Here is a 115,343-nt window from a genome sequence, read left to right as displayed (position 1 = left end):
CAGCACCACGGCGTGAGGATGTTTAATAACCGCATCCGTCAGCAAACCGCCCTGATCAAACCCGACATATCCCGGAGGCGCACCGATCAGCCGGCTGACCGTGTGACGCTCCATATATTCCGACATATCAAAGCGCAGCAATTCGATATCCAGCGCTTTAGCCAGCTGAACCGTGACCTCTGTTTTACCGACACCCGTAGGCCCGGCGAACAGGAATGAACCGACAGGCTTGTGATCCTGACCCAAACCGGCGCGGCTCATTTTGATCGCTTCAGTCAGTGCTTCGATAGCAGGATCCTGCCCGAAGACCAGCATTTTCAGACGATCACCCAGGTTTTTCAGTACATCGCGGTCAGTTGCCGAGACGGTTTTTTCCGGTATACGGGCAATACGCGCAACCACGCTTTCAATGTCGCTGACGTTAACGGTTTTCTTGCGTTTGCTGACCGGCATTAACCGGCTGCGGGCGCCCGCTTCGTCAATGACGTCGATAGCTTTGTCCGGCAGATGACGGTCATTGATGTACTTAACCGACAATTCAACCGCTGCACGCACCGCTTTCGCGGTATAACGCACGTCGTGATGCGCTTCGTATTTGGTTTTCAGGCCATTAATAATCTGAACGGTCTCTTCAACGCTTGGCTCAGTAATATCAATTTTCTGGAAGCGACGCGCCAGAGCACGGTCTTTCTCAAAGATATTGCTGAATTCCTGATACGTCGTTGAGCCGATCACTCTGATTTTACCGCTCGACAGCAACGGTTTAATCAGGTTAGCCGCATCCACCTGACCACCCGACGCCGCACCGGCACCGATGATTGTGTGGATTTCATCAATAAACAGAATGCTGTTCTTATCCTGCTCGAGCTGTTTCAGCAGGGATTTGAAACGTTTTTCGAAATCACCGCGGTATTTAGTGCCCGCCAGCAATGAACCGATATCCAGCGAATAGAGCGTGCAGTCGGCCATGACTTCAGGCACATCGCCCTGCTCGATTCTCCATGCCAGACCTTCGGCAATGGCGGTTTTACCGACACCGGACTCGCCCACCAGCAGCGGGTTGTTTTTACGGCGACGGCAGAGCACCTGAATCGCGCGCTCAAGTTCTTTATCACGGCCAATCAGCGGATCGATGCCACCTACGCGCGCCAACTGGTTAAGATTAGTGGTGAAGTTCTCCATACGATCTTCCCCCGCCGACTGCTCTTCGTTAACTGGGTTTTCCGCATTGTTTTGCGCCTGGCCGCCCGTTTCATCTTTACGGGTACCGTGCGAAATAAAGTTCACCACATCAAGGCGGCTGACATCATGTTTGCGCAGAAGGTAGGCGGCCTGTGATTCCTGCTCGCTGAAAATCGCGACCAGAACATTGGCGCCAGACACTTCGCTGCGACCAGAAGATTGAACGTGGAATACCGCACGTTGCAGAACGCGCTGGAAACTCAGCGTTGGCTGGGTATCACGTTCTTCTTCACTGGCAGGTAAGGTGGGTGTGGTTTGCTCGATGAAGGCTTCCAGTTCCTGGCGCAAGGCCACGAGATCTACTGTACAAGCTTCAAGCGCTTCACGGGCAGCAGGGTTGCTGAGCAACGCCAGCAACAGGTGCTCCACGGTCATAAACTCATGCCGGTGCTCACGGGCTCTTGCGAAAGCCATGTTGAGACTGAGTTCAAGTTCTTGATTGAGCATAGGCACCTCCCAAATAGATTGCCTTAATCAGGCTTTTTCCAGCGTACACAGCAACGGATGCTCATTCTCCTTGGCGTACTCATTCACATGTGCGACTTTGGTTTCCGCGACTTCGGCGGTATAAACACCGCAGACCGCTTTGCCTCTATAGTGCACCTGGAGCATCAGTTGCGTTGCACGTTCAATATCATAAGAAAAGAACTTTTGCAGAACGTCAATCACAAATTCCATTGGAGTGTAATCGTCGTTGTTTAATATAACTTTATACATAGATGGCGGTTTTACCTCATCCTTTTGTTTATTCGCCGTCAAATGTTCAAAGTTTAGCCAGTCTTGATTATTGCCCATTGCCTGTTCATCACCTGTGAAGATCGTATTGGAAGCCAAATACACCGACATAAAGACTTTCTGCGGAGTCTCATGTTGTAATTCCGGTATTTTACCATTTCTGGCTTCACCTTGCCGCTGCACAAAATGTCTTCCCTGCACCCGACTCCGCTACCGAAATTTTAACAAAATATGTCAATAGCGTTACCTGCTTCAAAGTTTGGTTATCTGCTACCTTGGGACAAATGCCGTTTCCTTGACGTCCAACTCTATTCCACTAGAGTGTAAATTCGTGAGCTGAACGGATAGTAAACAGGCCTGAACAGGTGTTTATCTGCTGCGTTCTGGCCTTCGTGCTCACTCAACTGGCTTTATCTATTTACTACCAGACTAGTCATGAGAGGGATGTAGCAGCATGCAGACGGGTACTGTTAAATGGTTCAATAATGCTAAAGGCTTTGGCTTCATTTGCCCGCAAAATGGCGGTGAAGACATCTTCGCTCACTACTCCACAATCCAGATGGAGGGTTACCGGACACTCAAGGCCGGACAGCAGGTCAATTTTGACGTTCATGAAGGCCCAAAGGGGAATCATGCCAGCCTCATTGTTCCGGTGGAAAGCGAAGCGGTCGCCTGACTCCTTCAGCACACAGACTCGAATTACGCTCAGCGTGTGTTCAATAACAAATCAAATGCCGGTCACTCACTGACTGGCATTTTTATTTATGGGGGAGAATGCTTCTGGCTTCAAGCCCTGCACGCAAAAAAAAGGTCATTTTTTAGACACCGATTGCTAAGACAGGACATAAAACAAATTAAGTCTAAACACAATCTCAACAAATCGCGTTCAATTTCTCCATAATTTGCCCCGTTGCACACCTGTTTATTCTCGCCCTGTTGAAATAACCGTTACCGATATCCGGTTCACTTTGACAGGTAATCCCATGACCACTTTCAGCTACCCTTCCGCAGAAAAGGCTCCGCTTTCCGGCCTTCAGTTGATGACGGCGTTACTCTCCTGCCGCACGGTGCCGGGTCCGTCATGGAAATTACCGCGTTACCGGTTCAAATTCCTGTACCGTGCGCTGCTGCATCCGCGCCGGACCTTCGCAATGCTCGATTATCTCGCGCATCATCCGCAGCGCGATGAAATTCTGTCGGCGATGCCGAGCCTGCCGTGCAAATTGCACCGTATTTATCAGACCGCCAATATCACGCCGGAACAGGCGATGAAGCGCATTACCGATCACTACGACATGATCGGCCACTGCCTGCCGGATGCGATTAATCACGGTTATCTCAGCAAAAAAGAGATGGCGATCGCCACGCTGACCGGTAAAGAAGAGCAGCGTTATGCCATCACCTTCAACGCTATCGCCCGCCTGGATAAAGAAGGCGAAGCCACGCTGACATTCCATAATGCCGAAGGCGTTTCCATTGCCATCGTGACGTTCTCGTTTATCGAATATCAGGGGAAACCGACGCTGTTTATTGGCGCGTTGCAGGGGCCGAAGGCGAATGTGGATCATCAGGAAATACAGCGTGCGACCAAAGCCTGCCACGGGTTATTTCCAAAACGTCTGGTGATTGAAGCGCTGACGACGCTCGCGGATGTCACCGGCATGACGCAGATTGTGGCGGTCGGCAACCACACCCACATTTATGAAAATCCGCGCTATAAAAAACGCAAAGGTATGGTGTTTGCCGATTACGACAGCTTCTGGGAAACGATGGAGGCAAAACCGGGCGAAGACGGATATTTCCATCTGCCACGCCAGATTGCCCACCGGCCGCTGGAGGAAATCGCCAGCAAACGACGTTCCGAATACCGCCGTCGCTATCAGTTGCTCGATGACCTGGAAAGCCAGATCCGCCAGACCTTCACCCGCGGACACGGCAATCCGGTCACGACACAGGAAACACGGGCGGCTTAATCCGCCCTGCCGCGCGCCAGCCAGGCCACGCGGGAAAACATTTGCCGCAGCAGCGGAGGAATCGATGCGGTTCCCCGCAAAGACGCCGCCAGCGCCACATCAATGGCCAGATCCGGCTTCGAGCTGCGGTGAATCGCTTTATCGATAATTCGTCGCGGCGCCATCGGCACATTCGCCGCTATCGCCGAATTCTTGCGATACACGTCCTCAAACCCTTCACGATACAGGAAATACTCAATGTCCTGCGCCGGTAACGCCGTCAGTCGGTAACGCAGCGTATCGTCATGATTTTCCACGTTGGCAATGACCGTCGCCGCGTATTTGCGCCCGGCTTCGTCACCGTCGACCAGCGCATGCCACTCGATGCCCATCTGCCGGGCGAAACGCAGCAACGGCTTCAGTCCGCACTGCGCAAACTCAATCACCTTAATGCCTTCAGATTCGAAATGATAACCGCACTGTCGCGCCAGCTGATTGAGCAACCATACTTCCGTTTCGCCTTCCACCAGCAGCCAGCAGCGCGCAAACAAAGACGAAGGCCGGTTAAAGCGAATATGGAAAGCAATCCGGCGGCTGTCTTCCATGCTCAACCCTTCCGGCCCGATACCGTAAGCCGCGACGCGCCCTGACTCACGCACCAGCCTGCAAATCTGCTCAACCGGCACCAGCGAAAGCAAATCGCCGGAATTGGTCGTCGTGATCCGTTGCAACGGCAGCTGATCCAGTAATCCCCACGCCACCGACAGCATGATCGGATGCAGACGGGTTTCGGGGTCTTCAATCAGCAATAAAGGCCGTGCGTCCGGATGCAGCACCACTGAACCCTTCGCCTGCAATAAAGTGGAAAACATGCCCAGCAGCATCACCCGCATGCTGCGGCTGTTCGGCTCTGCAATCATGCGGTTGATGTTATCCAGCGAGCGCCACGCCCGGCGGCTCTCGGCGCGGCCATGCCGTTTTTGCTGCCAGGGCATGCTGTTTGATGTGCCCTGCTCGGCAAAATAATGCTCCAGTAACTGCTGCATCGCCGACAGCCCGCTGCGCAGTTCGCTGTTGGTCAGCGTTTGCGGGTTATGCACCAGCCCGCGTGTCAGTTCGTCGAGCTGTTTCGCCAGTTCTTCATTATTGACCGCTAACCGAGGCGCCAGCGTTTCGCTGCGCAGACGCCGGATAAACCGCGCATCGCGTAAACGCAGTACCGGATTGAGACGGATCAGCGCCTGCGCCAGCGGGTCGATCGTCGTCAGATTTAGCGGCTGACCGTTGGACGACAGAAAACTGCGCAAGGTCATCACGCTGCCGTCATCGTCCAGCTCGCCTTCCAGCCGGTAATAAATCCGGTTCAGCTTGTCGGCACATTTCACCCATAAAGGGGATAACGGATTAAATCGCGGTGACGTATGGTGCCCTGCCTGGTTTTCACAAAACGTAAACACGACGTGCAGATACTGTGATTTGGATTCCTGTTCCCCGGCGGGAAAGTAGAAATCCTCCTCTTTGAAGCAGTAAAGTTTGGGTTCAGGTGAAAGCAGCAGTGTGAGGGCGTCGAGCAGGCTGGATTTACCCCAGGCGTTTTCACCAATCAGAACCGTATTGGTCAGGAAGGATTCTGCCTGTCCCTGACTGGCAGAACCGGTAATTGAAGCGCCCCGTTGCGCGGGCTGAGTCAGTGTCAAAGACAGCCGGTTGATACCCCGAAAACCGACAATATCAATATGTTCCAGATACATCAGACGCCTCCTGTGCGCTCAGTGCTTCCCTGAGCATGGCGTTAAAAAAGGGTTCAGGTCAAGCCCGCAGAACGCGCTCTGCGTGCCGAAGCCGCTTTACAGTCTGATTACTTTTCGTTAGCGTGTCGGGCGGCATTTTCTGTGTCGCGCTCCGTTCATGGAACCTCACTTTTCAGGGATTTTTGCATTATGTATTCCGGGCTGTTAATTATTCTTTTGCCACTGATTGTCGGTTATCTCATTCCGCTCAAAAACCGGTCCCTGCTGCATCTGGTTAACCAACTGCTGAGCTGGATGGTGTACGTCATTCTTTTCATTATGGGCATCAGTCTGGCTTTCCTCGACAATCTCAGCGCGAATTTATTGCTGATTTTCAAATATGCCGCCGTCTGCTTCCTGTGCATTTTCGTGATGAACTACGCCGCGCTATGGTTGCTCGAACGCCGCCGTCCGTGGAAAACCCAGCACAAGCAGGAAAAGCTGCCTTCACGCGTCCACATGGCGCTGGAATCCCTGAAACTTTGCGGCGTCGTCATCCTCGGTTTTGCACTCGGCCTGACGCAATGGCACTGGCTGACCTTCGCCTCACAGGCCAGTGAAATCGCCCTGTTATTCCTGCTGGCGCTGGTGGGGTTGCAACTGCGCAACAGCAGCATGACGCTGCGCCAGATTATCCTCAATCGCCGCGGCATGATGGTCGCGATCGTGGTGGCAGTCAGTGCGTTAATCGGCGGTGCGATAGCCGCCCTGCTGCTCGGTTTGCCGCTGAAAACCGGTCTGGCGCTGGCTTCAGGTTACGGCTGGTATTCCCTTTCCGGTATCGTTCTGACGGATTCGTTCGGGCCGGTGATTGGCAGCGCCGCGTTCTTCAACGATCTGGCGCGTGAGCTTTGCGCCATCATGCTGATCCCGACGCTGGTTCGCAGCAGCCGTTCAACCGCACTGGGCCTGTGCGGCGCAACGTCGATGGACTTCACCCTGCCGGTATTACAACGCAGCGGCGGGCTGGATATGGTGCCGCCCGCGGTGGTTCACGGTTTTGTATTAAGCCTTATCGCCCCGGTGCTGATGGCCTTTTTCTCCGCCTGATGTCTGCCCTTCCCGCTGTTTTCTGACAGCGGGAAATACCCCTGCAAAAATTGCTTTAAATCAACTTCCCCCCACTTTGTCTTAAAAACCCCTTCATTTCTTTTCCCGGCAGTCTTAGGCTTGCATCAAAACAAGCATTTCAAATGCAACTTTATAAAAGGATCGAATGATGTTTTGTGTGCAATGTGAACAAACAGTCCGTACCCCGGCGGGCAATGGCTGCGCTTATGCGCAGGGTATGTGTGGTAAAACCGCTGAAACTTCCGATTTGCAGGACTTGCTGGTCGCCGTTTTACAGGGCTTATCGGCCTGGGCGCTGGCGGCGCGCGGTTACGGGATTGTCGATGAAGACATTGACAGCTTCGCGCCACGGGCCTTTTTCTCCACGCTGACCAACGTCAACTTCGATTCCGACCGTATCGTCGGCTACGCGCGTGAAGCGATTATTCACCGTGAAGCGCTGGCGGTTCGCTGCCGTCTGATGGATCCGGAAATCACCGTTGATCACCCGCTGGCGGCGCTGGAACTGGTCAGCGATAACCTGAATGACCTGCAACAACAGGCTCAGCAATTTGCGCTTAACGGCGACAAAGCGCAGATCGGCGATGACATTCACGGGCTGCGCATGTTGTGCCTGTACGGCCTGAAAGGCGCGGCGGCCTATATGGAACACGCGCACGTTCTCGGCCAGTCGGACACTGCGATTTATGCGGAGTATCACCGCCTGATGGCGTGGCTCGGTACGCAACCTTCCGACATGGGTGTGCTGCTCGAAAACGCGATGGCGATCGGCAAAATGAACTTCGGCGTGATGGCGATTCTGGACAAAGGCGAAACGGACGCTTACGGCCATCCGCGCCCGACGTCCGTCAATGTGCGCCCGCTGGCGGGTAAAGCGATTCTGATTTCAGGCCATGACCTGAAAGATTTGCAGATGCTGCTCGAACAGACCGCCGGCACTGGCATCAATATTTATACCCACGGCGAAATGCTGCCTGCGCACGGTTATCCTGAACTGAAAAAATTCCCGCACCTGGCCGGTAACTACGGCAGCGGCTGGCAGAATCAGCAGGTTGAATTTGCCAAATTCCCCGGCCCGGTGGTGATGACCTCCAACTGTATTATTGACCCTAACGTCGGTAACTACGGCGACCGTATCTGGACCCGCAGCATTGTCGGCTGGCCGGGCGTACAGCATCTGGAAGGCGAAAATTTCGCGCCGGTGATCAGCCAGGCGTTGCAACTGGCCGGTTTCCCTTACAGTGAGATCGAGCAGGAAATTACCGTCGGCTTTGGTCGCCAGACGCTGCTCAGCGCGGCCGATACCGTGATTGATTTAGTCGCCGCCAAAAAATTGCGTCATATCTTCCTGATTGGCGGTTGTGACGGCAGCCGCGGCGAACGCAGTTACTTTACCGATCTGGCGCGCAGCGTGCCGCAGGATTGCGCGATCATGACGCTGGCCTGCGGGAAATACCGCTTCAACAAACTGGACTTCGGCACCATCGAAGGTCTGCCGCGCCTGCTGGACGTCGGTCAGTGTAACGACGCTTACTCCGCAATTATTCTGGCGGTCAATCTGGCCGAAAAACTCGGTTGTGGCGTGAATGATTTGCCACTGAGTCTGGTGCTTTCATGGTTCGAGCAGAAAGCGATTGTGATCCTGCTGACGCTGTTGTCGCTGGGCGTGAAAAACATCGCCACCGGCCCGACGGCTCCGGCTTTCCTGACCGACAATCTGCTGGCGGTACTTAACGAACAGTTCGGCCTGCGTTCGATTACGTCGGTTGAGCAGGATCTGAAAACCATGCTTGCGGAGTAAATCTGAGATGAACTTTCCTTTATTTCCTGACCAGCCGACAGCGCTGTGTCAGAACCGCATGCAGGTGTATTCCGTTACGCAGGAAACGCCCGATGTCTGGACGCTGTCGCTGATCAATCACGACGTTTATCCGTATCAGCCGGGCCAGTTTGCGCTGGTGAATATCGGCCAGAGCGGTGACGTACAGCGCGCGTATACGCTCTCTTCCACACCGGGTTTGAGCCGGTTTATCCAGCTGACGGTGCGCCGGATTGATGGCGGTGAAGGCTCCGGCTGGCTGACGCAACAGGTTAAACCGGGCGATTACCTGTGGCTTTCGGACGCTCAGGGCGAATTCACCTGTGAAACACCGCAACCTTTATTACTGCTGGCCGCCGGTTGTGGCGTAACGCCGGTGATGTCCATCGCACGCCGCGTTCTGGCGCATTCTCCGGCGCAAAGCGTGCAGGTGTTCTACAGCGTCCGCAGCCCGCAGGACGTCATTTTTGCGCAAGAATGGCAGCGTATGGCGGCGCAATACCCGCAACTTCGTCTGACCATTCTGGCTGAAAATGATGCGGCACCGGGCCAGATTGCAGGGCGTCTCAGTCAGGACTTACTGCAAAGCCAGGTGGCGGATATCGCTGCGCGCCGGGTGATGATTTGCGGGCCCGCGCCATATATGGAACTGGCCGGAAAATGGGCGGCCGAACTGGGTGTTCCGCCACAAAACATCGTTAAGGAACAGTTTCAGGCCACAGAAATGGTTGTTTCAGCAGACCAGCAACTGACGCTGACCCGCCTGACGCCGCTTGCAAACTTCCGCGTGCCGGTCGGTTCAACGCTGCTGGCCGCCATGGAACAGAACAAACTGCCGGTCACGGCAGCCTGCCGCGCGGGCGTTTGCGGCAGTTGCAAAACCCGCGTGCTTTCCGGTGAATACACAACCACCAGCCGCATGACGCTCACCGACGAAGAAGTCGCGCAGGGCTACGTTCTGGCGTGCAGCTGTCAGCTTCAGGGCGACGTCACGCTCGCCTGATCCCCGCGCCTCCCGCTGCCCGCTCATGACTTTTTACAGTCTGCGCGGGCAGATTTACAAAACTTCACCTTCCCTCCCCGCGTAATTTTGTATGGTTTAAGGCTGTGCATTCATGGATGTAATCAGTGGACTATGCTTAATCCACTTATTTAAAACCCGCCCGAAGGCTTCATACATAGCGAAAGATTACGGGCACACCGGAGGGAATCAGTTGATGAAAGAAAGCGTAGCGTCATATCTGGCGAAAACTCTTGAAGCAGCAGGCGTAAAAAGAATCTGGGGCGTAACTGGCGATTCGCTTAACGGGCTGAGCGACAGCCTGAACCGCATGGGCACCATCGAATGGCTCGGCACGCGTCATGAAGAGGTTGCCGCCTTTGCCGCCGGTGCCGAAGCACAAATCACCGGTGAACTGGCGGTCTGCGCCGGTTCCTGCGGCCCCGGTAACTTACATCTGATCAACGGCCTGTTCGACTGCCATCGCAACCACGTCCCGGTGCTCGCCATCGCGGCGCATATTCCCTCCAGCGAAATCGGCAGCGGCTATTTTCAGGAAACCCATCCGACCGAATTATTCCGCGAATGCAGCCACTATTGTGAATTAGTCACCAACCCGGAACAGCTCCCGCAGGTGCTGGCGATCGCCATGCGCAAGGCGATCCTGAACCGCGGCGTTTCCGTAATTGTTTTGCCCGGCGATGTTGCGCTGAAACCGGCACCGGAAGACGCCAAAGTCAGCTGGTATCCGCCGCAGTTGCCGAAGGTACAGCCTCAGGAGACCGAACTGGATAAGCTGGCCGAACTGCTCAATGGCGCGACCAACATTACCCTGATGTGCGGCAGCGGTTGTGCCGGTGCTCACGACGAAGTGATCAGGCTGGCGGAAACCCTGAAAGCGCCGGTAGTACATGCCCTGCGCGGAAAAGAACATATTGAATGGGATAACCCGTACAGCGTCGGCATGACCGGGCTGATCGGTTTTTCCTCCGGTTTCCACGCCATGATGAATGCCGATACGCTGATCCTGCTCGGCACGCAATTCCCGTACCGCGCGTTTTATCCGACAGACGCAAAAATCATTCAGATAGATATCAATCCGGGCAGTATCGGTGCGCACTGCCACGTTGATATGGCGCTGGTCGGCGATATCAAATCCACCCTGACCGCCGTTCTGCCGCAATTGCAGGTGAAAACTGAGCGTAAGTTCCTCGACAAAGCCCTGAAGCATTATGAAGAAGCGCGCAAAGATCTCGATGCGCTGGCGACGCCGAACGACAAACAGGCGATCCATCCGCAATATCTGGCACAGCAAATCAGCCGCTTCGCCGATGCCAACGCCATCTTTACCTGTGACGTCGGCACGCCTACCGTCTGGGCGTGCCGTTACCTGCAAATGAACGGTCAGCGCCGTCTGCTCGGTTCGTTTAACCACGGCTCGATGGCCAACGCCATGCCGCAGGCCATCGGCGCACAGGCGATTGACCGCACGCGTCAGGTGGTGGCGCTGTGCGGCGACGGCGGTTTTGCCATGCTGATGGGCGATTTCCTGACGCTGGCACAGCAAAAATTGCCGGTGAAAATTGTCATATTCAACAACAGCGTGTTGGGTTTTGTGGCGATGGAAATGAAAGCCGGTGGTTATCTGACCGACGGCACCGAGCTTAAAAACCCGGATTTCGCGGCGATTGCCGAAGCGGCAGGAATCAAAGGGATACGCGTGGAAAAAGCTTCCGACGTGGACGCGGCATTGCAGGACGCGTTTGCTTATCAGGGGCCGGTGCTGGTGGATGTCATCACCGCCACCGAAGAACTGGCGATGCCGCCGCAGATTAAATTTGAGCAGGCAAAAGGCTTCAGCCTCTACATGCTGCGGGCGGTGATCAGCGGCCGGGGTGACGAAGTCATCGAACTGGCAAAAACCAACTGGCTGCGGTAACCCCGACAGGGATATAGTGGAGAGTCAGGCGGGCACAGGTTGCCCGCTTTTTTCCTCCCCTTAACATTCACCTGGTAGAAGGATTATGACGTTGATCGATTTACGCAGTGATACCGTAACCCGCCCCAGCGAAGCTATGCGTCAGGCGATGGCCAGCGCTGAAGTCGGCGATGATGTCTACGGCGATGACCCAACGGTAAATGCTTTGCAGGACCTGGCCGCGAAACTGTGTGGCAAAGAAGCCGCGCTGTTTTTACCGACCGGCACACAGGCTAATCTGGTTGCCCTGCTGACGCACTGTCAGCGCGGAGAAGAATATATTGTCGGCCAGAAAGCCCACAACTATATGTATGAAGCCGGCGGTGCCGCCGTTCTCGGCAGCATTCAGCCGCAGCCGCTCGATATGGCCGCCGACGGTTCTATCCCGCTGGATAAAGTCGCCGCTGCCATCAAACCTGATGATATTCACTTTGCCCGCACCCGTCTTCTGAGCCTGGAAAATACGCACAGCGGCAAAGTGCTTCCGCTCGATTATCTGCAAAAAGCTTACGCGTTTACCCGCGAAAAAGGGCTGGCGCTGCACATTGATGGCGCGCGCATCATGAATGCCGCGGTAGCGCTAAACGTCGAGCTGAGCGAAATCACCCAATATTGCGACACCCTGACCATATGCCTGTCGAAAGGTCTGGGCGCGCCGATTGGTTCCCTGCTGGTCGGCAGCAAAGAGTACATCCATCGTGCGAACCGCTGGCGCAAGATGACCGGCGGCGGCATGCGCCAGTCCGGCATTCTGGCCGCGGCGGCCATTTATGCGCTGGAAAACAACGTGGCGCGTCTGAAAGATGACCATGACAACGCACAATGGCTGGCTGAACAGCTGAGCAATATCGGCGTGCAAATCGCTGAACCCGGCCCGCAGACCAACGTTCTGTACATTAAACAGAGCGCTGAACTGGCCGAAAAAATGGGCCCGTGGATGCGTGAGCGCGGCGTCATCATCAGTGCCGGACCGCTGACCCGCGTGCTGACTCACATCAATATCAGCCGTGAAGACCTGCAAAAAGTCGTCGCCCTGTGGCAGGAATTCCTGCACCAGCACGCCTGACAGTCAACCTGCCAGCGGTGGCAAGCCTTCCGGCTGCCGCCGTATTTTCATGATTTCCCCTACACTCAGAGCAAACGGATTATGCCAAGAATTGTCGTCCTCGGCGCCAGCGGATATATCGGACAACATCTGACTGCCCACCTGAGCCAGCACGGTTTCCAGGTCACTGCGGCCGCGCGGCGCATCGAATGGCTGCAACAACAAAAATGGCCTCACGTCCGTTGCTGTTTTGCGGATGTCTACCAGAGTAAAACGCTGGCCAGCGCCTTCGAAGGTGCCGATGTGCTGGTGTATCTGGTGCACGCGATGTCAGAAGATGACGACCTGCTGGAAAAAGAGCGCCAGGCCGCGCAGCACACCCTGCTGGCGCTGCGCGACTCCTCAATTAAACACATTGTTTATCTCGGCTCCATGCAGCCGGAAGGCAACCATTCCCCCCATTTACAGGCACGCAAACTGACCGGCGACTTACTGCGGATGAGCAATATTCCGGTGACAGAACTGCGTACCGGCATTGTGATCGGCGCCGGTTCAGCGGCGTTCGAAGTCATGCGCGACATGGTGTACAACCTGCCCGTTCTCACGCCGCCGCAATGGGTTCGCTCGAAATCCTCGCCGGTTGCGCTGGAAAATCTGCTGAATTATTTGCAGGGTCTGGTGACCTTACCCGCCAGCGGAAACCGTATTTTCGACGCCGCCGGGCCGGAGTACATCAGCTATCAGACGTTGTTCGAACGCTTTATTGCCCTGAGCGGAAAACGCCGCTGGCTGATCCCCGTTCCGCTGCCGACCTCTTTTGTTTCGGTGTATTTCCTCAGCCTTATTACCTCAGTGCCCACCTCACTCGCCAAAGCACTGATCCAGGGGCTGAATCACGATCTGCCCGCCGACAGTGCAGAACTTCAGGCGCTGATCCCGCAGGAGCTGATTTCGATTGATGAGGCAATCCGCCGCACGCTGGAAAAGGAACAACAGCAGGTCATGGATTCGCCCGACTGGGGCTATGATCCGGACGCCCGTTCGCGCTGGCGGCCCGGCTACGGTTACTACCCGAAACAGGCAGGCTTTACGCTGGAAACGTCGGCATCAAAAGCATCCCTGTGGAAAGTGGTGCAGAAACTCGGTGGCGCGGAAGGCTATTTTTACGCCAACGGATTATGGAAGACGCGGGCACGTATCGACGATCTGCTCGGGGGTGGCGTGCTGTATGGACGCCCTGACCGGGACACCCTGAAAATCGGCGATAAAATTGACGGATGGAAAGTGATCAGCCTGAAACCCCAGCGCGAACTGGCGCTGTTATTCGGGATGAAAGCGCCGGGGCTCGGGCGGCTGACGTTCACGATCACCGACCACGGCGAAAGCCGCAGTCTGGACGTTCGCGCGTGGTGGCATCCGGCCGGGTTCAGCGGTTTGCTCTACTGGTTCAGTATGATGCCCGCTCATCAGTTTATTTTTCGAGGCATGGCGAAACGCATCGCCAGTCTGGCCCGTCAGAAAGACCGCTGCGGAAGCTGAAAGGGTTTATTTAAAGCGCAATCGCACAGTTTCAGACATTGCTGCACCCCTTTCCCATTGCAACCCGCACAATTTCACGAAAGAATGGCGCGCTTATTGCTGAGAGGCGCCCCAGCCTTAGTAATTTCACTCATTGGGATGTACTCAAAATCATTCGGGTTGCAGCAAGGCAGCAAACGAATGAATCCCGATGAGCTGACTGGAGTCAGTGATTCGGGTGAATGAGAGCAGCGAACACCGCTGCAACGTGAAGGATGAAGAGTAGTTATGAGAGTTTTGGTTACCGGCGCCAGCAGCGGTTTAGGGCGCAATGCGGTCGAGTTTTTGCGAAATAAAGGGATTAAAGTCCGGGCGACGGGTCGCAATGCCGCCATGGGTTCACTTTTGCAAAAAATGGGCGCGGAATTCATTCATGCCGATCTCACCACGCTGGTGTCGGCGCAGGCCAAAGCCTTGCTCGCCGATGTCGATACCGTCTGGCACTGTTCCGGGCTGATGTCGCCGTGGGGCAGCGAACAGGAATTCGAACTGGCGAACGTCCGCGCGACGCGTCGTCTGGGCGAATGGTCTACGGCGTACGGCGTGGAAAATTTCGTGCATATTTCGTCACCGGCGATTTATTTCGATTTCCATCATCACCGCGACATTCCGGAAGACTTCCGCCCTCACCGTTTCGCCAACTCGTTCGCCCGCAGCAAAGCCGCCGGTGAACAGGTGATCCACACGCTGGCGATGTCCAATCCGCAAACGCATTTCACCATTTTACGCCCGCAGGGTTTGTTCGGGCCGCACGATAACGTGTTGCTGCCCCGTCTGCTGCAAATGCTGAAATACGGTGGCACACTGATGCTGCCGCGCGGTGGCGAAGCGCTGGTGGATATGACCTACGTGGAAAACGCGGTTCACGCCATGTGGCTGGCGACGCAGTCCGAATCCACAGAATCCGGGCGTGCGTTTAACATTACCAATCAGCAACCGCGTCCGCTGCGCACCATGGTGAAACAGCTGATGGAAAGTCTGGACATCAAATACCGCATTCGCTCCGTGCCTTATCCCCTGCTGGATATGATGGCGCGCGGCATGGAACGCATCAGCAAAAGCTCACACAAAGAACCGGTACTGACACATTACAGCGTCGCGAAACTGAATTTCGATCTCACGCTCGACACGCAGCGCGCACAGAAAGAGCTGGGATATGTGCCAGTGATTTCGCTGGATCAGGGAATTATCCGCACCGCCGCCTGGCTGCGCGACCACGGTAAACTTCAGGGCCTGCACGGCATCGGCCCGAAACGCGACTGACCGCCGGGTCAGCCACTTCCTCAGTTATTCGAATCCGGGAATTGCTGCAACAGCGCCAGAACAATCGCTTCTGACTGCGCATCAGCATTCCCGCGATAATCACTCTGCCTGAAATGCATCTGGAACGCCGAAATTAAACGGCGCGCCTGCTCCGGCGTCATGTTTTCCGTCACGGTATATCCGTACTGTTTCAGCAAGGTCAGCAGATGCGCCTGATCCACTGGCTGCTGCGGATTTCTGCCCGCCAGAAAATGGCTGACCCGCGCCGCATCCGGCCAGGCACCAATCCCCCGCTCCGCCATCTGTTGCCACGGGAATAATGGCCCCGGATCATCTTTACGCTGCGGTGCAATATCGCTGTGAGCGACCACGTTACGCGGCTCAATCTGATAGCGCGCGACAATGCCTTTACTCAGGTCTGCCAGCAAATCGATTTGCGCAGGCGGGAACGGGTAGAATTTTTTTCCCAGCAGCGTCGTGCTGTAGCCTTTGTTTTCCAGCTCAATACCGACGGACGTATCGTTCAGATTGGTACGTCCGCGCCAGCCGCTGGCTCCCGCATGCCAGGCACGCATGTTTTCCGGCACCAGTTGCCACGCGACCGGTTTGCCGTTTTCAAGCGGAGGTTGCGCAGGGATCAGGTAATGCGCACTGACGTGTTCATCGGTAAGCGTATTTAATGCGTTGTGGAAATCTTCAGCCGTGTAGTGGATGACCAGAAAGCGCACCCGCTGATCCATGCCCTGCGCCTGCCGCGTGGTTTCCAGCCGGTAAGGTAAATTTTTCGCCTGATCACTGCTCTGACAGCCCGTCAGGGCCAGCAGAAGCGCAGCAATCACGCCGCTTCTGATGCCCAAACGCCTCATTTCCGATGCACGATAACAGCGGTGCCGGAAACGCTGACCATCAGCATGCTGCTGTCTTTGCCCACGGTTTCATAATCGATATCAATACCGACCACGGCGTTAGCACCGCGTTCTTTCGCCTGTTCTTCCAGCTCGCGAAAGGCTATTTCACGCGCTTTACGCAGTTCTTTTTCATACGCCCCGGAACGGCCACCGACGATATCGCGTACGCCTGCGAAGAAATCACGAAAAATGTTCGCACCTAAAATCGCTTCGCCCGTGACCACACCGCAATATTCCGCGATGGTAAAACCTTCCAGGGTCGGAGTGGTTGAAATTTGCATGAGTATTCCTTATCAGTTGTCGTCCACATGTCGGAGAAAATCACCCGGATAGCATAAACGATGTATCCCGACTGAACGTATCATTTCTCTGCGCCATGCATTAAGCCAAATCGGTTTTATACTGTAGGATTAAGAAAGTCATGGTGAAAACGTTCAATCTTTCAGTAAGGAATACGATGAAAAAGAAAATTCTTGTCGCCGCCATCCCTCTGGTATTGATGTTAAATGCCTGTACCACGGTTGACCCTGCCTATAAGGATATTGGTAGCCGCAGCGCGCCATGTATCGACGGTGGCCCCGACAGCGTCGCCCAACAATTCTATGATTTTCGTATCAAACAGGGCGGCAGCGGGATCCCGAACTCCGGCCAACTCGCCGCTTACCGGCCTTATCTGAGCACCGCACTTTACGCGGCGCTGCAGAAAGCGCAGTCGCAGCCAAAAGTCGATATCGCGGCCTCGCCTAATGAGAAAGCCGGTGCAGGTTCAGGCGATGGCGACATATTTTCCAGCCTGTTTGATGGTCCGACGTCCGCCTCCGTGGACAGCGCATCCACCATTCCAAACACCGACGCCCGCAATATTCCGCTACGCGTCACGTTCACCCGCGAGAAAGATAAAGGCGCGACCACGCACTGGAAAGATGAAGTCCTGATGGTACGTGAAGGTAAATGCTGGACCGTGGATGATGTGCGTTACATGGCAAATCTGGACTTCGTCTCTAACGGAACGCTGCGCCAGGTATTGGAAAACCAGTAACCGCACTTTCTTAAAAGGCTGCCTAAGCTGACGTCTTAATGTGTCTGCATAACAGGGATTAATACTGAATATCGTCATTAACCAACATTTGCATCACAGTGATGCAACAATATCTTGTGCTACACTTTGCCACTTGGGCGGCAACACATAATTTTTAAGCCGTGATCGTTGCATAACTATGCTGTGGAAGTTACCATCTGCGGCATCAATGGCTATTCACTATTTGCGCATGAGTATTCAACTTAATAGCATCAACTGCTTCTATGGCGTGCATCAGGCGCTTTTTGACATTCAGCTCGACTGCCCTGCCGGTGAAACCCTCGTTTTACTGGGTCCAAGTGGTGCAGGTAAAAGCTCTCTGTTACGTGTTCTGAACCTGCTGGAAATGCCCCGTTCAGGCACCCTGCAAATCGCCGGTAACACCTTCGATTTCACCCGCAAACCGGATGAAAAAGCGGTCCGCGAACTGCGTCAGAACGTCGGCATGGTTTTCCAGCAATACAATCTGTGGCCGCACCGCACCGTGCTCGACAACTTACTGGAAGCCCCGATGCGTGTTCTGGGTCTGACAAAAGATGTCGCGATGCAACGTGCCCAGAAATTGCTGACCCGTCTGCGCCTGACCGATTACGCCGATCGTTTTCCGCTGCACCTTTCTGGTGGCCAGCAGCAGCGTGTGGCGATTGCCCGTGCGCTGATGATGGAGCCTCAGGTTCTGTTGTTTGACGAACCGACCGCCGCGCTAGACCCGGAAATTACCGCCCAGATCGTCAGTATTATTCGCGAACTGGCAGGCACCGGGATTACTCAGGTGATTGTGACCCACGAAGTGGAAGTGGCACGTAAAACCGCCAGCCGCGTGGTGTACATGGAAAATGGCCGCATCGTGGAACAAGGTGACGCGTCGATTTTCGCTCAGCCGAAAACCAAAGAGTTTGCGAGCTACCTTTCCCACTAAAACTGTTTCCTATCAACATATTGATTGATGTTTTCTACGGAGTAAGCGATGAAAAAATTAGTAATTGCCGCGGTTCTGGCGACCGTCAGTTTGTCTGCCAGCGCTGCTGATACCATCCGTTTCGCGATGGAAGCGTCTTATCCTCCGTTTGAGTTTGTAGACTCCAGCAATCAGATTCAGGGCTTCGACGTCGATCTGGCCAACGCCATGTGTAAAGAGATGCAGGCTACCTGCACATTCACAAACCAGGCCTTCGACAGTCTGATCCCAAGCCTGAAATTCCGTCGTTTTGATGCGGTCATTTCCGGTATGGACATCACGCCTGAGCGTGAAAAACAAGTTTCCTTCACCAACGCTTACTACGATAACTCCGCTATTTTCATCGCTCACGCCGGCCAGTTCGCTGACGTTGCGGCGCTGAAAGGCAAACGCGTCGGTATGCAAAACGGCACCACTCACCAGAAATTCCTGATGGATAAACATCCGGAAATCACTGCCGTGCCTTATGACAGCTATCAGAATGCCGTGCTGGATCTGAAGAATGGTCGTCTGGACGCTGTGTTCGGTGACACCGCCGTAGTCAACGAATGGCTGAAGCAGAACAAAAATCTGGCCGCTGTAGGTGACAAGATCACCGATCCAACTTACTTCGGTACCGGTCTGGGTGTTGCCGTTCGTCAGAACAACACCGAACTGCTGACTAAACTGAACGATGCTCTGGCAAAAGTGAAAGCAGACGGCACCTACAAGACGCTGTATTCCAAATGGTTCCAGCAATAAGTTTGCCTATCAATGACTGAATTCCAACCTTTAGCAAGCGCCGCCGGGATGACCGTCGGCCTTGCCGTTTGTGCGCTGGTCCTCGGCCTGATTCTGGCGATGATCTTCGCAGTCTGGGAATCTGCGCCGTGGAAGCCACTTAGCTGGCTCGGTACGGCGTGGGTCACTGTGCTGCGCGGTCTGCCAGAAATTCTGGTCGTGCTTTTCATCTACTTCGGGTCATCACAATTGCTGATGGTGCTGGCGGATGGCTTTAGCCTCAATCTCGGTCTGTTCTCAGTGCCGGTAAAGCTGCCCATCGAAAACTTAGAAGTCAGCCCGTTTGTCTGTGGTGTCATCGCCCTTTCGCTGCTGTATTCCGCTTATGCTTCGCAGACACTGCGCGGCGCGCTGAAAGCCGTTCCGCAAGGCCAGTGGGAGTCCGGTCAGGTGCTGGGCATGAAAAAATCGGCGATCTTCTTCCGCCTGATCATGCCACAAATGTGGCGTCACGCGCTGCCGGGCCTGAGCAATCAGTGGCTGGTTCTGCTCAAAGACACCGCGCTGGTGTCACTGATCAGCGTGAATGATTTGATGCTGCAAACTAAAAGTATCGCCACGCGGACACAGGAACCTTTTACCTGGTACGTGATTGCGGCCTGCATTTATCTGATTGTCACCCTGTTCAGCCAGTTCGTGATTAAACGCATCGAACTGCGTACCACCCGCTTTGAACGGAGTGCTTCCTGATGTGGGAATATTTACCTGAAGTCCTGAAAGGATTGCACACCAGCCTGACACTGACCGTGGCGGCGCTGATTGTTGCGCTGCTGCTGGCGATGATTTTCACCGTGATACTTACGCTGAAAGTGCCTGTTGCCAGCCAAATCGTCAAAGGCTATATCACGCTGTTTACCGGTACGCCGCTGCTGGTTCAAATCTTCCTGATTTACTACGGACCGGGCCAGTTTCCGTCTATTCGTGAAATCCCCTGGTTGTGGGAAGTGCTGTCGCAGCCCTGGCTGTGTGCGATGTTTGCGCTGGCGCTGAACAGTGCCGCTTACACCACGCAACTGTTTACCGGTGCGGTACGCGCGATCCCGTCCGGCCAGTGGCAGTCCTGCGAAGCGCTGGGCATGTCGAAACCGCAGACCCTGCGAATTCTGCTGCCGTATGCGTTTAAGCGCGCGCTTTCGTCCTATTCCAACGAAGTGGTGCTGGTCTTCAAAAGTACCTCTCTGGCGTACACCATTACGCTGATGGACGTTATGGGGCACAGCCAACTGATGTATGGCCGCACCTACGACGTGATGGTATTTGGCGCCGCCGGTCTGGTTTATCTGTGTGTGAACGGGTTACTGACCCTGATGATGCGCCTGATAGAGCGCCGTGCGCTGGCGTTTGAACGCCGAAATTAATGAACACCGGACGCCTGAAGGGACGAGAAATCGTCCCTTTTTTTATGCCTGTAAAATAGCCCGCCAATCAACACTTTAATTTTTTAATCAAATTTATTGCATACAAATTCATTTAATGGCAATTTAAACGCAGGTTTCACTTCCTGCCAGTTACCCGATTACATTAATAAAATCAGTAAACTGAACCATGAAGGGAATGTCATTTTTTGAACAGGAATGTATTGCATGAAAAAGCTGATCCTCGCTGCCGTTTTATCTGCCACCGCTTTCGCCGCTACCGCTGCTGAGACCATTCGTTTCGGGACTTCCGCGACCTATCCGCCGTTCGAATCCATGGACGCTAACAATCAGATCGTCGGGTTTGATATGGATCTGGCGAAGGCCGTTTGTCAGCAAATGCAGGAAATTTGCACGTTCACCAACCAGCCATTTGACGGGCTGATCCCGGCGCTGAAATTCCGTCGTTTTGACGTCATCATTTCCGGTATGGACATCACCGAAGAGCGCAGCAAGCAGGTCACTTTTACCCAGCCTTACTACGCCAATACCGCCATGATTATCGGGCCGAAGGGTAAATTCTCTTCTATAGCCGATCTGAAAGGTAAACGTGTCGGCCTGGAAAACGGCACCACGCACCAGAAATACCTGATGGAAAAACACCCTGAAATCATCACCGTCGGTTATGACAGCTATCAGAATGCGATTCTGGATCTGAAAAGTGGTCGTCTGGACGGGCTGCTTGGCGATACCGCCGTGCTGAATGGCTGGCTGAAATCCAACCCTAATCTGGGTGAAGTGGGCGAACTGATTAAAGATCCGCAATACTTTGGTACTGGCGTGGGAATGGCCGTGCGTCCGGAGAATAAAGAATTGCTGGCGAAACTGAATGCGGCGCTCGACGGCATTAAAGCCAACGGCGAATTTAAAAAGATTAACGATAAGTGGTTCCCGGCACACTGATTCCCCTTCATCATTCAGGCTAACTCTGCGTTGGCCGCCCTCACGCCCCCGGTCACATACTAATGTATGCTCCCGTGGGGCACTCAGTTGCCGCCTTGATTCAGCCCGAATGATTTTGGGGACGCTGTGAAAGGCATTTTTTTGCGTAACATCTCTCAAAACTGCAACTACAACTAATCTGTTTCATCAAAAAAGTGACCCCTATCACACTTAATTCACGTAATGACTTTTACACTGTTTAACCGTAATCACAGTCGAGATCGAATGTTTATGCACGCACGTTTTCACACCGCCTTTGCGGCACTCCCTGAAAATTTATCCTCCGCGCTTGAGCCGTTTCTGCGACATGATGACTTCCCGGCAATGTTCACGGCCGATGAGGTTGCGCAGGTAAAACAGGCAACCGGTCTGGACGACGACGCGCTGGCATTCGCCCTGTTACCGCTGGCAGCAGCCTGTTCTGTGACGCCGATTTCTCATTTCAACGTGGGCGCAATTGCCCGCGGAACCTCCGGTAATCTGTATTTCGGTGCCAACATGGAATTTGCCGGTGCACCGATGCAGCAAACCGTTCACGCCGAACAATCTGCGGTCACGCACGCCTGGCTACGTGGCGAAACGCGTCTTGCCTCCATCACCGTCAATTACACGCCTTGCGGCCATTGTCGTCAGTTTATGAATGAACTGACCAGCGGTACGGGGCTGGATATCCATCTGCCGGATCGCGATGTCGCCACGCTCGGCGATTATCTGCCGCACTCCTTCGGGCCGAAGGATCTGGATATCACCACGCTGCTGATGGAAAAAGTCGATCACGGCTATACGCTGAAAACCTCTGACACACTGGCAGCACATGCGCTGGATGCCTGCAACCAAAGCCATGCGCCGTACAGCAAATCACACAGCGGTGTGGCACTGGAAACGCAAAACGGTAAGCAGTTTGCCGGGCGCTACGCGGAAAACGCCGCCTTCAACCCGAGCCTGCCTCCGTTACAGGCGGCATTAATCCTGCTGAACATGTCAGGTGAAGACTGCCTGAAAGTGCGCCGCGCCGTGCTGGTCGAACAGGAAGGCGCGCTGATCACCCAAAATGACGCCACCCGCGCCACGCTGAAAGCCATCGGCTGCGAAGACGTCACCACGCTGAACTGCTGAAACCGCCGGGTTTCGTGATCTGCCTAACACTAATGACTACGTTCCTGTAGTCATTAGTTACATAACATTGTCTGATTTGAATTCCCCGTTTCCTCTCTGTTACCCTTTCGTCTCTAAACTATAAAAATTAACATTCTGAGCACCGGAAGAGTAAAACGATGGAACTTGAATACGAAAGCAAACGTCCCCTGTACATCCCTCACGCTGGCCCAATCCTGTTAGAATTTCCGTTACTGAATAAAGGCAGCGCTTTTACTGAAGAAGAGCGCAGCAATTTCAACCTTCACGGCCTGCTGCCAGAAGCCGTTGAAACGATTGAAGAACAGGCCGATCGCGCCTACCGCCAGTTCCAGAATTTCAAAACTGACATCGATAAACACATCTATCTGCGTAACATTCAGGACACTAACGAGACGCTGTTTTACCGCCTTCTCGACAGCCATCTCAGCGAAATGATGCCGGTAATTTATACCCCGACCGTCGGCGAAGCCTGCGAGCATTTTTCTGATATCTACCGCCGCGCCCGTGGCCTGTTTATCTCCTACCCTAACCGCGCGCACATCGACGACATGCTGCAAAACGCCACCAAACAACATGTCAAAGTGGTCGTGGTGACTGACGGCGAGCGCATTCTGGGCCTGGGCGATCAGGGCATCGGCGGCATGGGCATTCCTATCGGCAAATTGTCTTTGTATACCGCGTGCGGCGGCATCAGCCCGGCATATACCCTGCCGGTCGTGCTCGATGCAGGCACCAACAACCCGCAACTGCTCAACGACCCGCTGTACATGGGCTGGCGTCATCCGCGTATCACCGGCGAAGAGTACGAAGCGTTTGTCGACCAGTTCATTCAGGCGGTAAAAATCCGCTGGCCGAACGTACTGCTGCAGTTCGAAGATTTCGCGCAGAAGAACGCCATGCCGATCCTCGAACGTTACCGCGATGAACTGTGCTGCTTTAACGATGATATTCAGGGCACCGCGTCCGTGGCACTGGGCAGCCTGATTGCTGCCAGCAAAGCCGCCGGCGGCAAGCTGAGTGACCAGACCGTCGCCTTCCTCGGCGCAGGTTCTGCGGGTTGTGGCATTGCAGAGCAAATCGTTGCGCAGATGAAATCCGAAGGTCTGAGCGAAGAAGAAGCCCGCGCGAAAGTCTTCATGGTTGACCGCTTCGGCCTGCTGACCGACAAACTGCCGAACCTGCTCGATTTCCAGAGCCGCCTGGTGCAGAAAAGCAGCGCGCTGACCGGCTGGGGCATGAGCAGCGACAGCATTTCCCTGCTTGATGTCGTGCGCAACGCCAAACCCACGGTGCTGATCGGCGTCTCCGGCCAGCCGGGCCTGTTCACGGAAGAAATCATCCGTGAAATGCATAAACATTGTGCCCGCCCGGTCGTCATGCCCCTGAGTAACCCGACATCACGCGTGGAAGCGACACCGGCCGATATCCTGAACTGGACGGACGGCGCGGCGCTCGTCGCCACCGGCAGCCCGTTTGCGCCGGTAAGCCATAAAGGCACGCTGTACCCTATTGCGCAGTGCAACAACTCCTTTATCTTCCCGGGTATCGGGCTGGGTGTGATTGCCTCCGGGGCAACCCGCGTTACGGACGGCATGCTGATGGCCGCCAGCCGGACACTGGCAGAATGTTCACCGCTGGCCACTGAAGGCAAAGGTTCGCTGCTGCCGGATGTGAATGACATTCAGGGCGTCTCGAAATGCATCGCGATGGAAGTGGGTAAAGCAGCGCAGTTGCAGGGCGTGGCGATGGTGACGTCTGAAGATTCGCTGTCCAAAGCCATTGAGCACAACTTCTGGGCACCGCAGTACCGTTCCTACAAACGCACATCATTCTGATCCCGCATTATCCGGAAGAATCAGACTGACCATGATCCAGACCAATGCCCGCGCATTGGTCTTTTTTTTTCACTTAAATTGCAGCCCTTCGCGCAAATCAGACAGTAATTCACTGAAAAGTGCTGAAAAAACCCGCGATGCCGGTGGATACAGAGTCCAACGTATTGCGTCCCCTAAACAGGTAAAGTAGCCTTGGATCCGATTTCAATTCGATCATAAACAGGGATACCTATGATTAAGCGACTTATAGCTGGCGTTACCGGCATCGTTATTATGATGCTGGCGGTCGCTATCGGGCTTGATCAGTGGATCAGTCTGCGCACTCAGCCATACATTTATGACGAAGTGCAGACCCTGCCTCACCGTCAGGTTGGCGTCGTGCTGGGCACTTCCAAGTATTACCGCACCGGCGTGATCAACCAGTATTACCTGTACCGGATCCAGGGCGCGATTAACGCTTACAACAGCGGCAAAGTGAAATACCTGCTGCTGAGCGGCGACAATGCGCAGCAAAGCTACAACGAACCGAGCACCATGCGCCGCGACCTTATCGCCGCCGGTATTCCGGCCAGCGACATCGTGCTCGATTACGCCGGTTTCCGTACGCTGGATTCCATCGTGCGGACCCGCAAAGTCTTTGATACCAATGATTTCATCATCATTACCCAGCGTTTCCATTGTGAACGTGCGTTGTTTATCGCGCTGCATATGGGCATTCAGGCACAGTGTTTCGCGGTGCCGTCACCGAAAAATATGCTCAGCGTGCGCGGCCGTGAGATCTTCGCCCGCCTCGGCGCGCTGACTGATTTATATCTGCTCAAACGCGAGCCGCGCTTCCTTGGCCCGCTGATCCCAATCCCGGCCATTCATAATATTCCGGATGATGCGCAGGGCTATCCGGCCGTCACGCCTGAACAGCTTTTGGCATTACAACAGCAGCTGGAAGCCGAGAAAAAAGCCGCCATCGCCAAAGCGGCCGCCGATAAAGCCGCAGCGGATAAAGCAGCCGCCGACGAAGCCGCCAGAGTCAAAGCCGCGCAGGAAGCCAACGAAGCTGCGCAGGCCGAAGCCGCAGAACCGGAACCGGCTCCCGAACCCGTGAAACCGGCAGGCAGGAATCCGTTCCAGCAGTAAGGGGATGAAGATTTCATTTATTCCGCTGGTTTTTCATCGTGTAGATCAGTGGTTCCATACCTAAATTCTACAGCCCTCTGCTGCAGCTAATAGTTAACCCCTGCTAAATCCTTAATTCTTTGTGATCCTCCTCTCAGCATCTTCTCTTATTAATCCCTACCTTCTCATTTCAATTTATCACTTTGATTTAGTTGTATTTATTTGATGAATAAAACAATAAATACCCCATCTTCAAATCAATCATTTCTCGGACGCTTTACCCAAAAGGATTTACTCCATGACCGGATTTCCCGCTGCACGTCAGCATGATATGACCGCCATTGGCGGCCCGGTTGTTCAGGGCTCGCTGGGCGTGATGATTGGTGCGCCCACCGGCGTGGCATGTTCCGTCTGTCCCGGCGGCGTGGTGGAAGGCAGCCCCGTGAACCCGTCGCTCGGTGCCAAAGTTCTGCCCGGCGAGACCGATATCGCACTGCCCGCGCTGCTGCCCTTTGTGCTTTCGCGCAGCTACAGCAGTTACAAAACCGGCACGCCCGCGCCGGTCGGCATGTTCGGCCCCGGCTGGTCGGCGGCGGCGGATATCCGCCTGCAAATCCGTGCTGACGAACTTATCCTTAACGACAATTCCAGGCGCAGCATTCATTTTCACCTGCTTCCGCCCGGCCAGATTGCCTTCAGCCACAGCGAAAAACTCTGGCTGGCGCGCGGCGGCACCGGTAAGCAGCCCGATAATCATCCGCTCAGTCCGCTCTGGCAGGCCCTGCCGGAAGCACTGCGCAACAGCCCGCACTCTTATTTCGTGGCCAATGACGCCACCGGCCCCTGGTGGATTTTGGGCTGCGTGCAGCTACCCGCGACCGCTGAAGACGTGCTGCCGCGTCCGCTGCCATCGTCGCGTGTGCTTTTGGGTTTGTCCGACCGTTTCGGCAATCAGCTTAATTATCACCGCGATGAAGAAGGCGAATTTGCCGGACAGATTACCGGCGTCACCGACAGCGGCGGGCGGCGTTTTCGCCTTGAATTAGTCACGCTGCGGGATTTCAAACCCGTCCTGAATACAGCCTGGGGTCCTGATTGTGGCGTGCGGCTTTCCGCCGTCTGGCTGACGAAGGATGCGGCGTTTCCGGATTTGCCGCCAAAACCGCTGGCCCGCTACGACTACACCCCGCGCGGCGAGCTGAAAACCGTTTATGACCGCGCCGGTGAAACTGTCCGCCAGTTTGACTGGCATCCGGAACCTGCCGGCACCGGGCTGATGGTCGCTCACCGCTACGCCGGACGTCCGGCCACGCGCTACGTGTACGACGCGTCCGGCAGGGTTGTTTCGCAGGTCAACCCGGGCGGCCTGGGCTATCAGTTTGAATACAGTACGCACCAGACACGCGTCACCGACAGCCTCGGGCGGCTGCGCGTGTATCATTTTGAGGGCGAGCGGGGATTGCGGCGCGTGGTCAGGCTCGACAACGCCGACGGCAGTTGTGTACAAAGCATCTTCGACAGCCGCGGCGGCCTGACCTCGCAGACTGATACCGCCGGGCGTACCACCGAATTTCATCTCAATCCGGCCAGCGGCGACCTGACCGAAATCGTCCACCCCGGCGGCGAAAAGCGCAGCCGGTTCAGCTATAACCGCGCCGGGCAGCTGATTTCGGCCACCGCGCCCGACGGACGTCAGATACGTAAAGACTACGATTCTTCAGGCCGCCTGACGGCTGAGACCGACGCCCTGAACCAGACCCGCCGCTATCATTATGCAGATGATAAAAGTGCACAGCCCTGCGCCACCGAAGACGCGGCAGGCGGACGGCAGACGCTGGAGTGGAACGCATCGGGGCTGCTGGAAAGTTTTACCGACTGTTCCGGTTTCAAAACAGTTTACCGCTACAACCGCGACGGTCAGCCGGTTGAAATCCTGCACGAAGAAGGGATGAAAACCCGTTTTGCGTACGACGCGCGCGGCAGGCGCATTACCCGTGAGGACAGCGCCGGAGCCAGAACGCGCCGGGAGTACAACGCCGCGGGCGACGTCATCACCGTCACCCGACCGGACGGCACGCAGTCCAGGCAGACTTACGATGAGCGCGGTAACCCGACCTCGCAGACCGAAGGCGGGCTCACGCGGCAAACCGGATTTGACAGCGCGGGCAGGCTGGTGCGGCTGACGAATGAAAACGGCGCGGAGACGCATTTCAGCTACGACGTCATGGACCGCCTGACTCAGGAAACCGGCTTCGACGGGCGCGTGCAAAATTATCAGTACGACTTATCAGGACAGCTTATCCGCAGCGACGACGCCGGGCTTGTTATGCACTGGCACTACGACGAGGACGGCCAGCTTATCCGCCAGCAGCGGCCGGACACGGACGACGGTCCGGACGAGGTGCTGTGGCAGTACGACGCCGCCGGACGCGTCAACGAAACCGCCCACCGCAGCGAAACCCATCTGGTCACCGTGCGCTTTCAGTACGACGACAACGATAGCCTGACCGGCGAGCGGCAGATTATCCGCAACGCGCACGGCGATTTGCTGTGGCAGCACACCGTCCGCCACCAGTTCGACCCGCGCGGGTTCGAAACCGCTGTCCGCTACGACGGCCTGCCGGAAATCCACTGGCAGACCTACGGCCCGGGCCACCTGCTGGGCGTGAAGCTCGGGCACGACGTGGTGCTGGAACTCAGCCGCGACAGGCTGCACCGCGAAACCACCCGCCGGTTCAGCCAGAACTGGCAGAGCGAAAACGCCTATTCGCTGACCGGACAACTCGCCGGCCAGAAGACGCCTGACGTCGGCCACCCGAACCTGATGCGCGATTATCATTACAATACCGCCGGGCAGATGACGAAGATGACCACCGGCCTTGGCGACCATCACTATGCCTACACACCAGCCGGACGGCTTCAAAGCGTCAGCTCCCCCGACGGCTTTCTCGCCACCCTGACCGACCCCGCCGGCAACCGCAGCGTCACGCACCACGACCTGAACGTTCCGCCGGAAGACGCGCGGCCGGTCTGGTACCACAACCGCGTGCAGCGCGATGAACGCTACCTTTATAAATACGACCGGTATGGCAACCTGACGGAAAAATGCCCGTTCCACGCGGGCCGGATGCACACCCCGCACGGCGGCGGAGCGGTTACCCGCATGGCTTACGACCAGGCGCACCGCCTGACGCGCCTGACAACGGAAGAGGACGGCCAGACGCTGATGCGGGCACGTTATATCTACGACCCTTTGGGGCGACGGGTGGGCAAACACGTCAGCCAGATAAACCCGCAATCCGGCGAAACGCAAACGCAGAACACCTGGTTCGGCTGGGACGGCGACCGCCTGGTGCTGACCGAGAACCGCGACACCCAGCTGCACACCATTTATCACCCGGGCAGCTTCGTCCCGCTGCTGCGCGCGGAGCACGCACGGATGGAAGACAGCCACCGCACGCTGGCGGAAAAGCTCGAAGAAGACGCCGGCAGCCCGTTCCCCGGCGACATCCATCTGCGCTTTAATGATATCGAAAAGGAAATCCGCCGTAACGACGTCAGCGAAGCTCATCTTCAGTGGCTGGACTCTGTGGGCCTGAAAACCGAAAGCCTCGCGCCATGGATTGAACCCCTGCCGGAAGCCGGTAAACTCAAACTGCACCTGTACCACTGCGACCACCTCGGCACGCCGGTGGCGCTGATTAATCACAAAACCGGCAAGGTGGAATGGGACGCAATTTCAGACGTCTGGGGCAACGCAGTAGATATTTTCAACCCGTACAAACTGCGCCAGCCCATAAGAATGCAGGGGCAGCATGTCGACGAAGAATCGGGGCTGCATTATAACCGCCACCGTTATTATGACCCGGCGCTGGGGCGGTATATTACGCAGGATCCAATTGGGTTGAGAGGGGGAATAAATGGATATATCTATGCTGAAAATAAACCTATTAGTGAATTTGATAGTATAGGACTAAGCCCTCAATCATCAGATAATCCCAAATGTAAAAAAGCTATAATGCAGCCAGAAATAACAAACATCTTCAAGAAAATGGGCAAAAATTTGAATGTAAATCCTCTTTTCATAATGTCTTCTGCGCTACAAGAAAGCGGATGGGACATGAATCATGTTTATGGGACAAATAGCTCAAGTAATGGCAAACCACTAAATAATATTTTCGGCATGACAAAAGCGGGTGGGAATAACATTGCATACCCAAGTTTAGATGCATCAGCCTCAGCCTGGGAGAAAAACTGGGGTCCTTATTTGGATAAAAGACCAGAAACCATACAGGAATATGCTAAAAGCTTAACTTGCAACCCGCATCATATGTACAATTCAAATCCGAAATATCCGAATGAATTAGCAGCAAGATATAAACAATTATTAAAAGCCACAGCAGATTGTGGAGTTGAATTTTGATGACTACATCACTTTTTAGTGCAACTCTATTTTATGCAACTACACAGATATTTATGCCTCTGGCAAATGCTTCTGAAGTTGCACTCGAGAAATCAAGTATAAGTAATTGTGAAAGCGTGACTCTCGTACGTAAAAACGTCGGAAATGCATATAAAGGAAGCGTCACTAATGATGATTACTCTATGTCACTGGTGATTCCCAAAGGGCTCATAGGATGGGGAGGCGTTGCAGAAGATGCACCATTTCACGGATTTACCATTTTCCTTGAAAAAGCTGATAGTTCAAGTGCGTGTATTGTTTTTGATATTCACGTAAGGGTCAATGCTGAAGATAAACCAGCCCGACCGCATTCATCACATCGCATCAAAATTAAAAATATATCAGGCTGGCAATCTATTAACAGAATAATAACCAAAGGAGAGGATATAGTTGTTATTAATACTGCGTTATCCTACCCCAAGGCAGGTGATATGATTGACAGTGAAATAACGATGATTGTACCTAAATTAAAATATCCTGAGAAAAAGGTTATTTATGATGCTTTCATTAGTTCGTTTAAAATTTCTGCAACGCGTTAGTTTTAATTTTCTCACTATCACCAATCAAAATAAAAGCCCCCAACAAAATTAGGGGCTTCTCTTTAAAAAATTAAGCTAAAGTCTGTCAGTACATTACTTCTTCTTAGCGTATTTCAAAGAGTCCAGAGCCACCGCGAAGATGATGATGCTGCCTTTGATGATGTACTGCCAGTAAGGGTTCACGCCGATGTAGGTCAGGCCGTAGTTGATGACGGTGAAGATCAGTACACCGGTCACCACACCTGCCACAGAACCCACGCCACCGGCGAATGACACGCCGCCGACCACGCAGGCTGCGATGGCATCGAGTTCGTACATAAAGCCGAGGTTGTTCGTTGCACTGCCGATACGCCCTGCTTCCAGCAAACCACCGAATGCGTAGAACACACCGGACAACGCGTAAATCATGATCAGGTTTAACGGAACGTTTACGCCTGAAACTTTCGCAGCTTCCGGGTTACCACCGATAGCAAAGATGTTTTTGCCGAAGCGGGTTTTGTTCCACAGTACCCAGACAAAGGCGATAGCAATCAGCGCATAGAATGTGATGTAAGAAAGCTTCAGGCCGCCCAGGTGAATAAACCCTTGTGCGAATTGTGAGAAGCCCGGGTCAAAACCCGCCACCGGTGATGAGCCGACATAATCGTAATACAGGGAGTTAATCCCGTAGACGATAATCATCGTACCCAGCGTGGTGATAAACGGCGTCACGTTCAGGTAAGCAATGATAATACCGTTCAGCAAACCAATTAACGCGCCAACAATACACACGGTCAGAATAACCAGCGGAATTGGCACAACTTCGAGATGCGGGAAGACCTTGTTGACGTTATCCATCGCCTGCAACATGGTGGCTGCAACAACCGCCGCTAAGCCCACCTGACGTCCGGCTGACAGGTCAGTACCCTGTGTGACGATAAGCCCTGCCACGCCCAGCGCGATAATAACGCGCACGGAGGACTGGGTCAGAATGTTACTTAAGTTGACCAGACTGAGGAAGCTTGGATCCTGAATGATAATAATTGCCAGTAAAACCAGCAATACCACATAAATCCCGCCCTCTTTTAAATAAGTGAGCACACTTTTCTTATTTAATGCTTTCATAATAAGAACCCTTAAAAATTAGAGATGCAAGGAAGCCAGGCGTAATATTTCATTCTGCGAAGTCGTTTTTGTATCAACGATGCCCGCAACCTGTCCATTACTCATAACCAAAATTCTGTCAGTAATACCCAGCAACTCAGGCATTTCAGAGGAGATAATAATGATCCCCTTCTCTTTTTTAGCCAACTCGGTGATTAACTGGTAAATTTCAAACTTAGCGCCAACGTCAATCCCGCGAGTCGGTTCATCCAGCATTAATATTTCAGGATTGGTTAATAACCAGCGCCCGATAATAACTTTTTGCTGATTCCCGCCAGACAATGAACCAATACTGGTTTTATGTCCCGGCGTTTTCACCCGCATGGAATCGATAACCCATTGGGTATCGCTTTTCATGCGCGAGGTATCCAGTAAACCGGCTTTATTCTTATATTGACGAATATTGGAAATCAGCGAGTTAAAGCCGATATCCAGATACGCGTAAATACCGGTTGAACGACGCTCTTCTGTCACCAGCGCAAAGCCATGGTTAATGGCTTCATTCGCACTGTGATTATTAATTTTTTTGCCGTGGAGCTTAATGGTTCCGGCGACTTTCTCACGGATACCAAACAGCGTTTCGACAATGTCTGTACGCTTCGCACCGACCAGACCGGCGATCCCGAGAATTTCGCCTTTATGCAAATCAAAGGAGATATCGCGAATGGAAGGCTGGCGCAGCGACGTCAGATTGCGCACTTCAAGGATGACTTCACCCGGTTTGTTCAGGCGATCAGGGAAACGCTGGCTCAGTGAACGCCCTACCATCATGGAGATGATTCTGTCCATATCGAGGCCTTCGAGCGGCTGAGTGGCAATCCACTGGCCGTCGCGCAGAATGGTGATCTCATCACACAGCTGGAAGATTTCTTCCATCTTATGAGAGATATACACAATTCCGCAGCCGCGATCTTTCAGCTTACGGATAATCGTGAACAAATGGTTCACTTCTTTTTCCGTCAGGGAAGATGTCGGTTCGTCCATGATGACGATTTTTGCGTTGTAGGAAAACGCCTTGGCGATTTCGATCATCTGCATCTGCGAAACGGACAGCTTACCCACCTTGTCGCGCGGGTCGATATCAATGTCCAGTTCGTCAAAGATGGCTTTGGTGTCTTTGTACATCTTGTCCTGATCAACAAAAATGCCTTTGGTCGGATAACGACCCAGCCACATGTTGTCCATGACAGTACGTTGCAACACCAGGTTTAATTCCTGATGCACCATCGACACGCCTTGCTCAAGCGCTTCTTTTGAGCTTTTAAAATTAACTTCTTGTCCCTGAAAAAGAATAGTTCCGGAGTCTTTACTGTAAATTCCGAAAAGACATTTTAATAATGTGGATTTACCCGCGCCATTTTCACCCATTAATGCATGGATGGAATGCGGACGCACTTTTAAATTCACATTATCTAACGCCTTAACGCCTGGGAATGATTTATTAATACCGCTCATTTCCAGCAGGAATTCACCTGGCTTTTCTGTTTTTGTGTCAGAGAGCGAAATATCGGCCATAGTTGTACCTGGCTAAAGATAAAAATAAACGGGTTATTAATACCTGATGTCAGTAATGCAACCGGCAAGCAAACCTGCCGGCTGCATTATGACATGACGTCCTGTCAGACAAGCATTAACGTCTAATCACACTTACTCTTTATTTACGGCTTAACCGCAATTATTTTTGCCACTGCTTAGCTTTGTTTTTATTGCTGTCTGTATTTACTGCTGCCCGCGTATTCTTATTTCACAAACTCAGACAGGTTGTCTTTGTCTACTGCGACGTAAGGAATACGAACGACTTTGTTTTCAATTTTCCAGTTAGTGCCATCGGCTGCTGGTTTACCGGCCGCCAGATTTTTTGCCAGATCAAACGTGGCTTTCGCCTGGTTGTTTGCATCGTTAAGCACGGTGCCGGCCATTGCGCCTGATTTCACCAGTGCCAGCGCTTCAGCCAGGGCATCCACACCAAATACAGGAATGCTGGATTTGTTATGAGATTTCAGTGCTTCTACAGCACCCATTGCCATTGCATCGTTGTTGGCGATAACCACTTCGATTTTGTTAGCGTTCGGGCCGGACAGCCATGCGTCCATTTTATCTTTCGCCTGAGCGGTATCCCACATTGCTGTGTCGAGTTGCAGCTGATCAGTTTTCAGGCCTTCTTTACCATTCAGAGTGCTGATGACGTATTTGGTACGCGCTTCAGCATCCGGATGGCCAGGTTCACCTTTAATCAGCACATATTGGATCACGCCGTCTTTGTTCAGATCCCAGGCCGGGTTCGCTTTCCAGTGTTTAGCAATCAGCTCACCCTGGATAACGCCAGACTCTTTAGAGTCAGTCCCGACGTAATACGCTTTGTCGTAGCTGTCTAAATCTTTACGGGAAGGTTCTTTGTTATAGAAAACGACAGGAATGCCAGCACCGCGGGCTTTCTCAATAATGACCGGGGCAGCAGCCGGGTCAACCAGGTTAATGGCCAGGGCTTTAACCCCTTTCGCCAGCATGACGTCAACCTGGTCGTTCTGGGTGGACTGGCTGTTTTGCGAGTCATTCATCAGCAGTTGCACATCTGGAGAAGCTTTTGCATCTTTCTCGATGGCTTTGCGGACTTCGGACATGAAGTTGTCATCGTATTTATAGATGGTGACACCGATTTTAGTATCAGCAGCGTGTGCGGCAAAACCAAACATCATGCTCGCAGCCAGAGTAGCCAGTGTGAAAACCTTTTTATTCATTTGTATCTCCGGTTATGTAGGGTGTTACAGAATTTGGCACCGGAAATCCCTGCGGGAGCAGTACAGCTCCACGTCATGATTGTGGGTGCCTGCCATCCTTGACTTATAACGTCCTGACTCGCTGTGAAACCAGTCCGGTAACGCCGGACACAAAGTGAATCATGTTGAAAACGAATGCATCATAAAGGCCGCGATGTTAATAAACTGTGAAAGTTCTCACAGATTGAAAACGGTTACATCGCGTTATTTGATCAATAAGTGACGGGTGCCACATTTTGCCACGGCGCCACAGAATGGCGTCTGACCAGCGTCGGCATAAAACAATGCGAAACGCCCGTAGCTAACTGTTCTGCCGCGCCTTTTAATGCCAGCTCGGTGGCGAGCGTCGCCATTGAGACAATCGGGTAACGTACCGTCGTCATTTTCGGGCTGGTGTACCGGGCAATCGGAATATCGTCAAAACCCACCAGTGAGAAATCGTCAGGAATGTTAATTCCGTTTTCTTTCAACACGGCCATCGCCCCCGCCGCCATCGAATCGTTATAGGTGAAGACTGCGCTCAGATGCAGATTGCGCCCGAGGAGTTCGACCATCGCCGCTTCTCCGCCCTGCAAATCTGGTGAACTTTGCGCACGCCAGGCCGCAGGGGGTGCAACAGCAGAATGATGTGCCTGCGTCATAGCCTGCAGATAACCCTGATAGCGCTGCAAATCATCTTCAATACCGTGGCTCGAGCCGATATAGCCGATGCGCTGATGTCCCTGAGACAGCAACAGACGCGTGGCCATTTCTGCCCCGCTGACGTTATTGAGCCACACGCAGCGATGCTCGTAGCCCGGAATAACGCGGTTAATCAGCACCATACCGGAAACCTGATCCATAAAGCGTGAAAGCTCGTCATCACCGAGCGCCTTGGAATGTACGATGAGCGCGTTACAGCGCTGGCGAATCAATACTTCAATGGCATGCCTTTCTTTTTCGGCAATATGATAGCTGTTACCTATCAGAACGTATTTCTGATGCTGCTGGGCGACGGTATCCACCGCTTTCACCAGCGCGCCAAAAAAGGGATCTGACACATCCATTACGACCACGCCGATGGTGTCGCTGGTTTGCGTTGCCAGCGCCTGTGCATTGGCGTTAGGCCGGTATCCCAGCGTTGCGACAGCCTGCAAAACCTGCTCGCGGGCTTCTTTACTGGCGATAGACGGATTGTTCAGAACACGGGAAACAGTGGCGACAGACACGCCCGCCAGACGGGCGACATCACGAATTGTGACCATTTGTCGCTCCGTCATCAGCCAGAGAGTGGTACGGAGGAATACGGAAATGATTAACCCAGGAGGTAAAAAATGCAGACAAAGAGAAGCGAGGTGAAGTGCTCATGGCGTTTCCTTTTTTAGTGTAGTGGTCGTCAGACTGGCACGACCGTTATCCTAAACATTTTGCGAAACCACCTGCGTGAATCACGTCACAGGAAAGAAAACGTTTACATACAATTCTGCAACGTTCATCTCAAATCTATAATTTAGGGTGATAGATCTGCGCTTACCTCAGGCTGTTTTCACCTCAACGCCCGAGGCTTTAATGGTCAGTTTTCGCCATAACCATTCCAGGGGCCCCTGACGGAAATAACGCAGCCACAGCAGCGTCACCAGCAGGTTACACGCCCACACCAGCGGCACCAGCGCCAGCAGTTGCAGCCGGTTGAAGTGCAGAAAGAAGCCGAAGAAATTGAAGAATGTGGTGCAAATCAGCGTCTGTAGCAGGTAATTGGTCAGCGCCATGCGGCCGACCTGAGAAATCCAGTGAACCAGCCGCCAGCGCGAAATTACCGACCAGAAGCCATAACACAGCGCCAGATAGCTGACTGCCTGCATCAGCGAACCAATTTCACGCGGAACCTGCAACAAAAAACCGCTCCAGCGGTAGTCCCAGCCACTCTTCCATTGCAGGTAAATCGCCGGAATTTGTATCAGCAATGAAAGCGGTAACAGCGCCGCCGCCACTTTACGGTAATGCCGCTCGCTGAATTCGCCTTTCAGCCAGCCGCTGCGCATCAGCCCCGAGCCGATTAGCATAGCGCCCGCCAGTTCCCAGCCGTATTGCGCACCAATCGCCAGCAAACTTGAAGACAGGAGATCCAGCCGGTTCTGAATGGCTTCCCAGCCGCCTTTCAGCCGCCAGTATTGCTCATACTGAATTTCAGCCGGTCCCGGCAGCCAGAAACTGCCTGCTTTGGGAGAAGAAATCACGCCCAGAATCGCCAGCACCGCGACGCCGATAAGATACAAAATAATCCCGGTCGACACCAGCGACTGGCTGCTGCGCCCTTCCCTCACCATGCGCCAGCACACCAGGCCAATCAGACCGTAGGACAGCAGAATATCGCCGTCCCACAACAATGTGGCGTGGATCAGGCCGCACAACAATAAAATCGAAAGACGCGACTGGATCCAGTGTTTGCCGCGCGGCAGCAGCAAATACAAACCGCCGCCAAACAGCATAGCAAACATCATCAGAAATTTACCCTGCGCAACGGCGTCGAGCACCGCCCAGGTCCAGGCGTCAGAAGCAGAAGGAAGACCGGCATAGGCCGGGTTCAGATAGGCGGCCTTCGGTAAGCCGAACGCGCTGATGTTGAGCAGAAGAATGCCAAAAATGGCCAGGCCACGGGCAAAATCGAGTGTGGCAATACGTGATCGCACCCGGAAATTCCTTTTGAGGATTATATGGATTTTAAGAATAAGTGAAGAGAATGACAGAGGCCACTATTCAGGTAAATGAAGTTGTCGCGAGGAGAGCCCGATGCGCTGAAACAAGTCAGTGATTCGGGTCTCCGAACGCGGCGGACGCAGCTGCAGCTTTATTTACGAAAAACTGTGGTCTCCATTCAAGTAAATGAAGTTGCAGCAAGGCAGCAAGTAAGGAGAGCCCGATGCGCTGACACAAGTCAGTGATTCAGGTCTCCGAACGCGGCGAACGCAGCTGCAGCTTTATTTACGAAGAATGGCGGACGGTACGCAGGAATTCCTGACGTGTATTCTGGCTGGACTTGAACAAACCGCCCAGAGAGGTGGTGGTCGTTGCGCTGGTTGCATCACGCACGCCACGGGCTTTCACGCAGTAATGCACGGCATCAATCGACACGGCCACGTTTGGCGTGCCGAGCAGCGTCTGTAACGCCACCAGAATCTGCTGGGTCAGACGTTCCTGAACCTGCGGACGCTGCGAAAAGAACTGCACGATGCGGTTGATTTTCGACAAGCCGATCACGGTATCTTTTGGCAGATACGCCACGGTGGCTTTCCCGTCGATGGTGACGAAATGGTGTTCGCAGGTGCTGGTCAGGGTGATATCACGCACCGTCACCATCTCATCCACTTTCATCTTGTTTTCGATAACAGTGATTTTCGGGAAGTTCGCGTAATCCAGCCCGGAGAAAATTTCATCAACGTACATCTTCGCGATACGACGCGGCGTTTCCACCAGACTGTCATCGGAGAGATCCAGATTGAGCAATTGCATGATGCCAGTCATATGTTCCTGGATCCGCTGTTTGCGCGTTTCGTTGTCGATCGGCAGGGCTTCACGCAGAGGGGTTTCCAGACCACGGGCTAACAATGCCTCATGGACTAAAATGGCTTCTTTACTCAGGGTTGGCATTCATTCTTCTCCGGCAGGTGTAATCACTTTGACGCAGATCACGCCAAAGTGAGGTGGCTTACTGTAGTGGAGAGCGGATTCAGAATCCAGTGATTGCTTTCCTGATGAATAAAAAAGCGACAAGTTACCGTTTATCCCGGACCACCAGCGCACCCGCAATCACAAAACCGGCCAGCGCGACATACAGCGCCGGTTCCAGATGATGCGTCAGCGCGGTGGATATTGCCGAAAGCACTGGCCCGAACAACTGCCCGACCGCGTATCCGGTGGTCAGCAACCCGGCCATATACCGGCTGTGATTGGGCGCCAGCTCGCGGCTGTACTGTAACGCCAGCTGAACCACGCTGAGAAAACCGCCGCCCGTCAGCAACGCGCCGAGCACCAGCCCGCTGACGCCCGGCACCACTTCCGCGCACAAAATACCCAGCCCCTGGATCCATAACGTCAGCGCCAGACGCGTATGCGTGGTGAGACGATGCCGGGTCAGAATGCCAATAACGATGCCGATCACCGCCGCGCCGCCGAACACCGGCCAGACAAACTGCGCAAACAGGCTGTCAGGAAAACGTGCCGTCGCCATCTGCGATAAAAACGTGGCAGGCAGGATGTAGCCGAAGCCCGCCAGACTGTAGCTCCATACCAGACGTTTCAGCGCCGGTGTCATGACCAGCGGTTCCGCCGCCACATGCGAACGATGCAAATCGCCTTTACGCGGTAAATTCGGCGTGATAATCGCCACGAAAATCAGCGCCAGCACACCGTACACCGACCAGGCCTGCGCGGACGTCAGCTGCAAACTGTGGATCCCCACGGCCAGCATTCCGCTGAGGAAAATCCCGACGCCCGGCCCGGCAAACACCGCCGCGCTCAGCGCCGGACGGCCATAATGCGCCAGACGTTCATTACACCACGCCGACACCATCACCATCGCCCAGCCGCTGGTCCAGCCAATCAGGAAGCGCACAATACTGTGCAGCACTTCGCCGGAAATCACCGCCGACAGTAATGTCAGTACCACGCCGCCCCACACGCCCAGCCATAAGCGGCGTTCGAGGTGTTTGGTCGCACGCATTCCGTCAAACGCGCCACACAGATACCCGAGATAATTGAAGGCGGCGACTAAACCCGCGCCGGTCAGCGTGAACTGATGTTCAGCTATCATTAAAGGAACTTGCGGCGTAAAGGCGAAGCGCCCGATACCCATCGCGACGACAAAAGCCAGAAAACCACTTAGCGCAATCCGAAAAGCCATAACTGCTCCGCTGTAAGAAACCGCAATGCAACATAGTAGAAACAATGAGTAAACATACTCAAAGCCCGATACTGAAAACAGAGGATTTCTGAAAAGAAAGTGAATTGGACGTTGTCAGCTATGATGCCTTGCGGATACAATCACGAAAACTGAATAATACAAACCAAGTTGTTTACGATAAGAGAACACAGGAACTCATTATGGATCTCACCCAGTTGCGGATGTTTTGCTGCGTGGCGGAAACCGGATCGCTGGCGCGGGCGGCAGAACAGCTGCATCGTGTGCCGTCGAACCTCACCACCCGTCTGCGTCAGCTCGAACTCGAACTGGGCACGGATTTGTTCATCCGCGAAAAGCAGCGTATCCGCCTTTCAGCGATGGGCCATAACTTCCTCAATTACGCAGAACGTATTCTGGCGCTCAGCGACGAAGCGATGAGCATTACCCACGCCGGTCAACCAGCCGGGAATTTCGCGCTGGGTTCGATGGAAAGCACCGCGGCCACCCGCCTGCCTTCGCTACTGGCGGCTTATCACCAGAAATTTCCGCAGGTGGCGCTCTCGCTTGTCACGGCGACATCCGGTGAAACCATCGACAGCGTGCGGGCTGGCCGCTTAGCCGCCGCGCTGGTCGACGGACCGATTGATTTTGACGATCTGAACGGCTGCATCTCTTTTCGCGAACGTATGGTGGTAATTTCTCCGCCCGGGGAATCACCGCTTGAACTCCCGGCAGGCCGCAGCGGACATACCGTTTTCGCATTCCGCCCGAGCTGTTCCTACCGCCAGCGTTTGCAGGCGTGGATTAAAGAGATGAATGTGCCGGTGACAAACACCATGGAAATTCAGTCCTACCATTCGATGATGGCCTGCGTCGCCAGCGGCGCGGGGATTGCGATGATCCCGCGTTCTGTACTGGAACAATTACCCGGCCACGAACGGGTACAAATTCACGAAATCCCCGATGTATTCGCCGATACCGCCACCTGGCTTATCTGGCGACGGGACGCCTTCAGCCCCAATGTCCGGGCGCTGAAAGAACTGATCATTGAACAAAATGACGGGGTGATCCCGTTACTGAAACATCCTCTTGCCGGCGAAAATGACCCGGTGATGGATCCGGCATAAGCCAACCCTTTTAACTAAAAAACACCTGACGAGAATGGAGTACGACCATGGAAATGATTAAAACACGCGCCGCCGTCGCCTGGGGCCCGAATCAACCTCTGTCCATCGAAGAAGTGGATTTGATGCCACCGCAAAAAGGCGAAGTACTGGTGCGTATCGTTGCCAGCGGCGTATGCCACACCGACGCCTACACCCTTTCCGGCAAAGATCCGGAAGGCGTTTTCCCGGCAATCCTCGGCCATGAAGGCGGCGGCGTAGTGGAAGCTGTCGGCGAAGGCGTGACCAGCGTTGCCGTTGGCGACCACGTGATCCCGCTGTACACCCCGGAATGTGGCGAATGTAAGTTCTGTAAATCCGGTAAAACAAACCTGTGTCAGGCGATCCGCACCACGCAGGGTAAAGGCCTGATGCCGGATGGCACCACGCGTTTCTTCAAAGACGGCCAGCCGATTTTCCATTACATGGGGACATCGACTTTCTCCGAATACACCGTGGTTCCTGAAATTTCACTGGCGAAAATCAACAAAGAAGCGCCGCTGGAAGAAGTGTGTCTGCTTGGTTGCGGCGTGACCACCGGTATGGGTGCTGTGATTAACACCGCGAAAGTGAAAAAAGGCGACACCGTGGCAATCTTCGGCCTCGGCGGCATCGGTCTTTCGGCGATTATCGGCGCAGTGATGGCGGGCGCAGGCCGCATCATCGGTATCGATCTGAACACCAGCAAGTTCGATCTGGCCCGTAAACTCGGCGCAACCGATCTGATTAACCCGAAAGATTTTGATAAGCCAATTCAGGACGTGATCGTCGAAATGACAGACGGCGGCGTGGATTTCTCCTTCGAATGTATCGGCAACGTGAACGTGATGCGTTCCGCGCTGGAATGCTGTCACAAAGGCTGGGGCGAATCGGTCATTATCGGCGTTGCCGGTGCCGGTGAAGAAATCTCCACCCGTCCGTTCCAGCTGGTAACCGGCCGCGTATGGCGGGGTTCCGCATTCGGCGGCGTCAAAGGCCGCAGCCAGCTGCCGGGCATTGTGGAACGTTATCTGGACGGCGAATTCGCCCTGAACGATTTCATCACTCACACCATGCCGCTGGAAGAAATCAACGAAGCGTTTGATTTGATGCACGAAGGTAAGTCTATCCGTACGGTTATTCATTTTAACAAGTAAGGAAAGTTTTCGATGAGCAGCTCGATTGAACTACTCGAAGAACACCGGATGTTTGGCGGCTGGCAGCAGCGCTACCGCCATACTTCGGCAAGCCTGAATTGCGGCATGACGTTCAGCATCTACCTGCCACCGGCAAAAGATGACACGCCGCCGCCCGTGCTGTACTGGCTGTCGGGCCTGACCTGCAATGATGAAAACTTCACGCTGAAAGCCGGGGCGCAACGCGTCGCGGCGGAACTGGGCCTGATTCTGGTGATGCCGGATACCAGCCCGCGCGGTGAGGATGTCGCCAATGACGACGGTTACGATCTCGGTCAGGGCGCAGGTTTTTACCTGAATGCCACGCAGTCGCCGTGGGCGGCGCATTACCGGATGTACGATTACCTGCTCGATGAACTGCCTGCGTTAATCAGCGGACATTTCAGGGTCAGCGACCGTCAGTCGATCTTTGGTCACTCGATGGGCGGCCACGGCGCACTGATGCTGGCACTGCGTAATCCGCAGCGTTTCCATTCTGTTTCCGCGTTCGCACCGATTGTGAATCCGGCGCAGGTTCCGTGGGGACGTAAAGCGTTCAGCGCCTATCTGGGTGACGACGAAAGCCAGTGGTTGCAGTACGACAGCTGCCACCTGCTGAGTTCACTGCCTGCGGATCAGGTGCCATTCCCGATTTTAGTCGATCAGGGTGATGGCGATCAGTTCCTCGCGGATCAGCTGCAACCGGCAAAACTGGCCGAAATCGCCCGCCATCGCGGCTGGCCGTTACAGCTGCGCGTGCAGCCTGGGTACGATCACAGCTACTTTACGATTGCCTCGTTTGTGGAAGGTCACCTGCGGTTTCATGCAGGGTACTTGCACTCGAAGGCATGAGTGCAGGAATGCCGTATTGAAGTCTGATCGAGAATATTTCGGTTTCTCACGGGTGGCGATCCAAGACCTTGGGTTACCACCCAAACCGGCCTCATGGTATGAAGAGATCGAGAATATTTCGGTTTCTCAATAGCAGTTATCGCTCTGATATTCACACCGAAACCGACGAGAGAGGAAAGTGCTTTTCCTCTCCCGACTCTCCTCGCTTTTTTCACTGCGCGCTATCGCTGGGTCGACGGACATGTTCTGCTGCTACAGCGTATGGCGCGAAAGCTTGCCGCTGCGCGGTTCCTTCTCTCGGTGCTGGAGCCTCAGGTCTCCAGCCCGCTTCGTTCAGCAAACTTTCTGATTGCGCCTTACAGGCATTCTTAAATAAGCGTTTTCGTTTTATATCGCTTACAGATTAATAGATAAGATATATATTCTGGAATGTTAATAATGGCAGAAGCCTGATTATTACTAATCAGGCTTCGCGGTCCCACGAAGGGAAAGGGTGAATCTTAAAGGCCTCAATGGGCAACGCGAGGATATTATCAAAAATAATGCGTTAATCAAGCCAAGAATGATTATTAAACTAAAAAGTTTGTCGCATTGATAGAACGAATAATTGCAATCTGGATTAATGTAACTATTTGATTAGGAATTCGCTGAGTTAATCTTCCTCGTTCAACTAACATAGGTCTGTTGAGCCGGTTATTACTGACCGTCTGCACCAGGTCGCATTTCGCCCAGCATATTTTTGAGTGAAAGTGTTTGAGATCGGCAATCACGCCTGAGTCCAGCTGAATATGTATTCCCTTACTGATTTTCAATTCATTCTTCGTTGTTGATAAAGGAACAACGATTGAGGAATTATCGTTAAGCTTGCCATTAAGAACGATCACCAACCTGTGCTTAATCATTTCAGGTGGCATATGCGCATCCACTCTATCAGGAATAATACTTCCCTGAATATCTCTTGGATAATGTCCGTAATTACAGTCAAGAACCTGCCCGACTTTGGGTTTAAAATTAATCGACATCACAGCTCCTTTGTTTACATTCACAAACAAAGAACATACTGCACACCGAAACGCATTCCAATTGCACGTTCTTTTTATTACGAGACGTATTCCAGTAAAAATAAAAAATTACATCGAAGTTACATTCAATAAAAATATAATAAATGTAATAAAGCCACTGAAACCAGATGTGTTAATAGAAAGCAGATATGGCGCGCTCAAAATCTTGCTGAGTGAGTGTTTCGAGACCAAAGTCTCGAAGACCGAATGAAGGTACCGCGTAGCGGCGGGATTTGCGCCACATGGTGTAGCCCCAGAATATGTCCGTCGACCCAGCGATAGCGCGCAGTAAAAAAGCGGGGAGGATTCCAAAGGAGGGAAAGCACTTCCCTCCTTTGGTCGGTTTCGGCGTAAATGCAAGAGCGATAACCGCTATTGAGAAACCGAAATTTTCTCGTTCTCTTCAAACCTTGAGGCCAGTTTGGGTGACAACCCAAGGTCTTGACCTGAGCGGCCAGCATCATTGAGAAACCGAAATATACTCGTTCAGCGAAAAGGGGGCCTTTGGGGGCCCCCTCAAAAAACACTAATTTTTCAATTTCGGATCCAGTGCATCTCTCAACCCATCCCCCAGCAGATTAAACGCCAGCACCGTCAAGAATATCGCCAGGCTCGGGAATATCGCGACGTGCGGGGCCATCACCATGTCGGCGCGGGCTTCGTTGAGCATCGCGCCCCACTCCGGCGTCGGGGGCTGTGCGCCCATGCCGAGGAATGACAAACTCGCGGCGGTGATAATCGACGTGCCTATGCGCATGGTGAAATACACCACGATGGAAGACAGCGTACCGGGCAGAATGTGGCGGAACAAAATGGTGGCGTCCGATGCGCCGATGCTGCGCGCTGATTCGATGTAGGTCTGCTGTTTCAGCACCAGTGTGTTCCCCCGTACCAGACGGGCGAACGCGGGAATGCTGAATATCGCCACGGCAATAATCACGTTCGACATGCCGTTGCCCATCACGGCGACCACGGCAATCGCCAGCAGAATGCCGGGAAAGGCGAACAGCACGTCGCAAATACGCATGGTAATGCGGTCCCATGCCCCTTCGTAGTATCCGGCCAGCAAGCCGAAAAAGGTGCCGGTAACCGCGCCCAGCACCACGGAAAGCACACCGGCGGCCAGTGAAATGCGCGCGCCCATCAGGATACGGCTGAAAATATCCCGCCCGAGCGAATCCACGCCGAGCCAGTGCATCACCGACGGCCCTTCATTCAGACGGTCATAATCGAAGTAATTTTCCGGATCAAACGGCACCAGCCACGGCGCAAAAATCGCCGCGGCAATCAGTAAAAGGATAAAAACGCCCGCAATCATCGCGATATGTTGCCGGCGAAAACGCCGCCAGAACGCTTTCCACGGCGTTCTTACCGCCTGCGGGGTTTCGGGTGTGATTATCGGCAAGCTCGCCAGTACGGCATTTCTCCGCCAGTTTTTCATGCGCCTGCTCACTTGTATCGGATAGAAGGGTTAATCACGGCGTACAGCATGTCCACCAGCAGATTGATGAGGATGAATTCGAGCGAGAAGAGCAGCACTTCGGCCTGGATCACCGGGTAATCGCGCATCTCCACGGAATCCACCAGCAACCGCCCTAACCCCGGCCAGTTGAAGACTTTCTCGACCACGATCGAGCCGCCCAGCAGGAAACCAAACTGTAATCCCATCATGGTCACAACCGGGATCATGGCGTTGCGTAGCCCGTGTTTTACCACCACAACGGCTTCATGAACGCCCTTCGCCCGCGCCGTGCGCATGTAATCTTCCTGCATCACTTCGACGAAAGATGCCCGGGTAAAGCGCGCCATAATGGCCGCCACTGCCGCGCCCAGCGTGATGGACGGCAGAATATAGTGCTGCCAGCCGTCTGCGCCGACGGTCGGTAACCAGCCCAGTTCAACGGAGAAAACCTGCATCAGCAGCATGCCCAGCGCAAAGGCCGGGAAGGAGATACCGGAAACAGCGAGCGCCATGCCCAGACGGTCCGGCCAGCGGTTGCGCCAGACGGCGGAGACTACGCCAATGATCAGCCCGATAATCACCGACCACAGCATGCTGGTCAGCGTGAGCCAGAACGTCGGCATAAAGCGGGAGCTGATTTCGTCAATCACCGGGCGTTTCGACACCATCGAATGCCCGAAATCGCCGGTCAGCGCGTTGCCGAAAAAGGTGAAGAATTGCTGATAGAGCGGTTTATCCAGCCCTAAATCCTGACGGACAAGCGCCACGACGCTGGCGTCCGCGTCCTGTCCGGCCATCAGACGCGCCGGATCGCCCGGCAAAAGATGTACAAATAAAAAGACCAGCACTGCCACAATCAGCAATGTCGGAATCAATCCCAGTAATCGTTTCAGAAAATAATTAAGCATGATTCGCTGTCTGTGATTTCACGGTATGACATCCCTGTTCCTGCGGCGGAACAGACGAGTTCGGGGCGCGGAGTCTGTGAACCCCGCGCCCTGAAAGCTTCACCGCATATTATTTCACATCGGCATCATCAAAGCTGAACGCCGTATCCGGCATCACATAGAAACCTGTCAGACGTTTGTTGTTGGCAGAAACCAGCCGCTCAGTCACCAGGAATGCCCACGGCGCGTCGGTCCAGATTTGTTTCTGGGCATCGGCGTACAGTTTGGCTTTCTCGGCTTTGTCGGTCGTTTTCAGCGCGTCGGACAAATCTTTATCCACCTGCGCATTGCTGTAGAACGCGGTGTTGAACTGCTTCGGTGGCGCAGCCTGGGTTGAGAACAGCGGCGACAGCGCCCAGTCAGCTTCGCCCGTTGACGCCGACCAGCCGGTATAGAACATCCGGATCCCCGCGTCTTTCTGCCCGACGTTTTCGACCTGCGCCGCACGCTGCGCGGCATCCATCGCGGTTACGGTGACTTTAATACCCACCTGCGCCAGCTGCTGTTGCGTAAACTGCAACACTTTCTGCGCGGTGCTGTTGTTATGTGAAGACCACAGCGTGGTGGTAAAGCCGTCCGGATAACCCGCTTCTTTCAGAAGTTGTTTGGCTTTTGCCGGATCGTATGGCCACGGTTTGAATTTCGCGGCGTATTCAATTCCCTGCGGCAATGGCCCTTCGGAAGGCACAGCGTAACCGGCAAACGCGACTTTAATCAGCGCCTGTTTGTTGATGGCGTAGTTGATCGCCTCACGCACTTTCACGTTATCGAACGGCTTTTGCGTGACGTTAAAGCTGATGTAACGATGCAAAATTGACGGCGCGGCCACCAGATCCAGTTTCGGGTTTTTCTCCAGCAGCGCGGCCTGCTCGTAAGGCACCGGGAACGCCAGATCGGCTTCACCGGTTTGCAGCATCGCGGCGCGGGTGTTGTTATCGACCACCGGGCGCCAGGTGATGGTGTCGAGTTTCGGCTCGCCTTTTTTCCAGTAACCGTCGAATTTCTTCACTTTCACGAAATCGGTCTGATTCCACTGTTCCAGCGTATACGGACCGGTGCCCACCGGATGGAAACCGATCTCTTTGCCATATTTGGTCAGCGCCGCCGGGGAAATAATCACGGCCGACGGGTGCGCCAGAATATTGATGAACGCCGAGAACGGTTCTTTCAGCGTGATTTTCACCGTGGTGTCATCCACCGCTTCCGTGCTGGCGATATTTTTAAACAGGTTGTAGCGCTTGAGATGATTGTCAGGGTTACTGGCGCGGTCAAAGTTAACTTTTACCGCCGCCGCGTTGAAGTCGGTACCATCCTGGAATTTCACGCCCGGATGCAGCTTGATGGTGTAAACCAGACCGTCCTTGCTGACCGTGTAGCTGTCCGCCAGCACGTTTTCCAGCTTCATGTTTTTATCGAAGCCAAACAGCCCCTGATAGAAGGATTTTGCCACCGCCTGCGACAGGGTGTCGTTCGCATCATAAGGATCAAGCGAGGTGAAGTTAGAGCCTACGGCGATCACAACGTCTTTGGCAGCCCATGCTGAAGCTGAAGCCAGAGAACCGAAAATAGCGGCAGCGAGCACCGCCTGGCGGATCACGTTCTTACCTTTACGTTTCTGCTGATTCATGTCAGTTCCTTTTCCTGTCTTACCCGTTTGTCTTACAAAGAATTGGCGCTTAAAAAACAAGCCACCACAAAAATCAGTAAAGCCCCGCGATAGCGTGCCGGGCGACAAAATGCCCTTCGCCGACCTGCACGAGCGGGGCGACCAGAGGCTCGTCGTTGAGCGCACGGATCGGGCTGGGAATTTCATCCACCAGCAAGGCCTGTTCTTTTCTTTTATGCGCCGGATCGGCCACGGGCACCGCCGCCATCAGTTTGCGGGTATACGCGTGCTGCGGATTTTCAAACACCGCGCGCCGCGTGCCGATTTCAACGATTTGCCCGAGATACATCACCGCCACGCGATGGCTGATACGTTCGACGACCGCCATGTCGTGCGAAATAAACAAAAACGCCAGCCCGAACTCTTTCTGTAAATCCATCAGCAAATTAATGATTTGCGCGCGGACAGACACATCGAGGGCGGAAACGGATTCATCCGCAATCACCACTTTCGGGTTGAGCGCGAGTGCGCGCGCAATACAAATCCGCTGACGCTGACCGCCGGAAAATTCGTGAGGATAGCGCTGCGCGTGTTCCGGCAGCAGCCCGACTTTTTCCAGCAGCCAGGCGACGCGCGCCTCGGCCTCTGCGCCTTTCGCCACATTGTGCACCAGCAGCGGTTCCATAATGGAATAACCCACCGTCAGGCGCGGATCGAGCGAAGCATACGGATCCTGAAAAATAAACTGAATATCGCGCCGCAGGTGTTGCAGCGCACTGCCGCTGACATCGGTCAGCACCTGGCCGTTAAACGTAATCGTGCCGCCCTGACTTTTCACCAGTTTCAGCAGCGAGCGACCGGTGGTGGATTTCCCACAGCCAGACTCGCCCACCAGCGCCAGCGTTTCGCCCGGATGTAAGTCAAAGCTGACTTTTTCCACGGCATGAACGCGGCGCGTCACGCGGTTGAAAATGCCACTGCGCAGATCAAAACGCGTGACGAGATCGCGAACCTGCAAAACCGGCGGCGCACCCGGCGTCAGGGTGTCCTGCACCAGTTCCGGGTCACTTTCTTTTTGCTCCTGCACAGGGAAACGCGCGGGCAACGGTTTACCGGCCATCGAACCTAATTTTGGCACCGCCGCCAGCAGCGAGCGGGTATAGGGCTGTTGCGGCGCACGGAAAATCGCGCCCACGTCGCCGGTTTCCACGCTGTTGCCCTGATGCATGACCAGCACGCGGTCGGCGATTTCAGCCACCACGCCCATATCGTGAGTGATAAAAATCACGCCCATCTGCATCTCTTTTTGCAGCACGCGGATGAGCTGTAGAATCTGCGCCTGAATGGTCACATCCAGCGCCGTTGTCGGTTCGTCGGCAATCAGCAGCGCGGGTTTGCACGACAGCGCCATCGCAATCATCACCCGCTGGCGCATGCCGCCGGAAAGCTGATGCGGATAACTGTCGAGAATGTTTCGGGCTTCAGGAATGCGCACCAGATCCAGCATCCGCAACGCTTCGGCGCGCGCAGCCCGACTGTCTTTGTTCTGATGCAGGCGGATGGATTCCGCGATTTGCTCGCCCACCGGAAACACCGGATTTAGCGAGGTCATCGGCTCCTGAAAAATCATCGCAATATCGGCACCGCGCAGGCTGCGCATGGACGATTGCGACGCGGCCATCAAATCCACCACTTCGGCATTTCGGCGGCGAAAAAGCATGTCGCCCTGGGAAATCTGCCCGCCACCCTGCTCCACCAGCCGCATCAGCGCCAGCGACGTCACCGATTTACCGGAACCCGATTCGCCAACAATGGCCAGCGTTTCGCCGCGCCTGACCTGAAAGCTGAGATTATTCACAGCCGGAATAATTTGCCCTTCATGCGAAAACTGAACGCTGAGCTGGCTGACGGCCAGCACATGGTCGGGCGGCAAAATAACCGGGCTGCTCATCGGTAAATACTGACGACGGGGGCGTCACCCACACGGGCAAATCCGCGGTACATGCCTTCGCTGTTAAATGGCAAAACGACGTTGCCAAAGCGGTCGATGGCGATCATTCCGCCGCTCCCGCCCATCGGCAGCAGCTTTTCCTGCACCACTTTGTGCGTGGCTTCTTCGAGCGTTAAACCGGCATATTCAATCAATGCCGCGACGTCATACGCCGCGACCGTGCGCATAAAGACTTCGCCGGTGCCGGTGCTGGAAATCGCCACGGTGCTATTACTGGCGTAGCAGCCTGCACCAATAATCGGGCTGTCGCCGACGCGTCCGGCCTGTTTGTTGGTCATGCCGCCGGTGGATGTCGCCGCCGCCAGGTTGCCCTGCGCGTCCATCGCCACCGCGCCGACGGTACCAAATTTATGTTCAGGATCGATAGGGTCGCCAGACGGCTGAACATTCAGGGACGCCCCGTCGTGATCGAGCATCACGCCGCCGTCTGCCGCAATCGCGCGCTGCAACTGTTCGAAACGTTCCTGCGTGTAGAAGAATTCCGGCGCAACCATTTCCTGCCCGTGCTCGCGGGCAAACGCTTCCGCACCCGCGCCGGTAAACATGACATGCGGGCTGTTTTCCAGCACCTTGCGCGCGGTCAGAATCGGGTTGCGAATATGATTAACGCAGCTGATGGCACCGGCATCCAGCGTGCGGCCATCCATGATGCAGGCATCCAGCTCATGCGTGCCCTGATGCGTGAAAACGGCACCTTTCCCGGCATTAAATAACGGGCATTCTTCCAGTAAACGCACCGCTTCTGTGACCGCATCCAGTGCGCTGCCGCCCGCCGCCAGAATGGCCTGCCCGCTGGCAACAATACGTTCCAGCTCGGCCAGATAATGTTGTTCTTTTTCACGACTCATTGCTGCGCGGGTAATCGCCCCGGCACCACCGTGAATGGCAATGACCGGACGCTTCTTGTCCGAAACGGAACTCGCTGAATTATCAGTAGAAGAACTCATTAGAACTGCACCCTGAGTTGTTGTATTTATGTATACAGAAAGTGATGTTGCCCTGTTTTTTGACTATATTTAGCCCGCTACAGTATGTAAAGCAGAAATGTAAAACTACAAAAACGCGCTAATTGCTTAGATTGTTTAAGAAAATCAAATACGAAGATTGAATAAACGTCCAAGACAAACCGTTAAAGAACAGGAATAATAAACGTCCTAACCGCAGATATAAGCACCTCTGGCAAAGCTTACTGTGGCCTTCTTATATTTTTTATTTTTAGGAAATCAGTTATGGAAACTGTTTATAACCGCCGTCGGATCAACGTGATCTCGTGGCTAAGTTACTTCTTTACCGGTGGGCTGGTTTCCACTTTAGGGATTGTCATCGGCCCGGTGGCGACCGCTTTCAATAAAGAGCCTGCATTTATCGGCCTGATGTTCTCACTGATGAACATCGGTTTGTTCCTGCCGATCATGATTAGCGGCATCCTGATGCGTAAGTTCGATCTCGGTAAGCAGCTGATTACCGGTTCAATTATCACCATTCTGACCTGTATCGCCCTGTTCGTGATGCCGTCCATCACACTGTTCGGCGTCGGGGTATTCCTGATTGGTGCGACGGCGGGCCTGATGATGTCTATCGGCAGCTATCTGGTTGTGCGCATCAATGATGATCCGAAAAAGCGTTCTGCCAACCTGATTTTTACCGACTTCTTCTTTGCGCTGTCCGGCATGACGCTGTCGCTGGTACTCGGTTTCCTGTTCAAACATGGCGCAAGCTGGCTGGCGATGTACGGCATCATGGGCACCCTGAGCGTGCTGATGATTTTGCTGTGCGTGGGTCAGAAATTCCCGGTGGTCGCTAAACCGGAAGCCGTGGCGAAACAGGATCGTGAAGCGAAAGAGCCGTGGGGCTTTGCCGCGTACGTGCTGTGTTTTGCGTTGTTTGCCTTCGTCTTCAGCGAACTGGTTTTCACCCTGTGGATGCCAAGCTGGTTGCATGAACACTTCGGTCTGGACACTGACCGCGCCGCGATTTACATCACCACTTACTGGATGGTGAAAGCGATTGGCCTGTTCCTTAACCAGTTCACCGTGCGTTTCGTCAAACTGCGTACGTTCCTGTTTGTCTCCGCGATTGTTGGCTTAATCAGCCTGTGCGTAGTGACGCACAGCGAAAACACGGCGCTGGTGATGGTTGCAGTGGGCCTGTTCGGGTTCTGTAACTCAGGGATGTTCTCCGGCCTGATGAGCTACGGCAGCCTGCAGGTGAAAAACTCACCGCCAACGCTGACCTCTGCCCTGCTGACCACCGCGTCAGTCGGCACGCTGATTTTCGCGTCATTCTCTTCGTTCATTTACCGCGAATACGGCCTGTTCTGGGCGCTGAATATCGCCACCGTTTCTTACGTGCTTCTGGTGCTGGCGGTGATCATTGCCGGTATCCGCAGTAAAGCAGAAAAGATTCATCGCGAAATGTCTGTCGGCTGAAGGGCAGACTGAGTTGTTCAAAAGCCGCGGGATAATTCCTGCGGCTTTTTTAATGGATGGGATTTTAGACGCGAGTGCGTCAGAGCAAATCCAGGAAACGCGCTGCCGCCGGTGTCACCGAATCCGCCTGATAAATGGCGTAGAGATCGGCGGGCAGCATTTCCGTCAGTGCGCAAAACCGCACACCTGGCCAGTGGATCCGCGCATAGCTTTCCGGCAACAACGTAATTCCGTAACCGTTCGCCACCAGCGCCAGCGCAGTCTGCGGCTCATTCACCTGCTGTTTCACCTGCGGCAGAAAACCGTGCTGACGGCACATCGAATACAAATAACTGCCCAGACTCGACGTGTTCATCGGCATCAGAATAAAATCTTCATTCGCCAGCTGGCTGAACGCCACACTGTTTCTGACCGCCAGCGGATGATTTTCTGACAGCGCCACGGCCACGTTCTCACGCCCCATCAGCTTGCTCGATAATCCCTGCGGCAGCGCCAGCTTTGCCTCGCGCCAGATGCCGATATCAATCCTTTGCAGCTGCAACGCATCGATTTGCTGGACCGGCGTAAGTTCGGTAATCGACCAGCTGATTTCCGGCGCATGCCTGCCGAAATTGTTCAGCACCGGCATCAGCGGCCCCCACGCGGCAGTGCCCACCGTACCAAACTGAATATGCCCGATTTCCCCCCGGCCAATTTTGCGCACCTGATGCAAGGAACGGTTGATGCTGTCGAGCATCAGCCCTGCTTCGCGCATCAGCGCCGCGCCCGCTGGTGTCAGCGACACGGAACGGGTGGTACGCAGAAACAGCGGCGTGCCGAGCAGATGTTCCAGCTCTTTGATATGCAGGCTCAGCGGCGGCTGCGACATATTGAGCCGCACTGCCGCTTTGCTGAAACTCAGTTCCTCGGCCACGACGCGAAAGTAGTGCAGCAGGCGGAGATTAATCTGGCCGAGATCGAAAACTGAATCGGTGAATGGTCGCGTCACATTTTCTCCAGCAACATTTGTTTTCCCTTAAATATCAGCATATTGGATTTATAGATTTTGACTATAAATCCCCGTGGCGAACGGTATTAGACGCCACAGGCCGCTCACCCTAGCATTGCCTTCAACTCAACCCTACTGCCAATAATGAGAGAAGTGATCATGCTCAATAACAACGCGTTTGACTGTGCAGCAATTATCCGCCAGCGTGCTCCGGGCTTTATTCCGCGCGCCGCGCTTATCTTAGGTTCCGGCCTCGGCACGCTGTGTGACGATATGTCCGGTGCGATTACCATTCCTTATCACGACCTGCCGGGGTTCCCGCAAAGCAGCGTCGTCGGCCACGCCGGTGAACTGGTTCTGGGCCATCTCGAAGGTGTACCGGTAATGTGTATGAAAGGCCGCGGCCATATGTATGAAGGCCACGGTATGTCAGTGATGACCAGCGCGGTGCGCACCTTCAAACTGCTGGGCTGTGAATTCCTGCTGGCGACCAACGCCGCCGGTTCCATGCGCAAAGAAGTCGCGCCGGGCCGTTTGGTTGCGCTCAACGACCACGTCAGCTTTATGCCGGAATCCCCGCTGGCAGGCCCGAATGACGACCGTTTCGGCCCGCGCTTCTTCAGCCTCGCGAACGCCTATGACAAAGATCTGCGCGCACAGCTTCACGCTGTCGCCGGCAAACTGGGCATCGACGTGGCAGAAGGTGTATTCGCCGCCTACACCGGCCCGAACTTCGAAACGCCTGCAGAAATCCGCATGATGCAAACCCTCGGCTGCGACGTCGTCGGCATGTCCATCGTGCCGGAAGTGATTTCTGCGCGACACTGCGGCCTCAAAGTGCTGGCGGTTTCTGCCATGACCAACTTTGCCGAAGGTTTATCCGACACCCCGCTTTCCCACGAACAAACCCTGAGCTGCGCAAAACTGGCGGTGGGCGATTTCACCCGACTGATCCGCGCGTTCTTCGCCGACCTGTCAGCGGCTGGAAAATAAGAGGCGTCTATGGAACAGGCATTCAACCGCCAGCGGATCAATATGATTTCCTGGCTGAGTTATTTCTTCACCGGCGCGCTGGTTTCAACGCTCGGTATCGTGATCGGCCCGGTGTCGCAGGCGTTTGGCAAAGACCCCGGCTTTATCGGACAAATGTTTACGCTGATGAACATCGGCCTGTTTCTGCCGATCATGATAAGCGGCGTGCTGATGCGCAGATTCAATCTGGGCAAACAGCTGATCACCGGCTCAACCGTCTCTGTGCTGACCTGCATCGCGCTGTTCCTGATGCCGACCATCACCATGTTCGGTATCGGCGTTTTCCTGATTGGCGCGGCGTCCGGCATCATGATGTCCATCGGCTGCTATCTGGTGGTGCGCATCAATGAAGATCCGAAGAAACGTTCGGCGAACCTGATTCTCACCGATTTCTTCTTTGCGCTGGCGGGTGTGATTCTGTCCCTGCTGCTGGGGTATTTATTCCAGCATGGCGCAAGCTGGCTGGCGATGTACGGCGTCATGGCGGTGCTGAGCCTGATGATGATCGTGCTGTGCGTCGGTCAGAAATTCCCGTCGATTCCGCAGGCTGTTGAGAAAGAATCATCAACCGGCCAGCAGCACCACCGCTGGGGCGTTTCGGTGTGGGTGTTGTGCTTCGCGCTGTTTGCTTTCCTGCTGGCAGAACCGGTGTTCACTATGTGGCTGCCAAGCTGGCTGAAAGAGCATTTCGGAATGGCTGCTGACCGTGCGGCGTTCTACATCACAACCTACTGGACGGTGAAATCCATCGGCCTGTTTGTGAATCAGTTCACCGTTCGCTTCGTGAAACTGCGCACGTATCTGCTGATTTCAGCGGGTGTCGGGCTGGTGAGTCTGGCCGTTGCGGCTAACAGCGGGAACCCGATGCTTATCCTGATTTGCGCCGGTCTGTTTGGCTTCTGCAATTCCGGCCTGTTCTCCGGCATCATGAGCTACGGAAGCTTGCAGGTCAGAAATTCGCCGCCAACGCTGACGTCTGCCCTGCTGACTATCGGCACTATCGGGACGCTGATTTTCTCCACGCTGTCGTCGCTGGTGTACAGCCAGTACGGGTTATTCTGGGCGCTAAATACCGCGACCATCGCCTATGTCTTCCTGCTGGCGGCGCTGATTTTTGCCTCAGTCAACAGCAAAGCCGAAGCGCTGGAGCAGCAACCGGTACACTGATTTACTAAAGTATTGTGCATAAAAAAGGGAAGACTCTGCGGAGCCTTCCCTTTTCTTATTTCACTGCCGTGATTAAAGCTGCGGGCAGCGCTGCAAACTGTTTAGCCAGGATGTTTCAGGCTGAGCAACCAGACGACGGGCGCGGCCGTGACGACGCAGAATCAACCCTTTATCCTGCATTTCACTCAGGTCACGACGAATGGTTTCAAGACTTACATCCAGCGATTGTGCCAGTTCGCTTACCTGTAACACTTCATGCTGTTCTACCAACTGAAGGATGGCCTGATGGCGATTTTTTTTAAGCACCGGTTATTCCTGTATATTTGACAGTTGCGTGACTCATGTCACAAATAACGGAAACCATCATACCTGCGTTACATTGTTAATTTTGGGATCGATCTCAATTTTTCAGGAATCCCCACGAAGTTTTTACGCCTTCCGCAATTTTTGGTTCGCCGCGTTTCTCTGTCATACTATGCGCATGCTCCAATTCCCCGCCCGGTTCCGGTGAAAACACCCGTTCCGCCGGGATGAACCTCAAAGGAATTTTCATGGAATTCAATACTGCCGGTCTGATCTCGCTGGAAGAAGCGCTGGAAAAAATGCGCGCTTATGTCCCGTCCAAAACAGCGAAAGATGCCGAATCTCTTCCGCTCGCTGCCGCCGCAGGCCGCATTACCGCCACGCCGGTGAAATCCCCGGTTTTCGTCCCGCCTTTTGATAATTCCGCGATGGACGGTTACGCCGTGCGCTGCGCCGATTTGCATACGGACGCCGTTCTGCCTGTGGCAGGTAAAGCCTTTGCCGGTGCGCCTTTCCACGGTGAATGGCCTGCCGGAACCTGTATCCGCATCATGACCGGCGCGCCGGTTCCGCAAGGTGCCGACGCGGTGATCATGCAGGAACAGGCCGACCTGTCAGAAGCGGGCGTGCGGTTCACCGCAGAAGTGCATAAAGGTCAGAATATCCGCCTCACCGGCGATGACATCAAACAAGGCGACAGCGTGCTGCCTGCCGGTGTGCGTCTTGGCGCAGCTGAATTGCCACTGCTGGCTTCTTTAGGTGTGACGGAAGTTAACGTCTGGAAAGCGCTGAAAGTCGCGGTGTTTTCGACCGGGGACGAACTGCAACCCGTCGGCACGCCGTTAGAGGAAGGCCAGATTTACGACACCAACCGTTTCGCCGTGCGTCTGATGCTCGAACAGCTCGGCTGCACGGTTCTGGATTTAGGGATTATCCGCGATAATCCGCAGGCGCTGCGCAAAGCCTTTGAAGAAGCCAATGCCTTTGCCGATCTGGTGATTTCCAGCGGTGGCGTGTCCGTGGGCGAAGCCGATTACACCAAGCAAATGCTCGATGAACTGGGTGAGATTGGTTTCTGGAAACTGGCGATGAAACCGGGTAAACCATTCGCGTTCGGCAAATTGCAGGACAGCTGGTTCTGTGGCCTGCCGGGCAATCCGGTTTCTGCTGCACTGACGTTTTATCAGCTCGTGCAACCGTTTATCGCTCAGCTTTCCGGCCACACCGCCTGGCAGTTTCCGCCGCGCCTGAAAGCGAAAGCCGTGACACCGCTCAAGAAATCCGCCGGACGTCTGGATTTCCAGCGCGGTATTTTCAGCACCAACGCCGAAGGCCAGCTCGAAGTACGCACCACCGGCCATCAGGGCTCGCATGTCTTCAGCTCATTCAGCCTCGCAAACTGTTTTGTGGTGCTTGAACGTGAGCGCGAAAACGTCGCCGCAGGTGAAATCGTAGAAATCGAACCTTTCAACGCCCTGCTTCGGAGCTGATCATGGCGACGCTGCCGGAACTGACGGACGCCGAAACCCTGCGTTATAACCGCCAGATCGTTTTGAAAGGGTTTGATTTCGATGCGCAGGAAAAGCTGAAAGCCAGCCACGCGCTGATTGTCGGCCTCGGCGGTCTGGGCTGTGCGGCGGCGCAATATCTGGCAGCAGCCGGAACAGGCACGCTGACATTGCTGGATTTCGACACCGTTTCGCTGTCCAATTTGCAGCGCCAGACGCTGCATACTGACGCCAGAATCGGCATGTCGAAAGTGGCATCCGCCGCGCTGGCGCTGGCGGCAATCAACCCGCACATTCAGCTGAATCAGGTTGACGCTCAGGCGGATGACGAAATGCTGCGCGAACTGATTGCCGCCTGCGACATCGTTGTCGATTGCACCGACAACGTCACGACGCGGAATCAGCTCAATCAGCAATGTTTTACGCAGAAAAAACCGCTGGTGTCCGGTGCTGCCATCCGCATGGAAGGCCAGCTGAGCGTATTTACGTGGCAGCCCGGCGAGCCGTGCTATCGCTGTCTGAGCCGTCTGTTTGGCGAAAACGCGCTGACCTGCGTCGAAGCCGGCGTAATGTCACCGCTGGTCGGCACCATTGGAAGCTTGCAGGCCATGGAAACTATCAAGTTGCTGACTCACTTCGGCGAAACGCCACGCGGAAAACTGCTGATGTACGACGCCATGACGCTGCAATTTCGCCAGATGAACCTGATGAAAGATCCGGGTTGCGAGGTTTGCGGGGATTGCTGATTCTCAGAGTTTTTCACTGAAATTCAGGTAAAAAAAAAGTCCGCATATTTGCGGACTTTTTTATCAGAATCAACAATTAAGTGTTGATACCCTGGCTGCGCAGGTAGTCTTCGTAGTTACCGGAGAAGTCGATGACACGGGTCGGTGTCATTTCCAGAATACGCGTCGCCAGCGAGCTGACGAATTCACGGTCGTGGGAAACGAAGATCAGCGTGCCTTCGTACATTTCCAGCGCCATGTTCAGTGACTCGATAGATTCCATATCCAGGTGGTTGGTTGGTTCATCCATGATCAGGATGTTCGGACGCTGCATCATCAGTTTCCCGAATAACATACGACCTTTCTCACCACCGGAAAGCACTTTCACTTTCTTCTTGATGTCGTCCTGACCGAACAGCAGACGCCCGAGAACACCGCGCACGGCCTGCTCGTCGTCTTTCTCGGATTTCCACTGACTCATCCAGTCGAAAACGTTCAGGGTATCGTCGAATTCATATTCGTGATCCTGCGCGTAGTAACCGATTTTTGAGTTTTCAGACCATTTAACTGAACCGCTTTCCGGCTCATGCTCGCCGACCAGCGTTTTCAACAGGGTCGATTTACCGATACCGTTGGCGCCCAGAATCGCGACTTTCTCGCCGACTTCCAGCATCAGGCCCAGGTTTTTAAACAGCGGACCGTTGTCGAAACCTTTGGTGATTTTTTCCACTTCCAGCGCATTACGGAACAATTTCTTGTCCTGCTCAAAACGCATGTAAGGATTCTGGCGGCTGGACGCTTTGATTTCGTCGAGCTGAATTTTATCAATCTGACGGGCACGGGAAGTCGCCTGTTTAGATTTGGAGGCGTTGGCGCTGAAGCGGCTGACGAACGATTGCAGCTCGGCAATTTGCGCTTTTTTCTTGGCGTTATTGGCACTCAGAAGTTCACGAGCCTGCGTTGCCGCCGTCATGTATTCGTCGTAGTTACCCGGATAAACGCGCAGTTCGCCGTAGTCCAGATCCGCCATGTGCGTACACACCATGTTCAGGAAGTGACGGTCATGCGAAATGATGATCATGGTGCTGTTACGCTCGTTCAGCACCTGCTCCAGCCAGCGAATGGTATCGATGTCCAGGTTGTTCGTCGGTTCATCGAGCAGCAGAATTTCCGGGTCAGAGAACAGCGCCTGAGCCAGCAATACGCGCAGTTTAAAACCTGGTGCGATTTCGCTCATCGGGCCGTAATGTTGCTCAACAGGAATGCCGACGCCCAGCAGCAGTTCACCGGCGCGGGATTCGGCGCTGTAGCCGTCCATTTCGCCGTAAGCGACTTCCAAATCAGCCACTTTGTAGCCATCTTCTTCGCTCATTTCTGCCATTGCATAAATGCGGTCGCGCTCTTCCTTCACTTCCCACAATTCGGTGTGGCCCATGATCACGGTGTCCAGCACGCTGAACTGTTCGAATGCGAACTGATCCTGGCGCAGTTTACCCAGACGCTCGTTCGGGTCGAGGACCACGTTGCCGCCTGATGGCACTAAATCGCCACCGAGGATTTTCATGAAAGTGGATTTACCACAACCGTTCGCGCCAATCAGGCCATAGCGGTTACCGCCGCCAAATTTGACGTTAATGTTTTCAAATAACGGCTTGCTGCCGAATTGCATGGTGATGTTGTAAGTACTTAGCACAACGCTCGCTCTTCATTGGGAAATGTGATTTGGCGCGCATTATGCCACAACGGCGCGGCGGGATCGCCTGTAGTTGTGGTCATTTTTCACTCAATAGCTAAAAAAGTGTGTTATGCGCAGGATTATCAGAGGGTCAGAAATGCAAAAAACCCGGCATCAGCCGGGTTTTTTCGGGTTAACAACTGAAATCTAGAAGTTGTAACCGATCACGCCATAGTAACCCCAGCCAGTAGATTTCACGTCGAAATTACCGTTACCGAAGTTCAGCTCAGCGCCGTCAGCCCACTGGCCGCCGTTGTGGAAGTAACGCGCCACGAACGAGTAATGCCAGTGTGTGTAGTTCAGCGAGAGGATGTGGCTGGACGCGATAGAGTTGTTAGAACGCGCTTTATTGCCGTTCAGGTCACGGAAATCGTCATCGCCCAGTGAGGAGCCCCAGTCAAAGTTGGTGAACCCGATGTAGCTCAGGTTACCGCCCCACAGCTGCGTCAGAGGAACGAAGTATTTCACTTTGAAACGGTAGCCGTCCCAGCTGTTTTCGTTCGCTGCGCCGTAGTTTTCCCACTGGTATTTTGCATACACGTTCAGAGACAGGCTCATCGGCAGATGGGTATCAATGTCGGTACCCAGACCCATATACCAGGTGTTCTGACGGTTATCGCTGTCCGGGCCCATATCGTAGATATAGTTGTTCGCGAAGTACCATTCTTTGAACGGACCAAAGCTCAGGTCAGTGCCGGTCAGCTTATCGATAGAGAAGCGCGGTTCGATTTCCATAAACAGCGGAGAACCGTTCTTATCCCAGATGCCGGTGTCGTTGCCGTTACCTGCACCGAAGGTTTTAGGAATATCGATATAGCCGTAGAAATCAAACCAGTCTTTGTGCGCAAACGCTTCATATTCAAGATAAACATCGTTACGCAGAGTAGGCCCGAAACGGGTGTCGGCGCTGCCTACAACGTTGACACTCTGGTGCCACCAGTCAGAAACAAATTCGCCCTTGCTATCATCAGCGAGCACGGTCGCGCTGTAGGACAAAGCCATCAAAGCGCCTGCTGCAATAATTTTATTTTTCATATTTTTACCAGAAGCGGGGGTGGGACAACGCCTTGCCACTATCAGGCGTTGCATAAATAGAACCCTAAAACTGTGATCCGCAACCGATTGCTGCACATAGTGCAATAAACATGCAATTTCCAGTCACTTCCTACAAGAGTTAACTTTTCTTAGCTAATAAATAGATTTGGTCAAGGTTTGTCAATTTCTGTTTCATCCTTATACATGCTCAACGTGACATTGATCACACTTATGTTTCATGGTGATTTCATCCGCCTGTCATCTGAGCAAAACAAAGGGTGTACACAAATCCACCGTAGCGTTAATTGTCATGCTATAGTTATGACAATTAACGGTGCGGAGACCGACATCATGAGTTCAAAAATTACCGGGCTGTCTTCCAGACAAATGAAAGAGGCTGTAACGCCGCTGTGGGAATCTGCGGGGCTTCCCGCAGGCAGCGGAATCAGTTTGCTAAATGCCATACAGAAAGGTTTTCCGGTTGATAGTATCAACCGCCTGAACACAGAGCTGGGGTGGCCGAAAATGGTTTTGCTGGAAATAATGGGGATTAACGAGCGCAATTATGCGCGGCGTAAAGCGGGAAACGGATTGCTGAAAAGCGATGAAAGCGAGCGCGTGGCGCGGCTGGTGCGCACCATCGATGCGGCGACGGATCTCTTTGAAGGCGACCGCATCGCGGCGCTGGACTGGATAACCCGCCCTGCTCCGGCGCTGGCAGGTTCAAGACCGCTGGAGTTGTTGTCTTCTGAAGCGGGTGCGGTGGAAGTGAACCGGCTGATTGGCCGCCTTCAGCACGGGGTATTCAGTTGAAGCTGTTTCGCATTATTCAGACCCAACATTTAGCCACGGCCTGGACAGGTGCCGGAGCCCAGATTTACGGTGGCCGCTGGAACCCGCCGGGCAGGCCGGTGGTGTATCTGACCACCAGCATCTCACTGGCGATCCTCGAGATTCTGGTGCATTTACAAAACAGTATGCTGATGCGCTCATACACTCTGCTCAGTATTGAGGTGCCGGATACACTGCTCGATACGCTCGAGGTCGATGAGCTGGCCGCGGACTGGCGCAGCCCTTCGCCGCCGGACAGCACGCAGCGTCAGGGCGAAGCGTGGCTGGCAGAAGGTGAACACGTCGGGCTGAGGGTTCCGTCGGTCATTGTCCCGAAGGAATATAATGTGCTGCTTAATCCGCAGCATCCGGATTTCGCGCCGTTGCTCGATTCCGCAGAACGCGAGCCCATGATGTTTGATCCGCGTCTGCAATAATTTTCCCGCTATATGGCATGAGGCAAACCGACCCGTGCCCCGCTCTTATGCTGCTTTCCGGTTGCTCCGGTAAATCAGCGCCAGGGCAATAATCAGACAGGGGATCGCCGCGAGACGGTGCCATGACAGTGCGATTTGCGGGTTATCCAGCCAGCCGAAATTGTCGATGAGCATTCCCATCGCCAGTTGCCCTAAAATCACGGCCACCGTAGCAACCGCCGTCCCTACCCGCGGCACGGCTGTCACCATCACAATGATGTAAGGCACACCAAATAACGCGCCCATCAGCTGCCATTTGGGTACGGTGAGCAACGTTGCCTGCTGCGGCGTTTGCAGAAACAGAATCAGCACCGCCGTGATAGCCGCGCCGACGCTGAACGTCAGAAATGCGCTTTTCAGGACGCCGACCTTTTCGCCCAGTTGCCCGTTTACCGCCGCCTGCATACTCAGCGCCGCACCGGCCACGATAGCCAGAACAATCATAATCATTTCAGTCATTGGTTAACCCCAGGCAATCAGAACAAGTGCAGCAACAATAAACACCAGTGCCAGCAGGCGTTCACCGCCCACTTTTTTATGCGGTGTGCCAAACCAGCCGAAATGGTCGATCAGAACACTTTTCGCCACCTGCCCTGACAAAATCGCGATCATCGTCATCCCGATACCAATCACCGGCGTCGCAATAGTCAGCACCACGACATATACCGGCCCCAGCACGCCGCCGAGCAGTTGCCAGCCGGGTTGCTCAGTATAAGAAGGCGCATTCCGCGGGCTGAAAAACAGCACCAGTAAACCGGTCAGCACCGCGCCGACGCCAAAAATGCTGAGCGTCGCCCACAAGTGCCCGACTTCGGTTCCCAGCGGGCCGATAAGCCCCGCTTCCAGCGAAAGCCCCATCCCCGCCAGAACGACCAGCGGAATTAACATCAGATTCATCATTGCCCTGTTCTCATTATTTTTACTGCCCGGTATTTAAGAAGCGGCGACTATAGCGTGACAACGTTATGCGAAAAACAGCACAATCAGGAAAATACCTTTGCAGAAATCGCACAGATGAAAAGTTTCAATCAGATCAACATTCAGTCTTTGCGCCTGTTTGTGGCGGTGCTCGACCAGGGGAATTTCTCCGAAGTGGCCCGACGCGAAGCGATGTCCCCTTCAACGGTTTCGCGCGTTATTGCCCAGCTGGAGCAGGCATTACAGACGCAGTTGCTGTACCGCAACACGCGGGCTGTCAGCCCGACAGAATCCGGAAAGTTACTGGCGGAGCATGCGCGTCAGGTGCTGACACAGCTGGATCTCGCCGAGCAGGATTTGCAGGAACAAAGCAGCGAATCGGGCGGGCTGGTACGAATTAATGCGCCGGTGGTTTTTGGTCAGCGTCATGTTGCGCCCTGGCTGCCGGAACTGAGCACACGTTTTCCCCGGCTGAACATCGAACTAATGCAGACGGATGATTTCATCGATCCGTTGCAGGACAGCGTCGATCTGCTGATCCGGATTGGCGTCATGGCCGATTCCACCCTTCAGGCACGAACGCTCGGGCACCAGAATTTCCGTCTCGCCGCCAGCCCGGCGTATCTCGCCCGCGCAGGCATACCGGCCACGCCGGACGATCTTTCAAACCACAGTTGTCTGGTTTTTAAAGGGTTTGCCGGTTCCCAGCGCTGGTACTTCCGCCAGCCGGAAAAAGAATGGCGTTCATGGAACCTGCGCGGCGTTCTCACCAGCAATAACGCTGAAACCCTGACGCAGTCAGCCATCGGCGGAATGGGGTTAGTGGTTTTCCCAACCTGGCTGATTGGCGATGCGCTGCGCGCCGGAACGCTGGTGAGCGTGTTGCCTGAGTACCAGGTTTCCACGTCGCCGGAACCACAGACTATCTCGGCGTTGTACCCGAATGCCCGCAGGGCTTCGGTTAAGGTGCGGGTGGTGATTGATTATCTGGTGGAGAAGTTTGGGGAGCCTGCTTATTGGGAGTAGAGCGGTTTTTCATGAGCGGTGCTCGCTCAGCTCAGGTCAAAACCTTGGGTTGCCACCCAAACCGGCAAGACCTTGGGCTCGCCGCCCAAACTGGCCTCAAGGAGCGCCTGTCGCCGCGCCCCTTGAGAATCCCGGGCTCTTTAACTGCGCGCTACCGCTGGGACGATGGACATGTTCTGGCACAACAGCGTGTGGCGCGAAATCTTGCCGCTGCGCGGTTCCTTCCCCGTGGGTTCGAGCCACAAGTCTCGAACCCACGGTCAGCAACATTTCTGAGCGCGCCAGATTGCCTTTGTAAAAGATTAAAACCAGCCTGATTTTGAATTTAGATAAGCCCCCAGCCGCTTTCAAAAATCACGCCGTAGCGAGAGGTGGAAAACCGTGTATCTTTTCGCGCGGTTTGTAACCCGAGTGCAGGGAACCGCGCAGCGGCGGGATTTTGCGGCAATAGCAGCGGCACCTGAAACATAGCCAGCCAGCGGCAGCGCGCAGTTAAAAAAGCGCAGAGTCCAGAGACCCGCGCGTTACCGGGTCTTTGGTCGGTGTGGGCCGACGCCCACGGTTTTGACCTTAAAGTTGAAATTGAAAACTAAACCTTAAACTCCATCCCTACATGCGCGATCCCATCTTCATCATAAATCTCCGTATACGCCACAAACCCCAGTCTGCCGTAAAACTGTTGTAAGTGCGCCTGCGCGGAAATCGCAATCCGCTCACCCGGCCAGTGTTTCTGGCACGCCGCCAGCGCCTGTTCCATCAGTTGGTAGCCCAGTTTCAGGCCGCGGGCGGAAGGAGCGACGATCACACGTCCGATGGCGACGCCATCTTCATGACGCAAAATACGTGCGTACGCCGCCGGTTTCCCGTCTAGCCATGCGACGATATGACGGTTTTCGCCAGCCAGATCCTGCCCGTCGATATCCTGATAAACACAGGTTTGTTCGACCACAAACACTTCGCTGCGCAGGGCCAGAATGGCGTAAATCTGCGCGACGTTAAGTTCGCTGTGGTGATAATCCTGCCAGTGGAGAGATGAAGATTCGCTCATGAATAGATGCCCCGCCCTTACCTGAATTCGCCGTTATCTGGCTGCAAAAAAAAGAGATATCCCGAAGAATATCTCTTTGTATCATGCCTTAAAGGCTATTTGTAACCGGCCTGTAAAACATTCAGGCAGATTTTTTTAACGGTCCGGTGCGTACCGGCGCGTCGCCTGCGGTGTAGTAATCCGCCGTGCTGCGCGGCAGAGGCTGACGTCCGCGGATTTTGTCGGCAATCTTCTCGGCGATCATGATCGTCGTGGCGTTCAGGTTGCCGGTGATGATTTGCGGCATGATAGAAGCATCGACCACGCGCAGCGCTTCGGTGCCGTGAACACGCCCCTGCCCGTCCACTACCGCCATTTCGTCGGTGCCCATTTTGCACGAACAGGACGGGTGGAACGCCGTTTCCGCATGTTCGCGGATAAACGCGTCCAGCTCTTCGTCTGTCTGCACATGTTTGCCCGGACTGATTTCACGGCCGCGATAAGCATCCAGCGCCGGTTGTGCCATGATTTCACGCGTGATGCGGATCGCATCGCGGAATTCCTGCCAGTCCTGCTCGCTCGCCATGTAGTTAAACAAAATGCTCGGATGCTGATGCGGATTTTTCGATTTCACCTGCACACGTCCGCGGCTTGGTGAACGCATCGAGCCAACATGCGCCTGGAAACCGTGCTCTTTCACCGCGTTACTGCCGTTGTAGTTAATCGCCACCGGCAGGAAGTGATACTGAATATTCGGCCACGCAAATTCTTCACGGCTGCGGATAAAACCGCCCGCTTCGAACTGATTGCTCGCGCCAACGCCGGTGCCTTTGAACAGCCATTCCGCGCCGATCGCGGGCTGATTGTGCATCTGCAATGCCGGATACAGTGAAACTGGCTGGGTACAGCTGTATTGCAGGTACATTTCCAGGTGATCCTGTAAATTCTCGCCGACGCCCGGCAAATCATGCACCACCGGAATATCCAGCTTATTGAGCAATTCTGCCGGGCCAACGCCCGAACGTTGCAGAATTTGCGGAGAGGCTATCGCGCCGCTGCACAGCAACACTTCCCGCTTCGCTTTGGCCTTTACCGCTTTATCGCCGTCACCTTTGAAATAGCTGACACCCACGGCACGCTTGCCTTCAAAAAGGATTTTGTCGGTCATGGCATGCGTGACAATCGTCAGGTTCGCGCGCGGTTTTGCCTGATCAAGATATCCACGAGCGGTACTGGCGCGTCGACCTTTCGGCGTTACGGTCCGGTCCATCGGGCCAAAACCTTCCTGCTGATACCCGTTCAGATCGTCAGTGCGCGGATAACCGGCCTGAACGCCCGCTTCAATCATCGCGTGGAATAACGGATTGTTGCCTTTTTTAGGCGTCGCGACGCTCACCGGGCCATCGCCACCGTGGAAATCATTCGGGCCGATATCGCGGGTTTCTGCCTTGCGAAAATACGGCAGGCAATCCAGATAACTCCAGTCCTCCAGCCCCGGCGCTTTTGCCCAGTTGTCGAAATCCATCGCATTACCGCGGATGTAACACATGCCATTGATCAGCGACGAACCGCCCAGCCCTTTGCCGCGTCCGCATTCCATACGACGGTTGTTCATGTGCGGCTCCGGGTCGGTTTCATACGCCCAGTTATAACGACGCCCCTGCAACGGGAAAGCCAGCGCGGCAGGCATCTGCGTGCGGAAATCCAGACGATAATCCGGGCCACCGGCTTCGAGCAGCAGGACATTGACGGCGCTGTCTTCGGTCAGTCGGGTGGCGAGAACGTTGCCGGCGGAACCGGCACCAATAATGATGTAATCGTAATCCATTAAAATCTCCTCTGTTGCGGCGGATTAAAAGACTGAGCTGAATTCGCCCAGTTCGACCTGCACGGATTTGATTTGGGTGTAATGCTCAAGCGTGGTGACGCCGTTTTCGCGCCCGACGCCGGAATGTTTGTAACCGCCCACCGGCATTTCTGCGGCGGATTCGCCCCAGGTGTTGATCCAGCAAATCCCGGCTTCCAGCTTGTGGATCACGCGGTGCGCGCGGTTGAGATCTTGCGTGACCAGCCCGGCGGCCAGACCGTATTCGGTATCGTTGGCGCGGCGGATCACTTCTTCTTCACTCTCGTAGGTCAGGATGCTCATCACCGGCCCGAAGATTTCTTCGCGGACGATCAGCATGTCATCGCGGCAGTCGGTAAAGACCGTTGGGGCAACGTAAGCGCCACGGGCAAAGTCGCCGGTGGTGACGCGTTCGCCGCCGGTCAGCAGCGTTGCGCCTTCGCGTTTGCCGCTTTCGATGTAACGCAGCACGGATTCCATGTGCGCGAAGCTGACCAGCGGGCCGAAGTTGACGTTCTCATCCGTCGGGTCACCCGTACGGATGCGTTTCACGCGCTCCAGCACTTTGGCCTCAAAAGCTTTGTGCAGCGATTTCGGAATGAATACGCGCGTGCCGTTGGTGCAGACCTGCCCCGAGCTGTAAAAATTCGCCATCATGGCGATGTCGGCGGCTTTATCCAGATCCGCGTCGTCGAAAATAATCAGCGGAGATTTGCCACCGAGTTCCATCGTCACTTCTTTCAGGGTCGATGCCGACGCGCTGGCCATCACTTTCTTGCCGGTTTTGATGCCGCCGGTGAAAGACACTTTGGCGATGTCAGGATGATCCGTTAATGCCTGCCCGACGTCTGCCGCACCGGTGACGACGCTGAATACGCCGTCCGGCACGCCGGCTTCGGTGTAAATTTCCGCCAGCTTCAGTGCGGTCAGTGACGTATTTTCACTGGGTTTGAAGACCATCGCGTTACCGGCCGCCAGCGCGGGTGCGGATTTCCACAACGCAATCTGAATCGGGTAATTCCACGCGCCGATCCCGGCCACCACGCCCAGCGGTTCGCGGCGGGTGTAAACAAAGGAAGAATCGCGCAGCGGGATCTGCTGGCCTTCAATGGCAGGAATTAATCCGGCGTAATATTCCAGCACGTCTGCGCCGGTCACGATATCGACTGCCAGCGTTTCGGACAGCGGTTTACCGGTATCGGCGGTTTCTATCGCCGCCAGCTCATCGTTGCGGTCGCGCAGAATATCTACCGCACGGCGCAGGATGCGCGAACGGCTCATGGCCGTCATCGCTGCCCAGACTTTCTGGCCTTTTTGCGCGGCTTTCACCGCCAGATCAACGTCGGCGTGCGTGGCGGATTGCACCTGCGCAATCACTTCGCCATTGGCCGGATTCACGGCGTCGAAGGTGTCATCCCCGGTGCTGTCCTGAAAACGCCCGTTGATATAAAGTTTTTGCTTGCCGTAGCGGGACATAAATCTCTCCTCGGTCTGTGCGGTCTGATGGATTCTCTGCGTGAATTACGGCGTAACCAGCTGCGACTCAATGTGGCGGCGGGTAATTTGCATCGCCTCGGCGCGGTTAAATTCCTTACCGCTCAGCGCACCGCGCAGCCACAGGCCGTCAATCAGTGCAGCGGTACTTTGCGCCGCGAGTCGCGCCTCGCCTTTGGGCAGAAAACGCCTGAATTCAGAACATAAATTTGAATAGAGCCGGCGGCTGTTGACCTGTTGCAGCCGGTACAACTGCGGGTGATGCATGCTGCTCGCCCAGAAGGCCAGCCAGGTTTTCATCGCCGCGCTGTTGGTCTGACTGTCGTCAAAATTGGCTTCTGCAATCGCATGCAGCCGCGCCGTCGGTGCGGTATCCGTCAGTTGCGACAACCGCAACTGCACCCCTTCCCCCAGATGACTGAGCAGATAGCGCATGGTCGCTTCCAGCAGCCCATTCTTGTCACGGAAATAGTGACTGATGATGCCGTTGGAGACGCCTGCGCGGCGCGCAATTTGCGAAATCGAGGCATCGTGCATCCCAACTTCATTCACTGCGGCCAGCGTTGCCTCAATCAATTGCTGCCGTCTGATGGGCTGCATTCCTACTTTGGGCATGGATCCGGCTCCTGAAAATGAGCGGGTTGAGACGCGCTTAAAAAACCGTTTTTTTACGCTTTCGTCCAACCTTGTTAACGCTCTGACGTCACCTATTTAACTTTTTTTTGATTGAACGTTCAATTAAAAATGCATATATTTTATTACCAATACGTTAGTATTTTGTATGATTATTGAGATGAATTTAGCGCCAATTTATTGAAAAACAGTGAATAATTAACAAGACAGGGGAAAAGATGGCGATTGCCGATACGAAAGAGAAATTACCTGAGAAACCACGTGACCAGCTTAACAAGGTGGTATTTTTCACCTCCGCCGGTCTGATTTTAGCCTTCACTTTGATGACCATTTTCTTCACCGATTTATCGGGAAAATGGATCAGCCTGACGCTCAACTGGGTATCCGCCACCTTCGGCTGGTATTACATGCTGGCGGCGACGCTGTACATCGTGTTTGTAGTGTTCATAGCCTGTTCGCGCTTCGGTTCGATCAAGTTAGGCCCTGAACAATCCAAACCCGAATTCAGCATGATGAGCTGGGCGGCGATGTTATTTGCCGCCGGGATCGGCATCGACCTGATGTTTTTCTCGGTCGCCGAACCGGTAACGCAATACATGTTGCCGCCGGAAGGCAACGGCCAGACCCTGGAAGCCGCGCGGCAGGCGATGACCTGGACGCTGTTCCACTACGGGCTGACCGGCTGGGCGATGTACGCGCTGATGGGCATCGCGCTGGGGTATTTCAGCTACCGTTATAACCTGCCGCTGACCATCCGTTCGGCGCTCTACCCGATTTTTGGCAAGCGAATCAACGGGCCTATCGGCCACAGCGTGGATATCGCCGCCGTCGTCGGGACAATTTTTGGGATTGCAACAACGCTTGGGATCGGCGTTGTGCAGCTGAACTACGGGCTGAAAGTACTGTTCCATATTCCGGAAAACCTGACCGTGCAGGCAGCGCTGATTTTGCTGTCGGTAATCATGGCGACGGTCTCGGTCACGTCCGGCGTGAATAAAGGTATCCGTATTCTTTCGGAGCTGAACGTGCTGCTGGCGCTGGGGCTGATTCTGTTCCTGCTGTTCTTCGGCAACACCGAATTCCTGCTGAACGCGCTGGTACTGAATATCGGCGATTACATCAACCGGTTTATGGGGATGACGCTGAACACCTTTGCGTTCGACCGCCCGACCGAGTGGATGAACAGCTGGACGCTGTTCTTCTGGGCGTGGTGGGTGGCGTGGTCGCCGTTTGTCGGCCTGTTCCTGGCGCGTATTTCCCGTGGCCGCACCATCCGCCAGTTTGTGCTGGGGACGCTTATCATCCCGTTCGTCTTCACCCTGCTGTGGCTGTCGATTTTCGGTAACAGCGCGCTGTATCAGATTCTGCACGGCAATCTGGATTTTGCGAACGAAGTGATCGCTCACCCTGAACGCGGCGTTTACAGCCTGCTGGCGCAGTATCCTGGCTTTACGCTCAGTGCGTCTGTCGCGACCATCACCGGCCTGCTGTTTTATGTCACTTCGGCGGATTCCGGTTCGCTGGTACTGGGTAACTTCACCTCAAAACTGGCGGATATTAACAACGATGCGCCGAACTGGTTGCGGATTTTCTGGTCAGTCACCATCGGCGTGCTGACGCTCGGCATGCTAATGACTGACGGCGTTTCTGCACTGCAAAACACCACGGTCATCATGGGGCTGCCGTTCAGTTTTGTGATTTTCTTCATCATGGCCGGGCTGTATAAGTCCCTGCGCCTGGAAGATTACCGCCGCGCCAGCACCCAGCAAACGCTGGCACCGCTTCCGGCGACGAGCGACGCGGCGCTGAACTGGAAGCAACGCCTTTCACGGGTCATGAATTATCCGGGCACGCGCCATACGCAAAAAATGATGGATACCGCCTGCCGTCCGGCGATGCAGGAAGTGGCGCAGGAACTGGAACTGCGCGGCGCGAAAGTCACGTTCAACGAACATGAGCCGCAGGAAGATGAAAAAATCGGGCCGCTGGAATTGCAGGTAGCGCTGGGCGAAGAGCAGAACTTTGTGTACCAGATCTGGCCGGTGCGTTACGCGGTTCCGGCGTTTACCTACCGCGCCCGCGCCGGGAAATCGCACTATTACCGGCTGGAGACGTTCCTGCTCGAAGGTACGCAGGGCAATGACCTGATGGACTTTACGAAACATCAGGTGATCAATGACATTCTGGACCAGTACGAACGTCATCTGAATTTCCTGCATATTAACCGTGAAGCGCCGGGGAATACGCTGACATTCCCGGAACAACCGGTTTAACACAGACAAACAAAAACCCGCGAAAGCGGGTTTTTTAATGTTTAATCAGTAATCTTAGTTTCGCTGCGGCTTCAGGCAGGTTAACCGTACCTTCAGCACAATCAACGGTCAGTTGTACGAGTGAGTCGCTTTTGACCAGACTCACACCATTGCGCCGGAGAAAAATCAGGGCAACCATCAGCGCTGTTCGTTTGTTGCCATCGGTAAAAACATGCCCTCGAGCCACAGCAATCAAATGCGCTGCCCCCAAAGTGACCACATCGCTGATACTTTCATATTCATGCAAATTGATAACTCTTGAGATAATCGCTTCTACCCTGCCCGGATCTGATAAGCCTTGTACACCCGGAGTCGTCATTAGAATTCTTTCATGAAAACCTATTATCTCCTCTGCGGAAATAAACTTTAATTCATTCATCTGTCAGCCAAAGCACGTATCGCATCACCATGAATTCCCATCATTTCTTCGAATTCGCGGTCAAGCTTGTGTTTGAGGAATGCCGCATATTCTTCTGCACTGATGATCACAGCTGGCGCTTTACCCCGACGGGTAATGGTGACGGGCTCACCCTCTGCAGCCATCTGAATAACATCCGCTAGATTTTGACGGGCATCGGTGTAGTTAAATTCTTTCATAATTTTTTGCCCTTTACGTTAAAGGTACATAAAACATGTACAGGTAAAATGTACCTTTTAAACATCTGGCTGGCAAATTAAACATCGTTATGTCCTGTATAAATATTCGGCAGGACGCACTATTGGATATCAACTCATTTCATGCCAGCGGTATCACTCATTTTTCCAGGACATCCCGCAAAACTGACTTCAATTTAATGTTTATCAGCTTCGCATGCCTTTTATCGCAAAAACGGCAACACCTTCTCCAGCAGCAGCTCCGACTGTTCTTCGGCAATATAATGGCCGCAAGGCAGCGCTTCCCCCTGCACGTCTTCCGCAACTTTTCGCCATTCTTCCAGTGGCGCAAAACATTGACCGACCGTGCCTTTCGCGCCCCAAAGCACCAGCAACGGACAACTCAGTTTGCGGGCTGCATCCAGATCTTCTTTGTCGTGTTGCAGGTCGATACTTGCCGACGCCCGATAGTCCTCGCAAATCCCGCGCGCCGTTCCATTTTGTTGCAGACAGCGCAAATAATCTGCGTAAGCTTCGTCGGTGAAAGGCTGCATACCGGCACTGCGGCTGCCCATGACGCTGCGCAGATACTGATCCGGATCGGCGGTGATCAGCGTTTCCGGCAACGGCGACGGGCGGATCAGGAAAAACCAGTGCCAGTAAGCACGGGCAAAAGCTTCATTGGTTTGCTGATACATAGAAAGCGTCGGCGCGATATCCATCAGCACCAGGCGTTTAACGGCCTGCGGATGATCCAGCGCCAGCCGGTGCGCCACGCGCGCGCCCCGGTCATGGGCAATAACGCTGAACCGGCTGAAACCGAGCGCGGCCATTAACTCCTGCTGGTCTTGTGCCATTTCGCGTTTGCTGTAGCGCAGATGTTCCGCGTCGGGTTCGGGTTTACCGCTGTCGCCATAGCCACGCAAATCGGCCAGAACGACGGTGAACTGAGACGTCAGAAACGGCGCGACTTTATGCCAGATAGCCTGTGTTTGCGGGTGTCCGTGCAGCAACAGCAGAGGCTCGCCCTGCCCGGCGATCCGGTAGGCGATCTCCGTTCCGCTGACCTTCATCCGGCCTTGGGTAAAATGTTCAAACATGGGTGTTCTCCTTTTTTACCCATCTTAGTCGCTGGCTTTTCAGCAACAAGGTCACAAATGAAGATTGCTGCTTCACGATCTGTGTTTTGAGACACCACACTCAGGCCGTTGCCCGGGAACGGGTAATTTTGCGACGCTGGCATTATCCATTACGTTCATCAGGGCAATGAAATGAAGCCAAAAACGCTGTATGAAAAGCACATCGACAGTCACACCGTCCGCACGCTGGACGACAAAGGACACGTGTTGCTGTACATCGACCGGCAGGTGATTAACGAGTACACCAGCCCGCAGGCTTTCAGTGGTTTGCGCGACGGAGGCCGTCGCGTCTGGCGGCCTGAAACCTCACTGGCCGTGGTCGATCACGTCAATCCGACCGCGCCTTTGCGCACACGCCAGATGCCGGACGCCGGTGGCGCACGCCAGGTTTCGTATCTGGCCGAGAACTGCGCGGAATTTGGTATCGAGCTCTTTGATATTCTTGATTCCCGTCAGGGCATTGAACACGTTGTCGCGCCGGAGCAGGGATTTATCTTACCGGGCATGGTGATTGCCGCCGGTGACAGCCACACCACCACGTATGGCGCGCTCGGCGCATTCGGGTTTGGTATCGGCACATCAGAGATTGAACATTTGCTGGCCACCCAGACACTGGTCTACAAACGCCTGAAAACCCTGCGCGTGACGGTAAATGGCGAGCTGCACAACGGCATTACCGCCAAAGACGTGGTAATGGCGCTGGTGGCGAAAATCGGCGCTTCGGGAGCAACGGGTTATGCCATCGAGTTCTGCGGTCAGGGCATCGATATGCTGAGCGTCGAAGGCCGCATGACCATCTGCAATATGGCGGTGGAAGCCGGTGCGCGCGGTGCGTTTATGGCGCCGGATGACAAAGTGTTTGCTTACCTGAAAGACAAACCCCGCGCGCCAAAAGGCCAGCAATGGCTGGAGGCCGTCGACGTCTGGCGTACGCTGCACAGTGACCCGGACGCCGTATTTGACCGCGAAGTTGAGCTGTGCGCCACAGATATCGCCCCGATGGTCAGCTGGGGAACCAGCCCGGATCAGGCACTGGCGATTGGCGGACGCGTACCCGATCCGCAATCCGAACCGGATCCCGCACGGCGCAAAGACCTGCAACGCGCACTCAGCTATATGGGATTACGTGCCGGGCAACCGCTTAACAGTATCGGCATCAGCCACGCCTTTATCGGCTCCTGCACAAATGCGCGCATTGAAGATTTGCGCGCCGCCGCCGACGTTGTGCGCGGCAAAAAAGTGGCGTCAGCGGTACGGGCGATGATCGTTCCTGGCTCAAGCCAGGTGCGTGCGCAGGCCGAAGCCGAAGGGCTGGCAGAGATATTTATTGAAGCCGGTTTTGAATGGCGGCAGTCCGGCTGTTCAATGTGTCTGGCGATGAACGACGACGTGCTTTCACCGGGTGACCGGTGTGCGTCGAGCACCAACCGCAATTTCGAAGGCCGTCAGGGCGCCGGTGCGCGAACCCATCTGATGAGTCCGGCGATGGTTGCCGCCGCCGCAATTTGCGGTCATCTGACCGATGTTCGCGAAGTGTGAGGAGAAAAACATGCAAGCATTTACCGTGTTAACCGGCGCAGCCGCGCCCTTCCCGGCGGCCAACGTCGATACCGATGTGATTATGCCGAAGCAGTTTCTGAAAGGCATCGACCGCAGCGGTCTGGACCAGGGCGTTTTCTTTGATTTACGTTTTCAGGCCGACGGCTCACCCGATCCGGCGTTTATCCTCAACCAGCCTGCGTGGCAGGAGGCTAAATTCCTGCTGGTCGGCCCGAACTTTGGTTGTGGCTCAAGCCGTGAACATGCGGTATGGGGGCTGAAACAGCTGGGGATACGGGCGCTGATCGGCACCACGTTTGCGGGGATCTTTTTCGACAACTGCCAGCGTAACGGCGTGCTCACTGTTCAGCTCACCCCGGAACAGTGGGCACAGCTGGCTGAACAGGTTACGCAGGCACAAAGCAACGAAATTACCGTCGATTTACCGGCGCAAACAATAAGCTTGCACGATGGCAAAGAGATCGCTTTCAACATCGACGAACTGAGCAAAATGTCCCTGCTCAACGGGCTGGATGCGGTGGGGAATACGCTGCGTTACAGCGATGAAATCCGCGAATTTCAGCAGGCACATTTGCAGCGTAACCCGTGGCTGGCGTGAAAACGTTATTGCAGTAACTGGCTAAAGCGCTGATGCAGGAATTCAACGCAAACCCGCAGTTTTGCAGAATCTGCCAGCCGTGTGGGATAAACCGCCCAGACGCTGGCGGGCTGGGAAAACTGCGGTAAAACCTGCACCAGTTCGCCCCGGTCGATGTAAGGCCGGACGTCCCACTCAGAGCGCAAAATAATTCCGTGGTGTTTCAGTGCCCACTGCAATACCACTTCGCCGCTGTTAGATGACAACACGCCTTTGACCCGGACGCGCTGTTCCTGTCCTTCTCCGGTCAGCGACCAGATGCCAAACGGGTTGTCACGTTCTTTGAGCACCAGACACTGGTGTTGCGTCAGGGCGTCCGGCGAAACGGGTTCACCGTGCGTGGCCAGATACCGGGGAGACGCGCAAAGAATACGCTGATGCTGCGTCAGCTTTTTACCGATGTGCTGTTCGGGAATGTCATCGCCGACCAGAATTTCGAGATCAATACCTTCGGCGACCAGATCTACAACCCGGTCGAACAGGTCGAGGCGCAGGTTTAGCTGCGGATAACGTTCGGCAAGTTCTGCAACAGCGGGCGCAACGTGGCAGCGCCCGAAACCGAACGAACTGCAAATATGCACGTTGCCGCGTACCTCGCTGCGGGAATCTGAAACATCACCCATAAACTGATCAAACGTGTCGAGAATTTGCAGCGCCCAGCGTTGCGCCCGTTCGCCATCTTCAGTCAGGCGAACGCCACGGGTCGAACGATGCAGCAAACGGGTGTTCAGGGACTCTTCGAGGATCTGAATACGCTTACTGACATAGGCCGGAGACTGCCCGAGTTCGGTCGCCGCCGCGGCAAAGCTTTGCTTGTTCACCACCGCCAGAAAAACCCGTAAGTCTTCGGCCAGCGGCAAACGGTCACGTTCAGTGGTCATGGTTTAAGCCCGTAAGCCCTCACATTATTTGTTATTGGCAGGATTTTTATTATGCGGATAGATATCCGTAAGTTTTACACCCGCCAGTTCCAATTTTTCCCTGGCTTCTTCCAGATCGTCGCTTTCGATTTCCAGCGGTTCCTGATCTTTCCCCTGGCAAGGCGTCAGCGCCAGTTCGACCAGGATCGGGAAGTGATCGGAGCCCATGAAATCCAGCCGTTTCAGATCAATCAGCGTGAAATCTTTGCTGTGGAAAACGTGATCCAGCGGCCAGCGCAAAAACGGATAGCTCGCATGAAAAGTATTGTACATACCCCGCCCGCGGCGCGGGTCGAGCAATCCGCTGATTTTCATGAATAAACGGGTGGTTCGCGACCACGCGACATCATTCAGGTCACCGGTCACAATGGTCGGGAAATGCGCTTTCGCGGCGGTATGCCCGACGGCGATCAGCTCACCGTCACGGGCGGTTGATTCATCTGCTTCGGTCGGGCTTGGCGGCCTCGGGTGCAGACAGTGAAGCACCACCTGTTCGCCCGACGGCAGTTCTGCGCGAAAATGCATGGAAGGAATATCTTTCGCCACCAGAAACTGAATCTGCTCGCCGTGCATCGGCAAACGCGAATAGACGTGCATACCGTAGAGGTTATCCAGCGGGCAGCGCAGGCTGTGCGGGTAATCGGCCTCCAGCGGAGCCATCTGGCCTTCCCACCACTGGTCGGTTTCCAGCAGCACGATAATGTCCGGTTTATGTTTCTGAATCTGGCTGAGTAACTGCGCGCTCTCCCGGTTGGTAGTAAGCACATTGCTGTTCATAATTTTGATACGCGAATGGCCGTTGGGCACCGTCTTTTTCACCTGCACGCGGTACAAACGGGTGTAAGGCAGGATCCACCAGCCCTGATACGCCATGCAGGCGACCGTCAGGATAATCACAATACCGGTCAGCACACCGTCAAACGGCAAAATCAGCAGTTCAGTCAGAAGAAAAAGCAGACACAGGGAAACCATTTGCAGGCGCGGGAAATCCCACACACGCACCCACCAGCGCTGATTTTTGGAAAGAGGAAGCAGCGTCAGTAAGGTCATGATGACCGTCAGAACGCAGACGATAATTCGGAGTGCTTGCATCGGTTATCAGCCCTGATAAAGAGAAACAAAATTTATTGTTGTTAACCGATTGTGGCTTAAAAGCAGGGAGGATGTCGCCGCCTTTTTCATTCATCAGAAAAAGACGGCGATTTTAGCGGTATTACTTCGCCGGTGCTGCCGGATCAGGCGTATGGCACCAGTTGTGCTGCTCTACAATCCCGCCGTTTGGCGAGGTGTAGCCGATACAGCCGAGAATGGTGTCGTACAGTTTTTCATGGAATGCCGGTTTCTTCTCAGCAGCCATTTTTTGCAACTGTTCGAAACTGGCCTTGTTCTGATCGTTAGACAGGAACTTGTCCGACGCCCAGACCATGATCGGCACTGTGCGTTGCTCAACTGGCGCATGATCACGTGGCGTACCGTGGAAATGCATGCTTTTGGAAATGGATTCGCCGTGATCGGATGCGTAGAAAACAATGGCGTTTTTATCGCGCAGCTGATCAAACACCTGCGACAGGAAGTAGTCGGTATAAAGCAGAGTGTTGTCGTAAGCGTTGATCATTTCCTGCGTTGAACAGGAGTCATCGATGCCCATACATTCCGGCTGATATTTGGCAAATGAGCGCGGATAACGGTCTGAATACAGGTAATGCGAGCCCTTGGTATGCAGAATAATCAGGTGTTTGCCCTGCGGATGATTGGCCATCGAATCTTTCATTTCATCGATCAGCAGCATGTCATCGACCGGCTTGCCTGCGTTACGTTTTTCAGAGGCGATGTTTTCACGCAATGAATAGTCATCAGCGCGGGTTTTGTTGTAGAACCAGGCTTCGCTTTGCATGGAATACAGCTCAGAGCTCCAGCCGTTGCTTTTCAGCACGGAGAAAACGTTCATCTCTTTCAGGGTACGCTGCGGCGCTTCCGAAGCGCCACCTTCACGCACAAACATGCAGCGCAGGGAAAGTTTGGTGGCGGTATCGCAGGAATAGCCCTGCAACGCGACCAGATTTTTCTCTTTGTCGAGGTTCGGCGTGTTGTCACGATCGTAGCCGTAAAGGCCCATGTGGTCACGACGCGCGCTCTCACCGATAACGAATACCACGTACATATCTTTGGCATCCGCCGGGGCGGTATAAGTAAAATGCTTCGCCGGATCGTAAAGATTTTTGGTGTCTTCGGCCTGGCTGTAGCTGCTGTAAGAGTACAAACCCAACGCGGACAACCAGTTGGACGGAGAATAGGTTCCTGCCACGACGCCGCCGTAGCTTGCCATCATGCGGTTACTTTCTTTGTCATGACGGTCCTGCACTTTGCCCATCAGGCGGAGCGGCATGTAACAAAGCAAACCGGAGATCACCAGCAGGCCGGTTTTGACCGCCACTTTTTTAAAAGTGGTGTGTTTGAGAGCCGCGCCCGGCATCGTGCTGAGCCACAGCAACAGAACCGGGATCAGGCTGACAAGCGCCGTCCAGGCCACAAAATGCGTGCCGACAGATTCTTTCGATAAATCAATGGAGTCTGATGCCAGCGCTGCCGCCAAAATCCCGTAGCCGATATCGACGTTGAACAGGATCATGTAATAGCTGGCCGCCGCCGAGGAAATCACAATGGCAGTCATCAGCACACGGAAAACCGTTTTGCCGGTATAGGAGAGCAGCATACAAAGGAAGTAAACCAGGGCAAAACACGCCACCATCTCGACCGCTATCGACAGCACATTGTCATAATGCAGCTGGCTGTAACGGCGGATGAAAATCGGAAGGTTTAACAGGATCCCAAGATAAAGCGCAATAAAAACAGAAATGCTCTGCAGCGAAAGTGAACGTATTTTATGCATTAGTAATAAATGGCTCTTTTGTGAGTCTGTTTTACGTCGTACTGACCGTTCGAACCGGAGGATAAAAACCACTCCTTAGGATTATTCAGACCCCGGGACGAGTATTTTTGTTCAACTCCAAAGGTTTCTGCTATTGTGATAATGTAACTAAATTAACGAAACCCTTACTTTTCAATAAGTAAAAAATGAATTTTCTCTTAAATTTTCTGAGATTTTTCCGAACCGTTGAAGAATTATTAAGAAAGCCTGTGATCCGGATCGGATAATGGCCCCGGGAATGACAGCGTGAACCGGGTCTCACCCTGCGGCGAACTCGTTACCCGAACGCTTCCCTGATGCAGTACCATGATCGCCTGAACTATCGATAAACCGAGACCGCTCGAGCTGCCGCCTTCGCTCCGCGATGCGTCGGCCCGGTAGAAACGGTCAAAAAGTTTGCCCAGTTTTTCCGGCGGGATCGGATTGCCCTGGCTGGTCACATGAACCTCCATGCCTTTCCCCTGCGGGTGCGCGCTGATCGTGATGGTGCTGCCTTCGCGCCCGTAACGCACGGCGTTGGCGACAAGATTGCTGATCGCGCGCTGAAATAAGATAGCGTCCGCGTACAAAATCCCCTGCCCTTCGCCGTACAACACCATTTCACGCTCTTCCGCCAGACCTTCAAAATATTCCTGAACACGGGTGATTTCAGATGAAACATCAATACTGGTGATGGTTAAAACAGACCGTGCGTCGGTGGCGCGGGCAAGAAACAGGATGTTTTCCACCATGCGGGAAATACGTTCCAGCTCTTCCATATTGTTTGCCAGCAGCGTTTCATACTCTTCCACCGAGCGCGGCTGATATAACGCCACCTGGCAATGCCCCATCAGCGCGCCCACCGGCGTGCGGATCTCATGCGCCAGATCGGCTGAAAACTGGGTCAGGCGCTGATAGCCTTCCGAAAGCCTTTCCAGCATGTCGTTGAAAGAATAGATAAGTTGCTGCAATTCCTGCGGCGCATTCTCCGTGCTCAGCCGGGTAGACAGGCTTGAGGGATGAATTTGTGTGGCCTCCTGCGCCATGTTGCGTAAAGGCTTTAAGCCTCTGCGGATCACAACATAACCGAGTGCGGCAATCAGCAAATAGGCGAAGAGCACGGCGCCAATGATTTCCCAGCGGAATGTTTCCAGCAGACGCGATTCTTCTGTCATGAAATGCGCGCCGGTAATTTCTACCGTTCTGCCATCCTCAATCTGCACACTTGCACGGGCAAAGCGCACCGGCGTTCCGTCCGGTGCCATCAGGTGATGCACGGTCTCCAGGGTGAGCGGCTGGCCGTGAGGCACAGCCGCAACCGGCGGTAAGATCAGCTGCGAAGGATTAACGTTAATCAGTGGCGGCTCGCCTTCGAGACGAAAAGTCAGAATATCGCGTTCGTTGCCGAGCATATTTTCAAACAAACCGGGATTACGGCTCAGCTGTGATAACGGAAATTCATTCGCCAGCAGATGGCGAAAATACTGCACGCGCCCGCTGACCTGATAATCCGCACGGCGAACCAGCTCTTTATCCATCGAATAATAGAGATAAAAACCGACAGCGCTGACCACCAGCGAGGCAATCAGCGCAAACAGCAAAGTCGCCCGCAAGGTCAGCGACATCGCTCGTTTTGAGGCGGACGGACGGGCAGTTTCTTTCATCACGTTAGTCATTGCGCACTTCACAAACGTAGCCAATGCCACGCACGGTATGGATCAGTTTCACCTCAAAGGCGCGATCCACCTTGGCGCGCAGGCGCTTAATCGCCACATCCACAACGTTGGTATCACTGTCAAAATTCATGTCCCAGACCTGCGAGGCGATCATGGTGCGCGATAGCACTTCGCCTTCCCGGCGCATCAGCAGCTCCAGCAACATAAATTCTTTATTGGTCAGCGCGATGGTCTGATCCTGACGGGTCACCCGGCGGCGCAGCACATCGAGATTCAGATCGGCGACTGAAAACGTGTCCGGTTCGCGTGCCGTCGGGCGGCGCAGTAAGGTGCGGATGCGCAGCACCAGCTCGGTAAATGAAAACGGTTTAATCAGATAATCATCAGCGCCGAGTTCCAGCCCGTGAATGCGATCCTGCACTTCGTCACGCGCCGTCAGAAACAGCACCGGCACACCACTTTTTTTACGCAGCACTTCCATCACCTGCCAGCCATCAAGGCCGGGCAGCATGACGTCGAGGATCACGGTGTCATAACCCTCCTCCAGCGCCAGAAACAGGCCATCCGCGCCGTTGCGCGCCAGATCCACGCTGTAACCCGCCTCCGTCAGCCCTTTTTTCAGGTAGTCGCCTGTGCTGACATCATCTTCTATCACCAGTATCCGCATTCAGGCCCTCGGCGCCGCAAGACCATTCTCCCAAAGAATGATTCAGGGGAAGTTTATCAGTTTCATCAGACACCTTTGATGACAATTTTGTCATCAACTTGTCATCAACCAATCCCGGTTTATCGTCCACTCTTAATGAAGTTATTCATCACTGGCCGGTTCAGTGATTCATCTAACAGAATGAAATAACGCTAGAAAATGGAGAGTTGATCATGAACACACCTACACGCCTTGCCGGTTTATTACTGGGTTCCCTGCTGATGTGCAGCGGAATGACATCCGCCTTCGCGGCCGATAACGTGATTAAACCGACGCGCGGAACCATTGATTCAGTTAATGACTCATCTGTGCAAATCACCACCCGTCAGGGTGAAAAGCTCGATGTGAAGCTGACTGACCAGACCAAGATCAACGCCGTCACCAAAGGCCAGATCAGTGATATCAAACCCGACAGCTTCATCGGTACCGCCGCAGTTCCGCAGGCTAACGGCACGCTGAAAGCGCTGGAAGTCCACGTCTTTGCGCCAAGCCTGCGCGGCAGTGGTGAAGGCTTTAACCCGTTTGAATCCGCAGACGGCAAAATCAATACCATGACCAACGGCACCGTTGGCAAACTGGTCAACAGCAATGGCCGCACGCTGACCGTGAAATATCACGATGCTGAGAAAACGGTTGTTGTTCCTGACGACGTTCCTGTGGTTCTGCTGGCACCGGGCGACCGCAGCCTGCTGAAACCGGGCACTAAAATCGTGCTGTTCGCCATGAAAGATGACAAAGGTGCGCTGGTTGCCCGTGGCATCGCCGCCGGTAAAGACGGCATCGCGCCACCGATGTAATCAGGCTGTTTAACAGGAGATTTACCGTGAAACCTCAGCCCTCTTCAGTTCGAAAACGCAGGATCCATTCCTGGCCGGTGCGTATCAGCCACTGGATTAATCTTCTGGCAATGATTGGCATGGTGATGAGCGGCTGGGGGATTTATAACGCGGATCCCCTGTTTCCCTTTACGTTCCCGCAAAACACCACGCTCGGCGGCTGGCTGGGCGGCAACATCGCCTGGCATCTCGCCGTGATGTGGCTGCTGGCGGCTAACGCCCTGTTTTATCTGTTGTGGGGCGTTTTCAGCGGCCATTTTAAGCGGGACTTTTTCCCGTTTTCAGCCCGCAGCGTCTGGCGCGATACCGTTCGCGCCCTGACCTTCCATCTGCCCCATAAACTCGGCCAGTACAACGCCGTGCAAAAACTGATGTACAGCGGCGTTTTGTTACTGGGGCTTCTGCTGGTGCTATCCGGTTTATCCATCTGGAAACCGGTGCAGTTCAGCGGACTGGGGTGGCTGTTCGGCGGGTTCGATATTGCCCGTTATGTGCACTTTTTTGCGATGAGTGGCGTGATGCTGTTCGTAGTCATTCATGTCCTGATGGTGGTGCTGGTGCCGAAAACATTTGTGGCGATGATTACCGGCGGCAAGGCATTGAACAAAGAGGAAAGCGCCGATGAGTGAAAAATCACAACGGCCAAAAATCATTCTGGAGCCCGATCAGCGCAAGCAGCTGGTAAATATCCAGCGCCGTTTACTGCTGCGCTCCGGATTAACGCTCGGTGCTGTTTCCATGCTGACCGGCTGTAATTTGCAGGACGGCGACGAAGTCGACAAAGTGCTGTGGGCGATGTCGCGCTGGAATGACCGCGTTCAGGGCTGGTTATTTGGCGGGCAGAAGCTGGCGCAAACTTACCGCGCCGACCAGATCACAACACCGTTTCGCTTCAACGCGTATTACCCCGAATACAATGTGCCGGAAATCGACATCCCGAATTACCGGCTGGAAGTGTCCGGACTGGTGCAAAAGAAAGCCTCGTGGACGCTGGAACAGCTTCAGCGCCTGCCGCAGGAAAGCCAGATCACCCGCCTGATTTGCATTGAAGGCTGGAGCGCTATCGGGCAGTGGAAAGGCGTGCCGCTCAAAACATTTCTTCAGCACGTCGGAGCCGATCTGACGGCTAAATATGTCGGATTTAAATGCGATGACCGCTATTACTCGAGCATCGATATGGCCACCGCGCTGCATCCGCAAACCATTCTGGCACTGGATTTTGGCGGCAAACCACTGCCTCCGGATTTCGGATACCCGCTGCGGCTGAGAATGCCTACCAAGTTAGGCTTCAAAAACGCCAAACATATCGGCGCGATTTTCGTCACCAATACTAATCCGGGCGGTTACTGGGAAGACCAGGGTTATAACTGGTTTAGCGGGATTTGATAATACCTTAGCCCTTTATTCTATATTTCGGCTGAACTTCAGCCCCCGTAAAATACAAGGGCTCATAAACACGCCATGAAGAGAAAGCAGGGATACGATAGAAGAGCTAAAAGGAACCTACTTCTTATGCAGGGGAGGAGGATGCAACCTAATGATAATTAATCATAAAAATGGCTCTTCCGTTTGCCAGCCCGGGTGTTACAACGGCTTCTGTCTGGATATAACGGGCTGCAATAGGGATTTTAAATGTCGCAGTTCCCTCTGAGGGAGGTGTAAAAGTACGTCCTGCAAAATTAAATAACTCAGGAGATCCGGATGCATTCCCCCAGCCTATTTGTATTCCCACTCCTTTTGCAACTGTCTGATTCTCTGAATTGCTGAGCGCCATGATACCGTTAGCCACATCAATGACGCTGGTCGCTGGCTGGAAAGAAACATATAAGCCATTGGCTGTCCGCGCGGGCATATTTGTGACCACATTATCGTTGTTGATGGTGATTTTTGAAGCATCACTGTCGGCAGCATCACCGCCATAATAACCGCGGAATGCTGGACATCGGGTTAATGTAATCGAGGCGTCTACCCATGATGTGACTGAGCCAATTTTTTTAAATACGCCATTCGCACTGTGTTTCCCGAGATCAACATTTATGTCCGACGTATTGCAAGTCTGCGCTACCACCTGGATTATCCCGGTAAATTTTACTGTCGCCAATACGATATCCGGTGGTAAATTCGTAACGCCATAATTATTCCCCATTGTGATGTTGACTGTTGGGAAATTATTAACATTAATTGAACCAGACGCTATTTCTGCTGTTTTAATAAGGCCAAATGAAAATGAACTGTCATAAGAATCGATCTGACTGTCGGCATAATAATAATTTCCGATAGCTGTTTTCGCTGTAGTGACACTCACATCATCCCGCCAAATCGCGATACCGACTCCCCTTACTCCACTTTCAAAAATTTGCTGGTGTTTATTATTGGACCAGGAAGAGGTAATCGTCGGTGCAGATGTTATCTGAATCGATCTTGTCAGAGAAAATTCTGATGGCATAGAAGCCTCGCAAAGTATCTGGCGAGGACTGGTTTGAACAAAACGGCCTGTGTATAAAAGTGTACCTAAAGGCTGGTCGGCACCTGATGTAATATTGATATTACCCAACTGTAGTGTAACTGAAATGGACGGGGTACTTTTCTGGAGGGAACATATTACGGAGGCAAAAACCGGCGGAGTAAATACAATACCTGATAATAGCATCATCACACGGATCCATGTTGTATATAGGCTTTTCATTTCTTGTCCCTTCAGGTTTTATTAAATTAATTAAGGTTCCTGCTATTAACCTGCCGCATGCTGAGTGATGACCGGCTGGCACTCCGATTCAAAACGTTGTATAGCGGATGTCAGGCTGGTTGTGTCTCGTGGAATCAATACATAATTTAAGGTGCATTGCATATTGTGGCTTTCCCCCCATTTCACACGAAGCTGCCCTCTTTCAGATCCCACGCGGGCATAAAGTAGCCCTCCTTGTCCCACTGAGCCGACACTGTTATTTTTCTCATCCTGGACATCCGCGCCAAAGGGTAACGTTTCATTCTGATAACGGGCATCGAACAATATTGGCGTACCTCGTGTCGTGGAATATTTCACTTTGACCACCGCACCTAAATTAGGCGCGACTTTCTGGCTGGTGTTATCCAGCTCGACGTCGTGCCCTATCCCGCTGGGATCAATATTTATTTCATTCATTTGATAAGGATTCAAATAAGGGACAACGGCATAACCCCGCGAATCGACTTTGATCCCGGCATACGATGACACTGCCGCACCTTCCGCTCCTTTTGCCTCAACCAGCGCAAAGGTATCGGATGTATAAGGCGTCAGCGTGACCCCCCCTGAGTGTCCGATAAGAGTACCCGTCATCCCGGCTGAAGCACTTTTGTACCCTTTGCCCGTGCTGTAAGTGCTGCTCAACGCACTCATCACGCTGCGATAGTTCGCACTGACAGAGCCACTTGACCCGCTCCCTTGATTAGCATTTATTCCGGTCAGGGAATAACCAAAGCGGTTATCCTTTCCAGCCGTTCCTGACAAACTTGCCTGCTGGCCGTCCTGGCCGGTACTGTCATGCTGGAGATCCATACGTAAGTAAGGCGTATTTGTCTCATCACTGCGCCCCAGAGGCACACTGAAACTCAGCAGGTAGTGCGTCTGTGTCGCTCCCAAACTTGAATAACTGCGGTTGACGCTCAGCCCAAAAGCAAGCATTCGGTATTGATTGTTATAACCAAATTGCCATTGCTTCTCACGGCCCCCCCGGTTCCAGTAATCTTGCAGGGAGCCGCTCAGGTACAAATGTCCGAAGGTGTCCCCCATTCCCTGCCCTCCGGTCACCGTTACTCTTTTTTTTGCCCGGGCAACCGATTCCGCATTACCCCCCCGTGAAATTGCATCGCGGGTTTGCATTGCAGTCATGAAATCCATGTAACCGTCGGCCGAGAAGCGGTAAGCCGCCAGCGACAAATTGCTTTGCGTCGCTATACTGGTTTTGCTGTAACTGAACTGATAGCTCTGCCCGGTAAAGTTTTTTTTGGAGTGGGAGTTATCACCGTCAACCTTTGTGTTGGCCTGAGTGATGTCAAAGGCCCATGCGCCCAGTGAAGTACCCAAAGCAGAACCTACCTGCACTGCAGCGTAATGCTCACTCGCCAGCACTCCGCCGTAACCGGTTAGGGCATTGGTTAATCCATGCTGATAGGTCGATTGATAGAACATCGGATTTGCGTTGACATTTTCACTGCGTAATTCGCCCGCAGTGAAAGAATAACGGGAGGTTCCCGGCCTCAGCAACTGAGTGACTGAAGCATACGGAACGCGAAAATGCTGCTCTGTACCATCAGATTCCCGCACCGTTACATCCAGATCGCCGCCGTAACCGGTTGGAAAGAGGTCGTTAATGAGAAATGCCCCCGGCGTTACGGTCGTCTCTAACAGTATCTGACTATTCTGGCGGACAGTAATGCGGGCGTTGGTTCTGGCAATCCCACGGATATCCGGGGCGTAACCACGCTGAGATTCCGGCAACATCTGCTCGTCACTGGCCAGCTGAATACCTGAAAATGGCAGCGTATTGAAAATTTGCCCATTCGTATTGGATTGCCCCATCAGTACACGACCTTTTAACCCCGGCACGTCACGCTGTAGATATGTATTGAGATTGGTATATTGTTTCTGCCCGTTATCCATCCAGTTATATGAACCATAATGTCGAAAATACCACGCTCCCATATTCAATCCGGCATCGAACCCGGCATACAACGAGTGATATGAGGAATTATTGGCATCATTGCGATAACCGTTAATATTATAGCCAAGCAGAAATGCCGGGATTCCGCGGTCCCATAATTCCGGTCGAACACTGCCCCGGGCCGTATTAAGCATGTAAGCTTGCGGAATTATAATATCAAGCCGTTGTTCATTACTGTCATAACTGACCTGTGACTCCGGAAGTTTTTCCGTTAAATCGATGCATTCAGCGAAACCCTGCTTGCTGAATAAACCTTGGGGCAATTTTTCATAATTGAAGTCAATATGCTTAATCACATTGTCATAAAGACAGGGGTAAACAGATTTATCATGCCTTAATTTCATTTCGATGTTTCTGCTACCGACCCAGGTATTATTGATGTAAATCGCGGTAAGGTAGGTTCCCGGCAATACGGAAGCTCCTTCTGAAAAGCGGCTAAGATCGACTTTATTCCCAGGTTCAACATTGAGAAATGATTCGTCAAACTCTGCATTACTGGCAGGCCGGCTGCTTTGATTATCTGCTTTTACACCCCATGACAATAAAATTAAAACCCAGACTAAAAGCAAGAGGGAAAACTGATGCAGCGTATTATTTGGTAAGATTACAGCCATAGCGCATCCCGCAATTGTGGTGCTTAATAATTCAATTTCTCAACTGTTCTATAAAATCTCTCAACGATTATTTAAGTGTGGTTTCAAATTTATTAGCGGCACCGTAATCATTGATATATTCACCGGTAATTTTATTGCCGATATTTCCTGGCAAAGCCAGTGTTAACGATGAGTATGGGCTGACCATATCACCTTCGATTCGCTTACCGTTTACCGATAAACTCACAAATGAAACAAAATAGGGTGTGGGATTCAAAGCGAGGATACTTTGCCCTTTCGCTTGCCAGATTATGGCATCCGGCGCGTCATTCGCTTTTCCATCCAGACCTGCTGGTCGGTAGAAAAATTTTATACGCGTACGAAAAGCCACCTGCAAACGATTCTCCGCCAATTTCCCCTGGCCTTTTGATGGAATCTCTAAGACATTCAGCCAGAATACGGATTCTTTATTTGAAGGCAGCGTTTCTCCGGTGTAACTAATTCTTAATGTTTGTCCTTTTCCTGATTCGACGCGATTGATCGGAGGTGTGAGGATAAAAGGCACTTGAATTGCGGCAGGTTTGGCATGAATATCCCCCGTGTCTATCCAGCTTTGTATCAGTACCGGCTGCTTCCCTGCGTTATTCAGCTTTACGCTGACTTCTTTTACACTGGAAGGATAAATAACGCGTGTTCCTGCAATAATAATACCGGCTACTACGGGGGTACAAAACCCCGCGACAATGACCGAACATATAACCTGAAGAAAAATACGGGCTAAAAATCTCATCGTCTTCTCGCAAAACAGGGAGAGAGATCTCTCCCTGACACAGTTATTTATACTGAATGGAATACACTGCATTACTGATGACAGTTCCGGCGGATGCTGAACCTTCAGAGTAATATTCAACGGCATAAGGCAAATTAATAGATCCAGAATCCAACGGCAGGTAGGTGGTTTCCTGAACCTGGTTTTGATTACCCGCTTCAATTACGCTTCGCGCAGAGCTCCCCAAATCGCGTAATTGCAGGCTGACCTGTTGGGCTGAACCGCCTATATTTTTGAGTCGCCCAGATAACGGGTCAACTGAAGAGCCTGATTCGAAAAATACCGAGGCGGTTTTAAGCACACCTTCGCATTCATTCAGATCTACAGTGAAGCTGGTAATGCCGGCAGTTTCACCTGTTGTACTCAACTGACTACGGGTTACTGTAGGCAATGCTACCGTGCCATTTGTTCCCCCTCCGTTAATACTGACATCACAAGTTGAAGATGTTATTTCCCCGGTAAAGTTTATGGTCCCGGTAGTCGCCGACTGAGCAATCCCAACAGAACCTAATACAGCGAGCAGTGATGCAGACATAGACACTTTATTCATAGAATCCTCATTTTTTATCTATTTAGATAAGGGCGAAGCTGAATTAACATCCCCATGCAAACAGAGATCTTCTGCTTTATTCTTTATTTCACCGCTAACATGTAGCTATCCTTGCTACAGAAGCACATCGGTTTGAATATTCACTATCAATAATTTAATAATCATTGAGCGTTCACGCCTTGAAAACTCTATTTTAAAGTAAGATGCGGGTCAACGTAGATTTTATCCCCCTGTTTTTTTCAATGCTAATTTTTATTTAATTAGAATTAAAATTAATAACATTCTTCATTGATTATTTATTTTACATTATATGAAATATAACTAATTATTAAAAAAGATAACTCCCTTTACTTCCTCTCTTAAACAAACCTTTTAATCTATTTAAATTCAACAGCAAAATAAAGATAACTATTCTTGTGAAAAATTCGAAACTTTATGTTTTTTTCAATCTCTAATGCATCTCATTAGCAATATCCGAACCTTTTTGATAAGCAACCAAGCCTGGAGCATTCGGGTCTGATACGAATGCTCACAGTAGAAGGCGTATGAAACACCAGTCGGAAATCAAAGTTGCGCGGGTCTGGCGAAATAAAAGCCCTGCATGAAAGAAATATCCATTGAATTGAGTGCCTCAGCTATCTCACGAGTCTCAACACCTTCAGCAATGATAGACAGGCCAAGTTGTCTCGCCATCATGCCAATGTGAGAAACGACGGTGTTAGCCCGGTAACTCAGTACGTTAGACGTAAGCGATCTGTCTATTTTTATAATGCTGACATTAAATTTTATCAGGGCTGAAAAGGATAAATACCCATGTCCGAAGTCATCCAAAGCCAGCATTACACCTGCTGCATTTAACTCCCGGAGTAAATGGGACAACGCTGCGTTTTCTGCAATTTCCTGAGATTCATTTATCTCAAGTACGATTTTACCTTTGTAACCTGATTCGATTAATTCCAGACATAGAGATACAATTCTTGAATCTGCATTATTGATATTAATGTTAAAGCTGAGGTACTGAATGTCGCTAAAAACATTAGGTTTCAATGCAATGCTTTCTTTAACTTTGTTGATCAGAATAGAAAGGTTCAGCATTTCACTGTTCAGGTCATTTCGCAGATTGAAATTTTCAGGCGGACCGTACCATTTATTCTTATGAAACCACCTTGCAAGTACTTCATATGCAATAACCTTACCGGTAGCATAATCAATAATTGGTTGAAAAAAAGGCGTAGCGGCATTGCTTTCATACATGTCCTGAGTCATTAGCACTCCTTAAACACAAAAGATTAAATCCCTTAAACCAGATTCACAGCCAGATATAAGTGTCAGTCATCCCAGGCAGATTTTATATTACGGCAGTATGAATAGTCTCCATTGTTTTCTCTTTTACAAAAAGAGAATGAATCGAATTCACCTGTACTGCCTTTGGTAAAAACATTTCTATTTTTAAGATAAAAATAAACATCAAAACCGTCAGTCTCACAATCAATATTATTGTTTTTTATTGCATCTTCAACGATGGCGATAGCTTGAGGTTTTTTGTTGAAAGGGATTTCTTTTAAGGGTTTAAAATCACAGAGTTTATATTTGAAAAAAATATCTTTTCCAATTAGATAATAATGTGTCTTGTCAGAAGAAAGGATAAATAGACAGGCAAACACCAAAGTCATTACATAGGGTAAAACCACTAATGCTCTTAAGTATTTTTTTTTGTTTTTCCTGAAAACAACAACGGGAGGGCTGTTATTTATTTCATCGGATTCTATCCGCTCGACAGCGTACCGCCTGTTAAAAACAAATCCTTTTTTAGGTAAAGTTGTAATGTAGTTTTCATTATTAGAAACATTAAATACGGCCTTCCTTAACATACTCATATGGTTATTAAGATTATTACTAGAAGGTTTTAGACCATGCTCTGACCATACTTTTTTCAGCAGGTAATCCCTGGTCACACCTGAAGGGTTGATTAAAATCTCCATAAAGAGACGAGTTGCTATTGCACTGATATGTAATGACTTTTCATTTTCCTCAAAATGATAAATGACATTTTCATCAGTATCAAATACTAGCTTTTTATCAATAATGAATTTCATTTTCATGCAACTCGGTTGTAGTTAAATATTAGTTTTTAATGCCACATTACGTAAACGAATGAATAATCCATCACAGACTTTAAAAGAATCATAAATAAATCTATTGTTTACAATACATTTACCAAATTCCAATTAATGAGCTTAATTACTGAAAATGATTCGCATTAATATCTTTCTGGATCTACTCTCCTCATTTCATAGTCATAGGATTTAAGTAACCAAAGCATAAATTCGCCGTTGTGTCTGACGTTTAATTTTGCCATCGCATTCATTTTATATCTGCTCAGTGTTTTTCCAGTAACGCCTAATATTTCAGCAGATTCTTTATTGTTAACGCCTTCCACATAATGACGAATGACCTCGCATTCTATTGGGGTAAATTTGCTTTTATCTTTAACTCTGTCTCTCAGGGAAATGTTTCCTTGAATATTTATATTTTTACTCTTGAATTGATTCAAAAACTCATCAACAGACACCTGAAAACTCAGGCGGTCGGGCACCCAAAATCCTATACTTTGCTCATGTACAGGTTCCATCCAAAATATTGTAGGTACATTATAACCACTATCCCTCACAAGTTTGTAATTCAGAAAAAATGACATTCCTATAATTGCAATTTGGCATCTATTTATCTTATTCAAAGAGTTTTCAAAAACTGCAAGCAGCCCTTCTTTCGATAAATAGTCTGTCAATATGTATTTAACAGCATTAACAAAGAATAAATTTTTATCCATCAGCAAGATTGATACTACACTTTTTCCTTTTTTCATTTTTTGATCCTCGCATTAACATTATAAACCTGATAATGCCTCCCAGAGCGCGGAGGTAATGCCGTCAAAACGCTGAATCTTTGTATGATTTTATATATATAATTTCCTAAGAAGGAAACGTTTTTTCGTGCTCTGCTAAAATAACACCACTGTATTATATGTTTGTATCAATACTTAATAGAACAACATAGAAAATTATGTATTTTAAGATAAATAGTATTATTTATTAAGTATTCCTATTTTTTTATTAGGAATTAAAATACCTTCATTTTTAACAATTTTTTAAAAAATTGATAACTTACCATTGTTAAGTCGTGTCCGGAAATGAAATACAAGCGTCAGAAACCTTACCACACCGCCCGGTTAAGCTCCGGCGTTAGATCTTAACATTCGCTATCAGCAGGCCAGCGGAATGAAATACTCGCAAATAATGTCTCCAGATGCAGATTCATAGGAATACTTCTCCATATCAGGCTGCATGAGACGCGGATAATTAAGAGAAGGAAGAAGAACCAGATGAAGATATAAGATAAAATCGTTTAGACGAAGTATATCGTGCGTATAGGTCACTTTTAAATAACGGCAGGCAGGAATACGCAGAGTGTGTTTAACACTTTTTGGCACCTCATAACCTATCGTATATTCCAGTTCCATCGTGTTAGCCGCACTGACACTGCTGTATGACCGATAATCAGATATCCCCCAGACGGGAGTACTCAAAGATTTTAATAAAGCCAAATTTCGGGTCACACTATCCCGGTGAACGTGATTTCTTCCGCCAAAAATGTCATTCACTGGATAAAAATATATCTTCGAATTCCCTCTTAAAACCAATTCAGGGAGTTCAACTATATCAAATACTGGTGGTGGGAAATCGCACATCGTCAATGGCGCGGTAATATACTTCATTGTCCATGTAATTTCTTTACGGTAGGCTCCCGGTGAAGAGCGAAATTTATTCTTAAAGGAGCGTGTGAAAGTTTGCTGAGAATCATAAGTGTAATACAGAGAGATATCGAGAATTGACATATTTGTAAACCGTAATGCAAAAGCTGCCATTGTCAGACGACGCTCACGAATATAGTTACCCAGAGAATATCCGGTTTTGCTTTTGAATAATCGTTGAAGATACCACTGTGAATAACCTGTGACTTCGGCGGCTTTTTCCATTGTTAAGCGACCATTTAAGTTTTGCTCAACCCAACAGATTAGCTCTTTAATGAGGTCATCGTGAAAGTATGTCGTCTGTACGCTTGGCAAAATTAACTCCCTGGTGTCGTTATAATATTATAACCGTCAATTTTTTACAGTAATGCAGTTTTTACACTTAGCTATAGAAGCCTTTGCTTGAATGATTCATTCAAGACGACTGTCTCAAACTCCCGCATACTCAGGAATGCTTTCTCAATCATCAAGTATTCATATAAACCATCACAAATTAATATGCAAGATATCCTTTCGCTCTTAATTTAGGATAAAAATAATTAACTCACTGCAACTCATTTAATCATTTTCATTAATAGTACATTCAACTATATCAGTTTGTTAATTTATAATTATTTCTATATTTAACTTATTATGGTTAACACTATTCTATTTATTTCAATAAATCCGGCGCTGATCTTTGAAAATGTAAATGCTCATATGATTTTTTACGGTCGAGGGATTTTGTTGGAGGGGAAAACGAAAAACTGAGAATGCTCGCGCTAATCTGCAGATTTTAACGGGCCGTCAGGAGAGCCCGTTAAAATGATAAGTCGAGACTACAGCAGAGTTTTCGCTTTCATGACTATGGTGTCGGCAGTTATACCGAACTTTTCGAACAGTTGTTCTGCTGGTGCAGATTCACCGAAGGTGTTCATGCCAATAACTGCGCCATTTAGGCCAACATATTTGAACCAGTAGTCAGCGATGCTGGCCTCAATAGCAATTCGTGAAGCGACAGCTGCCGGCAACACGGACTCACGATAGGCCGCATCTTGCTTGTCGAATGCATCGGTAGATGGCATGGAAACAACACGAGTGCTGATACCTTCAGCGGTCAGTTGATCCCAGGCTTCAACCGCTAATTCAACTTCAGAACCTGTTGCAATCAGTATCAGCTCAGGTTGGTTTGCACAGTCTTTCAGTATATATGCCCCTCGGGAGATATCCTCCAGTTGCTGCTTTGTACGATCCTGCTGTGCCAGATTCTGGCGGGAGAAAATTAAAGCTGTCGGGCCATCGTGACGCTCTACTGCGTATTTCCATGCTACGGCAGATTCAACCTGGTCACACGGGCGCCATGTGCTCAGGTTCGGAGTGACGCGCAGCGCAGCCAGCTGCTCAACTGGCTGATGTGTTGGACCATCTTCGCCCAGACCGATTGAGTCATGGGTGTAAATCATCACGTGGCGCTGCCTCATGAGTGCTGCCATACGTACCGCGTTGCGGGCATATTCGACAAACATCAAAAAGGTAGAAGTATACGGCAGAAAACCACCGTGCAACGCTATACCGTTAGCTATAGCCGTCATGCCGAATTCACGTACGCCGTAGTGGATGTAGTTTCCGGACAGGTCTTCGTTAATCGCTTTAGAGCCGGACCAGATAGTCAGGTTAGAAGGCGCGAGATCTGCGGAGCCACCAAGGAATTCAGGCAGAATATGGCCAAAAGCTTCGATGGTGTTCTGAGACGCTTTACGGCTGGCGATCTTTGCCGGGTTAGCTTGCAGGTTATTAATAAATTCTTCTGCTTTTGCAGCAAAATCAGCAGGCAGTTCGCCTTTCATTCGGCGGGTGAATTCCCCTGCTTCTTGCGGGAAGGCTTTAGCATAGGCCGCGAATTTCTCATTCCATGCAGCCTCTTTAACCTGGCCGGCTTCACGTGCATCCCATTGAGCATAAGTGTTTTGTGGGATTTCGAAGGGGGCGTATTCCCAGCCAAGCGCCTGACGTGTCAGTGCGATTTCCTCGTCCCCCAGCGGGGCGCCATGGGAATCATGCGTACCAGATTTGTTTGGGGAACCGAAACCGATAATAGTTTTGCACATCAGTAATGAAGGTTTATCAGTCACTGCTCTGGCTTGTTCTACAGCAAGTGTAATTGCCTCAGCATTGTGACCATCCACACCACGCACAACGTGCCATCCGTAAGCCTCAAAGCGTTTTGCCGTATCATCAGTGAACCAACCTTCTACATGTCCATCAATGGAAATGCCATTGTCATCATAGAAGGCAACCAATTTACCCAGACCCAACGTACCCGCCAGAGAGCAGACTTCATGCGAGATACCTTCCATCATGCATCCATCACCCATGAAGGTGTAGGTGAAATGATCAACGATATCATGACCCGGGCGGTTGAACTGAGCAGCCATGGTACGCTCAGCGATCGCCATACCTATAGCGTTTGCAATACCCTGCCCCAACGGACCGGTTGTTGTTTCTACACCAGCGGTATAACCCACTTCCGGGTGACCCGGAGTTTCTGAATGCAACTGACGGAAGTTTTTCAGTTCTTCGATTGGCAGGTCGTAACCGGTGAGGTGCAACAAGCTATAAATCAACATTGAGGCGTGACCGTTTGACAGTACAAAACGGTCGCGGTTAACCCATTCAGGATTTTGCGGGTTATGGTTCAGGAAATCACGCCACAGAACTTCGGCGATGTCGGCCATCCCCATAGGCGCACCTGGATGGCCAGATTTGGCTTTTTGGACTGCGTCCATGCTGAGGGCACGAATTGCATTGGCAAGCTTTTTTCTGTTCGACATTTTAAACTCCGTAGATAAATTTTTAAGAGGGTTTAATCCAATGTTTTGGTTACAAGTAAGCCTGCTATAAAACGTCGATGGCATTAAGTTCCCGGAATGCCCTCTCCAAACGTGTAATCATGGTTAACTGGCCTGAACGAAGCCAGGCGCGTGGGTCATAATATTTTTTATTTGGTTTTTCTTCGCCCTGGGGATTCCCTAATTGACCCTGTAAATAATCTTTATTCTTATTGTAATAATCTAATACTCCTTCCCAGGTTGCCCACTGGGTATCCGTATCAATATTCATTTTCACAACACCGTAGCTGATGGAGTCCTGAATTTCCTTTTCTGACGACCCTGAACCACCATGGAACACAAAGTTCAGACTGTTATGTGGCAGATTATATTTGCTGGAAACGTATTGCTGAAAATCACGTAAAATAGTTGGGGTAAGTTTTACATTTCCTGGTTTATAGACACCGTGCACATTGCCAAAAGAAGCGGCAATAGTGAAGCGAGGGCTAATTGCGTTCAGTTTGCTAAAGGCGTAATCAACATCTTCAGACCGGGTATACAGTGCAGACGCATCCATATGACTGTTATCAACACCATCTTCTTCCCCCCCGGTGCATCCCAGTTCTATTTCCAGTGTCATCCCAATTTCAGACATGCGACTAAGATATTTGGCGCAGACCTCAATATTCTCTTCGAGAGGTTCTTCAGACAAGTCAATCATATGGGAAGAAAATAGTGGGTGCCCCGTCTTCGCGAAGTGTTGTTCTCCTGCAATCAGGAGTTCATCAAGCCAGGGGAGAAGTTTTTTTGCGCAATGATCTGTATGAAGAATAACGGGAACACCGTAGAACTCTGCCATAAGATGAACATGATGTGCAGCCGATATAGCCCCCAGAACTGCCGCCTGAAATTTGTCACCTTGTATTCCTTTCCCCGCAATATACTGCGCTCCGCCATTGGAGAGCTGCACAATAACGGGGGCTTTCACTTTTGCCGCTGCTTCAAGCACAGCATTGATTGAATCAATCCCAGTGCAGTTAACGGCAGGCAAGGCGAATTTATTATCTTTAGCAATCTGGAAGACTTTTTGAATATCATCACTGGAGATTACGCCCGGTTTTACAGAATTTAATAGTCTTGGCATTGTATTGAATCCTTCATAATGTTTTTTAAACAAGCATAGGAGGGGTAAATGATATAATTTTAATTTCACACACAAGCAGCCCCTATCTTTGATTATTATCATAACCCACAGATAGTCTTATTTTCGGCGTTATTCATGTGCTGGTGTGACTATGTATTACAAAGTTAATAATCTCAAAAATTATTAATTAGAAAAATGATATCCCCCATTATCTGTCATAGTAAGGGTAATATCTGCCGGGCGACTATGCTTCAATACGCGCTCTACGTTAGGCCCATCAGTGCGCAGATAAAATGCATTGGCTTCATCAGAATTCAGACCACCAGCACATTTACGAGAGATTAAACGGTCACGTAATACTTTCGGAGAGGCCCGAATAAATACAGAGATATCACAGTACTTCCCGAGAACACTCCAACGATCATCATCAGCTAATAACCAGTTGCCTTCTACGATTACCACCGGCGCTGTAACCCTGATTGAATTTTCGACCGGGTCATGAAGTTGTCTGTCGTACTGAGGCCACCCTCCCCCGGCGGTGCGAATCAATGCGAGGTTGTCTGCCAGTTTATCTACATTGAATGTTTCCGGCATTCCTTTAAATGGGCGTAATTTATTTCGTACAAGCCAGTCATTATAATGATGAAACCCGTCCATAGGTAAGGTTTGAATTTTGGGTAATTCGGGGTCATTGTTGGATAAGTATTCCCAAAAAGCCGTTAGCGTAGATTTTCCTGTTCCCGGAGGAGCGCTGAGAAAAATTATTTTACGCTCATGTAAAGGAATCGTACTCCGGTCAGTCAGGCGTTTCAGTAAGGGCAAATGGACATTAGCAATCTCATCATCATGATAATATGCGTCAACTGCCAGGCTATTAATATTTAGTGTGATATTCACAAGTTTAGTTCCTTTAACATGGATGTAACCGCCAGTGTTAACGCCGTTTTGACCATATTGCTGTAACGTATTTCTGAATAAACGGAGAAATCAGCATACTTCATGTTTTTTACTGCATTTAAAATCGGTGCGTTTTTAGTAATAACGTTAAGATTTGTAATCAGGTCATAGACAATGTTGTCTTGAAAATGAATTTCATCAGGGCCAGTGCGGACAAAATTGCAAAATTGGGAAAAACAGATTATGTCAGCATATAACCGTTTATCCATTCTTCCCAGAGCGTAGATCAGACGCAAAGCGATATCGATATCATCAAGAGGCCCACTTTTGGCCAGCAAGGGCTTCACAGCATATTCGAGAATCTCTTCATCATTATTAACAAATAAAGAGGGTAGAAATTCCCGGATACTTGAAAGCAAAATATCATGAGCAACGTTCATAAACGACGCTACATCATTCTGCGACTCCAGACGCTCAAGGACATCATCTTCGTTTAACAGGATCATCGATATCTCAAAAAATTACAGGTGATGCAAAGAGTCTATAACATTACAGGTGTGCTCTATACCATTTATCAAGAGAGTCTGAGTACGGATCACCGTGCCCTCTTCTCTGATACCCTGCAAAATATCGCCGCCGGTTACGCCCGTGGCAGAGAATAAGACATCATCGCTGCGTACGATTTCATGCAGGCGATAAATACGGTTCAATTCCACCCCCATTTCTCTGCAGCGCTGATGTTCAGAATCGGCAATTTTACGATGTTCTGTCGATTCCCCTTTTGCCTGGCAGAAATCCAGCAGTTCGACCTGCATTTCACCCGCCAGCGCTTTGACAGCACAGGCTGAAATTACGCCTTCCGGAGCTCCACCAATGCTGTACATGACATCGTATTGATTTTCCAGAAGACAAGTCATCACGCTTGCCGCGACATCACCATCAGGCAAGGCAAAAACCTTAACACCCAATCGAGTGGCCGTTGCGATGGTCTCAGCATGACGAGGTTTATCTAATGTCACCAGGCGCAGTTTCTCCAGCGGCTTTCCCAGCACCTTTGCGATATTGTGAAGGTTGTCCTCGAGTGATAGCGCAAGATTTATGGCCCCTTTCGCCCTCTTCCCGACAACCAGCTTCTTCATATACATATCCGGTGCATGCAACAACGTTCCGTGCGGAGCACATGCCATTACGGCAAGTGCATTGTTTTGCCCCATCGCCACCATTCGAGTGCCTTCAATCGGATCAACTGCGATATCGATTTGTGGGCCAGTGCCATTTCCAAGGATTTCGCCGATGTAGAGCATCGGTGCCTGATCGATTTCGCCTTCACCGATGACTATTCTTCCCTGAAAATCTATCTTATTCAGCGAATCACGCATTGCCTGAACGGCTACACCATCAATCCGATTCTTATCACCACAACCAATCAGCGGCCAGGCTGCCAGTGCAGCCCGTTCCGTAGTTCGAAAAAGTGGATAAGCCAGCGTTTCCATACTCACGCTTCCTCGCCAGTATCAACATCGAAATAAGAAAGCAGATATTTCTCAGCTTTTTCATTCCATACGCCATGTGTCGCCGCTACCAGTTCTGCAAGGTGACGGAATAGAGGATCCGTTTCGCCCAGTCGGGCAAAATCTGAAATAGCAGTCAATGGCATGGTGACACCGTTATAAATGAGCTTCTTACCGCCTGGGATGTTCGGCAGGTTAATGACTGTATCCGGTACCGCATCAAGCCCGCCGACGTGAGTGACCATGAACGAAGGTTGTAACCGGCCCGTTTCGGCAAGCTTGATGGCCTCTTTCATGTCGTCGGTTGACCCACCAGATGTCCCGACGATATGCGTGCTGCCATAATGAATATTGTAAAAATTAAAGGGTACCTTGAAATTTTTATCCGTTGGGCCAGCAAAAAAGTTCAGGCAACCGTCATTGGCCAGCAAATCATCACCAAGCTCAATAACCGAGGGTACTGCTGCATAAACGAAGACATCATCAAATCCTTCGCCCCCCGTCATCTCACGAAGTGCTGCGGCAGGATTATCAAGATCTTTGCTGTTTACATAAATAAGTTCGATGCCTTTTTTGGCAGCCAGCGCCACAGGCAATAGCTTTTCCGCCTGAGTCAGTCGGGCTTCATCGATATCGACCACCACCACTTTCCGGGGCTTAATATTACCGTTAATTGCATAATCAATAGCGCCGATCCCCATAGGACCTGCGCAGGCTAGCAACGCAAGATTACCGTCCGGTTTAATCCCCATGCGATGTTCATAGACATATTGCGTGGTGTGATAGTTGGCTTTATACGCTCCGATGATGCAGCACATCGGTTCAGCTAATGACGCTGCTGCAAAATATGAGCCGTAATAAGGCAGTACGCACCCTAAATCAATGGCCTGCTTTGGGATAATCATATAGGTAGCGTTACCACCGAAATATTCGTAGCTATATCCTGCAGAATATCCGCTGGCCAGCCCCATTGCTGGTTGCAGTACATAACGCTGCCCGGATTTATATCTCGCAGTCAAATTCTTACCGACTTGTACAATTACACCGGCACATTCGTGTCCGGTAATTACCGGATGTTCTTCGAGATTGTCAGGAACTCGTTTGTGATCGCTGCCCAAAAGCGCTGCCTTCCAGGTTGATAAACACACGCTGTCAGAAATTACGCTTACTAATAATTCGTCATCGTTTATTTCAGGTAATTCAAACTCGCGGATTCGGACATCTTGTTTTCCATAGATGGCTGCAACTTTAGTTTTCATACAAATCCTTATTACTTAGCGTTAGAAGAGAGTTCGTTAAATAAAACATCCAGTTTCGGATCACCAATGTAGTTATTAATCAGCACTAACGGTTTATTAGTCACCAATTTCACCCGCCCCTCAAGGCTTGCGTGAGTGACAATAATCTCAGCATTTGAAGGAACATTTTCGATAGAGTAATGTTTAACCTCGATATCAATCCCCTGCTTTTGTAACCGCTTACGAAATGTTGTGGCACCCATTGCGCTTGAACCCATTCCGGCATCACAGACAAAGGCGACGAGTTTTACCGGTACAGAACTCCATGCACCTTCCTGCTTCATTTCTTTCATCGCACTTGCTGACTCTGTGAATTTATCTTCCTGCTCGGTTTCTTTACTGTTGTCCATCTTGAGAATTAAAGCGGTGATAACGAACGATACAACCGTTGCTACGGTGACCCCGGCAATCGTGGCGAAAAATGCTCCGCGTGGAGTCATTGCCAGATAGGCAAAAATAGAACCCGGACTCGGCCCCGCCACCAAACCGCCGCCAAGGAGATTAAAGGTGTAGATCCCTGACATACCGCCAGCAATCATGGCAATCAGCGTGAGTGGCTTCATTAATACATAAGGGAAGTAGAGTTCATGGATCCCCCCGAGGAAGTGGATAATCATTGCTCCCGGGGCTGATTTTTTACTCATTCCTTTACCGAAGAACGTAAATCCCAGCAGGAGCCCAAGGCCTGGGCCTGGATTTGATGCCACCATGAAGAAAATCGATTTCCCGGTTTCAGCGGCCTGCTGCATGCCTAGCGGGTAATACACGCCCTGATCAATGGCGTTATTTAAGAAGAGAATTTTTGCGGGTTCGTTAATGATTGAAAGCAGAGGTAAGTAACCCGTGCTCACGAGGGCTTCAATGCACTCTTTGACAAAGCCATTCGCCACCAGCACTGCCGGGCCAATCACTTCAAAAGCCAACAGGCAAAGCAGCATGCCTGAAATACCCAGCGAGAAGTTATTAACCACCATTTCAAAACCGGCAGGTATACGGTTTTCAAGCGACTTATCAATCCATTTTATAACCCAACCACCCAATGGCCCCATGATCATTGCGCCGATAAACATCGGGATGTCAGCGCCAACAATCACACCGATAGTACCAATCCCTCCCATTACGGCACCACGTTTTCCACCGATCAAATGGCCACCGGTTGAACCAATCATTACCGGAAGTAAATAGGTAATCATCGGGCCCACTATTTTTGCGAATTGTTCGTTGGGCAGCCAACCGGTAGGGATAAATAATGCTGTAAGAAAACCCCAGGCAATAAAGGCACCGATATTAGGGATTACCATGGCAGTCAGGAATCCCCCAAATGCCTGGACTTTGGCACGAGCTGATTTATTTTTCATATTGATCCTGATAAAATTATTGTGCCTGAGCGATAATTTCAATTAACTGCTGCGAGGTGTTTGCATTAAGTAAAGATTCCATCTGTGATTCTTCGCAAAACATTTCACTCAATGCCTGAATAGCACCGATGTGTGCATCAGAATCAGCTGCAGACAAACCTATTAATAATTTGACTGGCTCTTCTATTTCGCCAAATACAACAGCATTTTTGAGTAATGTTAATGACAGCCCTGTTTTTAAAGCACCGTTCTCCGGTCTTGAGTGCGGCATGGCAATCAAGGGGGCCAGAATATAATACGGCCCTGTTTCTAATGTCGTTCTTTTTATTGCTTCTACGTAATCCGGGGTGACATATCCATTTTTCAAAAGAACTTCCATTGAAAAATCGACAGCCTGCATCCAGTCCGTAGCATTATCTTTTATTGATATTGAAGATTCAGGGAAATAATCAATTAGCCGCATGCTGTATTCCTATTTTTTTGCAGAGAGAGGTTTTTATTTGCAATTAACCTAACGCTGTAAAAAAAACAAATCAAGCCATGCCCCGGCAAGGCCAAACAAAATAACGGCGAAAACATTATCTTTTTAATTCAATTGGTTAAATTTTTATTTTTGGCACAAAATGCCATGTCAATAGATTAAATGTGACGTAATGCACAATTTGCAAATCTATAATATTCAAAAATCTGCAACTAAGATCACATAATAATGGTTGAATAATGCATTTTTTGTGGTTTCATCTTGAGGCATCAGTGTTGATATTTTTGATTAAGGAAAAATTATCAGCACAAAGGCTATGCCTGAAAGTGAAACAATTTAATGGCAGGCAGGCCAGATTTTGCGATGTGTTGAGTAATCGGATATCGCAATAAAACTGCAATTTCATAAAAATACAAAACAGCATAAATCATACTAAATCATAACAGGCTTCAAAAACGCCAAACATATCGGCGCGATTTTCGTCACCAATACTAATCCGGGCGGTTACTGGGAAGACCAGGGTTATAACTGGTTTAGCGGGATTTGATAATCCCTTAGCCCTTTATTCTATATTTCGGCTGAAATTCAATAAGTAGATTTCATTATCCGGATCAATAATAGTGGCATTTCCAGCCATCCCTGCCGGAAAGGCATAATTTCAACTTCATTATTTAAATTACTTGTCTTAAAAAACCCTCCCTTCATTTAAGCCAGACTGATTAGTGAAATAGTTAACGGCTCATCTATTATATTTTTAAAACCCTGCAAAATAACACACAATATATAACCCAGATCAACAAACAGGCTTTTTAACGACAGAGTTCACTTCCTCTATATTGCTGAATTTCGTCCCCCGTAATATACAAGGATTCATAAACACGCCATTAAGAGACTACAACATGATTGCGCGGGGTAAAGATAACATATGGTAGATGATATTGAACAACGCATATACGCACTGGTCAGGCCTTTTAACGGCGTTTATCTTTTCAATAATAAGAAGAGGCAGGAAGTTTTTACGCCGGAAACGGATCTGGATACAGATTTGAAGTTAGATATCGGTGAGGCTGAAGATTTAATGGATAAGTACTTTTCTGAATTTAACGTTCAGAGAGATAACTTTAATATTGAAAAATATTACCCGTATGAACCTATTTCATGGAATCCTTTTAAAAAAAGAATTCTTATTCCCGTACCTGATTTCACCATAGGAATGTTAATAGAATCGGCCAAAGCAGGCCGCTGGTTGTACGATCAATGAAAAGGAGTTTTAACGATGCTGTACCAGTTCACAGACATAAAAAAACCGCTCTTTCGAGCGGTTTTTGTTTTCGCGATTGGGTAACGGCAAGCGTTACACAGGGCGAAGAATTAGAAGCTGTAACCCACGCCTGCGATCCAGGTGCCAACATCAACACTGCGGATGCGGGACTGTTCGTAGGAAACGTCCAGAGCAACGTTCTGGATTGGGTTGAACTGCAGACCAGCACCGTAAGAGAAACCATAATCGCTGGTGTCTGATTTTTCACGGTTAGCGGTAGAGGCAACGTTTTCGTTGTACTGGAATTTACCGTAGCCCAGACCGATCACGCCGTAAGCAGAAACCCAGTCGTTGATGCGGTATGCAGGACCTGCAGTGATGCCGTAGTACTGTGCTTTACGGTAGTCACCAGAAGTCGGGTTGCTATCGTCCTGAATGTAAGTGAAAGAGCCGATAACGCCCAGTGGGTTGTTATCTTGCTCGTAACGGTACTTCAGGTTGAAGCCGTTTGCTTTGTTTACAACGCCTTGTGCGTCACCCTGAGCGTAGCCAGCAGAAACGGTGCTGGTACCAGCGAATGCGCTAGAGGAAACACCCAGTGCTACGACGCAAGCTAATGCGGAAAGACATGCAATTTTTTTCATAAACCACCTCAAAAAGAGAAACCAAAGTAACCTTCACGTTCCAAAATATAACAAAAACCAGTGTGAAACTCTGCCTCAATTAAGATGTCCAAAGCATCATATGGTGTAACAAAAAGTTTCCAGTACTTAGTATCTATCTAAATTTATTGAGATTTTCGTCACTAAAACTATAAGATAAACTTATTGAACTTTTTGGAATTAGCAGATAATTCCTAAATTTTTGGGCAAAAAAACGCCACTTTTTGACAATTTTTTAAGAAACGCATTCTGAAAAAACTTTTTTTTGAGGATTTTTTCCCGCGTGATTTCCCACTACACTGACTGTGCTTTACCTTTCTTTTCAAAACTATAAATCTGAAGATTCCGGATCCATGGGATCACCTCAAAAGGCGCAATGGATGTCACAGTCAGAACAAAATCAGCCGCAGGACTCTCAGGACGCGGCACATAATAATGGCCCGCCACTTCCCGCGTTACCCCGGAAAGCTTCACCGCTGATCGCCATCCTTTTATTACTCGTCGCGATGCTCTCATTACAGGGTGGTGCGTCGCTGGCCAAAACGCTGTTTCCGGTCGTCGGGCCGCAAGGGGTGACTGCGCTGCGTCTGGGCATCGGTTCTATTCTGTTACTTCTCTATTTCCGACCGTGGCGGCTTAAAATGCGCGGCGGTAATTTCCGCGCGCTGCTGATGTACGGCCTGGCGCTCGGTTGCATGAACTACAGCTTTTATCTGGCGCTGCGTACCGTGCCGTTAGGGATCGCTGTTGCACTCGAATTCACCGGTCCGCTGGCCGTTGCGATGTTTTCCTCGCGCCGTCCGGTCGATTTCATCTGGATCGTGCTGGCCGTTGCCGGGCTATTGTTCCTGCTGCCACTGGGGCAAAGCGCGGGGGGAGTAGATCTGAAAGGTGCCTGTTTTGCGCTGATTGCCGGTGCCTGCTGGGCCGTTTATATTCTTGCCGGTCAGAAAGCGGGCAGCAGCTACGGGCCGGGTACGGCGGCGATAGGCTCTGTAATTGCCGCACTGATCTTCTTTCCGATCGGGGTCGCGCAGGCGCATACCTCTATTTTCAGCTGGGAGATTTTGCCGTTAGGCCTGCTGATCGCCCTGCTCACTTCTGCAATCCCTTACTCGCTGGAAATGATGGCGCTGACCAAACTCCCGGCCAAAACGTTTGGCACGCTGATGAGCATGGAACCGGCGATGGCAGCACTTTCAGGGATAATTTTCCTGGGTGAGTTCCTGACGGCCTCACAGTGGCTGGGGCTGGCCGCGATTATTGCGGCGTCTGCCGGTTCGACGCTGACGCTTCAACGCAAAGCCAAAATAGAAACGGTCGATATTCCGGGCAATAATCCTTCAGGAAAGTAAATCCGCGCTGAATTTTCAAAAAAACCACGTCATCCTGATGTGGTTTTTTTCTTTTCTATCAATATGTTGAAAAATACTTTCGGATTTTTCATTTTATTTCATCTATTCCTGCATCCAAAAGCAGGGGGTCATTCGTATGTATAGATGTGAGGCAAGACCTTACCTACTTAACCTACGAAGGACACCATCATGAAAACATTACTCCGTACTGCTATCTGTGCTTCTCTTCTGCTGAGCACTGCGTCAATGGCTGCAATGATGTCTCAAAACACCACCATGGTCGGTGGCGCTGAAATGTATCCGTCTAAAAATATCGTAGAAAATGCCCTGAACTCTAAAGATCACACCACGCTGGTGGCTGCCGTTAAAGCCGCAGGTCTGGTCGATACTTTACAGGGTAAAGGCCCGTTCACCGTGTTTGCCCCAACCAATGCCGCCTTCGCTAAATTACCGGCTGGCACCGTTGAAAGTCTGGTGAAACCGGAAAACAAAGCCACACTGACCAGCATCCTCACGTATCACGTGGTTGCGGGTAAATATGAAATGAAAGATCTCGAAAAACTGCTGAAAAAAGGCAACGGCACCGCAGAACTGAAAACCGTAAACGGCCAGCCACTGTGGATCCTCAATAACGGCCCGCACAATATTCAGCTTAAAGATGGCAAAGGGAATATCGCCAATATCAGCACTTATGACGTCCAGCAGAAGAACGGTGTGATCGACGTCATTGATACCGTCCTGATGCCAAAATAATACCGACTATACTGAGGGCATGATTTCTTTATGAAACAGCACCTCAGCAAGTCAGGACGGGCGAATGCATGACAATTTTTTAGTTAAGCCAACACCAGAGAATGCGCTGGAAGTACAGCGTGAACTGATGAGCGCCATGGCCGTTGGCGACCGACAGGCATTTGAGCAGTTATACCGTCTGACGTCCCCCCGGTTGTTTGCCGTCGCATTACGCATGTTGCGCCGGCACGCCTGGGCAGAAGAAGTTTTGCACGACAGCTACATCACTGCGTGGAACCGCGCCGGTTCGTATAATCCGGCGCTCAGTTCCCCGATGACCTGGCTGACACACATTGTCCGCAACCGCGCCATCGACTGGATGCGCGGGAGCGACAATCAGCTCGATGAGCTGGATGACGACGTCATGAACAGCGACGCCAGCGACGTTGATGAGCCTTTGCAACGGCTGCAACAGGACAGCGATGCCAAAATTCTGGCGGCTTGCCTGGCGCACCTTCCCGCAGAACAACGACAGAGCCTGATCCTTGCCTATTATCAGGGCCTGTCTCACGGCGAGGTTTCCTCACATTTACAACAACCCCTGGGGACGATAAAAAGCTGGATCCGTCGCGCCCTGGATCACCTTAAGAGCTGCGTCGGACTATGAAAAGCAGAAGCCATTATCAGGCTGCCCTCGCAGCCGAATATGCACTCGGCACCTTGCGCGGCGCGGCGCGGATTCAGTTCGAGCGCAAAATGCGCGATGACCCGACGTTAGCGGCTGAAGTCGCCCGCTGGCAGGAGGCGTTTACCCAGCTCGATAATCAGATTATCCCGGTGATCCCACCCGCTTCGGTCTGGAAACGCATTCAGCACAATCTGGCCTTACAACCCGAAAAACGCCCTGCTCCGGCGAAAAGACCGATGCGCGGATACATTGGCTGGGCGCTGGCCGCCGGGCTGGCCGCGTTGTTGCTGATCCCTCACCTTCTGGTACAACCCGCCGCACCAACGCCGGTCGCCATTCTGGCCAGCAGCGCCGGGCAGCAAAACGGGCAATGGGTGGTCAGCGTCGATATGAGCACGCGCAGCCTGTTGCTGACACCGCTCAGCGCACCGGATCTGGCGGCTGACCGCAGTCTGGAACTGTGGGCTATTCCGCCGGGCGGCAAACCGCGTTCGCTCGGCTTGCTCAACACGCAGCAACCAACGCAGTTAACGCTGGCCGCAAAAATGCCGGACCCGGGTTATACGCTGGCAATCAGCCTCGAACCTCGCGGCGGTTCTCCAACCGGACAACCGACCGGCGCAGTGCTTTACAGCGGAACGCTGGCACTGTAATCCTTTCAAGTTATTTATATAAAACGGCAGATATTCTTCTGCCGTTTTGGCTAATTCTATTCAAAATAAATAATTACCCGGTCTGACTGTTATTTCCCGCCATTACCCATGAGCATTATGAATATATATTCACACCAGAAGTTACATTGAAAAATATTCATCACACTTAAATGAAAATAATTATCACTATTAGTACTTATTAATTCCTGGATAAAAAATACAATTACGGATGAATCCTATGCATCTGAGAAATCAGTATGATAGGTTTAACAGGTCGGCGAGACAGTCCTTTTAGACACACGCTATCAGAACGATAGGAACGACTGTCCTGCAAAATTGTGATTTATTGCTATACTAAATGCAGTTACGAAATACATTATTTAGCGTTTATTTTAATGAAACAAGGAGATATGAATATGAGTACCGCTAAACTGGTCAAAACGAAATCTTCTGAACTTATCTACACACGCAACGATTTAGATGAGAGCGTCAAACTCAATACCATCAAAGTGCTTAACCGTCTGGTGACTGAATATATTGATCTGTCGCTGATCACCAAACAGGCACACTGGAACATGCGTGGCGCAAACTTTATTGCCGTTCATGAAATGCTCGACGGCTTCCGCACTGCGATTATCGACCATCAGGACACCATCGCAGAACGTGTCGTTCAGTTAGGTGGCGTTGCGCTGGGTACCGTGCAGGTTGTTAACGATAAAACCCCGCTGAAAAGCTACCCGACCAATATCCACACCGTACAGGAACACCTGAAAGCGCTGGCTGAACGTTATGCTGTTGTGGCTAACGATACCCGCAAAGCCATCAGCGAAGTGGAAGACGAAGATACCGCAGATATTTTCACTGCTGCATCCCGCGACCTGGATAAATTCCTGTGGTTTATCGAATCTAATATCGAGTAATCACATTCCGGCACCGCAGGATCAGGCTGCGGTCATCTGAGTGATTAATGCGAAGCGGGTTGGCCTTTAATGCCAGCCCGTTTTACTTTTCCGGAGGTCATCATGGCAAGCGGATGGGCGCAAGATGGCGCCGTTCAGGACCAGATTGATTCAACGGTAAATGACGCGGTTGACCGCGCACGACAGTCGCTCGGACATGGCGAAAGTGCCCATTTTTGCCGGGAATGCGGAGAGCCGATCCCGGAAGCTCGCCGGAAAGCGCTTCAGGGCGTTCAGTATTGCGTCACCTGCCAGGCTGAGCTGGATAAAAAGCAGCAGGATCATGCCGGATATAATCGCCGGGGAAGTAAAGACAGCCAGCTGCGCTAGATTTTTTTCTTATGACGGGTTGCACCATTATGGTTCAACCCACCTCGGTTTTTCCTCAGATCCCACCCTTCCCCTCTTTACATTTGCTTCAATATTGAGCAGTGGTTTTACGCACGTTCTGAAAAAGTTAGAGCGAGTTATCATTTGGATGGCATGATTGTTAATTAATGATTGTTTAAAATACAACATCTGGTTAATGATGACGCGATGCACCATGAGAGAACATTGCAAGATGTAACAATGCACCACAAATGTGCAATTCCGGATTAATCTGCAGCTTGAACGGTTCAGCAAGACGATAAGCCATTGAATTTTAAAATAGATGAATAATGGCATGAATTTTGCAGTTAAGCGTCGTAACATAAGGTCGTTCCCATAATATGTACAAAGGAAATTCACTGATGAAGTCACTCTTAAAAGTTTCCCTGGCCGCGCTGACCCTGGCCTTTGCCGTTAGCTCACACGCCGCAGACAAAAAACTGATCGTAGCTACCGACACTGCGTTTGTACCGTTTGAATTCAAACAAGGCGACAAGTATGTCGGCTTCGATATCGACCTGTGGGACGCGGTCGCCAAAGAGATGAAAGTCTCTTATGAACTGAAACCAATGGATTTCGGCGGCATCATCCCTGCCCTGCAAACTCACAACATCGATCTGGCACTGGCCGGTATCACCATTACGCCAGAGCGTAAAAAAGCGATCGACTTCTCTGACGGCTACTACAACAGCGGCCTGATGGTGATGGTTAAGAGCAACAACGACGCCATCAAAAGCGTTAATGATCTGAAAGGCAAAGTGGTTGCAGTGAAAAGCGGCACCAGCTCCGTTGACTACATGAAAGCCAACGTGCAGACCAAAGATCTGCGTCAGTTCCCGAACATCGACAGCGCTTACATGGAACTGGGGACAGGCCGTGCTGATGCTGTAATGCACGACACCCCGAACATTCTGTACTTCATCAAAACTGCCGGTAAAGGCCAGTTCAAGGCCGTCGGTGATTCACTGGCTGGTCAGCAATACGGTATCGCCTTCCCGCAAGGCAGTGACCTGCGTGAGAAAGCCAACGCGGCTCTGAAAACCATCAAAGAGAATGGTACTTACGCGGCAATCTACAAAAAATGGTTCGATACTGAACCTAAGTAAGTTTTTTTCATTTAAGTCGTTCCTCTATATAGAAATCTGACTTGATAAGAAGCGCCTGACGGGGAATTCTCCGGACAGGCGCAGTTTGTTGTTTTACCAGGAGATAATCCATGCAGTTTGACTGGAGCGTAATTTGGCCCGCTCTGCCTATCCTGCTCGAAGGCGCCAAGATGACATTGTGGATTTCGGTCCTCGGTCTGGTTGGCGGTCTGATTATTGGTGTGATTGCGGGTTTTGCCCGCGCGTTTGGTGGCTGGTTTAGCAGCAACATCGCACTGGTATTTATCGAGCTCATTCGCGGTACGCCTATTGTCGTACAAGTAATGTTCATTTATTTCGCACTGCCGATGATGGTTCCCGATCTGCGTATCGACCCGTTCAGCGCGGCGGTGGTGACAATCATGATCAACTCAGGTGCATACATCGCTGAAATTACGCGTGGCGCCGTGTTGTCTATCCATAATGGTTTCCGCGAAGCGGGCCTGGCGCTGGGTCTGTCGCGTCGTGCGACCTTGCGTTACATCATCATGCCGCTGGCGTTGCGCCGCATGCTGCCACCGCTGGGCAACCAGTGGATTGTGAGTATCAAAGATACCTCGCTGTTTATCGTCATCGGTGTCGCCGAGCTGACCCGTCAGGGCCAGGAAATCATCGCCGGTAACTTCCGCGCCATGGAAATCTGGAGTGCGGTTGCCGTTATCTATCTGATCATCACGCTGGCTCTGAGCTTTGTTCTGCGCCGCTTAGAACGCAAACTGAAAATTATATGATTGAATTCAAGAACGTCTCAAAACACTTTGGTAAAACCCAGGTGCTCCACGACATCGATCTGAACATTTCTCAGGGTGAAGTCGTGGTTATTATCGGGCCATCTGGTTCCGGTAAATCCACTTTGCTGCGTTGCATCAACAAGCTGGAAGAAATCACGTCCGGCGAGCTGATTGTCGATGGCCTGAAAGTGAATGACCCGAAAGTCGACGAACGTCTGATCCGCCAGGAAGCCGGTATGGTTTTCCAGCAGTTCTATCTGTTCCCGCACATGACAGCGCTGGAAAACGTGGCTTTCGGCCCGATCCGCGTTCGTGGTGCGTCGAAAGATGAAGCCAATAAACTGGCGAAAGAATTGCTGGCAAAAGTCGGTCTTTCCGAGCGCGGTAACCACTACCCGTCTGAACTTTCCGGCGGACAGCAACAGCGTGTGGCGATTGCCCGTGCGCTGGCGGTGAAACCTAAACTGATGCTGTTTGATGAGCCAACCTCTGCGCTGGATCCGGAACTGCGTCATGAAGTATTGACCGTCATGAAGCAGCTGGCCGAAGAAGGCATGACGATGGTTATCGTGACGCACGAAGTCGGCTTCGCCGAGAAAGTGGCATCACGGTTAATCTTCATCGATAAAGGGCGTATTGCGGAAGACGGTAAACCGGCAGATCTGGTGAATAACCCACCGAGTGAGCGTCTGCGGGAGTTCCTGCAACACGTTTCCTGATTTGCAGGGAGGCCGGCGGTTTTTACTGCGAACGCAGACTGAGAATATTTCGGTTTCTCAATAGCGGTGATCTCTTAACGCGCAGCGCCGAAACCGACCAAAGGAGGGAAGTGCTTTCCCTCCTTTGGATTCCTCCCCGCTTTTTCAACAAGCGCTTCGCTTGCTGGCTATGTTTCAGAAACTCTCCTTATTGCCGCGAAAACTTGCCGCTCCGCGGTACCTTCGTTTCGGTCTTCGAGCCTCACGTCTCGAAACACTCACTCAGCAAATTTTCTGAAAGCGGCCACTGGCTATGTAATTCGAAAGATTAATGCGGTTAATTCACTGAATTCGAATAAAAAAAATTATCCGGTTTACTCCTCCCCCTGCGAAGGGGGAGGCCGGGAGGGGGTTTGGCAGACGATTTCGCGGCCTGAACCAGTACCCTGACCACGCCTTGTAGCACGTCCTTTCACAAATTCTTGCCACAATTTTTCTACAATACCGTCACCGATGCTTTACCCTTAGGGCAGCAACACTTCCGACTAACGCTATTTTGAGAGAGGAACAATGCCGCATAACGACAGGACTCCGTTGGCTCACCGCATCCAGACACCGATATTTTCAGCTCTGCTGTTTATCACAATCTCCCTGTTCAGCGCCTTCAGCCATGCGGCTGAGGAAAAACCCGCCGCTGCCGATCAACAGAAAGCTTCTTACGCCGCGCTGGCCGATATTCTTCAGGATGATAAAGCCCGCGCCCAACTGATTACCCATCTGCGGGAAGCCGCCGGAACCACGCCGGCAACAAAAGCGCCTGCCGAAAACACCGCTCCGCAGGCTGAACAGCTTTCGCTGATTGACCAGCTGGTGGATACCACGCAGCAAACCGCTTCCGGCTTTATGAAGCGCGTACAGCAGCTTAAAGACACCATCAATTCCGGCCCGCAGCATCATTTTAATGCCGCACGTTTCTTCCCGGCGCTGGGGTATTTTCTGCTGACCGTCGCCGTGACCTTTGCGTTTTTCCATCTGATTCGCCGGCTAATCGGGCCGCTTTATCTGCGCCTCGGACGCTGGGGAAACCATGCGCGTCTGAAAGAAGCCCACTGGTACAAACTGCCCGCCAGCATTATCGGGGCTTTCGCAGTTGACCTCGGAATTCTGCTGCTGACCGTCGCCGCCGGTAATTTGTTCACGCAATATTTCAACGGCGGCAGCCCGCTGATTGCGCGCCTGCAGGCTTTGTTCCTCAGCGCCTTCGCGGTGATTGAATTCTTCAAAGCCGTTTTGCGCCTGATCTTTGCGCCCGGCTTCAGCTACCTGCGCCCTTTCCCGCTGGCGGATGTCACGGCGCGCTACTGGAATACCCGCCTGGCGTGGGTCAGCGGGCTGATTGGCTACGCGCTGATGGTCGGCGTACCGGTGGTTGCCACACAAATCAATTACACCACCGCCGCTGTGGTGAATTTCGTGGTGATGCTGGCCCTGACGGTTTACGCCAGCTGGCTGATTTTGCATAACCGCCGAACAATCCATCATGAATTCAACCTGCTGGCTGAACGTTCGATGGCATTTTTCAGCGTCATTCTCCGCGCCCTCGGGCATGTCTGGCATCTTCTGGCGGTCAGTTATTTCGTGGTGTTGTTCTTTCTTTCGCAGTTTGATTTTGCCGGAAGTCTGCGCTTTATGATGGCCGCAACGATTAAAAGCCTGGTGATTATCGGCATCGGCGCGCTGATCTCCGGCCTGCTTTCGCGCTGGATTAACCGCCGTATCACCCTGCCCGACGACGTTAACCGCCGCTATCCGCTGCTGCAAAAGCGCATTAATTCTTACATTCCGGCGGGTCTGAAAATCATCCGCGTGCTGGTGGTGCTGAGCGTGACGCTCTCGCTGCTCGACGCGTGGCAGATTTTCAATCTCAACAAATGGTTTATGACGGAGACCGGCGAGAAAGTGATCAGCGGTCTGGGCCATATGCTGTTTATTCTGTGCTTCGCCATTGTGGCCTGGACGCTGCTTGCCAGCGTGATTGAACATCGTCTGGCGCAGGAACTGAGTAACGGCGCACGTCCGAGCGCCCGTGAGCGCACGCTGCTGACCCTCTTCCGCAACGTCCTCGCGATTGTGATTTGTACGATCACCATTATGATCATGCTCTCGCAGGTCGGGCTGAATATCGCCCCGCTGCTGGCCGGTGCAGGTGCGCTCGGTCTGGCCGTCAGTTTCGGTGCGCAGACGCTGGTGAAAGACGTGATCACCGGTATTTTCATCCAGTTCGAAAATGGTATGAATACCGGCGAATACGTCACGGTGATGGGCATCAGCGGCACGGTTGAACGCATGACCATCCGCTCGATTGGCCTGCGCGATATCTACGGCGTGTATCACATCGTTCCCTACTCTTCGATAACGACGCTTTCGAATTATGAACGTGAGTTTGGCGTCTACCGGGCCAGCTATAACGTCAGCCGCAATGAAGACGTGGACGCCGCCAACGCCGTCCTGCGTAAGGCCGTAGAAGCGCTGCAACAGGATGAGAACATCAAACCGTTATTGCTCGGCGAACCGATTTATCAGGGCGTCGTGGGATTAGGCGATCAGTTCTTCACCCTGCGGGTGCTGGTGCGCACAAAAGCGCTGGAACAGTGGACGGTGCAGTATGCGCTTGACCGTTTAGTGAAGAATCACTTTGCCGCCGCAGGGATCGAGATGCCGAGGCAGGCGGTTCAACTTTATGCCGATGCCCCGTCGGTGGGGGTTACAGATGGCCGGTGCAGAGACAGTGTTTAAGGTCAACACCTTGGGCTTGCTGACTATAATCCAGTTGCCGCCTCTGTTGCCGCAAAAACGGCTCGGGAGCTATGTAATTCGAAGCATCACTGCAAGATGGTTTTGATTTGCTCCTTCCCCTCTCACGAGGGGAAGGCCGGGATGGGGTGTGGGTTGCAGCAGCTTAGTTGCCTGCTAAACCCCCTCCCAACCTCCCCCTTCGCAGGGGGAGGAGCTAACCAAATGTCTGTAATCTTTGAAAATTTCACAAGCTACTTTTAGCTCCCGCCTCCCGCTAATGCCTCGTTTGCCCCTGATCCCCGGTGATAACCGAAAACTCCGCCATCATCCGCACCAGATCCTGCATCCCCAGATTGACCTGATTAATCACATCGCCCGCATTGCGGCTCAGCGCGACACCGCCGCCCGCGCGGTTAACGCAGTTCCCCATGCCGTCGATTGCCGCCATCACACCGTCGCGGATGCTTTGCGTCAGCTGATCAATTTCCACGGCGGCTTTCCGCGACTGATCCGCCAGCGAACGCACTTCACCGGCGACCACGGCAAATCCCCTGCCCTGTTCGCCCGCGTGCGCGGCTTCGATGGTGGCGTTAATCGCCAGTAAGTTGGTTTGCGAAGAGATGCGCCGGATGGTATCCACCATCTCACCAATCTTTTCAGAGGTCTGCCCGAGCTGGCCGATAATGTCCGACGTACGGCGCGCCAGCGCTTCGACTTCCTGCATATCTTCCACGGCTTTCTGGACGATGGTGACCCCTTCTGCCGCCGTTTTGTCCGTCGTCAGCGACAGTTCGTGGACGTGCGTCATCATGCTTTCCTGCTGACGCTGCTGCGCCATCTGGCTGGTAATATCCTGTGCGATTTTGACGATTTTCAGCACCTTGCCGTCATCATCCATGACCGGGTTGTAGCTGGCTTCCAGCCAGATTGCCTGGCCGCGACCGTTCATCCGCTCGAAACGCCCGAGGATAAATTCTCCGTTACGCAGACGCTGCCAGTGATTTTTATATTCGTGGGTATCACCAAACTTCGGCAGACAAAACATCGCGTGAGGGTGGCCTTTGATTTGTTGCAGAGAATAACCCATGACTTTCAGGAAGTTATTGTTTGCAGAAATCACATTACCTTCGGGGGTAAAGGTAATCAGTGCCATTGAACG

102 protein-coding genes and 1 pseudogene (2 of these 103 running past the window's edge) are annotated in these 115,343 nt (G+C 52.1%); 49 read left to right on the top strand and 54 right to left on the bottom strand.

The window, feature by feature from the left end; translation table 11 throughout:
* Both clpA and clpS read right to left on the bottom strand, forming a co-directional pair.
* Positions 1-1,689 carry the 5' portion of an ATP-dependent Clp protease ATP-binding subunit ClpA gene (gene clpA, locus IV433_RS00895; RefSeq protein ID WP_152324209.1) on the bottom strand. The gene continues 594 nt to the left of window position 1, outside the view, so only the first 1,689 of its 2,283 coding nucleotides appear in the window; its start codon is at positions 1,687-1,689; its stop codon lies off the left edge, out of view.
* A 27-nt stretch (positions 1,690-1,716) separates the two neighbouring features.
* The gene (gene clpS, locus IV433_RS00890) at positions 1,717-2,037 is read right to left on the bottom strand and encodes an ATP-dependent Clp protease adapter ClpS (protein ID WP_104924673.1); all 321 of its coding nucleotides are present in this window, start codon (positions 2,035-2,037) and stop codon (positions 1,717-1,719) included.
* A gap of 394 nt (positions 2,038-2,431) precedes the next feature.
* On the opposite strand from clpS, the gene cspD reads away from it, so the two are divergent.
* Positions 2,432-2,653, top strand: a complete 222-nt coding sequence (gene cspD / locus IV433_RS00885; protein ID WP_152324210.1) for a cold shock-like protein CspD — start codon at positions 2,432-2,434, stop codon at positions 2,651-2,653.
* Between the two features lie 307 nt (positions 2,654-2,960).
* Complete coding sequence (locus tag IV433_RS00880) at positions 2,961-3,950, top strand: VirK/YbjX family protein (RefSeq protein WP_195812815.1); 990 nt, start codon at positions 2,961-2,963, stop codon at positions 3,948-3,950.
* On the opposite strand, the gene IV433_RS00875 is transcribed toward IV433_RS00880, so the two are convergent.
* Complete coding sequence (locus IV433_RS00875; RefSeq protein ID WP_195812816.1) at positions 3,947-5,680, bottom strand: ATP-dependent nuclease; 1,734 nt, start codon at positions 5,678-5,680, stop codon at positions 3,947-3,949. The genes IV433_RS00880 and IV433_RS00875 overlap by 4 nt on opposite strands.
* Positions 5,681-5,869: 189 nt before the next feature.
* Here IV433_RS00875 and IV433_RS00870 point away from each other — a divergent pair, with 189 nt between their 5' ends.
* The 7 genes from IV433_RS00870 to IV433_RS00840 all read left to right on the top strand — a co-directional run bounded on the left by IV433_RS00870 (position 5,870) and on the right by IV433_RS00840 (position 15,473).
* Positions 5,870-6,769, top strand: a complete 900-nt coding sequence (locus IV433_RS00870) for a lysine exporter LysO family protein (protein WP_195812817.1) — start codon at positions 5,870-5,872, stop codon at positions 6,767-6,769.
* Between the two features lie 169 nt (positions 6,770-6,938).
* On the top strand, positions 6,939-8,591 hold the full coding sequence (gene hcp, locus IV433_RS00865; RefSeq protein ID WP_195812969.1) for a hydroxylamine reductase: 1,653 nt from the start codon (positions 6,939-6,941) through the stop codon (positions 8,589-8,591).
* Positions 8,592-8,598: 7 nt separating this feature from the next.
* Positions 8,599-9,612 (top strand): NADH oxidoreductase, encoded by a 1,014-nt coding sequence (gene hcr / locus IV433_RS00860; protein ID WP_195812818.1) that lies wholly within the window; start codon positions 8,599-8,601, stop codon positions 9,610-9,612.
* 214 nt (positions 9,613-9,826) lie between these two features.
* Positions 9,827-11,548 carry a ubiquinone-dependent pyruvate dehydrogenase gene (poxB, locus tag IV433_RS00855; RefSeq protein ID WP_195812819.1) on the top strand — a complete coding sequence of 574 codons (1,722 nt, stop codon included), beginning with the start codon at positions 9,827-9,829 and terminating at the stop codon, positions 11,546-11,548.
* Positions 11,549-11,633: 85 nt separating this feature from the next.
* Complete coding sequence (gene ltaE / locus IV433_RS00850) at positions 11,634-12,653, top strand: low-specificity L-threonine aldolase (protein ID WP_195812820.1); 1,020 nt, start codon at positions 11,634-11,636, stop codon at positions 12,651-12,653.
* An 81-nt stretch (positions 12,654-12,734) separates the two neighbouring features.
* The gene (locus IV433_RS00845) at positions 12,735-14,171 is read left to right on the top strand and encodes a DUF2867 domain-containing protein (protein WP_195812821.1); all 1,437 of its coding nucleotides are present in this window, start codon (positions 12,735-12,737) and stop codon (positions 14,169-14,171) included.
* Between the two features lie 267 nt (positions 14,172-14,438).
* A complete protein-coding gene (locus IV433_RS00840; protein WP_195812822.1) occupies positions 14,439-15,473 on the top strand; it encodes an NAD-dependent epimerase/dehydratase family protein in 1,035 nt (344 codons plus the stop codon).
* A 20-nt stretch (positions 15,474-15,493) separates the two neighbouring features.
* On the opposite strand, the gene IV433_RS00835 is transcribed toward IV433_RS00840, so the two are convergent.
* Together IV433_RS00835 and IV433_RS00830 are read right to left on the bottom strand one after the other, a co-directional pair.
* Complete coding sequence (locus tag IV433_RS00835; RefSeq protein WP_195812823.1) at positions 15,494-16,339, bottom strand: N-acetylmuramoyl-L-alanine amidase; 846 nt, start codon at positions 16,337-16,339, stop codon at positions 15,494-15,496.
* Positions 16,336-16,662, bottom strand: coding sequence for a heavy metal-binding domain-containing protein (locus IV433_RS00830; protein WP_013574757.1), 327 nt, complete (start codon positions 16,660-16,662; stop codon positions 16,336-16,338). Before IV433_RS00830 ends, IV433_RS00835 begins: the two co-directional genes overlap by 4 nt.
* 176 nt (positions 16,663-16,838) lie before the next feature.
* On the opposite strand from IV433_RS00830, the gene IV433_RS00825 reads away from it, so the two are divergent.
* From IV433_RS00825 to IV433_RS00775, 11 genes are all read left to right on the top strand, one after another.
* Entirely contained in the window at positions 16,839-17,420 is a 582-nt protein-coding gene (locus IV433_RS00825) for a lipoprotein (RefSeq protein WP_195812824.1), read from the top strand.
* 229 nt (positions 17,421-17,649) lie between these two features.
* Positions 17,650-18,378: an arginine ABC transporter ATP-binding protein ArtP gene (gene artP, locus IV433_RS00820; RefSeq protein ID WP_195812970.1), complete on the top strand. Its 729-nt coding sequence runs from the start codon at positions 17,650-17,652 to the stop codon at positions 18,376-18,378.
* Positions 18,379-18,426: 48 nt separating this feature from the next.
* Positions 18,427-19,158, top strand: coding sequence for an arginine ABC transporter substrate-binding protein (gene artJ / locus IV433_RS00815; RefSeq protein ID WP_101075960.1), 732 nt, complete (start codon positions 18,427-18,429; stop codon positions 19,156-19,158).
* A 12-nt stretch (positions 19,159-19,170) separates the two neighbouring features.
* Entirely contained in the window at positions 19,171-19,887 is a 717-nt protein-coding gene (gene artQ / locus IV433_RS00810; RefSeq protein WP_195812825.1) for an arginine ABC transporter permease ArtQ, read from the top strand.
* Positions 19,887-20,555, top strand: coding sequence for an arginine ABC transporter permease ArtM (artM, locus tag IV433_RS00805; RefSeq protein ID WP_120506961.1), 669 nt, complete (start codon positions 19,887-19,889; stop codon positions 20,553-20,555). The genes artQ and artM overlap by 1 nt, the downstream gene beginning before the upstream one ends.
* Before the next feature lie 225 nt (positions 20,556-20,780).
* On the top strand, positions 20,781-21,515 hold the full coding sequence (locus IV433_RS00800) for an arginine ABC transporter substrate-binding protein (protein WP_195812826.1): 735 nt from the start codon (positions 20,781-20,783) through the stop codon (positions 21,513-21,515).
* A 270-nt stretch (positions 21,516-21,785) separates the two neighbouring features.
* Entirely contained in the window at positions 21,786-22,670 is an 885-nt protein-coding gene (cdd, locus tag IV433_RS00795) for a cytidine deaminase (protein ID WP_195812827.1), read from the top strand.
* Between the two features lie 158 nt (positions 22,671-22,828).
* A complete protein-coding gene (locus tag IV433_RS00790; protein WP_195812828.1) occupies positions 22,829-24,526 on the top strand; it encodes an NAD-dependent malic enzyme in 1,698 nt (565 codons plus the stop codon).
* 231 nt (positions 24,527-24,757) lie between these two features.
* A complete protein-coding gene (sanA, locus tag IV433_RS00785) occupies positions 24,758-25,660 on the top strand; it encodes an outer membrane permeability protein SanA (protein ID WP_195812829.1) in 903 nt (300 codons plus the stop codon).
* Between the two features lie 277 nt (positions 25,661-25,937).
* Positions 25,938-30,062 (top strand): RHS repeat-associated core domain-containing protein, encoded by a 4,125-nt coding sequence (locus IV433_RS00780; RefSeq protein ID WP_195812830.1) that lies wholly within the window; start codon positions 25,938-25,940, stop codon positions 30,060-30,062.
* Positions 30,062-30,640: a hypothetical protein gene (locus IV433_RS00775; protein ID WP_195812831.1), complete on the top strand. Its 579-nt coding sequence runs from the start codon at positions 30,062-30,064 to the stop codon at positions 30,638-30,640. The genes IV433_RS00780 and IV433_RS00775 overlap by 1 nt, the downstream gene beginning before the upstream one ends.
* Before the next feature lie 93 nt (positions 30,641-30,733).
* Here the strand turns inward: IV433_RS00775 and mglC are convergent, their stop codons facing one another.
* The 7 genes from mglC to IV433_RS00740 form a co-directional block, all read right to left on the bottom strand.
* The gene (gene mglC / locus IV433_RS00770; protein ID WP_101075966.1) at positions 30,734-31,744 is read right to left on the bottom strand and encodes a galactose/methyl galactoside ABC transporter permease MglC; all 1,011 of its coding nucleotides are present in this window, start codon (positions 31,742-31,744) and stop codon (positions 30,734-30,736) included.
* A gap of 18 nt (positions 31,745-31,762) precedes the next feature.
* Positions 31,763-33,298 carry a galactose/methyl galactoside ABC transporter ATP-binding protein MglA gene (gene mglA / locus IV433_RS00765; protein ID WP_195812832.1) on the bottom strand — a complete coding sequence of 512 codons (1,536 nt, stop codon included), beginning with the start codon at positions 33,296-33,298 and terminating at the stop codon, positions 31,763-31,765.
* Between the two features lie 224 nt (positions 33,299-33,522).
* A complete protein-coding gene (mglB, locus tag IV433_RS00760) occupies positions 33,523-34,521 on the bottom strand; it encodes a galactose/glucose ABC transporter substrate-binding protein MglB (RefSeq protein ID WP_195812833.1) in 999 nt (332 codons plus the stop codon).
* A 251-nt stretch (positions 34,522-34,772) separates the two neighbouring features.
* On the bottom strand, positions 34,773-35,804 hold the full coding sequence (gene galS / locus IV433_RS00755; RefSeq protein ID WP_152324227.1) for an HTH-type transcriptional regulator GalS: 1,032 nt from the start codon (positions 35,802-35,804) through the stop codon (positions 34,773-34,775).
* A 270-nt stretch (positions 35,805-36,074) separates the two neighbouring features.
* Positions 36,075-37,229 (bottom strand): DUF418 domain-containing protein YeiB, encoded by a 1,155-nt coding sequence (gene yeiB, locus IV433_RS00750; RefSeq protein WP_195812834.1) that lies wholly within the window; start codon positions 37,227-37,229, stop codon positions 36,075-36,077.
* Between the two features lie 292 nt (positions 37,230-37,521).
* Positions 37,522-38,187, bottom strand: a complete 666-nt coding sequence (gene folE, locus IV433_RS00745; protein ID WP_152324229.1) for a GTP cyclohydrolase I FolE — start codon at positions 38,185-38,187, stop codon at positions 37,522-37,524.
* 124 nt (positions 38,188-38,311) lie between these two features.
* A complete protein-coding gene (locus tag IV433_RS00740; protein WP_195812835.1) occupies positions 38,312-39,439 on the bottom strand; it encodes a YbfB/YjiJ family MFS transporter in 1,128 nt (375 codons plus the stop codon).
* Between the two features lie 200 nt (positions 39,440-39,639).
* Here IV433_RS00740 and ptrR point away from each other — a divergent pair, with 200 nt between their 5' ends.
* From ptrR to fghA, 3 genes are read left to right on the top strand one after another with little or no spacing between them, the layout of a single operon-like run.
* The gene (gene ptrR / locus IV433_RS00735; protein WP_195812836.1) at positions 39,640-40,566 is read left to right on the top strand and encodes a putrescine utilization regulator PtrR; all 927 of its coding nucleotides are present in this window, start codon (positions 39,640-39,642) and stop codon (positions 40,564-40,566) included.
* A 47-nt stretch (positions 40,567-40,613) separates the two neighbouring features.
* Positions 40,614-41,738 (top strand): S-(hydroxymethyl)glutathione dehydrogenase/class III alcohol dehydrogenase, encoded by a 1,125-nt coding sequence (locus tag IV433_RS00730; protein WP_152324232.1) that lies wholly within the window; start codon positions 40,614-40,616, stop codon positions 41,736-41,738.
* A 12-nt stretch (positions 41,739-41,750) separates the two neighbouring features.
* Positions 41,751-42,608: an S-formylglutathione hydrolase gene (gene fghA / locus IV433_RS00725; protein WP_195812837.1), complete on the top strand. Its 858-nt coding sequence runs from the start codon at positions 41,751-41,753 to the stop codon at positions 42,606-42,608.
* 569 nt (positions 42,609-43,177) lie between these two features.
* On the opposite strand, the gene IV433_RS00720 is transcribed toward fghA, so the two are convergent.
* From IV433_RS00720 to IV433_RS00695, 6 genes are all read right to left on the bottom strand, one after another.
* Positions 43,178-43,630, bottom strand: a complete 453-nt coding sequence (locus tag IV433_RS00720; protein ID WP_195812838.1) for a type II toxin-antitoxin system PemK/MazF family toxin — start codon at positions 43,628-43,630, stop codon at positions 43,178-43,180.
* A gap of 565 nt (positions 43,631-44,195) precedes the next feature.
* Positions 44,196-45,110, bottom strand: coding sequence for a glutathione ABC transporter permease GsiD (gsiD, locus tag IV433_RS00715; RefSeq protein WP_195812839.1), 915 nt, complete (start codon positions 45,108-45,110; stop codon positions 44,196-44,198).
* Positions 45,111-45,118: 8 nt separating this feature from the next.
* Positions 45,119-46,039: a glutathione ABC transporter permease GsiC gene (gsiC, locus tag IV433_RS00710; protein ID WP_195812840.1), complete on the bottom strand. Its 921-nt coding sequence runs from the start codon at positions 46,037-46,039 to the stop codon at positions 45,119-45,121.
* Between the two features lie 109 nt (positions 46,040-46,148).
* Entirely contained in the window at positions 46,149-47,705 is a 1,557-nt protein-coding gene (gsiB, locus tag IV433_RS00705; protein WP_195812841.1) for a glutathione ABC transporter substrate-binding protein GsiB, read from the bottom strand.
* 73 nt (positions 47,706-47,778) lie between these two features.
* Positions 47,779-49,635 carry a glutathione ABC transporter ATP-binding protein GsiA gene (gsiA, locus tag IV433_RS00700; protein ID WP_101075980.1) on the bottom strand — a complete coding sequence of 619 codons (1,857 nt, stop codon included), beginning with the start codon at positions 49,633-49,635 and terminating at the stop codon, positions 47,779-47,781.
* Complete coding sequence (locus tag IV433_RS00695; protein WP_195812842.1) at positions 49,632-50,642, bottom strand: isoaspartyl peptidase/L-asparaginase family protein; 1,011 nt, start codon at positions 50,640-50,642, stop codon at positions 49,632-49,634. Before IV433_RS00695 ends, gsiA begins: the two co-directional genes overlap by 4 nt.
* A gap of 282 nt (positions 50,643-50,924) precedes the next feature.
* Here IV433_RS00695 and tsgA (IV433_RS00690) point away from each other — a divergent pair, with 282 nt between their 5' ends.
* Positions 50,925-52,124 (top strand): MFS transporter TsgA, encoded by a 1,200-nt coding sequence (tsgA, locus tag IV433_RS00690; RefSeq protein ID WP_195812843.1) that lies wholly within the window; start codon positions 50,925-50,927, stop codon positions 52,122-52,124.
* Between the two features lie 79 nt (positions 52,125-52,203).
* On the opposite strand, the gene IV433_RS00685 is transcribed toward tsgA (IV433_RS00690), so the two are convergent.
* Complete coding sequence (locus IV433_RS00685) at positions 52,204-53,112, bottom strand: LysR family transcriptional regulator (RefSeq protein ID WP_195812844.1); 909 nt, start codon at positions 53,110-53,112, stop codon at positions 52,204-52,206.
* A gap of 159 nt (positions 53,113-53,271) precedes the next feature.
* Here IV433_RS00685 and xapA point away from each other — a divergent pair, with 159 nt between their 5' ends.
* Both xapA and tsgA (IV433_RS00675) read left to right on the top strand, forming a co-directional pair.
* Positions 53,272-54,105, top strand: a complete 834-nt coding sequence (xapA, locus tag IV433_RS00680; RefSeq protein ID WP_195812845.1) for a xanthosine phosphorylase — start codon at positions 53,272-53,274, stop codon at positions 54,103-54,105.
* 9 nt (positions 54,106-54,114) lie between these two features.
* Positions 54,115-55,311 (top strand): MFS transporter TsgA, encoded by a 1,197-nt coding sequence (tsgA, locus tag IV433_RS00675; RefSeq protein WP_195812846.1) that lies wholly within the window; start codon positions 54,115-54,117, stop codon positions 55,309-55,311.
* Between the two features lie 72 nt (positions 55,312-55,383).
* On the opposite strand, the gene IV433_RS00670 is transcribed toward tsgA (IV433_RS00675), so the two are convergent.
* The gene (locus IV433_RS00670; RefSeq protein WP_101075987.1) at positions 55,384-55,617 is read right to left on the bottom strand and encodes a DeoR family transcriptional regulator; all 234 of its coding nucleotides are present in this window, start codon (positions 55,615-55,617) and stop codon (positions 55,384-55,386) included.
* A 245-nt stretch (positions 55,618-55,862) separates the two neighbouring features.
* Here IV433_RS00670 and moeA point away from each other — a divergent pair, with 245 nt between their 5' ends.
* Both moeA and moeB read left to right on the top strand, forming a co-directional pair.
* Positions 55,863-57,104: a molybdopterin molybdotransferase MoeA gene (moeA, locus tag IV433_RS00665; RefSeq protein ID WP_195812847.1), complete on the top strand. Its 1,242-nt coding sequence runs from the start codon at positions 55,863-55,865 to the stop codon at positions 57,102-57,104.
* Positions 57,105-57,106: 2 nt separating this feature from the next.
* Positions 57,107-57,868: a molybdopterin-synthase adenylyltransferase MoeB gene (gene moeB, locus IV433_RS00660; protein ID WP_195812848.1), complete on the top strand. Its 762-nt coding sequence runs from the start codon at positions 57,107-57,109 to the stop codon at positions 57,866-57,868.
* A 76-nt stretch (positions 57,869-57,944) separates the two neighbouring features.
* Here moeB and IV433_RS00655 read toward each other — a convergent pair whose 3' ends face one another.
* Both IV433_RS00655 and IV433_RS00650 read right to left on the bottom strand, forming a co-directional pair.
* Positions 57,945-59,540, bottom strand: a complete 1,596-nt coding sequence (locus IV433_RS00655) for an ABC-F family ATPase (RefSeq protein ID WP_152324245.1) — start codon at positions 59,538-59,540, stop codon at positions 57,945-57,947.
* A gap of 189 nt (positions 59,541-59,729) precedes the next feature.
* Entirely contained in the window at positions 59,730-60,617 is an 888-nt protein-coding gene (locus IV433_RS00650; protein WP_101075991.1) for a nucleoside-specific channel-forming protein Tsx, read from the bottom strand.
* Between the two features lie 351 nt (positions 60,618-60,968).
* Here IV433_RS00650 and parS point away from each other — a divergent pair, with 351 nt between their 5' ends.
* Positions 60,969-61,430, top strand: coding sequence for a type II RES/Xre toxin-antitoxin system antitoxin (gene parS / locus IV433_RS00645; RefSeq protein WP_195812849.1), 462 nt, complete (start codon positions 60,969-60,971; stop codon positions 61,428-61,430).
* Entirely contained in the window at positions 61,427-61,885 is a 459-nt protein-coding gene (locus tag IV433_RS00640) for an RES family NAD+ phosphorylase (protein ID WP_195812850.1), read from the top strand. The genes parS and IV433_RS00640 overlap by 4 nt, the downstream gene beginning before the upstream one ends.
* 45 nt (positions 61,886-61,930) lie before the next feature.
* Here IV433_RS00640 and IV433_RS00635 read toward each other — a convergent pair whose 3' ends face one another.
* Complete coding sequence (locus IV433_RS00635) at positions 61,931-62,383, bottom strand: DMT family transporter (protein ID WP_101075994.1); 453 nt, start codon at positions 62,381-62,383, stop codon at positions 61,931-61,933.
* Positions 62,384-62,386: 3 nt separating this feature from the next.
* Entirely contained in the window at positions 62,387-62,821 is a 435-nt protein-coding gene (locus tag IV433_RS00630) for a DMT family transporter (protein WP_195812971.1), read from the bottom strand.
* A 117-nt stretch (positions 62,822-62,938) separates the two neighbouring features.
* On the opposite strand from IV433_RS00630, the gene IV433_RS00625 reads away from it, so the two are divergent.
* A complete protein-coding gene (locus IV433_RS00625) occupies positions 62,939-63,868 on the top strand; it encodes a LysR family transcriptional regulator (protein ID WP_195812972.1) in 930 nt (309 codons plus the stop codon).
* Between the two features lie 589 nt (positions 63,869-64,457).
* Here the strand turns inward: IV433_RS00625 and IV433_RS00620 are convergent.
* The 4 genes from IV433_RS00620 to betI all read right to left on the bottom strand — a co-directional run bounded on the left by IV433_RS00620 (position 64,458) and on the right by betI (position 68,850).
* Positions 64,458-64,916, bottom strand: a complete 459-nt coding sequence (locus IV433_RS00620; RefSeq protein ID WP_195812851.1) for a GNAT family N-acetyltransferase — start codon at positions 64,914-64,916, stop codon at positions 64,458-64,460.
* Between the two features lie 121 nt (positions 64,917-65,037).
* On the bottom strand, positions 65,038-66,723 hold the full coding sequence (gene betA / locus IV433_RS00615) for a choline dehydrogenase (protein WP_195812852.1): 1,686 nt from the start codon (positions 66,721-66,723) through the stop codon (positions 65,038-65,040).
* 24 nt (positions 66,724-66,747) lie between these two features.
* The gene (betB, locus tag IV433_RS00610) at positions 66,748-68,217 is read right to left on the bottom strand and encodes a betaine-aldehyde dehydrogenase (RefSeq protein ID WP_195812853.1); all 1,470 of its coding nucleotides are present in this window, start codon (positions 68,215-68,217) and stop codon (positions 66,748-66,750) included.
* 45 nt (positions 68,218-68,262) lie between these two features.
* Positions 68,263-68,850, bottom strand: coding sequence for a transcriptional regulator BetI (gene betI, locus IV433_RS00605; RefSeq protein WP_195812854.1), 588 nt, complete (start codon positions 68,848-68,850; stop codon positions 68,263-68,265).
* 236 nt (positions 68,851-69,086) lie between these two features.
* On the opposite strand from betI, the gene IV433_RS00600 reads away from it, so the two are divergent.
* On the top strand, positions 69,087-71,141 hold the full coding sequence (locus tag IV433_RS00600) for a choline transporter (protein ID WP_195812855.1): 2,055 nt from the start codon (positions 69,087-69,089) through the stop codon (positions 71,139-71,141).
* 34 nt (positions 71,142-71,175) lie between these two features.
* On the opposite strand, the gene IV433_RS00595 is transcribed toward IV433_RS00600, so the two are convergent.
* From IV433_RS00595 to IV433_RS00585, 3 genes are all read right to left on the bottom strand, one after another.
* Entirely contained in the window at positions 71,176-71,559 is a 384-nt protein-coding gene (locus IV433_RS00595; protein WP_195812856.1) for a type II toxin-antitoxin system death-on-curing family toxin, read from the bottom strand.
* A complete protein-coding gene (locus IV433_RS00590; protein WP_195812857.1) occupies positions 71,556-71,777 on the bottom strand; it encodes a type II toxin-antitoxin system Phd/YefM family antitoxin in 222 nt (73 codons plus the stop codon). Before IV433_RS00590 ends, IV433_RS00595 begins: the two co-directional genes overlap by 4 nt.
* A gap of 221 nt (positions 71,778-71,998) precedes the next feature.
* A complete protein-coding gene (locus IV433_RS00585) occupies positions 71,999-72,874 on the bottom strand; it encodes an alpha/beta fold hydrolase (protein WP_195812858.1) in 876 nt (291 codons plus the stop codon).
* A gap of 171 nt (positions 72,875-73,045) precedes the next feature.
* On the opposite strand from IV433_RS00585, the gene leuC reads away from it, so the two are divergent.
* Both leuC and leuD read left to right on the top strand, forming a co-directional pair.
* Positions 73,046-74,452, top strand: coding sequence for a 3-isopropylmalate dehydratase large subunit (gene leuC, locus IV433_RS00580; RefSeq protein WP_195812859.1), 1,407 nt, complete (start codon positions 73,046-73,048; stop codon positions 74,450-74,452).
* 10 nt (positions 74,453-74,462) lie between these two features.
* The gene (gene leuD / locus IV433_RS00575; protein ID WP_195812860.1) at positions 74,463-75,071 is read left to right on the top strand and encodes a 3-isopropylmalate dehydratase small subunit; all 609 of its coding nucleotides are present in this window, start codon (positions 74,463-74,465) and stop codon (positions 75,069-75,071) included.
* Positions 75,072-75,076: 5 nt separating this feature from the next.
* Here leuD and IV433_RS00570 read toward each other — a convergent pair whose 3' ends face one another.
* The 5 genes from IV433_RS00570 to IV433_RS00550 form a co-directional block, all read right to left on the bottom strand.
* Entirely contained in the window at positions 75,077-75,991 is a 915-nt protein-coding gene (locus IV433_RS00570) for a LysR substrate-binding domain-containing protein (RefSeq protein ID WP_195812861.1), read from the bottom strand.
* A 24-nt stretch (positions 75,992-76,015) separates the two neighbouring features.
* Positions 76,016-77,122, bottom strand: coding sequence for an endonuclease/exonuclease/phosphatase family protein (locus IV433_RS00565; RefSeq protein WP_195812862.1), 1,107 nt, complete (start codon positions 77,120-77,122; stop codon positions 76,016-76,018).
* A gap of 121 nt (positions 77,123-77,243) precedes the next feature.
* The gene (eptB, locus tag IV433_RS00560; protein WP_195812863.1) at positions 77,244-78,920 is read right to left on the bottom strand and encodes a kdo(2)-lipid A phosphoethanolamine 7''-transferase; all 1,677 of its coding nucleotides are present in this window, start codon (positions 78,918-78,920) and stop codon (positions 77,244-77,246) included.
* Between the two features lie 236 nt (positions 78,921-79,156).
* On the bottom strand, positions 79,157-80,614 hold the full coding sequence (locus IV433_RS00555; RefSeq protein ID WP_229893152.1) for a heavy metal sensor histidine kinase: 1,458 nt from the start codon (positions 80,612-80,614) through the stop codon (positions 79,157-79,159).
* Positions 80,607-81,281 (bottom strand): heavy metal response regulator transcription factor, encoded by a 675-nt coding sequence (locus tag IV433_RS00550; RefSeq protein ID WP_195812864.1) that lies wholly within the window; start codon positions 81,279-81,281, stop codon positions 80,607-80,609. The genes IV433_RS00555 and IV433_RS00550 overlap by 8 nt, the downstream gene beginning before the upstream one ends.
* 212 nt (positions 81,282-81,493) lie before the next feature.
* On the opposite strand from IV433_RS00550, the gene IV433_RS00545 reads away from it, so the two are divergent.
* The 3 genes from IV433_RS00545 to IV433_RS00535 are packed head-to-tail and all read left to right on the top strand — an operon-like array spanning position 81,494 to position 83,542.
* Positions 81,494-82,117, top strand: coding sequence for a hypothetical protein (locus tag IV433_RS00545; protein ID WP_152324262.1), 624 nt, complete (start codon positions 81,494-81,496; stop codon positions 82,115-82,117).
* Between the two features lie 26 nt (positions 82,118-82,143).
* The gene (locus tag IV433_RS00540) at positions 82,144-82,785 is read left to right on the top strand and encodes a cytochrome b/b6 domain-containing protein (RefSeq protein WP_195812865.1); all 642 of its coding nucleotides are present in this window, start codon (positions 82,144-82,146) and stop codon (positions 82,783-82,785) included.
* Positions 82,778-83,542 (top strand): molybdopterin-dependent oxidoreductase, encoded by a 765-nt coding sequence (locus IV433_RS00535; RefSeq protein ID WP_152324264.1) that lies wholly within the window; start codon positions 82,778-82,780, stop codon positions 83,540-83,542. Before IV433_RS00540 ends, IV433_RS00535 begins: the two co-directional genes overlap by 8 nt.
* Positions 83,543-83,690: 148 nt before the next feature.
* On the opposite strand, the gene IV433_RS00530 is transcribed toward IV433_RS00535, so the two are convergent.
* The 16 genes from IV433_RS00530 to cmtB form a co-directional block, all read right to left on the bottom strand.
* Positions 83,691-84,842, bottom strand: coding sequence for a fimbrial protein (locus IV433_RS00530; RefSeq protein ID WP_195812866.1), 1,152 nt, complete (start codon positions 84,840-84,842; stop codon positions 83,691-83,693).
* A 45-nt stretch (positions 84,843-84,887) separates the two neighbouring features.
* Positions 84,888-87,470 (bottom strand): fimbria/pilus outer membrane usher protein, encoded by a 2,583-nt coding sequence (locus IV433_RS00525; protein WP_195812867.1) that lies wholly within the window; start codon positions 87,468-87,470, stop codon positions 84,888-84,890.
* Between the two features lie 67 nt (positions 87,471-87,537).
* Positions 87,538-88,239, bottom strand: coding sequence for a fimbria/pilus periplasmic chaperone (locus tag IV433_RS00520; RefSeq protein WP_195812868.1), 702 nt, complete (start codon positions 88,237-88,239; stop codon positions 87,538-87,540).
* Positions 88,240-88,282: 43 nt separating this feature from the next.
* On the bottom strand, positions 88,283-88,828 hold the full coding sequence (locus IV433_RS00515; RefSeq protein ID WP_195812869.1) for a fimbrial protein: 546 nt from the start codon (positions 88,826-88,828) through the stop codon (positions 88,283-88,285).
* A 564-nt stretch (positions 88,829-89,392) separates the two neighbouring features.
* Complete coding sequence (locus IV433_RS00510) at positions 89,393-90,094, bottom strand: EAL domain-containing protein (RefSeq protein ID WP_195812870.1); 702 nt, start codon at positions 90,092-90,094, stop codon at positions 89,393-89,395.
* A 62-nt stretch (positions 90,095-90,156) separates the two neighbouring features.
* Entirely contained in the window at positions 90,157-90,924 is a 768-nt protein-coding gene (locus IV433_RS00505; RefSeq protein WP_195812871.1) for a winged helix-turn-helix domain-containing protein, read from the bottom strand.
* Between the two features lie 164 nt (positions 90,925-91,088).
* Positions 91,089-91,694: a helix-turn-helix transcriptional regulator gene (locus tag IV433_RS00500; protein WP_195812872.1), complete on the bottom strand. Its 606-nt coding sequence runs from the start codon at positions 91,692-91,694 to the stop codon at positions 91,089-91,091.
* Between the two features lie 396 nt (positions 91,695-92,090).
* Complete coding sequence (locus IV433_RS00495; RefSeq protein WP_229893151.1) at positions 92,091-92,954, bottom strand: helix-turn-helix domain-containing protein; 864 nt, start codon at positions 92,952-92,954, stop codon at positions 92,091-92,093.
* Between the two features lie 503 nt (positions 92,955-93,457).
* A complete protein-coding gene (gene tkt / locus IV433_RS00490) occupies positions 93,458-95,449 on the bottom strand; it encodes a transketolase (protein ID WP_195812873.1) in 1,992 nt (663 codons plus the stop codon).
* Positions 95,450-95,513: 64 nt separating this feature from the next.
* Positions 95,514-96,590 (bottom strand): class II fructose-bisphosphate aldolase, encoded by a 1,077-nt coding sequence (fbaA, locus tag IV433_RS00485; RefSeq protein WP_195812874.1) that lies wholly within the window; start codon positions 96,588-96,590, stop codon positions 95,514-95,516.
* A gap of 183 nt (positions 96,591-96,773) precedes the next feature.
* Positions 96,774-97,487, bottom strand: coding sequence for a nucleoside/nucleotide kinase family protein (locus IV433_RS00480; RefSeq protein ID WP_195812875.1), 714 nt, complete (start codon positions 97,485-97,487; stop codon positions 96,774-96,776).
* The gene (locus IV433_RS00475; protein ID WP_195812876.1) at positions 97,484-97,993 is read right to left on the bottom strand and encodes an MltR family transcriptional regulator; all 510 of its coding nucleotides are present in this window, start codon (positions 97,991-97,993) and stop codon (positions 97,484-97,486) included. Before IV433_RS00475 ends, IV433_RS00480 begins: the two co-directional genes overlap by 4 nt.
* A gap of 15 nt (positions 97,994-98,008) precedes the next feature.
* Positions 98,009-98,980, bottom strand: a complete 972-nt coding sequence (gene glpX / locus IV433_RS00470; protein ID WP_195812877.1) for a class II fructose-bisphosphatase — start codon at positions 98,978-98,980, stop codon at positions 98,009-98,011.
* Between the two features lie 2 nt (positions 98,981-98,982).
* Complete coding sequence (locus IV433_RS00465) at positions 98,983-100,257, bottom strand: zinc-binding dehydrogenase (RefSeq protein WP_195812878.1); 1,275 nt, start codon at positions 100,255-100,257, stop codon at positions 98,983-98,985.
* A gap of 11 nt (positions 100,258-100,268) precedes the next feature.
* On the bottom strand, positions 100,269-101,654 hold the full coding sequence (locus IV433_RS00460) for a PTS mannitol transporter subunit IICB (RefSeq protein ID WP_195812879.1): 1,386 nt from the start codon (positions 101,652-101,654) through the stop codon (positions 100,269-100,271).
* A 16-nt stretch (positions 101,655-101,670) separates the two neighbouring features.
* Positions 101,671-102,117: a PTS mannitol transporter subunit IIA gene (gene cmtB, locus IV433_RS00455; protein ID WP_195812880.1), complete on the bottom strand. Its 447-nt coding sequence runs from the start codon at positions 102,115-102,117 to the stop codon at positions 101,671-101,673.
* Positions 102,118-102,580: 463 nt separating this feature from the next.
* Here cmtB and IV433_RS00450 point away from each other — a divergent pair.
* A pseudogene (locus tag IV433_RS00450) lies at positions 102,581-102,682 on the top strand (molybdopterin-binding protein); the annotation flags it as partial.
* Positions 102,683-103,060: 378 nt separating this feature from the next.
* Positions 103,061-103,396, top strand: coding sequence for a DUF1493 family protein (locus IV433_RS00445; protein WP_195812881.1), 336 nt, complete (start codon positions 103,061-103,063; stop codon positions 103,394-103,396).
* Between the two features lie 110 nt (positions 103,397-103,506).
* Here IV433_RS00445 and ompX read toward each other — a convergent pair whose 3' ends face one another.
* Positions 103,507-104,040, bottom strand: a complete 534-nt coding sequence (ompX, locus tag IV433_RS00440; protein ID WP_195812882.1) for an outer membrane protein OmpX — start codon at positions 104,038-104,040, stop codon at positions 103,507-103,509.
* A 398-nt stretch (positions 104,041-104,438) separates the two neighbouring features.
* Between ompX and rhtA the strand changes: the two genes are divergently transcribed.
* The 10 genes from rhtA (at position 104,439) to ybiO (ending at position 114,184) form a co-directional block, all read left to right on the top strand.
* A complete protein-coding gene (rhtA, locus tag IV433_RS00435) occupies positions 104,439-105,413 on the top strand; it encodes a threonine/homoserine exporter RhtA (protein ID WP_195812883.1) in 975 nt (324 codons plus the stop codon).
* Positions 105,414-105,602: 189 nt separating this feature from the next.
* The gene (locus IV433_RS00430) at positions 105,603-106,166 is read left to right on the top strand and encodes a fasciclin domain-containing protein (RefSeq protein ID WP_195812884.1); all 564 of its coding nucleotides are present in this window, start codon (positions 105,603-105,605) and stop codon (positions 106,164-106,166) included.
* Positions 106,167-106,230: 64 nt separating this feature from the next.
* A complete protein-coding gene (locus IV433_RS00425; protein ID WP_152324271.1) occupies positions 106,231-106,812 on the top strand; it encodes a sigma-70 family RNA polymerase sigma factor in 582 nt (193 codons plus the stop codon).
* On the top strand, positions 106,809-107,486 hold the full coding sequence (locus tag IV433_RS00420) for an anti-sigma factor (RefSeq protein ID WP_195812885.1): 678 nt from the start codon (positions 106,809-106,811) through the stop codon (positions 107,484-107,486). The genes IV433_RS00425 and IV433_RS00420 overlap by 4 nt, the downstream gene beginning before the upstream one ends.
* 416 nt (positions 107,487-107,902) lie before the next feature.
* The gene (dps, locus tag IV433_RS00415) at positions 107,903-108,406 is read left to right on the top strand and encodes a DNA starvation/stationary phase protection protein Dps (protein ID WP_015696542.1); all 504 of its coding nucleotides are present in this window, start codon (positions 107,903-107,905) and stop codon (positions 108,404-108,406) included.
* Positions 108,407-108,508: 102 nt separating this feature from the next.
* Complete coding sequence (locus IV433_RS00410; RefSeq protein WP_152324284.1) at positions 108,509-108,775, top strand: DksA/TraR family C4-type zinc finger protein; 267 nt, start codon at positions 108,509-108,511, stop codon at positions 108,773-108,775.
* 401 nt (positions 108,776-109,176) lie between these two features.
* Complete coding sequence (glnH, locus tag IV433_RS00405; RefSeq protein ID WP_152324285.1) at positions 109,177-109,920, top strand: glutamine ABC transporter substrate-binding protein GlnH; 744 nt, start codon at positions 109,177-109,179, stop codon at positions 109,918-109,920.
* 110 nt (positions 109,921-110,030) lie between these two features.
* Positions 110,031-110,690 (top strand): glutamine ABC transporter permease GlnP, encoded by a 660-nt coding sequence (glnP, locus tag IV433_RS00400; protein ID WP_152324286.1) that lies wholly within the window; start codon positions 110,031-110,033, stop codon positions 110,688-110,690.
* Positions 110,687-111,409, top strand: coding sequence for a glutamine ABC transporter ATP-binding protein GlnQ (gene glnQ, locus IV433_RS00395; RefSeq protein ID WP_165058189.1), 723 nt, complete (start codon positions 110,687-110,689; stop codon positions 111,407-111,409). Before glnP ends, glnQ begins: the two co-directional genes overlap by 4 nt.
* Before the next feature lie 624 nt (positions 111,410-112,033).
* Positions 112,034-114,184: a mechanosensitive channel protein gene (gene ybiO, locus IV433_RS00390; RefSeq protein ID WP_370530236.1), complete on the top strand. Its 2,151-nt coding sequence runs from the start codon at positions 112,034-112,036 to the stop codon at positions 114,182-114,184.
* Between the two features lie 274 nt (positions 114,185-114,458).
* Here ybiO and IV433_RS00385 read toward each other — a convergent pair whose 3' ends face one another.
* On the bottom strand, positions 114,459-115,343 hold the 3' portion of the coding sequence (locus IV433_RS00385; protein WP_195812887.1) for a methyl-accepting chemotaxis protein. It continues 426 nt past the right edge of the window; the window shows 885 of its 1,311 coding nt (coding positions 427-1,311); the start codon falls outside the window, past its right edge — the gene reads right to left on this strand; it ends in the stop codon at positions 114,459-114,461.

The organism is Rahnella laticis (genome assembly GCF_015644585.1).
GTDB classification, from domain to species: Bacteria; Pseudomonadota; Gammaproteobacteria; order Enterobacterales; family Enterobacteriaceae; genus Rahnella; species Rahnella laticis.
The sequence above is the reverse complement of the archived record's forward strand: the minus strand, read 5'-3'. Positions and strand labels throughout refer to the sequence as shown.

Excerpts from the sequence above, each read along its gene's own strand:
- glnP (WP_152324286.1), top strand. The coding sequence starts at position 110,031 with ATGCAGTTTGACTGGAGCGTAATTTGGCCCGCTCTGCCTATCCTGCTC.
- mglB (WP_195812833.1), bottom strand. The coding sequence starts at position 34,521 with ATGAATAAAAAGGTTTTCACACTGGCTACTCTGGCTGCGAGCATGATG.
- sanA (WP_195812829.1), top strand. The coding sequence starts at position 24,758 with ATGATTAAGCGACTTATAGCTGGCGTTACCGGCATCGTTATTATGATG.
- gsiC (WP_195812840.1), bottom strand. The coding sequence starts at position 46,039 with ATGCTTAATTATTTTCTGAAACGATTACTGGGATTGATTCCGACATTG.
- IV433_RS00510 (WP_195812870.1), bottom strand. The coding sequence starts at position 90,094 with ATGACTCAGGACATGTATGAAAGCAATGCCGCTACGCCTTTTTTTCAA.
- IV433_RS00875 (WP_195812816.1), bottom strand. The coding sequence starts at position 5,680 with ATGTATCTGGAACATATTGATATTGTCGGTTTTCGGGGTATCAACCGG.
- IV433_RS00460 (WP_195812879.1), bottom strand. The coding sequence starts at position 101,654 with ATGAAAAATAAATCAGCTCGTGCCAAAGTCCAGGCATTTGGGGGATTC.
- IV433_RS00740 (WP_195812835.1), bottom strand. The coding sequence starts at position 39,439 with ATGGCTTTTCGGATTGCGCTAAGTGGTTTTCTGGCTTTTGTCGTCGCG.
- IV433_RS00465 (WP_195812878.1), bottom strand. The coding sequence starts at position 100,257 with ATGAAAACTAAAGTTGCAGCCATCTATGGAAAACAAGATGTCCGAATC.
- gsiD (WP_195812839.1), bottom strand. The coding sequence starts at position 45,110 with ATGAAAAACTGGCGGAGAAATGCCGTACTGGCGAGCTTGCCGATAATC.
- IV433_RS00555 (WP_229893152.1), bottom strand. The coding sequence starts at position 80,614 with ATGACTAACGTGATGAAAGAAACTGCCCGTCCGTCCGCCTCAAAACGA.
- mglC (WP_101075966.1), bottom strand. The coding sequence starts at position 31,744 with ATGAAAGCATTAAATAAGAAAAGTGTGCTCACTTATTTAAAAGAGGGC.
- betA (WP_195812852.1), bottom strand. The coding sequence starts at position 66,723 with ATGGATTACGATTACATCATTATTGGTGCCGGTTCCGCCGGCAACGTT.
- betB (WP_195812853.1), bottom strand. The coding sequence starts at position 68,217 with ATGTCCCGCTACGGCAAGCAAAAACTTTATATCAACGGGCGTTTTCAG.
- artJ (WP_101075960.1), top strand. The coding sequence starts at position 18,427 with ATGAAAAAATTAGTAATTGCCGCGGTTCTGGCGACCGTCAGTTTGTCT.
- IV433_RS00445 (WP_195812881.1), top strand. The coding sequence starts at position 103,061 with ATGGTAGATGATATTGAACAACGCATATACGCACTGGTCAGGCCTTTT.
- IV433_RS00835 (WP_195812823.1), bottom strand. The coding sequence starts at position 16,339 with ATGAGGCGTTTGGGCATCAGAAGCGGCGTGATTGCTGCGCTTCTGCTG.
- hcp (WP_195812969.1), top strand. The coding sequence starts at position 6,939 with ATGTTTTGTGTGCAATGTGAACAAACAGTCCGTACCCCGGCGGGCAAT.
- ompX (WP_195812882.1), bottom strand. The coding sequence starts at position 104,040 with ATGAAAAAAATTGCATGTCTTTCCGCATTAGCTTGCGTCGTAGCACTG.
- betI (WP_195812854.1), bottom strand. The coding sequence starts at position 68,850 with ATGCCCAAAGTAGGAATGCAGCCCATCAGACGGCAGCAATTGATTGAG.
- IV433_RS00650 (WP_101075991.1), bottom strand. The coding sequence starts at position 60,617 with ATGAAAAATAAAATTATTGCAGCAGGCGCTTTGATGGCTTTGTCCTAC.
- artQ (WP_195812825.1), top strand. The coding sequence starts at position 19,171 with ATGACTGAATTCCAACCTTTAGCAAGCGCCGCCGGGATGACCGTCGGC.
- IV433_RS00515 (WP_195812869.1), bottom strand. The coding sequence starts at position 88,828 with ATGAATAAAGTGTCTATGTCTGCATCACTGCTCGCTGTATTAGGTTCT.
- fghA (WP_195812837.1), top strand. The coding sequence starts at position 41,751 with ATGAGCAGCTCGATTGAACTACTCGAAGAACACCGGATGTTTGGCGGC.
- IV433_RS00840 (WP_195812822.1), top strand. The coding sequence starts at position 14,439 with ATGAGAGTTTTGGTTACCGGCGCCAGCAGCGGTTTAGGGCGCAATGCG.
- artM (WP_120506961.1), top strand. The coding sequence starts at position 19,887 with ATGTGGGAATATTTACCTGAAGTCCTGAAAGGATTGCACACCAGCCTG.
- IV433_RS00550 (WP_195812864.1), bottom strand. The coding sequence starts at position 81,281 with ATGCGGATACTGGTGATAGAAGATGATGTCAGCACAGGCGACTACCTG.
- artP (WP_195812970.1), top strand. The coding sequence starts at position 17,650 with ATGAGTATTCAACTTAATAGCATCAACTGCTTCTATGGCGTGCATCAG.
- IV433_RS00525 (WP_195812867.1), bottom strand. The coding sequence starts at position 87,470 with ATGGCTGTAATCTTACCAAATAATACGCTGCATCAGTTTTCCCTCTTG.
- ptrR (WP_195812836.1), top strand. The coding sequence starts at position 39,640 with ATGGATCTCACCCAGTTGCGGATGTTTTGCTGCGTGGCGGAAACCGGA.
- leuC (WP_195812859.1), top strand. The coding sequence starts at position 73,046 with ATGAAGCCAAAAACGCTGTATGAAAAGCACATCGACAGTCACACCGTC.
- IV433_RS00505 (WP_195812871.1), bottom strand. The coding sequence starts at position 90,924 with ATGAAATTCATTATTGATAAAAAGCTAGTATTTGATACTGATGAAAAT.
- rhtA (WP_195812883.1), top strand. The coding sequence starts at position 104,439 with ATGTCACAGTCAGAACAAAATCAGCCGCAGGACTCTCAGGACGCGGCA.
- IV433_RS00430 (WP_195812884.1), top strand. The coding sequence starts at position 105,603 with ATGAAAACATTACTCCGTACTGCTATCTGTGCTTCTCTTCTGCTGAGC.
- IV433_RS00570 (WP_195812861.1), bottom strand. The coding sequence starts at position 75,991 with ATGACCACTGAACGTGACCGTTTGCCGCTGGCCGAAGACTTACGGGTT.
- ltaE (WP_195812820.1), top strand. The coding sequence starts at position 11,634 with ATGACGTTGATCGATTTACGCAGTGATACCGTAACCCGCCCCAGCGAA.
- tsgA (WP_195812843.1), top strand. The coding sequence starts at position 50,925 with ATGGAAACTGTTTATAACCGCCGTCGGATCAACGTGATCTCGTGGCTA.
- IV433_RS00545 (WP_152324262.1), top strand. The coding sequence starts at position 81,494 with ATGAACACACCTACACGCCTTGCCGGTTTATTACTGGGTTCCCTGCTG.
- dps (WP_015696542.1), top strand. The coding sequence starts at position 107,903 with ATGAGTACCGCTAAACTGGTCAAAACGAAATCTTCTGAACTTATCTAC.
- IV433_RS00500 (WP_195812872.1), bottom strand. The coding sequence starts at position 91,694 with ATGAAAAAAGGAAAAAGTGTAGTATCAATCTTGCTGATGGATAAAAAT.
- IV433_RS00830 (WP_013574757.1), bottom strand. The coding sequence starts at position 16,662 with ATGCAAATTTCAACCACTCCGACCCTGGAAGGTTTTACCATCGCGGAA.
- tkt (WP_195812873.1), bottom strand. The coding sequence starts at position 95,449 with ATGTCGAACAGAAAAAAGCTTGCCAATGCAATTCGTGCCCTCAGCATG.
- IV433_RS00695 (WP_195812842.1), bottom strand. The coding sequence starts at position 50,642 with ATGAGTTCTTCTACTGATAATTCAGCGAGTTCCGTTTCGGACAAGAAG.
- IV433_RS00475 (WP_195812876.1), bottom strand. The coding sequence starts at position 97,993 with ATGATCCTGTTAAACGAAGATGATGTCCTTGAGCGTCTGGAGTCGCAG.
- IV433_RS00595 (WP_195812856.1), bottom strand. The coding sequence starts at position 71,559 with ATGAATGAATTAAAGTTTATTTCCGCAGAGGAGATAATAGGTTTTCAT.
- gsiB (WP_195812841.1), bottom strand. The coding sequence starts at position 47,705 with ATGAATCAGCAGAAACGTAAAGGTAAGAACGTGATCCGCCAGGCGGTG.
- IV433_RS00600 (WP_195812855.1), top strand. The coding sequence starts at position 69,087 with ATGGCGATTGCCGATACGAAAGAGAAATTACCTGAGAAACCACGTGAC.
- hcr (WP_195812818.1), top strand. The coding sequence starts at position 8,599 with ATGAACTTTCCTTTATTTCCTGACCAGCCGACAGCGCTGTGTCAGAAC.
- IV433_RS00825 (WP_195812824.1), top strand. The coding sequence starts at position 16,839 with ATGAAAAAGAAAATTCTTGTCGCCGCCATCCCTCTGGTATTGATGTTA.
- IV433_RS00800 (WP_195812826.1), top strand. The coding sequence starts at position 20,781 with ATGAAAAAGCTGATCCTCGCTGCCGTTTTATCTGCCACCGCTTTCGCC.
- poxB (WP_195812819.1), top strand. The coding sequence starts at position 9,827 with ATGAAAGAAAGCGTAGCGTCATATCTGGCGAAAACTCTTGAAGCAGCA.
- xapA (WP_195812845.1), top strand. The coding sequence starts at position 53,272 with ATGCTCAATAACAACGCGTTTGACTGTGCAGCAATTATCCGCCAGCGT.
- folE (WP_152324229.1), bottom strand. The coding sequence starts at position 38,187 with ATGCCAACCCTGAGTAAAGAAGCCATTTTAGTCCATGAGGCATTGTTA.
- fbaA (WP_195812874.1), bottom strand. The coding sequence starts at position 96,590 with ATGCCAAGACTATTAAATTCTGTAAAACCGGGCGTAATCTCCAGTGAT.
- cmtB (WP_195812880.1), bottom strand. The coding sequence starts at position 102,117 with ATGCGGCTAATTGATTATTTCCCTGAATCTTCAATATCAATAAAAGAT.
- glpX (WP_195812877.1), bottom strand. The coding sequence starts at position 98,980 with ATGGAAACGCTGGCTTATCCACTTTTTCGAACTACGGAACGGGCTGCA.
- IV433_RS00410 (WP_152324284.1), top strand. The coding sequence starts at position 108,509 with ATGGCAAGCGGATGGGCGCAAGATGGCGCCGTTCAGGACCAGATTGAT.
- IV433_RS00520 (WP_195812868.1), bottom strand. The coding sequence starts at position 88,239 with ATGAGATTTTTAGCCCGTATTTTTCTTCAGGTTATATGTTCGGTCATT.
- IV433_RS00635 (WP_101075994.1), bottom strand. The coding sequence starts at position 62,383 with ATGACTGAAATGATTATGATTGTTCTGGCTATCGTGGCCGGTGCGGCG.
- mglA (WP_195812832.1), bottom strand. The coding sequence starts at position 33,298 with ATGGCCGATATTTCGCTCTCTGACACAAAAACAGAAAAGCCAGGTGAA.
- cspD (WP_152324210.1), top strand. The coding sequence starts at position 2,432 with ATGCAGACGGGTACTGTTAAATGGTTCAATAATGCTAAAGGCTTTGGC.
- gsiA (WP_101075980.1), bottom strand. The coding sequence starts at position 49,635 with ATGAGCAGCCCGGTTATTTTGCCGCCCGACCATGTGCTGGCCGTCAGC.
- eptB (WP_195812863.1), bottom strand. The coding sequence starts at position 78,920 with ATGCATAAAATACGTTCACTTTCGCTGCAGAGCATTTCTGTTTTTATT.
- IV433_RS00535 (WP_152324264.1), top strand. The coding sequence starts at position 82,778 with ATGAGTGAAAAATCACAACGGCCAAAAATCATTCTGGAGCCCGATCAG.
- IV433_RS00775 (WP_195812831.1), top strand. The coding sequence starts at position 30,062 with ATGACTACATCACTTTTTAGTGCAACTCTATTTTATGCAACTACACAG.
- cdd (WP_195812827.1), top strand. The coding sequence starts at position 21,786 with ATGCACGCACGTTTTCACACCGCCTTTGCGGCACTCCCTGAAAATTTA.
- IV433_RS00530 (WP_195812866.1), bottom strand. The coding sequence starts at position 84,842 with ATGAAAAGCCTATATACAACATGGATCCGTGTGATGATGCTATTATCA.
- galS (WP_152324227.1), bottom strand. The coding sequence starts at position 35,804 with ATGGTCACAATTCGTGATGTCGCCCGTCTGGCGGGCGTGTCTGTCGCC.
- IV433_RS00425 (WP_152324271.1), top strand. The coding sequence starts at position 106,231 with ATGCATGACAATTTTTTAGTTAAGCCAACACCAGAGAATGCGCTGGAA.
- IV433_RS00790 (WP_195812828.1), top strand. The coding sequence starts at position 22,829 with ATGGAACTTGAATACGAAAGCAAACGTCCCCTGTACATCCCTCACGCT.
- IV433_RS00585 (WP_195812858.1), bottom strand. The coding sequence starts at position 72,874 with ATGTTTGAACATTTTACCCAAGGCCGGATGAAGGTCAGCGGAACGGAG.
- IV433_RS00625 (WP_195812972.1), top strand. The coding sequence starts at position 62,939 with ATGAAAAGTTTCAATCAGATCAACATTCAGTCTTTGCGCCTGTTTGTG.
- glnQ (WP_165058189.1), top strand. The coding sequence starts at position 110,687 with ATGATTGAATTCAAGAACGTCTCAAAACACTTTGGTAAAACCCAGGTG.
- IV433_RS00420 (WP_195812885.1), top strand. The coding sequence starts at position 106,809 with ATGAAAAGCAGAAGCCATTATCAGGCTGCCCTCGCAGCCGAATATGCA.
- IV433_RS00620 (WP_195812851.1), bottom strand. The coding sequence starts at position 64,916 with ATGAGCGAATCTTCATCTCTCCACTGGCAGGATTATCACCACAGCGAA.
- parS (WP_195812849.1), top strand. The coding sequence starts at position 60,969 with ATGAGTTCAAAAATTACCGGGCTGTCTTCCAGACAAATGAAAGAGGCT.
- moeA (WP_195812847.1), top strand. The coding sequence starts at position 55,863 with ATGGAATTCAATACTGCCGGTCTGATCTCGCTGGAAGAAGCGCTGGAA.
- IV433_RS00630 (WP_195812971.1), bottom strand. The coding sequence starts at position 62,821 with ATGAATCTGATGTTAATTCCGCTGGTCGTTCTGGCGGGGATGGGGCTT.
- IV433_RS00590 (WP_195812857.1), bottom strand. The coding sequence starts at position 71,777 with ATGAAAGAATTTAACTACACCGATGCCCGTCAAAATCTAGCGGATGTT.
- IV433_RS00730 (WP_152324232.1), top strand. The coding sequence starts at position 40,614 with ATGGAAATGATTAAAACACGCGCCGCCGTCGCCTGGGGCCCGAATCAA.
- glnH (WP_152324285.1), top strand. The coding sequence starts at position 109,177 with ATGAAGTCACTCTTAAAAGTTTCCCTGGCCGCGCTGACCCTGGCCTTT.
- leuD (WP_195812860.1), top strand. The coding sequence starts at position 74,463 with ATGCAAGCATTTACCGTGTTAACCGGCGCAGCCGCGCCCTTCCCGGCG.
- IV433_RS00870 (WP_195812817.1), top strand. The coding sequence starts at position 5,870 with ATGTATTCCGGGCTGTTAATTATTCTTTTGCCACTGATTGTCGGTTAT.
- clpS (WP_104924673.1), bottom strand. The coding sequence starts at position 2,037 with ATGGGCAATAATCAAGACTGGCTAAACTTTGAACATTTGACGGCGAAT.
- tsgA (WP_195812846.1), top strand. The coding sequence starts at position 54,115 with ATGGAACAGGCATTCAACCGCCAGCGGATCAATATGATTTCCTGGCTG.
- IV433_RS00720 (WP_195812838.1), bottom strand. The coding sequence starts at position 43,630 with ATGTCGATTAATTTTAAACCCAAAGTCGGGCAGGTTCTTGACTGTAAT.
- moeB (WP_195812848.1), top strand. The coding sequence starts at position 57,107 with ATGGCGACGCTGCCGGAACTGACGGACGCCGAAACCCTGCGTTATAAC.
- IV433_RS00780 (WP_195812830.1), top strand. The coding sequence starts at position 25,938 with ATGACCGGATTTCCCGCTGCACGTCAGCATGATATGACCGCCATTGGC.
- IV433_RS00880 (WP_195812815.1), top strand. The coding sequence starts at position 2,961 with ATGACCACTTTCAGCTACCCTTCCGCAGAAAAGGCTCCGCTTTCCGGC.
- IV433_RS00565 (WP_195812862.1), bottom strand. The coding sequence starts at position 77,122 with ATGCAAGCACTCCGAATTATCGTCTGCGTTCTGACGGTCATCATGACC.
- IV433_RS00845 (WP_195812821.1), top strand. The coding sequence starts at position 12,735 with ATGCCAAGAATTGTCGTCCTCGGCGCCAGCGGATATATCGGACAACAT.